The sequence below is a fragment of the Marinomonas foliarum genome (assembly GCF_016906065.1).
Lineage (GTDB): Bacteria > Pseudomonadota > Gammaproteobacteria > Pseudomonadales > Marinomonadaceae > Marinomonas > Marinomonas foliarum.
Genome location: NZ_CP070273.1, coordinates 3,600,355 through 3,715,697 on the forward strand (window position 1 = coordinate 3,600,355; position 115,343 = coordinate 3,715,697).

The 115,343-nt window shown below is 44.0% G+C and carries 106 protein-coding genes, 1 tRNA gene and 1 other RNA gene (2 of these 108 only partly in view); 64 read left to right on the forward strand and 44 right to left on the reverse strand.

Features of this window, described 5'->3' with window-relative positions; genetic code table 11:
* The 3 genes from JSY38_RS16630 to JSY38_RS16640 form a co-directional block, all read right to left on the reverse strand.
* On the reverse strand, positions 1 to 814 hold the 5' portion of the coding sequence (locus JSY38_RS16630; protein ID WP_205114253.1) for a sensor histidine kinase. Its footprint begins 680 nt before the window's first position; only the first 814 of its 1,494 coding nucleotides appear in the window; the start codon lies at positions 812 to 814; its stop codon lies off the left edge, out of view.
* A 211-nt stretch (positions 815 to 1,025) separates the two neighbouring features.
* Entirely contained in the window at positions 1,026 to 1,805 is a 780-nt protein-coding gene (locus JSY38_RS16635; protein WP_114412305.1) for an FCD domain-containing protein, read from the reverse strand.
* Positions 1,806 to 1,930: 125 nt separating this feature from the next.
* Positions 1,931 to 2,923: a TRAP transporter substrate-binding protein gene (locus JSY38_RS16640; protein WP_114412306.1), complete on the reverse strand. Its 993-nt coding sequence runs from the start codon at positions 2,921 to 2,923 to the stop codon at positions 1,931 to 1,933.
* Positions 2,924 to 3,120: 197 nt separating this feature from the next.
* Between JSY38_RS16640 and JSY38_RS16645 the strand changes: the two genes are divergently transcribed.
* From JSY38_RS16645 to uxuA, 6 genes are all read left to right on the forward strand, one after another.
* Complete coding sequence (locus JSY38_RS16645; RefSeq protein ID WP_114412307.1) at positions 3,121 to 3,591, forward strand: TRAP transporter small permease; 471 nt, start codon at positions 3,121 to 3,123, stop codon at positions 3,589 to 3,591.
* Between the two features lie 81 nt (positions 3,592 to 3,672).
* A complete protein-coding gene (locus JSY38_RS16650) occupies positions 3,673 to 4,971 on the forward strand; it encodes a TRAP transporter large permease (RefSeq protein ID WP_114412308.1) in 1,299 nt (432 codons plus the stop codon).
* Positions 4,972 to 5,015: 44 nt separating this feature from the next.
* Complete coding sequence (locus JSY38_RS16655; protein WP_205114255.1) at positions 5,016 to 7,403, forward strand: glycoside hydrolase family 31 protein; 2,388 nt, start codon at positions 5,016 to 5,018, stop codon at positions 7,401 to 7,403.
* 14 nt (positions 7,404 to 7,417) lie between these two features.
* Positions 7,418 to 8,824: a glucuronate isomerase gene (uxaC, locus tag JSY38_RS16660; RefSeq protein WP_205114257.1), complete on the forward strand. Its 1,407-nt coding sequence runs from the start codon at positions 7,418 to 7,420 to the stop codon at positions 8,822 to 8,824.
* Positions 8,825 to 8,856: 32 nt separating this feature from the next.
* Positions 8,857 to 10,350, forward strand: coding sequence for a mannitol dehydrogenase family protein (locus JSY38_RS16665; RefSeq protein WP_205114259.1), 1,494 nt, complete (start codon positions 8,857 to 8,859; stop codon positions 10,348 to 10,350).
* Position 10,351: 1 nt separating this feature from the next.
* Positions 10,352 to 11,527 carry a mannonate dehydratase gene (uxuA, locus tag JSY38_RS16670; protein WP_205114261.1) on the forward strand — a complete coding sequence of 392 codons (1,176 nt, stop codon included), beginning with the start codon at positions 10,352 to 10,354 and terminating at the stop codon, positions 11,525 to 11,527.
* Positions 11,528 to 11,643: 116 nt separating this feature from the next.
* On the opposite strand, the gene JSY38_RS16675 is transcribed toward uxuA, so the two are convergent.
* From JSY38_RS16675 to JSY38_RS16685, 3 genes are all read right to left on the reverse strand, one after another.
* The gene (locus JSY38_RS16675) at positions 11,644 to 12,240 is read right to left on the reverse strand and encodes a hypothetical protein (protein WP_205114263.1); all 597 of its coding nucleotides are present in this window, start codon (positions 12,238 to 12,240) and stop codon (positions 11,644 to 11,646) included.
* A gap of 97 nt (positions 12,241 to 12,337) precedes the next feature.
* Complete coding sequence (locus JSY38_RS16680) at positions 12,338 to 13,402, reverse strand: FAD:protein FMN transferase (protein WP_205114265.1); 1,065 nt, start codon at positions 13,400 to 13,402, stop codon at positions 12,338 to 12,340.
* Between the two features lie 115 nt (positions 13,403 to 13,517).
* Entirely contained in the window at positions 13,518 to 14,504 is a 987-nt protein-coding gene (locus JSY38_RS16685) for an AraC family transcriptional regulator (protein ID WP_205114267.1), read from the reverse strand.
* Between the two features lie 127 nt (positions 14,505 to 14,631).
* Here JSY38_RS16685 and JSY38_RS16690 point away from each other — a divergent pair, with 127 nt between their 5' ends.
* Entirely contained in the window at positions 14,632 to 15,840 is a 1,209-nt protein-coding gene (locus JSY38_RS16690) for an MFS transporter (RefSeq protein ID WP_205114269.1), read from the forward strand.
* Between the two features lie 125 nt (positions 15,841 to 15,965).
* Here JSY38_RS16690 and JSY38_RS16695 read toward each other — a convergent pair whose 3' ends face one another.
* Positions 15,966 to 16,772 (reverse strand): M48 family metallopeptidase, encoded by an 807-nt coding sequence (locus JSY38_RS16695; protein WP_420844526.1) that lies wholly within the window; start codon positions 16,770 to 16,772, stop codon positions 15,966 to 15,968.
* A 243-nt stretch (positions 16,773 to 17,015) separates the two neighbouring features.
* Here JSY38_RS16695 and JSY38_RS16700 point away from each other — a divergent pair, with 243 nt between their 5' ends.
* From JSY38_RS16700 to JSY38_RS16745, 10 genes are all read left to right on the forward strand, one after another.
* Positions 17,016 to 17,711 (forward strand): VC0807 family protein, encoded by a 696-nt coding sequence (locus tag JSY38_RS16700; RefSeq protein WP_114411195.1) that lies wholly within the window; start codon positions 17,016 to 17,018, stop codon positions 17,709 to 17,711.
* 282 nt (positions 17,712 to 17,993) lie between these two features.
* Positions 17,994 to 18,971, forward strand: a complete 978-nt coding sequence (locus JSY38_RS16705) for a dipeptidase (RefSeq protein ID WP_114411194.1) — start codon at positions 17,994 to 17,996, stop codon at positions 18,969 to 18,971.
* A 78-nt stretch (positions 18,972 to 19,049) separates the two neighbouring features.
* Positions 19,050 to 19,595 carry a DUF5943 domain-containing protein gene (locus JSY38_RS16710; RefSeq protein WP_114411193.1) on the forward strand — a complete coding sequence of 182 codons (546 nt, stop codon included), beginning with the start codon at positions 19,050 to 19,052 and terminating at the stop codon, positions 19,593 to 19,595.
* Positions 19,596 to 19,693: 98 nt separating this feature from the next.
* Positions 19,694 to 21,760, forward strand: a complete 2,067-nt coding sequence (locus tag JSY38_RS16715) for an NADH:flavin oxidoreductase (RefSeq protein WP_114411192.1) — start codon at positions 19,694 to 19,696, stop codon at positions 21,758 to 21,760.
* Positions 21,761 to 21,974: 214 nt separating this feature from the next.
* The gene (locus JSY38_RS16720; RefSeq protein ID WP_114411191.1) at positions 21,975 to 23,888 is read left to right on the forward strand and encodes a (Fe-S)-binding protein; all 1,914 of its coding nucleotides are present in this window, start codon (positions 21,975 to 21,977) and stop codon (positions 23,886 to 23,888) included.
* Complete coding sequence (etfA, locus tag JSY38_RS16725; protein ID WP_114411190.1) at positions 23,885 to 25,183, forward strand: electron transfer flavoprotein subunit alpha; 1,299 nt, start codon at positions 23,885 to 23,887, stop codon at positions 25,181 to 25,183. The genes JSY38_RS16720 and etfA overlap by 4 nt, the downstream gene beginning before the upstream one ends.
* Positions 25,173 to 25,949, forward strand: coding sequence for an electron transfer flavoprotein subunit beta (gene etfB, locus JSY38_RS16730; protein ID WP_114411189.1), 777 nt, complete (start codon positions 25,173 to 25,175; stop codon positions 25,947 to 25,949). The genes etfA and etfB overlap by 11 nt, the downstream gene beginning before the upstream one ends.
* A gap of 73 nt (positions 25,950 to 26,022) precedes the next feature.
* Positions 26,023 to 26,253: a hypothetical protein gene (locus JSY38_RS16735; RefSeq protein WP_114411188.1), complete on the forward strand. Its 231-nt coding sequence runs from the start codon at positions 26,023 to 26,025 to the stop codon at positions 26,251 to 26,253.
* 416 nt (positions 26,254 to 26,669) lie between these two features.
* On the forward strand, positions 26,670 to 28,637 hold the full coding sequence (locus tag JSY38_RS16740) for a methyl-accepting chemotaxis protein (protein ID WP_114411187.1): 1,968 nt from the start codon (positions 26,670 to 26,672) through the stop codon (positions 28,635 to 28,637).
* 141 nt (positions 28,638 to 28,778) lie between these two features.
* Complete coding sequence (locus tag JSY38_RS16745) at positions 28,779 to 29,861, forward strand: ABC transporter substrate-binding protein (RefSeq protein WP_205114271.1); 1,083 nt, start codon at positions 28,779 to 28,781, stop codon at positions 29,859 to 29,861.
* A gap of 99 nt (positions 29,862 to 29,960) precedes the next feature.
* Here JSY38_RS16745 and JSY38_RS16750 read toward each other — a convergent pair whose 3' ends face one another.
* The 11 genes from JSY38_RS16750 to JSY38_RS16800 all read right to left on the reverse strand — a co-directional run bounded on the left by JSY38_RS16750 (position 29,961) and on the right by JSY38_RS16800 (position 42,199).
* The gene (locus JSY38_RS16750; protein WP_205114273.1) at positions 29,961 to 30,944 is read right to left on the reverse strand and encodes an aldose epimerase family protein; all 984 of its coding nucleotides are present in this window, start codon (positions 30,942 to 30,944) and stop codon (positions 29,961 to 29,963) included.
* A gap of 68 nt (positions 30,945 to 31,012) precedes the next feature.
* Entirely contained in the window at positions 31,013 to 32,323 is a 1,311-nt protein-coding gene (locus JSY38_RS16755; RefSeq protein WP_205114275.1) for an extracellular solute-binding protein, read from the reverse strand.
* 77 nt (positions 32,324 to 32,400) lie between these two features.
* Positions 32,401 to 33,246: a carbohydrate ABC transporter permease gene (locus tag JSY38_RS16760; protein WP_114411183.1), complete on the reverse strand. Its 846-nt coding sequence runs from the start codon at positions 33,244 to 33,246 to the stop codon at positions 32,401 to 32,403.
* Complete coding sequence (locus tag JSY38_RS16765; protein ID WP_114411182.1) at positions 33,243 to 34,124, reverse strand: carbohydrate ABC transporter permease; 882 nt, start codon at positions 34,122 to 34,124, stop codon at positions 33,243 to 33,245. Before JSY38_RS16765 ends, JSY38_RS16760 begins: the two co-directional genes overlap by 4 nt.
* 1 nt (position 34,125) lies before the next feature.
* A complete protein-coding gene (locus JSY38_RS16770; protein ID WP_205114277.1) occupies positions 34,126 to 35,226 on the reverse strand; it encodes an ABC transporter ATP-binding protein in 1,101 nt (366 codons plus the stop codon).
* 43 nt (positions 35,227 to 35,269) lie between these two features.
* Positions 35,270 to 36,778, reverse strand: coding sequence for an arabinosylfuranosidase ArfA (arfA, locus tag JSY38_RS16775; protein WP_205114279.1), 1,509 nt, complete (start codon positions 36,776 to 36,778; stop codon positions 35,270 to 35,272).
* A gap of 301 nt (positions 36,779 to 37,079) precedes the next feature.
* Positions 37,080 to 38,000, reverse strand: a complete 921-nt coding sequence (locus JSY38_RS16780) for an ArsR/SmtB family transcription factor (RefSeq protein WP_114411179.1) — start codon at positions 37,998 to 38,000, stop codon at positions 37,080 to 37,082.
* 127 nt (positions 38,001 to 38,127) lie between these two features.
* Positions 38,128 to 39,408 carry a TRAP transporter large permease subunit gene (locus tag JSY38_RS16785; RefSeq protein ID WP_114411178.1) on the reverse strand — a complete coding sequence of 427 codons (1,281 nt, stop codon included), beginning with the start codon at positions 39,406 to 39,408 and terminating at the stop codon, positions 38,128 to 38,130.
* Positions 39,408 to 39,923, reverse strand: coding sequence for a TRAP transporter small permease (locus tag JSY38_RS16790; RefSeq protein ID WP_114411177.1), 516 nt, complete (start codon positions 39,921 to 39,923; stop codon positions 39,408 to 39,410). The genes JSY38_RS16785 and JSY38_RS16790 overlap by 1 nt, the downstream gene beginning before the upstream one ends.
* An 86-nt stretch (positions 39,924 to 40,009) precedes the next feature.
* Positions 40,010 to 41,005: a TRAP transporter substrate-binding protein gene (locus JSY38_RS16795; protein ID WP_205114281.1), complete on the reverse strand. Its 996-nt coding sequence runs from the start codon at positions 41,003 to 41,005 to the stop codon at positions 40,010 to 40,012.
* A gap of 60 nt (positions 41,006 to 41,065) precedes the next feature.
* Positions 41,066 to 42,199 (reverse strand): mandelate racemase/muconate lactonizing enzyme family protein, encoded by a 1,134-nt coding sequence (locus tag JSY38_RS16800; protein WP_205114283.1) that lies wholly within the window; start codon positions 42,197 to 42,199, stop codon positions 41,066 to 41,068.
* A gap of 250 nt (positions 42,200 to 42,449) precedes the next feature.
* Between JSY38_RS16800 and JSY38_RS16805 the strand changes: the two genes are divergently transcribed.
* Positions 42,450 to 43,166: a FadR/GntR family transcriptional regulator gene (locus tag JSY38_RS16805; protein WP_239544021.1), complete on the forward strand. Its 717-nt coding sequence runs from the start codon at positions 42,450 to 42,452 to the stop codon at positions 43,164 to 43,166.
* A 43-nt stretch (positions 43,167 to 43,209) separates the two neighbouring features.
* On the opposite strand, the gene hpxO is transcribed toward JSY38_RS16805, so the two are convergent.
* Together hpxO and uraH are read right to left on the reverse strand one after the other, a co-directional pair.
* Positions 43,210 to 44,388, reverse strand: a complete 1,179-nt coding sequence (gene hpxO / locus JSY38_RS16810; protein ID WP_205114284.1) for an FAD-dependent urate hydroxylase HpxO — start codon at positions 44,386 to 44,388, stop codon at positions 43,210 to 43,212.
* Between the two features lie 293 nt (positions 44,389 to 44,681).
* Positions 44,682 to 45,047 (reverse strand): hydroxyisourate hydrolase, encoded by a 366-nt coding sequence (uraH, locus tag JSY38_RS16815; protein ID WP_114411173.1) that lies wholly within the window; start codon positions 45,045 to 45,047, stop codon positions 44,682 to 44,684.
* 198 nt (positions 45,048 to 45,245) lie between these two features.
* On the opposite strand from uraH, the gene uraD reads away from it, so the two are divergent.
* On the forward strand, positions 45,246 to 45,767 hold the full coding sequence (gene uraD, locus JSY38_RS16820; RefSeq protein ID WP_205114286.1) for a 2-oxo-4-hydroxy-4-carboxy-5-ureidoimidazoline decarboxylase: 522 nt from the start codon (positions 45,246 to 45,248) through the stop codon (positions 45,765 to 45,767).
* A gap of 89 nt (positions 45,768 to 45,856) precedes the next feature.
* Here the strand turns inward: uraD and JSY38_RS16825 are convergent, their stop codons facing one another.
* The 6 genes from JSY38_RS16825 to JSY38_RS16850 all read right to left on the reverse strand — a co-directional run bounded on the left by JSY38_RS16825 (position 45,857) and on the right by JSY38_RS16850 (position 50,707).
* Complete coding sequence (locus JSY38_RS16825) at positions 45,857 to 46,843, reverse strand: isopenicillin N synthase family dioxygenase (protein ID WP_205114288.1); 987 nt, start codon at positions 46,841 to 46,843, stop codon at positions 45,857 to 45,859.
* Between the two features lie 103 nt (positions 46,844 to 46,946).
* On the reverse strand, positions 46,947 to 47,423 hold the full coding sequence (locus JSY38_RS16830; RefSeq protein ID WP_205114290.1) for a nucleoside deaminase: 477 nt from the start codon (positions 47,421 to 47,423) through the stop codon (positions 46,947 to 46,949).
* Between the two features lie 53 nt (positions 47,424 to 47,476).
* Complete coding sequence (locus tag JSY38_RS16835) at positions 47,477 to 48,268, reverse strand: ABC transporter permease (protein WP_114411169.1); 792 nt, start codon at positions 48,266 to 48,268, stop codon at positions 47,477 to 47,479.
* The gene (locus JSY38_RS16840) at positions 48,246 to 49,049 is read right to left on the reverse strand and encodes an ABC transporter ATP-binding protein (protein WP_114411168.1); all 804 of its coding nucleotides are present in this window, start codon (positions 49,047 to 49,049) and stop codon (positions 48,246 to 48,248) included. The genes JSY38_RS16835 and JSY38_RS16840 overlap by 23 nt, the downstream gene beginning before the upstream one ends.
* A gap of 4 nt (positions 49,050 to 49,053) precedes the next feature.
* Entirely contained in the window at positions 49,054 to 50,049 is a 996-nt protein-coding gene (locus JSY38_RS16845; RefSeq protein WP_205114292.1) for an ABC transporter substrate-binding protein, read from the reverse strand.
* A 349-nt stretch (positions 50,050 to 50,398) separates the two neighbouring features.
* Entirely contained in the window at positions 50,399 to 50,707 is a 309-nt protein-coding gene (locus JSY38_RS16850; RefSeq protein WP_239544023.1) for a cupin domain-containing protein, read from the reverse strand.
* Positions 50,708 to 50,947: 240 nt separating this feature from the next.
* On the opposite strand from JSY38_RS16850, the gene xdhA reads away from it, so the two are divergent.
* Genes xdhA through xdhC form a run of 3 tightly spaced genes read left to right on the forward strand, consistent with a single transcriptional unit; the run spans position 50,948 to position 55,648 of the window.
* Positions 50,948 to 52,447, forward strand: coding sequence for a xanthine dehydrogenase small subunit (gene xdhA / locus JSY38_RS16855; protein WP_205114294.1), 1,500 nt, complete (start codon positions 50,948 to 50,950; stop codon positions 52,445 to 52,447).
* On the forward strand, positions 52,440 to 54,785 hold the full coding sequence (gene xdhB / locus JSY38_RS16860; protein WP_205114296.1) for a xanthine dehydrogenase molybdopterin binding subunit: 2,346 nt from the start codon (positions 52,440 to 52,442) through the stop codon (positions 54,783 to 54,785). The genes xdhA and xdhB overlap by 8 nt, the downstream gene beginning before the upstream one ends.
* The gene (gene xdhC / locus JSY38_RS16865; RefSeq protein WP_205114298.1) at positions 54,782 to 55,648 is read left to right on the forward strand and encodes a xanthine dehydrogenase accessory protein XdhC; all 867 of its coding nucleotides are present in this window, start codon (positions 54,782 to 54,784) and stop codon (positions 55,646 to 55,648) included. Before xdhB ends, xdhC begins: the two co-directional genes overlap by 4 nt.
* A gap of 253 nt (positions 55,649 to 55,901) precedes the next feature.
* On the opposite strand, the gene JSY38_RS16870 is transcribed toward xdhC, so the two are convergent.
* The 3 genes from JSY38_RS16870 to JSY38_RS16880 all read right to left on the reverse strand — a co-directional run bounded on the left by JSY38_RS16870 (position 55,902) and on the right by JSY38_RS16880 (position 58,893).
* Entirely contained in the window at positions 55,902 to 56,441 is a 540-nt protein-coding gene (locus JSY38_RS16870) for a cyclophilin-like fold protein (protein WP_205114300.1), read from the reverse strand.
* A 42-nt stretch (positions 56,442 to 56,483) separates the two neighbouring features.
* A complete protein-coding gene (locus JSY38_RS16875; RefSeq protein ID WP_205114302.1) occupies positions 56,484 to 57,689 on the reverse strand; it encodes an MFS transporter in 1,206 nt (401 codons plus the stop codon).
* A gap of 94 nt (positions 57,690 to 57,783) precedes the next feature.
* Positions 57,784 to 58,893 carry an alpha/beta hydrolase gene (locus JSY38_RS16880; RefSeq protein WP_205114304.1) on the reverse strand — a complete coding sequence of 370 codons (1,110 nt, stop codon included), beginning with the start codon at positions 58,891 to 58,893 and terminating at the stop codon, positions 57,784 to 57,786.
* A 267-nt stretch (positions 58,894 to 59,160) separates the two neighbouring features.
* Between JSY38_RS16880 and JSY38_RS16885 the strand changes: the two genes are divergently transcribed.
* Both JSY38_RS16885 and JSY38_RS16890 read left to right on the forward strand, forming a co-directional pair.
* A complete protein-coding gene (locus tag JSY38_RS16885; protein ID WP_205114306.1) occupies positions 59,161 to 60,072 on the forward strand; it encodes an AraC family transcriptional regulator in 912 nt (303 codons plus the stop codon).
* A 300-nt stretch (positions 60,073 to 60,372) separates the two neighbouring features.
* Positions 60,373 to 60,564 (forward strand): ribbon-helix-helix domain-containing protein, encoded by a 192-nt coding sequence (locus tag JSY38_RS16890; protein WP_205114308.1) that lies wholly within the window; start codon positions 60,373 to 60,375, stop codon positions 60,562 to 60,564.
* A 126-nt stretch (positions 60,565 to 60,690) separates the two neighbouring features.
* Here JSY38_RS16890 and JSY38_RS16895 read toward each other — a convergent pair whose 3' ends face one another.
* Complete coding sequence (locus tag JSY38_RS16895; RefSeq protein WP_205114310.1) at positions 60,691 to 60,957, reverse strand: YrhK family protein; 267 nt, start codon at positions 60,955 to 60,957, stop codon at positions 60,691 to 60,693.
* 149 nt (positions 60,958 to 61,106) lie between these two features.
* Positions 61,107 to 61,349 carry a DUF1127 domain-containing protein gene (locus tag JSY38_RS18555; protein ID WP_239544025.1) on the reverse strand — a complete coding sequence of 81 codons (243 nt, stop codon included), beginning with the start codon at positions 61,347 to 61,349 and terminating at the stop codon, positions 61,107 to 61,109.
* A gap of 130 nt (positions 61,350 to 61,479) precedes the next feature.
* Here JSY38_RS18555 and JSY38_RS16905 point away from each other — a divergent pair, with 130 nt between their 5' ends.
* On the forward strand, positions 61,480 to 62,433 hold the full coding sequence (locus JSY38_RS16905) for a LysR substrate-binding domain-containing protein (RefSeq protein ID WP_205114312.1): 954 nt from the start codon (positions 61,480 to 61,482) through the stop codon (positions 62,431 to 62,433).
* A 130-nt stretch (positions 62,434 to 62,563) separates the two neighbouring features.
* Positions 62,564 to 63,901 (forward strand): CDP-diacylglycerol--serine O-phosphatidyltransferase, encoded by a 1,338-nt coding sequence (gene pssA / locus JSY38_RS16910; RefSeq protein WP_205114313.1) that lies wholly within the window; start codon positions 62,564 to 62,566, stop codon positions 63,899 to 63,901.
* A gap of 104 nt (positions 63,902 to 64,005) precedes the next feature.
* Here pssA and JSY38_RS16915 read toward each other — a convergent pair whose 3' ends face one another.
* Positions 64,006 to 65,280 (reverse strand): aromatic ring-hydroxylating oxygenase subunit alpha, encoded by a 1,275-nt coding sequence (locus tag JSY38_RS16915; RefSeq protein WP_114411153.1) that lies wholly within the window; start codon positions 65,278 to 65,280, stop codon positions 64,006 to 64,008.
* A 278-nt stretch (positions 65,281 to 65,558) separates the two neighbouring features.
* On the opposite strand from JSY38_RS16915, the gene JSY38_RS16920 reads away from it, so the two are divergent.
* Together JSY38_RS16920 and gbdR are read left to right on the forward strand one after the other, a co-directional pair.
* Positions 65,559 to 66,686 (forward strand): FAD-binding oxidoreductase, encoded by a 1,128-nt coding sequence (locus JSY38_RS16920; RefSeq protein WP_275586983.1) that lies wholly within the window; start codon positions 65,559 to 65,561, stop codon positions 66,684 to 66,686.
* Between the two features lie 241 nt (positions 66,687 to 66,927).
* Entirely contained in the window at positions 66,928 to 68,043 is a 1,116-nt protein-coding gene (gene gbdR, locus JSY38_RS16925) for a choline metabolism transcriptional regulator GbdR (protein WP_374058252.1), read from the forward strand.
* A gap of 72 nt (positions 68,044 to 68,115) precedes the next feature.
* On the opposite strand, the gene JSY38_RS16930 is transcribed toward gbdR, so the two are convergent.
* Both JSY38_RS16930 and JSY38_RS16935 read right to left on the reverse strand, forming a co-directional pair.
* The gene (locus tag JSY38_RS16930; protein ID WP_205114315.1) at positions 68,116 to 69,543 is read right to left on the reverse strand and encodes an ArnT family glycosyltransferase; all 1,428 of its coding nucleotides are present in this window, start codon (positions 69,541 to 69,543) and stop codon (positions 68,116 to 68,118) included.
* Entirely contained in the window at positions 69,543 to 70,553 is a 1,011-nt protein-coding gene (locus JSY38_RS16935) for a glycosyltransferase family 2 protein (protein WP_205114317.1), read from the reverse strand. Before JSY38_RS16935 ends, JSY38_RS16930 begins: the two co-directional genes overlap by 1 nt.
* A gap of 150 nt (positions 70,554 to 70,703) precedes the next feature.
* Between JSY38_RS16935 and JSY38_RS16940 the strand changes: the two genes are divergently transcribed.
* From JSY38_RS16940 to JSY38_RS16950, 3 genes are all read left to right on the forward strand, one after another.
* Positions 70,704 to 71,384, forward strand: a complete 681-nt coding sequence (locus JSY38_RS16940) for a response regulator transcription factor (protein WP_114411150.1) — start codon at positions 70,704 to 70,706, stop codon at positions 71,382 to 71,384.
* On the forward strand, positions 71,381 to 72,643 hold the full coding sequence (locus JSY38_RS16945; RefSeq protein WP_205114319.1) for a histidine kinase dimerization/phospho-acceptor domain-containing protein: 1,263 nt from the start codon (positions 71,381 to 71,383) through the stop codon (positions 72,641 to 72,643). The genes JSY38_RS16940 and JSY38_RS16945 overlap by 4 nt, the downstream gene beginning before the upstream one ends.
* A gap of 135 nt (positions 72,644 to 72,778) precedes the next feature.
* Positions 72,779 to 73,783 (forward strand): pirin family protein, encoded by a 1,005-nt coding sequence (locus tag JSY38_RS16950; protein WP_205114321.1) that lies wholly within the window; start codon positions 72,779 to 72,781, stop codon positions 73,781 to 73,783.
* A gap of 26 nt (positions 73,784 to 73,809) precedes the next feature.
* On the opposite strand, the gene JSY38_RS16955 is transcribed toward JSY38_RS16950, so the two are convergent.
* A complete protein-coding gene (locus tag JSY38_RS16955) occupies positions 73,810 to 74,238 on the reverse strand; it encodes a GtrA family protein (RefSeq protein WP_205114323.1) in 429 nt (142 codons plus the stop codon).
* Between the two features lie 87 nt (positions 74,239 to 74,325).
* Between JSY38_RS16955 and JSY38_RS16960 the strand changes: the two genes are divergently transcribed.
* The 4 genes from JSY38_RS16960 (at position 74,326) to JSY38_RS16975 (ending at position 77,291) form a co-directional block, all read left to right on the forward strand.
* Complete coding sequence (locus tag JSY38_RS16960) at positions 74,326 to 74,841, forward strand: NADPH-dependent FMN reductase (protein ID WP_114411201.1); 516 nt, start codon at positions 74,326 to 74,328, stop codon at positions 74,839 to 74,841.
* Positions 74,842 to 74,882: 41 nt separating this feature from the next.
* Positions 74,883 to 75,929: an NAD(P)H-dependent flavin oxidoreductase gene (locus JSY38_RS16965; protein WP_205114325.1), complete on the forward strand. Its 1,047-nt coding sequence runs from the start codon at positions 74,883 to 74,885 to the stop codon at positions 75,927 to 75,929.
* A 111-nt stretch (positions 75,930 to 76,040) separates the two neighbouring features.
* A complete protein-coding gene (locus JSY38_RS16970; protein ID WP_205114327.1) occupies positions 76,041 to 76,928 on the forward strand; it encodes a DMT family transporter in 888 nt (295 codons plus the stop codon).
* Between the two features lie 6 nt (positions 76,929 to 76,934).
* Entirely contained in the window at positions 76,935 to 77,291 is a 357-nt protein-coding gene (locus JSY38_RS16975; RefSeq protein WP_205114329.1) for a VOC family protein, read from the forward strand.
* A 46-nt stretch (positions 77,292 to 77,337) separates the two neighbouring features.
* Here JSY38_RS16975 and JSY38_RS16980 read toward each other — a convergent pair whose 3' ends face one another.
* Genes JSY38_RS16980 through JSY38_RS16990 form a run of 3 tightly spaced genes read right to left on the reverse strand, consistent with a single transcriptional unit; the run spans position 77,338 to position 81,250 of the window.
* Entirely contained in the window at positions 77,338 to 78,369 is a 1,032-nt protein-coding gene (locus JSY38_RS16980; RefSeq protein ID WP_205114331.1) for an asparaginase, read from the reverse strand.
* A complete protein-coding gene (locus JSY38_RS16985) occupies positions 78,366 to 79,769 on the reverse strand; it encodes an aspartate ammonia-lyase (RefSeq protein ID WP_205114333.1) in 1,404 nt (467 codons plus the stop codon). The genes JSY38_RS16980 and JSY38_RS16985 overlap by 4 nt, the downstream gene beginning before the upstream one ends.
* Before the next feature lie 56 nt (positions 79,770 to 79,825).
* On the reverse strand, positions 79,826 to 81,250 hold the full coding sequence (locus JSY38_RS16990) for an alanine/glycine:cation symporter family protein (protein WP_114411141.1): 1,425 nt from the start codon (positions 81,248 to 81,250) through the stop codon (positions 79,826 to 79,828).
* A gap of 226 nt (positions 81,251 to 81,476) precedes the next feature.
* Between JSY38_RS16990 and JSY38_RS16995 the strand changes: the two genes are divergently transcribed.
* On the forward strand, positions 81,477 to 82,292 hold the full coding sequence (locus JSY38_RS16995) for a helix-turn-helix domain-containing protein (RefSeq protein WP_205114335.1): 816 nt from the start codon (positions 81,477 to 81,479) through the stop codon (positions 82,290 to 82,292).
* Here the strand turns inward: JSY38_RS16995 and JSY38_RS17000 are convergent.
* Complete coding sequence (locus tag JSY38_RS17000) at positions 82,289 to 82,486, reverse strand: DUF2986 domain-containing protein (protein WP_205114337.1); 198 nt, start codon at positions 82,484 to 82,486, stop codon at positions 82,289 to 82,291. The genes JSY38_RS16995 and JSY38_RS17000 overlap by 4 nt on opposite strands.
* A 90-nt stretch (positions 82,487 to 82,576) precedes the next feature.
* Positions 82,577 to 82,661 (reverse strand) — tRNA-Leu (locus JSY38_RS17005).
* Between the two features lie 158 nt (positions 82,662 to 82,819).
* Between JSY38_RS17005 and queA the strand changes: the two genes are divergently transcribed.
* From queA to JSY38_RS17035, 6 genes are all read left to right on the forward strand, one after another.
* Positions 82,820 to 83,881, forward strand: coding sequence for a tRNA preQ1(34) S-adenosylmethionine ribosyltransferase-isomerase QueA (gene queA, locus JSY38_RS17010; RefSeq protein WP_205114339.1), 1,062 nt, complete (start codon positions 82,820 to 82,822; stop codon positions 83,879 to 83,881).
* Positions 83,882 to 83,913: 32 nt separating this feature from the next.
* Positions 83,914 to 85,032: a tRNA guanosine(34) transglycosylase Tgt gene (gene tgt, locus JSY38_RS17015; protein WP_205116925.1), complete on the forward strand. Its 1,119-nt coding sequence runs from the start codon at positions 83,914 to 83,916 to the stop codon at positions 85,030 to 85,032.
* Positions 85,033 to 85,104: 72 nt separating this feature from the next.
* Complete coding sequence (gene yajC / locus JSY38_RS17020; protein ID WP_110571877.1) at positions 85,105 to 85,431, forward strand: preprotein translocase subunit YajC; 327 nt, start codon at positions 85,105 to 85,107, stop codon at positions 85,429 to 85,431.
* Positions 85,432 to 85,509: 78 nt separating this feature from the next.
* On the forward strand, positions 85,510 to 87,360 hold the full coding sequence (secD, locus tag JSY38_RS17025; RefSeq protein WP_114411136.1) for a protein translocase subunit SecD: 1,851 nt from the start codon (positions 85,510 to 85,512) through the stop codon (positions 87,358 to 87,360).
* A 9-nt stretch (positions 87,361 to 87,369) separates the two neighbouring features.
* Positions 87,370 to 88,284, forward strand: a complete 915-nt coding sequence (secF, locus tag JSY38_RS17030; protein ID WP_205114341.1) for a protein translocase subunit SecF — start codon at positions 87,370 to 87,372, stop codon at positions 88,282 to 88,284.
* 148 nt (positions 88,285 to 88,432) lie between these two features.
* Positions 88,433 to 89,422, forward strand: a complete 990-nt coding sequence (locus tag JSY38_RS17035) for a serine hydrolase domain-containing protein (RefSeq protein ID WP_114411134.1) — start codon at positions 88,433 to 88,435, stop codon at positions 89,420 to 89,422.
* A gap of 64 nt (positions 89,423 to 89,486) precedes the next feature.
* On the opposite strand, the gene asd is transcribed toward JSY38_RS17035, so the two are convergent.
* Complete coding sequence (gene asd, locus JSY38_RS17040; protein WP_114411133.1) at positions 89,487 to 90,350, reverse strand: archaetidylserine decarboxylase; 864 nt, start codon at positions 90,348 to 90,350, stop codon at positions 89,487 to 89,489.
* Positions 90,351 to 90,386: 36 nt separating this feature from the next.
* On the reverse strand, positions 90,387 to 91,871 hold the full coding sequence (locus JSY38_RS17045) for an HDOD domain-containing protein (protein WP_205114343.1): 1,485 nt from the start codon (positions 91,869 to 91,871) through the stop codon (positions 90,387 to 90,389).
* Positions 91,872 to 91,993: 122 nt separating this feature from the next.
* Here JSY38_RS17045 and motA point away from each other — a divergent pair, with 122 nt between their 5' ends.
* Together motA and JSY38_RS17055 are read left to right on the forward strand one after the other, a co-directional pair.
* Positions 91,994 to 92,848 (forward strand): flagellar motor stator protein MotA, encoded by an 855-nt coding sequence (motA, locus tag JSY38_RS17050; RefSeq protein WP_114411131.1) that lies wholly within the window; start codon positions 91,994 to 91,996, stop codon positions 92,846 to 92,848.
* A 33-nt stretch (positions 92,849 to 92,881) separates the two neighbouring features.
* Positions 92,882 to 93,787 carry a flagellar motor protein MotB gene (locus tag JSY38_RS17055; protein WP_205114345.1) on the forward strand — a complete coding sequence of 302 codons (906 nt, stop codon included), beginning with the start codon at positions 92,882 to 92,884 and terminating at the stop codon, positions 93,785 to 93,787.
* On the opposite strand, the gene rsgA is transcribed toward JSY38_RS17055, so the two are convergent.
* Complete coding sequence (gene rsgA, locus JSY38_RS17060) at positions 93,784 to 94,818, reverse strand: small ribosomal subunit biogenesis GTPase RsgA (protein WP_205114347.1); 1,035 nt, start codon at positions 94,816 to 94,818, stop codon at positions 93,784 to 93,786. The genes JSY38_RS17055 and rsgA overlap by 4 nt on opposite strands.
* A 74-nt stretch (positions 94,819 to 94,892) precedes the next feature.
* Here rsgA and orn point away from each other — a divergent pair, with 74 nt between their 5' ends.
* Positions 94,893 to 95,450, forward strand: a complete 558-nt coding sequence (gene orn / locus JSY38_RS17065) for an oligoribonuclease (RefSeq protein ID WP_114411128.1) — start codon at positions 94,893 to 94,895, stop codon at positions 95,448 to 95,450.
* A 57-nt stretch (positions 95,451 to 95,507) separates the two neighbouring features.
* Here orn and JSY38_RS17070 read toward each other — a convergent pair whose 3' ends face one another.
* Positions 95,508 to 96,257 carry a sulfite exporter TauE/SafE family protein gene (locus tag JSY38_RS17070; RefSeq protein WP_205114349.1) on the reverse strand — a complete coding sequence of 250 codons (750 nt, stop codon included), beginning with the start codon at positions 96,255 to 96,257 and terminating at the stop codon, positions 95,508 to 95,510.
* A gap of 161 nt (positions 96,258 to 96,418) precedes the next feature.
* On the opposite strand from JSY38_RS17070, the gene tsaE reads away from it, so the two are divergent.
* From tsaE to JSY38_RS17165, 19 genes are all read left to right on the forward strand, one after another.
* On the forward strand, positions 96,419 to 96,889 hold the full coding sequence (gene tsaE / locus JSY38_RS17075; protein WP_205116933.1) for a tRNA (adenosine(37)-N6)-threonylcarbamoyltransferase complex ATPase subunit type 1 TsaE: 471 nt from the start codon (positions 96,419 to 96,421) through the stop codon (positions 96,887 to 96,889).
* Positions 96,890 to 96,975: 86 nt separating this feature from the next.
* The gene (locus JSY38_RS17080; protein WP_205114351.1) at positions 96,976 to 98,304 is read left to right on the forward strand and encodes an N-acetylmuramoyl-L-alanine amidase; all 1,329 of its coding nucleotides are present in this window, start codon (positions 96,976 to 96,978) and stop codon (positions 98,302 to 98,304) included.
* Positions 98,305 to 98,366: 62 nt separating this feature from the next.
* A complete protein-coding gene (mutL, locus tag JSY38_RS17085) occupies positions 98,367 to 100,298 on the forward strand; it encodes a DNA mismatch repair endonuclease MutL (RefSeq protein ID WP_114411124.1) in 1,932 nt (643 codons plus the stop codon).
* A gap of 1 nt (position 100,299) precedes the next feature.
* Complete coding sequence (miaA, locus tag JSY38_RS17090; RefSeq protein WP_114411123.1) at positions 100,300 to 101,232, forward strand: tRNA (adenosine(37)-N6)-dimethylallyltransferase MiaA; 933 nt, start codon at positions 100,300 to 100,302, stop codon at positions 101,230 to 101,232.
* Between the two features lie 89 nt (positions 101,233 to 101,321).
* A complete protein-coding gene (gene hfq / locus JSY38_RS17095) occupies positions 101,322 to 101,567 on the forward strand; it encodes an RNA chaperone Hfq (protein ID WP_012070321.1) in 246 nt (81 codons plus the stop codon).
* 35 nt (positions 101,568 to 101,602) lie between these two features.
* Positions 101,603 to 102,892, forward strand: coding sequence for a ribosome rescue GTPase HflX (gene hflX / locus JSY38_RS17100; protein ID WP_114411122.1), 1,290 nt, complete (start codon positions 101,603 to 101,605; stop codon positions 102,890 to 102,892).
* 39 nt (positions 102,893 to 102,931) lie between these two features.
* Positions 102,932 to 104,179: an FtsH protease activity modulator HflK gene (gene hflK / locus JSY38_RS17105; protein ID WP_205114353.1), complete on the forward strand. Its 1,248-nt coding sequence runs from the start codon at positions 102,932 to 102,934 to the stop codon at positions 104,177 to 104,179.
* Positions 104,179 to 105,060 (forward strand): protease modulator HflC, encoded by an 882-nt coding sequence (hflC, locus tag JSY38_RS17110; RefSeq protein WP_114411120.1) that lies wholly within the window; start codon positions 104,179 to 104,181, stop codon positions 105,058 to 105,060. Before hflK ends, hflC begins: the two co-directional genes overlap by 1 nt.
* Before the next feature lie 115 nt (positions 105,061 to 105,175).
* Positions 105,176 to 105,373, forward strand: coding sequence for a DUF2065 family protein (locus tag JSY38_RS17115; protein WP_114411119.1), 198 nt, complete (start codon positions 105,176 to 105,178; stop codon positions 105,371 to 105,373).
* Between the two features lie 12 nt (positions 105,374 to 105,385).
* Positions 105,386 to 106,564: an ATP phosphoribosyltransferase regulatory subunit gene (locus tag JSY38_RS17120; protein WP_114411118.1), complete on the forward strand. Its 1,179-nt coding sequence runs from the start codon at positions 105,386 to 105,388 to the stop codon at positions 106,562 to 106,564.
* A 38-nt stretch (positions 106,565 to 106,602) separates the two neighbouring features.
* Complete coding sequence (locus JSY38_RS17125) at positions 106,603 to 107,901, forward strand: adenylosuccinate synthase (RefSeq protein WP_114411200.1); 1,299 nt, start codon at positions 106,603 to 106,605, stop codon at positions 107,899 to 107,901.
* A 207-nt stretch (positions 107,902 to 108,108) separates the two neighbouring features.
* Positions 108,109 to 108,807 carry a response regulator transcription factor gene (locus tag JSY38_RS17130; protein ID WP_205114355.1) on the forward strand — a complete coding sequence of 233 codons (699 nt, stop codon included), beginning with the start codon at positions 108,109 to 108,111 and terminating at the stop codon, positions 108,805 to 108,807.
* Between the two features lie 6 nt (positions 108,808 to 108,813).
* Complete coding sequence (locus JSY38_RS17135) at positions 108,814 to 110,124, forward strand: HAMP domain-containing sensor histidine kinase (protein ID WP_114411116.1); 1,311 nt, start codon at positions 108,814 to 108,816, stop codon at positions 110,122 to 110,124.
* 86 nt (positions 110,125 to 110,210) lie between these two features.
* An RNA gene (gene rnpB / locus JSY38_RS17140) (RNase P RNA component class A) lies at positions 110,211 to 110,559 on the forward strand.
* Positions 110,560 to 110,830: 271 nt separating this feature from the next.
* On the forward strand, positions 110,831 to 111,286 hold the full coding sequence (gene mraZ, locus JSY38_RS17145) for a division/cell wall cluster transcriptional repressor MraZ (protein WP_114411199.1): 456 nt from the start codon (positions 110,831 to 110,833) through the stop codon (positions 111,284 to 111,286).
* Complete coding sequence (gene rsmH, locus JSY38_RS17150; protein ID WP_114411115.1) at positions 111,283 to 112,221, forward strand: 16S rRNA (cytosine(1402)-N(4))-methyltransferase RsmH; 939 nt, start codon at positions 111,283 to 111,285, stop codon at positions 112,219 to 112,221. Before mraZ ends, rsmH begins: the two co-directional genes overlap by 4 nt.
* Entirely contained in the window at positions 112,214 to 112,492 is a 279-nt protein-coding gene (gene ftsL / locus JSY38_RS17155) for a cell division protein FtsL (protein WP_114411114.1), read from the forward strand. The genes rsmH and ftsL overlap by 8 nt, the downstream gene beginning before the upstream one ends.
* A complete protein-coding gene (locus tag JSY38_RS17160; RefSeq protein WP_205114357.1) occupies positions 112,489 to 114,252 on the forward strand; it encodes a peptidoglycan D,D-transpeptidase FtsI family protein in 1,764 nt (587 codons plus the stop codon). The genes ftsL and JSY38_RS17160 overlap by 4 nt, the downstream gene beginning before the upstream one ends.
* Positions 114,253 to 115,343, forward strand: the 5' portion of a protein-coding gene (locus JSY38_RS17165; protein WP_205114359.1) for a UDP-N-acetylmuramoyl-L-alanyl-D-glutamate--2,6-diaminopimelate ligase. It continues 376 nt past the right edge of the window; only the first 1,091 of its 1,467 coding nucleotides appear in the window; its start codon is at positions 114,253 to 114,255; its stop codon lies beyond the right edge, outside the window.

Here is a 115,343-nt window from a genome sequence, read left to right on the forward strand (position 1 = left end):
TATTGGTTTCACGTAATTCCTGTTCTAAGCGTTTGCGCTTTGTGATATCCAATAGGGAAACCAGCACTAATTCATTGTTTTCTTCGTCTTCAAAAGGGCTGAGTCCAATTTCCACAGGAAATTCTCTTCCATCCTTATGAAGGGCTGTAAGGTCGCGACCTACACCCATCATTCGTGGGGTTGGACTTTGGTGAAAGGTCTGACGTAAATGACCGTGATGTTCGCGATAACGCTGCGGTAGAAGCATGTCCATCGATTGGTTAATGAGCTCCTCTGATGTATAGCCAAAAGACTGGCAAAGTGCGCTGTTTGTTAAGCGAATAATGCCTTTAGCATCAATGAGCAATACTCCATGAGGCGCACCCTGAATTGAGCTTTGGAACATATGACTTGCTCGTTGTCTCGTTGTTAAGTCGATCAGGGTGGCTAAAACAACAGTTTGTCCATTTTGTATTATTGGGTTCAGTCCAATTTCTATTGGGATGTGTTCTCCGTCTTTCTTGCGAGCGTATAAAGCTTGCCCAGCGCCCATTTGGCGCTTACGAGGATGCTCGAAAAACTGCCGCATAAAATCTTTGTGCTTTTTTCTGAATTCCGCAGGCAGCAATATATTAATGTCTACGTTAAGTAGTTCGTCGTAGGAATAACCGAGAATATCAACAAGGGAGTCATTGACAAAAAGGATGCGCGCGTCAGTATTTACAACCATGGCTCCCATAGGTAAGCAAGTAACTAATTGTTTTAAAAAAACTTCATCCCTTAACGGGCTATTTGGTAGATCGGTTCTACCATCTTCAACTTCAGTATGATCCATCATGTATTCCATATATCAAGAAGGTGCTCTTTATATTGATAGACTAAAATTGATAGGACGGCAATTAAGTAAGCATTGATTTTTGTAAGTGTGGGAAGGAGTTAGGTGGTTTTTGTTGCTTTCTATAACGGTAGGGACAGTGCCTAGCGAAGACAAAAAAACATCTTGAAAAGCGCTTCCTTATTGTTTAACAAGGAAGCGGCTAGAAGGTCTACTCGTTGATAGGTAGTTGTACTGGGTTAGTGCTAAAAAGGTAGCCATCAAAATTAGGATCTTGATGCTCAGACAATAGCATTAAGGTGTCTTTAACATTCTCTAAGTGTCGCCACATTGCCATACGAGCAACATCAGGCTTCTTTTGTTGAATCGCAAGAAGGATATTCTCATGATCAATAAGCCACTTCTTTCGATATGCCTGATCGATGATGTGGGAATGAAGTTGCTTCCACATCGGGCTATTTTCACGGCGTTCCCAGAGTGTTTCTACTAAGTCGACTAACACGCTATTTTGTGTTGCTTCGGCAATGGCCAAATGAAACAGCTTATCTGCAACATGATTTTCGTCGGCAGTATCTATACTCTGTTTTTCCAGCTCTAGCGCGTCGCGCATTTTGAGAATGTCTTTCTTGGTTGCCTGGGTAGCTGCAAATTCTGCTACATGACTTTCAAGCAACTGCCTTGCTTGCATCATTTCAAACGGACCAACATCATCCTTATCTAAGGATTCTTCAAATCGATCGGTCGATTTAATACTGGTAGGCTGTTTTAAGAGATAAACACCGCTACCTTTACGAACTTCAACCACCTCCATCAGTTCAAGCATAATCAATGCTTCGCGGAGTAAGGTTCTGCTCACGCCTAATTGCTCAGCGATATCGCGTTCGGGTGGTAAACGGTCTCCAATCTGATATCTGCCTTTCCTAAGTTCCTCGTATAACTTAAGTCCTACCTCTTGGTAAAGGCGCTTTGGTTTTACAAGACTGTTTATCATGGCGTTCTACTTTAGTTTTTCTAATACAGTGTGAGATTAGAGGTCGATAGATTGAAAGAGGAGGCTGTAAAAAGTAAGCGACTCTCATCTGGTTTTAATGCCTAATAAGAGTCGCTGGATTTTGCTTATTTGTCGAGTGCTTTTATCGCCTTAACATAAGACGAAATTACCGGGTTCTCTGCTGCTTCTTTGTGCATTGGAGCAACGGCGTTGATAAAGGCATCTTTATTTACTTCAAGAACTTCTACGCCCATTTTAGTGGCTTTTTTCATTTCTTCTGCTGTGTACTCAGCCCAAAGTGTTTTCATGAAGGCTGTTGCGTCTTTACCCGCAGCAATCACGGCTTCTTTGTTATCAGCAGACAATTTTTCCCATGTAGTGGCACTAATTACCAATACATCAGGGATCATAGCATGCTCATCTTGGGTGTAATATTTAGCCACTTCACCATGGCGGTAAGTCGTTACAGCACCTATGTTGTTTTCCGCACCATCAACCACGCGCTGTTGTAGCGCTGTGTATAACTCACCAAATGGAAGTGGTGTTGGAGATGCACCCATTAGTTCCATCATCTTAATAGCGCTTGGGCTTGGTTGAACGCGAATTTTCATGCCTTTCAAATCAGCAGGAGTGCGAACAGGTTTCGTTGTATAGAAGTTACGAGAGCCTGCGTCAAAATAAGCCACACCGACGAAACCATATTTCTCAGAAGAGCGTAAGATTTTCTGACCAACATCGTCGCTTTCTAAAGCGCGATAGAAGTGTTCGCGGTCTCTAAAGATATAGGGAATATTGAAAGCACCGTAGGCTGGGTCGAATGACTCAAGTTCACTGGCGTTTGATTTCGCCATGTCTAGCGCACCACTTTGTAATAACTCCAAAGACTCACGTTGTGTACCTAATTGACCATTTGGGTAAACTCGTACTTTTAGATCTCCATCAGACTTCTCTTTAACTTCATCAGCAAAGAATTTTAGCGCCTTATGGATAGGCGATTTGGTATCTCCATTATGACTAAGTTTTATGGTCTGAGCGAAACTCATAGATGAAGCGCCCATTAAACTGCCAACAATTACCGCAGTGGCAAGATGTAACTTAGTTTTTTTAATATTTAACATTTTGTAAATCTCCGTGTTGATATTTTTATAAGGTATCAGATTATCAAAGTGTGTCGTTTCAAGTTCGAATAATTGCACGCAGACTGATTTTGGTCAACCAATCCCCTTGATTAGTTGACCAAATTTGATGTTTGGTTCAATATGTCGTCGGTTAATAGGCGCTGTTGTGTGTCTTTAGTCTCATTTGGGGGTAATAAATGGCGAAATTTATTCATGTGGTTGACCGCATATTATCGACAATTTGTGTCACTTTGATGGTGGTGTTGGTGTCGTGTGTAGTCTGGCAAGTATTCTCTCGTTATGTCCTTGGTGCGCCAAGTACATCAACAGATGAGTTAGCTAGGTTCTTGTTTATTTGGGTTGCATTGTTAGGCGCCGCTTTCACTTTGGGGCAGAAGAAACATTTGGCGATGGACTTTGTTTTGCTGATGTTGGATGGCAACAAAAAAGCCACCTTGCAATTGGTTATTACATTTATAGGTTTGTTTTTCGCTGCTGTCATCATGGTATATGGCGGTGGATCATTGATGATGAAAACGCTGAGTAATGGTCAGTTATCACCTGTTTTGGGGCTTCAAATGGGCTGGGTTTATTCCGCAATTCCAATTAGTGGCGTATGCATGATCTTGTATTTGGTAAGAGATTTGCTCACGCCAGCGCAAGATTAAAATAATTTACAGATTAGATAATGCCGCTCTTTTTGTAATGTTTTCGCGGTTTAAAGAATTCTGATAATAAGGATAAAAAACGTGGAATGGTTAATTGCACTTGTTTTATTTGGTAGTTTTTTCACAATGTTGGTACTTGGTGTACCCATTTCTTTTTCTATTGCGATTGCTTCGCTTCTCTCCATTATGGTCTCTCTGCCGTTTGATGCGGCCTTATCTGTTGTTTCGCAAAAGCTTGCTTCAGGCATGGACAGTTTTACCTTGTTGGCGATCCCATTTTTCATTCTTGCTGGCAATATAATGAATCGAGGCGGCTTAGCGTTAAGGTTGATTGAATTTTCTAAGTTGTTAGCTGGACGTTTACCTGGCTCCTTAGGGCATGTGAATGTTATTGCTAATATGCTTTTTGGTTCTATTTCAGGTTCAGCGGTTGCTGCCGCAGCCGCAGTGGGTGGCACCATGGCACCATTGCAGAAAAAGAGTGGCTACGACCCTGTATTTTCAACGGCTGTCAACATTTCTTCTAGCCCAGCGGGTCTATTGATTCCACCTAGTAATGCCTTAATTGTTTACTCCCTTATTTCTGGCGGTACTTCTATCAGCGCGCTATTTCTTGGTGGTTATTTGCCAGGTCTATTAATGGGCGCATGTGTGATGTTGGCTGTTGCTGTCGTATCTAAAAAGAAAAACTACCCAGTTTCTGAGCCTGTTTCCGTGGGAGAAGCCGGTAAGATTACGCTTCGAGCCTTGCCTAGCTTAGGTCTCATTGTTGTAATCATGGGCGGAATTATTGGTGGTGTTTTTACGGCGACAGAAGCCTCTGCTGTCGCGGTTGTTTACTCTTTATTATTGGCACTGATTTATCGTGAAGTAACCATCAAGGATATGCCTAGCATTATTCTAGGCTCCATCATGACTGCTTCTATGATCATGTTGTTGATCGGGGCGTCTATGGCGATGGCTTGGGCGATGGCGAATGGTGACATTCCTTATGCGGTAAGTGATGTGCTACTGGCCCTGTCTGATAATCCAATCATTATCTTGTTGATTATTAACTTAATTCTGCTTGTTGTCGGTATTTTCATGGACATGACGCCGGCCTTGCTAATCTTCACTCCTATTTTCTTACCTATTGCACAAGAGCTTGGAATCGACCCAGTTCACTTCGGCATCATCATTACATTCAATTTATGTATTGGTATTTGTACGCCTCCTGTCGGCAGTGCCTTGTTTGTAGGTTGCTCAGTAAGCGGTGTGAAGATCGACCAAGTGATTAAGCCATTGTTGCCTATCTTTGGTTTGCTTTTATTGGCGCTGCTGGCGGTGACTTTCATCCCAGAGATTACCCTGTTTTTACCTTCTCTTTTACTTGGGTACTAGTTTAGAAACTTGCGAATTTTAACGATATTTGGAGATATGTATTTATGAAGCCGATTAATAATTGGAAGCTTCTAGGTGTTGAAGATAATCGCGTAGACGTTCAGTGTGATGATCGCCACGTGCTGCATTTTTTCGTTCTAGAATCCAACGTGATTCGTGTATTACTGAAAAAGAACGATACATTGCAGCTTGAAAATAGCTGGTGTGTTTCTCCTAATGACAGTGAAACAGGCTGGGAAGGGCGCGACCGTATGAGTACGGAAGGCTTTACTTGTCCAGAATTTAACGTGTCAGAGCAAGGTGATCAGCTAAGTATTGCTTCTGTATCACTTCGAGTGACTCTATCGAAACCATTGAAGCTCACATGGGAATACGCCGACGCGTCCGGTGAATGGCAGTATCTTGCGGCAGACCGTCACAGCGGCGCCTATATGTTGGGCGTACAAAGCAACGACATTCATCATTATATGGCGCGAGATCTGTCCGAAAAATATTACGGGCTGGGCGAGAAAGCCGGTGATCTGAATCGCCATGGTTCTCGCTACCAAATGCGTAATATCGATGCCATGGGTTACGATGCGAAAAACACCGATCCATTGTACAAGCACATTCCTTTCTACATCACCAAAACCGAGCAAGCGAGCTTCGGTATTTTCTACGATAACTTGTCAACCAGTTGGTTCGACTTGGGGAATGAGCTAGATAACTACCATGGCTATTATCGTAGTTACCATGCAGATGAAGGTGATCTGGATTTTTACTTCATGTACGGTGAAAAAGTCGTCGATGTAACCAAAACCTATGTGAACCTAACGGGACGTACTATTTTTGGTCCTAAGTGGAGTCTTGGTTACAGTGGTTCCACCATGCTTTATACGGATGCAGAAAACGCTCAAGAGCAATTAGGCGACTTTATTAAGCATTGTGACAATCACAGCATGCCTTGTGATTCTTTCCAGCTTTCGTCTGGTTATACCTCGATTGGTAACAAACGCTACGTATTTAACTGGAACACAAGTAAGGTGCCAACTCCACTTAAATTGAGTGAAGACTTTCATCAAGCGGGTCTTAAGCTAGCGGCCAACATCAAGCCTTGTCTGCTTCAAGATCACCCGCGCTTTGATGAAGTTGCGTCACAAAATTTATTCATTCAAGACTCTGAATTCGACGCACCTGAATCTTCCCAGTTTTGGGATGACTCCGGCTCGCACCTAGATTTCACTAATCCAAAAACCATCCAATGGTGGAAAACGAATGTCACCGAGCAATTGCTTGAAAAGGGCATTGATTCCACTTGGAATGACAACAACGAATACGAGGTTTGGGACAGCAATGCTCGTTGTGTTGGTTTTGGTAAACAAACACCAATCAAGTTGATTCGTCCATTGCAGCCATTGCTAATGATGCGTGCGTCTTTCGAAGCCCAAACGGAATTTGCACCGACCTTGCGCCCGTATTTGATCTCCCGTTCTGGTTGCCCAGGCATGCAGCGCTATGTGCAAACATGGAGTGGTGACAACCGTACTAACTGGCAAACTTTGCGTTACAACACACGCATGGGTGTTGGTATGAACCTTTCTGGCTTGTACAACATGGGCCATGATGTAGGAGGATTTTCTGGTGATCGTCCAGATCCAGAATTGTTCGTGCGTTGGGTTCAAAATGGCGTTATGCATCCTCGTTTCACTATTCACTCTTGGAACGATGATAAAACGGTTAACGAGCCTTGGATGTACCCAGAAGTCACGCCGATCATTCGAGAAGCTATGACGCTTCGTTACCGTTTGATGCCGTATTTGTACAACCTACTTTGGCAAGCGCATAAACATCATGAGCCTATGCTGCGTGCAACCTTCTTAGATCACGAAGATGATGCTCGTACTTATGAAGAAAACGATGATTTCCTACTGGGTAAAGATCTTTTGGTTGCGTCTGTCGTAGAGCAAGGACAACGAACTCGTCCTGTATATTTGCCTGATAATGGCGAAGGCTGGTACGACTTCCATCGCAAAACCTGGTACACCGGCGGACAAGAAATCACTTTGCCAGCCGCATTAGAAGAGATTCCTCTGCTTGCTCGCGCTGGTAGTGTGATTCCTACTAGTCGTCGTATTGCTCATGTGGATGCAGAAAAAGACACGCAAAGACAGTTCCTAGTATTCCCATTTAAAGGAGCTGGGCAGCGTGATATGTCTGTGTTTGATGACGACGGGCTATCAACGGGTTATTTAGACGGCAAATACTTACAGCTAAACATGACGTTGAAATCCGATCTTGAACGTATCGATCTAACAGTATCTCGTGAAGGTGAATGGCAACCGGCTTACAACGAAGTACGTTTTGCCTTGCCAGAAAATGAGCTGCGTCCTTTCTATGTCAACGGCAAGCGAGTCGATGCGTCTCAAGCTGTTGCACTAAGCGAAATGGCCTAAGCCGAGGAAATGACATGAAAAACTTTATGACAGAAGATTTTTTGCTTACCACAGAAACGGCTAAGCGCCTTTACCATGAGTACGCGGCCGAGCAACCAATCTACGACTACCATTGCCATTTGAGTCCTCAAGAAATCGCCGAAAACCGTCGTTTTAGTGACCTTGGTGAAATATGGCTGGAAGGCGATCATTACAAGTGGCGCGCGATGCGTGCCGCTGGTATTGAAGAGCGTTTTATTACAGGCGATGCGAGCTTCAAAGAAAAATACCAAGCTTGGTCGAAAACCGTACCTCAGTGTATTGGTAACCCAATTTATCACTGGACGCACCTAGAGTTACGTCGTCCTTTTGGTGTCACTGATGTGTTGTTTTCTCCAAAAACGGCCGATGCCATTTGGGAGCAATGCAATGACATGCTGCAGCAACCTGAGTTTTCAGCGCGCGGCATCATGCAGCAAATGAACGTGAAGATGGTCGGCACCACAGATGACCCTGCAGACAGCCTTGAACATCATAAATTCATTGCCAATGACAGCAGTTTTGATATTGCTGTCACACCAAGCTGGCGTCCTGATCGCGCCTTTAAAGTTGATCATGTTGGCTTCAAAGATTATCTAAACAAAATTGGTAAAGCAGCAGACATCAATATTGCACGCTTTAGTGATTTGATTGATGCCTTAGCGCAACGTCTTGAAGTATTTGATGCTCATGGCTGCCGCAGTGCTGACCACGGTATTGAAATAATGCGCTTTGCTAACGAGCCTAGCGAAACAGAATTGGATGCGATTTTGTCCAAACGTATTAATGAGCAGCCGTTAACCGAGCTTGAAATTGCGCAATTCTCCAGCGCGGTGCAAGTTTGGCTAGGCAAGCAATACGCGAAAAGAGGTTGGGTCATGCAGCTGCACATTGGTGCCCGCCGCAATAACTCATCTCGAATGTTTAAGCTGATTGGCGGCGATTCTGGTTTTGATTCCATGGACGATGGTGCGTTTGCCGAGCCATTGTCAGGATTCTTAGATGCGTTAGACCAAACTGATGAACTACCTAAAACCATTTTGTATTGCTTGAATCCAATTCATAACGAAATGTTAGCGACCATGGCGGGTAACTTCCAAGGTGGTGGTATAGCAGGCAAGGTGCAATTCGGCTCTGGCTGGTGGTTCAACGATCAATTAGATGGCATGCAACGTCAACTAACCAGCGTGGCGCAAATGGGCTTGCTTAGCCAGTTTGTCGGAATGCTAACAGACTCTCGCAGTTTCTTATCGTACACACGTCATGAATACTTCCGCCGTTTATTGTGCGAGATGATTGGTGGTTGGGTTGAGCGTGGTGAAGTGCCAGCAGACATGGCGTTATTAGGCGAGATGGTAAAAGGGATTTGTTCGGAAAATGCCAAGAAGTACTTTGGTTTTTAAGGTATTTGTCTCTAAAAACATAAGGAATCATAATGATTAGCATAAAAACCACAGATACTTTATATGCTCCAGATAAGGTAGATGTTGGCATTGTTCATATCGGTTTAGGTGCTTTTCATCGTGCACATCAAGCCGTATATATCGAGAAAAACCTCAATCGTCACCAAGGAGGCGATTGGGGGATTTGTGCGGTAAATATTCGCTCGAATAGCCAATTGGTCGACGAGTTAAAAAGCAATGGTTGCCGTTATCATATTGCCGAATATCAAGACAGCCAGAACGTCGAGTTGCGCGAGATCAACGCGATTCGAGATGCTCTATTTGCTGGCGCTGATAAAGAGCCTTTGTTTACCAAGCTTGTGTCGCCAAAAACCAAGATCGTGACCTTAACCGTCACTGAAAAAGGCTATTACTTGTCACCAGCGGACAAAACTCTGCGCCAAGATGATCCAAGCATTCAGCACGATATACAGAACCCAACTGCGCCAAAAACCGCACCGGGAATCTTGGTTGAAGCTTTGTATCGCCGAAAAGAGTCTGGTTTAGAGCCGTTCACCATCTTGTCATGTGACAACATGCCAGAGAATGGGCGTTTAACTCGCCAAGCGGTTTGTGATTTAGCCGCTCTGCGTTCGACTGAACTCGCGCAATGGATTAAAGATAATGTGGCGTTTCCTAGCTCTATGGTCGACAGAATCGTACCAGCCATGTCGGATGATTCTCGTGAACGTTTACAGAAAGAGCTGCAATGCGACGATCAAAATGCCGTGATGTGTGAAGCCTTCAGCCAATGGGTTGTAGAAGACAACTTTCCGCAAGGTCGTCCAGATTGGGAAAACGATGGCGTGCAAATGGTAGAAGATGTTCACCCATTTGAAACCATGAAACTTCGTTTATTAAACGGCAGTCATTCTTTGTTGGCGTATGTTGGCTTAGCCGCTAAGCATAAAACCGTGGCACAAGCCATTGCGGATGAAAAATTCGCTAACTTGATTCGTCACTATATGAGCTGTGAAGCTTCGCCAACGTTGGACTTGCCTGAAGAAGTGCAAGTGCAAACCTATATTGAAAGTCTGGTGAGCCGCTTTGCTAACGACAGCCTGCAGCATCAGTTGTCACAAATTGCGATGGATGGCTCACAGAAAATTCCTCAGCGTTGGTTAAATGGCGCAGAAGAACGTTTAGCGAAAGGGGCGAAACAGGGGGGGCTTAATGCGACGGCGTTAGGTGTAGCTGCATGGTTATTTTATGTGCGCGGTGCTGATCTAGAAGGTAAACAGCACAAGGTCGATGATCCAATGGCGCAAACATTAAGTGAGCTCCACGCTCGTTGTTCTGACCCAGAAAGCTTGGTTAGCGAAGCTCTAAAACTCAACGATATTTTTTCACCAGAAATCAGCCAAAGCGAGGACTTTTCTCACGCTGTGCTGAATGCTTATCAAACACTTATTTCAAGCGGTGTTGTGGAATGTCTGTCATTCAATAACAGGCCATTAAATAGCAATACTGCGAATTTTGGAGGATAGAATGGAACATACTTGGCGTTGGTTTGGACCAAATGATGAAACAACTTTGACGGATATTCGTCAAACGGGCGCGACGGGGGTTGTGACCGCGTTGCATGAAATTCCTAATGGTGACGTTTGGCCAGTAGAAGTAATCAAAGATCGTAAAGCCATGATCGAATCGCATTCACTGCGTTGGTCTGTGGTCGAAAGTGTACCAGTGCACGAAGACATCAAAAAGCGTACCGGTAATTACCAAGAGTACATTCAAAACTACAAGCAAACCCTGCTGAACTTAGCGGAATGTGGTATCGATACGGTGTGCTACAACTTCATGCCAGTGTTGGATTGGACGCGTACGGATTTGGATTATGAACTGCCAGATGGTTCTCGTGCATTGCGTTTTGACCAAACGGCGTTTGCTGCATTTGAACTCTATATTCTAGAGCGCAAAGGCGCAGAATCTGACTACAGTGATGAAGAAAAAGCGCAAGCGAAAGTTTTCATGGAAAACTTAAAAGAAGACGATAAAAACCGCTTGGTAGCGAACATCATTGCCGGTCTTCCTGGCTCAGAAGAGAGCTACACTATTGAGCAGTTCCGTTCTAAATTAGACGAATACGCTGGCATCGACAAAGACACACTTCGTGAACACCTGAAGCTGTTCTTAGAAGAAATAGTACCAGCAGCAGAGCAGGGCGGTTTGCGACTAGCGATTCACCCAGATGATCCACCACGTCCAATTCTTGGTTTACCACGCGTTGTCTCTGTCAAAGACGACATCGAATGGTTGCTTGGCGCTGTGCCAAGCCCAGTAAATGGCATTACCCTGTGTACTGGCTCTTACGGTGTTCGCGCAGACAACGACTTAGTCGACATGGTGCAACGTTTTGGCTCAAATATCTTCTTCACACATTTAAGATCCACCAAACGTGAAGAAGTGGCAGGCAGCTTTCATGAAGCGTCCCACCTTGGTGGTGATGTAGACATGGTTGGCGTAGTTCGCGCGCTTCTTGTAGAAGAGAAAAAACGTAACGACAACAACGCACCGAGCCTGATCCCAATGCGACCAGATCACGGCCATCAAATCCTGAATGACCTAGATAAAAACTCGAAACCGGGTTACTCGAAACTAGGTCGAATGAAAGGCTTGGCGGAAGTTCGTGGTTTAGAGTTGGGCCTTAAAAGTACGCTTTAATTGAAGCCAAAGTGAATGGATAGAAAAGACCGAGTAGTTCGCTATTCGGTCTTTTTATTTTATCCAAGTATTAACGAATTAATGAATGAAAAGCAGCAAGAATGGCTGCTTGTAGGCTATTTTATTTTATGGAAAGGGCGGTTATAGTCTAGTCTGGTTGGTCTCTGTAACGTATCTTGATCGTCGGCTCCAGTGTAGAGAGTGTCGTTCTTGATATAAACGATACTGTGTTCTTCAGGGTAGAAGTGGGCGCCATCATATCGCATAGTGCGACTATCGAATTCGGTGACGATTTTGCCATCACTCAGCATAACGCCGTTCCCCAATGTAAATTTGCTAAGTGATGTAGGGTTCGGGGCCCCTGGTAAGGGGCTAGTGCAGCCAGCATCAATGTAGTTTTTGATATCTGTGGTGAATTCACTACGACTGAAGGATACGATCACGATATCATAGTGCGCTTCACCTTCTACATGCCCACATGGTTTTCTCCAAGAGCCTTCAAGGTCACTGGTCGTCACGGTGGCGTTATATACTTTTTCGGTATCTTTAGGATTGTTTTCTGTGTCGTTACCTTCGCTCTCGGTATCCTCGATTTCTGTAACAGGGCTTTCGTCGCCGCCTTTGAAATAATTCCCAATTTTGGTATAGCTTTCATTGCCTACGCAGCCAGCCATTAGTACAGAAAATAGGCTTACTAATACAAGCTTTTCCATAGCGCTTTTCTCCTTACGATCGTGATAGTTCTAAATGGGATTAAAATAGACTCGCATAAGGCGAGCAGTAGTAACAAGCATTACGCCTGCTTGCTTTTTAATCAAATTCCACTTTGTCTGTTTTTAGCAAAGCGGCACTACTGGAGTTCACCAACTTGTCGTTCTTTCTTTCGATAAAGAAAACGTCTAAGTTTTCCTTTTTGGCGATTTTTGCGCCTTCTATAGGGCCAAGGCACAACATGGTGGTTGCCCATGCATCGCTGATTCTTGGATCAGTACCAAATACCGACGCTGAGACAAGGTCGTGAGTGATTGGTTTGCCTGTACTTGGGTTAATAATGTGCGAATATTCCACACCATTATCGTCGAAGTGACGGTTATAAGTGCCTGATGTATCAAGCGTGACGCCATCTTCGTTTTTCACTGTGATGACTTTATAGACTTTTGGTGCGCCGTCAGCAGAAGGAATAGGGCTTTGGATTGCGACTCTCCATTTGTCGCCATTTGGCTTGTGCCCTTTGATCTTCATGTCGCCACCAAATTGCACCATGTAATTATCGTAGCCTTTGGATTCTAATACATGACTTAACTTGCCAATGGTGTAGCCTTCGCCCATGGAAGAAAAATCAAGCTGCAAAAAAGGGCGAGTTTTGCGTACGCGCATATTTTCTTCGTCGACTTCTATCTTTTCTACCCCAAGTTCAGATTTTAGAGCGGTTAATTCCTCTGGAGTTGGTACATGAAGTTTGTCGGTTTTAAAACCCCATAAATCAAACAAAGGCCCAATGGTTGGATCGTAGCAACCTTTTGATTTGGCGTGTATGTCTTGAGCGATTTGAACAAGTTCGACAAAGTCTTCTGATACAGGTTGCCAAGCCACAGAAGGGCTGCGGTTAAATTCTGAAATAAAGGAATCTGGACGATAAGTGGAAAGCTCTTTGTCTATTTGAGCAAGGGTATCGTTAAACGCGGTTTGTACTTCTGTGACAGGAACGGCGTCTTCAGACCAAAAGCTGATTTGGTAGGTCGTGCCTTGGGCATAACCTTCAACCGTTTCCAGTTTTGGTGGCTCACTGCAACCCACTAAAAATGTTGCCATTAGAATAGTGCTAAAGCCCGCAACTCTGATTACATTAAAGCCAGATTTTATCAAAGTAGACATGTGATTTAAGCCTTATGAAAAGTAAATTCAGCAAGTTTACCAGTGGATTATGATCAACTCTATCAACCAGCTTATCATCCACACTTATGTGCATTTTGTTGTTCTACTTTTGTTTTCAAAGTTCTGGAAGAAGGCCATTTCTAACTGCGCCGGGTGAGATACCTGTCATTCGTTTGAAGGCTCGACTAAAAGACGCTGTTGAGCTATAGCCAAGGCGATCTGAGATTTCATCAAGATTCAGGTTGTCTTGGCTGATCCATTGGCTTGCTAGTCGCATGCGCAGATTGCCTAGGTATTGCTGTGGTGTGGAGTGGGTTAATTCGGTAAAGCGCTCAGCAAAGACAGACCGTGAAACGCTCATTTCGGAAGCCATATCTGCTACCGACCATTGTCGACCTGGGTCATGGTGCAGGGCGGATAATACCTGTGCCAATTTGGGGTCGCGCATGGCTTCAACCCAGCCGCAGACATCGCATCCAACTTCTACCCAACGACGTAAAATCGCTGCGGCCACGACATCGGCAAGTCTTGTTAAAATAACGCTGTATCCAGGTCGTTTGGCCTTTAGTTCTTTGGTCATGACATCAAGAATGGCCGGGATTTGAGGGTCATAATCGGGCACGGTTTCAATATGCATGACTTCGGGCTTCAAATGGGCTAATGGATGAAGCCAGCCTAAGTTGAACTCCATCGCACAACTGAAAATATAGTTGTCTTTTGATCTACAAATTTCGGTATCACAAGCTCGGATTTCAGAGGAGGTATCACACAGTGATACTTTTTCAAAGGCATCGATACTGACTAATGGCACGCCGTCTTCGCTATAAATATCGTGCGTTCCAGCGCAAGGCAACAATACAGCATCGCCACAGGCAAGTTTGTGTACAGCTCCGCTCTTGGTTCGAAGTAATACTGAACCTTGGCCAATAAAATGAAAGTACGCCAATTTTGTATCGGCTCCTTCTCCATATTGTAGGCCAAATGGTGCAGAAATTTCGACACGCCGGTATTCAAGGCCTTTAAGGCGAACACCCGACAGAAGCTCGTTTACCATGTCGTGTCGGCTTTCATTGAATTGGTTAGTTGGTAAAGAAGGTTGCATAATGCTCCGGACGAAATGGTATAAATTTAAGATATATTGGTATATATCGTCTGGACTGTCCATATTATTCTTCTCTGCATGTTGTTCGATAGGTAATGTACAAACATTTATATCCAGAGGATTTTCAATGACGAATACTGTAAATGAGCCATCCATGCAGACAAAAGAAACGCCTGCTTGGTGGGCTGTGATAGCCATGACGTTAGGCGTTTTTGGGTTAGTTACGGCAGAGTTTTTGCCTGCTAGTCTCCTTACTCCAATGGCATCAGATCTTTCCATTACCGAAGGCATGGCTGGCCAAGCGGTTTCGGCTACTGCCATTTTGGCAGTAATTGCCAGTCTTTTAACAGCCACCGTGACCCGCAGAATAGACCGTCGATACGTTTTGTTAGGCTTCTCTATACTATTAGTTATATCAAGCGCCTTGGTTGCACTTGCTCCGAACTTCTTTTTACTGCTGGCTGGTCGGGTATTACTTGGTATCGCGCTTGGTGGTTTCTGGACCATGGCGGCCGCTGTCGTTATGCGCTTGGTTCCCGATAAAGACATTCCTCGTGCGTTGGCTATTATGTTTAGTGGTGTGTCAGCTGCGACGATTTTTGCAGCGCCGCTTGGAAGTTACCTCGGTGGTACTATTGGCTGGCGTAATGTTTTTTGGCTTGTTGCTTTATTAGGTGTTCTGGTTCTTTTCGTCCAATTTGCGACCTTGCCGAAAATGCCGCCACGTGGGCGAGCGACATTGGGTACATTAATAGCAGTAATGAATCGACCTCGAATGAAGTTTGGCCTAATAATGTTAGTGCTGATTTTTACGGGACATTTCGCTTTATTCACCTATGTCCGGCCCTTTCTTGAAAACGTAACAGGTGTGGCTACGGCGGGTATTTCTGGCATTTTGTTGGGCTTCGGCGTGGCGAACTTCATTGGGACTCACCTAGCCGGTGTGTTAATTGCGCGATCTCTGCGTCTTACTTTAACCCTTGCACCATTGATCATTGGCTTAGCTGGAATCGGGATGGTTAGTGTGCAGGGTGCTATTGCTCCAACCGCTGTATTGGTGGCGATTTGGGGGATGGCGTTTGGTGGGGTGCCTGTTGGTTGGTCAACTTGGATTACACGTAGTGTACCGGACGAAGCCGAAAGTGGTGGTGGACTTTTAGTTGCTGCTATTCAAGTAGGGATTGCTACCGGTGCCGCAGCAGGTGGGTTAGTGTTTGATACTACTGGTGCACTTGGTGTTTTTACTATCGCGGCTTTAATTCTTTTAATTGTTGCTCTCGTCGTTACATCGGGCTTGAGAACAGAAGAACCTGTAAACACGTTGGAAAGTACTTAAGTATTGCTTTTCTAAATCCCCCTTATTCATATGTAAGAATCAGGGGGGATTTTTATTTATTCAATACTGGATGAAATATAAGCAAGGTCATGCTACTTGTTCGCGAAAGAACTTATAGGCTAACGCTAGTAACACTTAGCGGCTTTGTTTTGTGCCACTAAAGCTTCATAAATCGGTAGGTTTTTACTTAAATTTGCTTGCAAATCTTTAATACGAGTAGAGTTAGAAGGGTGAGTTGATAGTAACTCTGGTGCTTTACTTTCACCTCCTGCACTCATATTACGCCATAACTGAACGCTTTCTCGTGGATCAAATCCAGCTTTTGCCATGTAACTTAGGCCTAGCACATCCGCCTCAGATTCATGGGATCGGCTAAAGGGTAAAATAATCCCCACTTGCGCGCCTATACCTAACGCTTGGAAGATCGCTATTTTTTCTGGCGACTCTTCACCGCTTAATTGATAACCCAGTGCCAAAGCCTGGCTTGTCGCTAGCTGAGTCGACACGCGTTCGTTACCGTGTCGCGCAATCACATGAGCCAATTCATGACCGACCACAGCGGCTAATTGCGATTGGTTTTCTGCCACAGTCAAAAGTCCCGTATAAATACCAACTTTATATCCTGGCAAGGCAAACGCATTCACCTGTTCATCGTTAAATAACACAACTTCCCAATCTTGCTTACGATATTTATCTGGTAATACCGCAATCAATGAATCTGCTACACACTGAACGTTCTCGCGTAGCTTCGCATCAGACGAAGCAGGTATTTCCTTCTTCATTTCCGTAAAAGACTGAATGCCCATCTCATTCATCTGGCTATCAGGCAAAACAGCAAACTGCTTACGACCGGTTGGTGAAGAGCTACAACCCACCATCACAACCAATGCCGCTGCCAGTGCCGCCTTTAAAGAAACCTTCATAAACACCATTGTAAAACCGCCTTGATTAAGTGTATGAACTGTTGAGTAAGCAGCCATTATAGGAAAGGGCTTTCATAGGAAGCAACTGGGATGGAAGAGAGTACTATTATTTCCCAGATTTAGATGCGGTGTGGATGAAACCCACAAACCTCTGGCACTTCTATCAAAAAACATTGTCTATTCACCAAAATGCGCATTTTTCCTTTATGATAGTCGCTATTAGAATTTGAATTAAACTTGGAATTAGAAATTATGAGCAACACTCCCGAACACAAACCACGTCCGATGGTGGATCTTATTGTCAGTGTCATTTTGCCGTCTTTCATTTTAATGAAGTTAAGTGGTGAAGATAAGTTAGGTACGACTGGCGGCTTGGTGGCGGCACTGGCATTTCCTCTTGGTTGGGGGGTCTATGAGTTAGTTAAATATAGGAAGTTTAATTTTATCGCTTTGTTAGGTTTGTTCAGTGTTTTGCTGACTGGTAGTATCGGTTTGTTCGAATTAGATAATAAATGGCTGGCGATCAAAGAAGCGGCGATCCCTGCGGTTATTGGTGTTGCTGTTCTTATCTCGACATTTACGCCTTACCCCTTGGTGCGTGCGATGTTTTTTAATGCGGCGATTATGGACGTTGATACTATCAAGCAGAAGCTAGAGGAGAACAACAGCACCGCAATCTTCGAAAAGCGATTAATGAAAGCTACGTATTTTATTGCTGCCTCTTTTGCCTTTTCAGCGACGATGAATTACGTGCTGGCAAAATGGATCGTTACTAGCCCAGCGGGTACGGAAGCGTTTAATGAAGAACTAGGGCAGATGACCTTATACAGCTACCCGATGATTGCGATTCCTTCGATGATCATGTTAATGGCGATTTTTTACTACCTATGGCGTAGCATCCAAAAAGCTACAGGATTGAAACTCGAAGACTTACTTGTTAAAAAATAGCCCATTCAAATATACCCTCCAGTACAAATTCGGCGGGTTAACCCTTTTTTATTAAGCGTTATTTAGATCAAATAATGCTTTGAATTAAAAAGGGGTTCACCCCCTGAAACCTCTCTTAAACCCTGTTATTCAGCACCTAATGCCCTTTCCAACAAAACAAGTTTAAAAGCGACGCTATGACCTAGTCGGTTTTAGTGTTCCTCTAGTCGTTTCCAGCTAGTTCTCCTACTAGCCGAAAAATTACACTGAGTTCATTGCTTAATACCCCTAAAGGACAGAACGATGAACGCAGCAGAGTTACACGATAAGTCTATTATTATTGACGGTTTGATTTGCTCAAAGTGGAACCGTGAGCTATTTGAAGATATGGCCAAAGGTAAGCTGACGGCAGCGAATTGTACTGTGTCGTTCTGGGAAAATTTTGAAGGCACAGTTCGCAATGTTGTCGAGATGAATCAGTTAATCGAAGCCAACAGTGATTTGCTAACTAAAGTCTACACGACAAAAGACATTCATCGCGCGAAAGCCGAAGGCAAAACGGGCGTGATGATGGGATTCCAAAATGCTCATGCTTTTGAAGATCAAATCGGGTACGTGCAAATTTTTAAAGACCTTGGTGTAGGTATAGTGCAGATGTGCTACAACACGCAAAACTTGGTGGGCACTGGTTGTTACGAACGCGACGGTGGTTTGTCGGGTTACGGTCGTGAGATTGTCGCTGAGATGAATCGTGTTGGTATGTTGTGTGATTTATCTCACGTTGGTCCAAATACTGCGAAAGAAGTCATCATTGAATCTAAGCAACCTGTTGCTTATTCACACTGTTTACCTGCTGGTTTGAAAGAGCATCCACGTAACAGAACAGACGAAGAGCTTAAATTTATTGCTGACAATGGCGGTTTTGTTGGTGTCACTATGTTCGCTCCTTTCCTAAAAGCTGGCATCAACGCGACAGTGGATGATTATGTAGAAGCGATTCAATACATCTATAACATTGTTGGTGAAGATGCGATCGGTATTGGTACTGACTTTACTCAAGGTCATGGTTATGACTTCTTTGAATACCTAACTCATGATAAAGGCTATGCCCGTCGTTTGACGCGCTTTGGTGAGATTATTAATCCATTGGGTATGCGTACTGTAGGTGACTTCCCAAATTTGACTGAAGCTCTGTTGAAACATGGTTTTAGCGAGCGTCAGGTGCAAAAGATTATGGGTGAGAATTGGGTGAATTTATTAAAAGAAGTGTGGGGTGAATAGTAAGGCGGGAATGCTTGTATCGCTTTATTAATTTGCTCTGCTACTTGATTTTAACGAAAAGAATTTAAGGAACTATATATGACTGTTCATGCACCAGAAATGCCAATAGAAGTTGACAGCGAAACCGGCGTTTGGAGTACAGATGCTCTTCCTATGCTGTATGTGCCGCGCCACTTTTTTGTGAATAATCACATGGGTATTGAGGATGAAATCGGCGACGAGCGTTACGCTGAGATTCTTTATAAAGCGGGCTATAAGTCAGCTTACTACTGGTGTGAGCAAGAGTCAGCTTGTCACGGTATTTATGGTGAAGAAATTTGGCACCACTATTTGAGACGTTTGTCTCAACGTGGTTGGGGCTTCTTTATTACAGAAGAGTTGGATATTGAAAAAGGCACAGCAAAAGTGCGTTTAGAGAATTCGGCTTTTGTTTATCACTACGAAAAAATTCACGGTAAAAAAGTGAATCGTAAAGTGGATTATATGTTCACAGGTTGGTTTGCTGGGGCGTTGGATCAAATTGCAGAAAGCAATGGATTGGCGGTTCGTACCAAGGCGATTCAGACCCAAAGTGCAGCCGAAGAAGGCTGTGATGTTGGGTATTTCCAAGTGTCACCACTTTAGAATCTTTTTAACCTAAACCACGAATATGGGATCACCACGGGCAGGTGGTGATCACAATCAGTAAAAGTTACACGTCGTTTTCAAGAAGGCAGGATGTTATGTCCCAGTATGATGCGTTGTTCGAACCTCTAAATATAAATAAATTAACCATCCGCAATCGTATTGTCAGTACGGCTCATGCTGAGGTATATGCCACTGATGGCGGCATGACAACAGACCGTTACGTAAAGTATTACGAAGAAAAAGCCAAAGGCGGTTGTGGTCTGTGTATTTGTGGTGGCTCCAGTGTGGTGTCTATCGACAGCCCACAAAGCTGGTGGAGTTCGGTCAACCTTTCGACAGATCGCATCATTCCTCATTTCCAAAATCTTGCGGATGCGGTTCATAAGCATGGCGGCAAGATCATGATCCAGATTTCTCACATGGGTCGTCGTTCTCGTTGGGATGGTGAAAACTGGCCTAACCTAATGTCTCCTTCTGGTATTCGTGAGCCGGTTCACCGTGCGACTTGTAAAACGATTGAAGTAGAAGAAATGTGGCGCATCATTGGTGACTTTGCTCAAGCAGCACGTCGTGCAAAAGACGGCGGCTTAGACGGTGTTGAATTGTCTGCCGTTCACCAACATATGATAGATCAGTTCTGGTCCCCACGCGTAAACAAACGTACCGATGAATGGGGTGGAACGTTTGAAGGGCGTATGAAGTTTGGTATGGAAGTGCTTAAAGCGGTTCGTGCCGAAGTAGGGCCAGATTTTGTTGTGGGTATGCGTATCACGGGTGATGAGTTCCATCCTGATGGCTTGGGCCACGAAGAAATGAAGAAAATTGCTCAATACTACGATGCGACCGGCATGGTGGATTACTTTGGTGTGGTTGGTTCTGGCTGTGATACACATAATACTTTGGCTAACGTTATTCCAAACATGAGCTATCCGCCTGAGCCTTTCTTGTACTTGGCGGCAGGCATTAAAGAAGTGGTTAATGTTCCTGTTATCCACGCGCAAAATATTAAAGATCCGAATCAAGCTAAACGTATTCTTGAAGCAGGCTACGTAGATTTTGTAGGTATGACTCGTGCTCATATCGCTGATCCGCACTTTATTGCCAAAATCAAGATGGATCAGGTTGATCAGATTCGTCAGTGTGTTGGTGCAAACTATTGTATCGATCGTCAATACCAAGGTTTGGATGTGTTGTGTATTCAGAATGCTGCGACGTCTCGTGAATACATGGGCTTGCCACATGTCATTGAGAAAACCTCTGGTGTTATTCGTAATGTTCTAGTGGTCGGTGGTGGCCCTGGTGGGCTTGAAGCTGCTCGTGTTGCTGCGGAGCGTGGACATAAAGTGACTTTGCTTGAGAAAGCAGAAGAGCTGGGTGGTCAATTGGTATATGCAGGTAAAGCGCCTCAGCGTGATCAGATTGCGGGTATTACTCGTTGGTTGGTGATGGAGTTGGAACGCTTGGGTGTGGAAGTACGTTTAAACACGTCAGCTGATGAAAACATGGTTAAAGAGCTGAACCCAGATGTGTGTATCCTAGCTACCGGCGGTCGTCCTTTTATCGACCAGAATGAAGAGTGGGGTGCAGCTGAAGGTTTGGTTGTTTCTTCTTGGGATATTTTGAGTGGCGCTGTTGAGCCAGGCAAAAATGTCTTGGTATACGACACTATTTGTGAATTCTCTGGTATGTCTGCGGCTGATTACTTGGCTTCTAAAGGCTCTCTGGTTGAATTGGTCACAGACGATATTAAACCTGGTGTTGGTGTTGGTGGTACGACGTTCCCAACTTACTACCGTTCTTTGTACGAACGCGAAGTTATTATGACGTCGGATATGCTGTTAGATAAAGTATATCGCGAAGGTAATAGTTTAGTTGCAGTGCTTGAGAATGAATATACAGCTCAGAAAGAAGAGCGTGTTGTTGATCAAGTTGTGATTGAGAACGGTATTCGTCCAAACGAGGAACTGTACTACGCGTTGAAAGCAAGCTCATGTAATAAAGGCCAAATTGATAACGAAGCCTTGTTTGATATCAAACCTCAGCCCGTGCTGGATGGTGGTTCAGATGAGGGTATGATCCTGTGGCGTCTAGGAGACTGTGTGTCTCAGCGCAACGTTCATGCTGCTATGTATGATGCTCTTCGCCTTTGCAAAGACTTATAAGAAACGCTAGTTGAGCAGGTGAAGACAGAGTTAAAAAAACAAATTTTAGAGGTGGGTCTAGGAATTAAAGGTGCGATTTAGCCTACTGATTCCTCAGATCCAAAACCTTTTAAGGTTATTTCTTTTCTGATTTGTTTTTACTTTGTTTTCATCGCTCACTTTCTCTCTTAATGGTTTTTCTATTTTCAATATGCCCGATGACTGAGGGTTTAAGATGATTCTTGATTGGTTACCTCCAACTTTAATTGGTGTTCTTCTTGTGCTAGCGGGGATTGGTGCGATTCGTCGTATGAATCTATGGCGTGCAGGTCAAGCTGAAAAAGTTGATTTTCTGGCTGGTTTGTTCGCGATGCCAAAGCGCTATTTGCATGATCTTCATCATGTAGTAGAACGTGATAAATATATGTCTCGTACACACGTTGCGACAGGCGGTGGTTTCGTCTTGGCAATGGTATTAGTGGTCTTTGTTCATCTATTTGGAGTGAAGAACGAAATTCTTGCTTGGGCGTTATTAGCAGCTTTAGTGCTTATGTTTTGTGGTGCTTTGTTTGTTTATAAGCGCCGAATGAATCCGCCATCACGCCTTTCTAAAGGGCCGTGGATGCGTTTGCCGAAAAGTTTGCTTACCTTCTCTATTACCTTTTTTGTACTGACTTTACCAGCTGCAGGAATCCTTCCTGAAGGAACGGGCGGCTGGATACTCACGCTTGTATTGTCTGTTCTTATTTTAATGAGCTTAAGTGAAATGCTGTTTGGTATGACGTGGGGTGGGCCGATGAAGCACGCTTTTGCGGGGGCTTTGCATCTAGCTTTTCACCGTCGTCCTGAGCGCTTTGGTGGCGGTCGATCTACGGGGTTGAAACCTGCGGCTTTAGGTGAGGCATCTCATGGTGTTGCGAAACCAACAGATTTCAAATGGAATCAATTATTAGGGTTTGATGCCTGTGTGCAGTGTGGTCGTTGTGAAGCAGTTTGTCCTGCGTTCGCAGCGGGTCAACCACTTAATCCAAAGAAACTTATTCAAGATATGGTAGTGGGTTTTGCTGGTGGTACGGATAAAAAATACGCTGGTAGTGCATACCCCGGTGTTGAGGTTGGTAACGCTAAAGGTGCACCTGACCAGATTATTACCAATGGCTTGATCAGTTCAGATACGCTTTGGTCATGTACGACATGTCGTGCTTGTGTAGAAGAATGTCCAATGATGATAGAGCATGTGGACGCTATTGTTGATATGCGTCGTTTCTTGACTCTTGAAAAAGGAGAGACACCAAACAAAGGTGCACAAGTTCTGGAAAATATTATCGCTACGGATAACCCGAATGGTTACTCGCCAGCAAGCCGAACGCACTGGGCGGCAGATCAAAACTTAAACTTGATGAAAGACGTGAAGCAGGCAGATGTGTTGTTTTGGGTATCTGATGGTGCGTTTGATATGCGTAGTCAACGGATTCTTCGCGCGTTTGTTAAGTTAATGAAAGCCGCTAATATCGATGTTGCTATATTAGGCGATGAAGAATTAGACAGTGGTGATGTTGCACGTCGATTAGGTGACGATGCCGCTTTCCAAAGTTTGGCTAAACGTAACTTAGCGACTTTGTCGAAATATAGCTTTAAGACAATCGTGACGACAGATCCACATGCGTTCCATTGTTTAAAAAATGAATACGGTGACTTTGGCTCTGACGCGCTGAAAGGTGTGGAAGTATTGCACCACACGACCTTCTTGAATCGTTTGGTGAAAGAAGAGCGTTTGCAGCTAGATACCTTTAAGGGTGGTAAGGTTACTTATCATGATCCGTGTTATTTGGGTCGTTACAATGGCGAATATGAAGCGCCTCGTGAATTATTGGCTAGCTTAGGTATTGATGTTGCCGAAATGGAACGTTCTGGTTACCGCTCTCGTTGTTGTGGCGGAGGCGGTGGCGCTCCGATTACGGATATTCCTGGCGAACGTCGTATTGCAGATATGCGTATGGAAGATGTCGTTAGCACTGGCGCTGAAATGGTAGCAGTAGGTTGTCAGCAATGTACTGCTATGTTGGAAGGTGTTGTAGAGCCGAGGCCTGTCGTAAAAGATATTGCAGAAATTCTAGTTAGCCAACTTGCAGAGGAGGTGAACTCATGAGTGAATTTACCCCAACTGAGTCGACTTTAAGCGATCTTCTAAGACGTGATCCAAGAGCCGAATGGATTGCCCGTAATCGCTTGCATCCTCTGCACAGCAGTGTGGTGTCGGCAGGGCAAGGTGAGGTGCGTGGGCCATCAGGGTTATTACGTAAAAACCCTCACGTTATTGGCTTTATTGGGCCTAATGGCATCAAGCGTATCGATAGAGCCAACTTGTCTGCTGCTGGTCTTAATGGCAAAAAACGTGCTGGTGAAGCGAAAGAAACACAGTTGCCATTACATATTGTCGATAATCCAGATGGTTACATTATGGTAGTCGCCGATATGATTGGCGGTCGTTTAACCGGTCATGACAAAGATATTTTAGGATTGGCGCATCAGCTTGTGGGTGAAAATAAAGCTGCAGGTAAAGGCAGTATCGCTGTTGTGTTAGTGTGTTTTGGTGAAAGCAAAGAAACGCAATTTGATTTGGCCGGTGTGGATCGTTTACTTCATATTACAGGCCAAGAGTTCGAAGGTTTTGCGCCAGAAGCAAGGTTGTCAGCGCTGATGCAAGTTGAAGCTCAGTATAAACCAGTGAATTGGCTATTCCCAGATAGCATCCATGGCGGCACAGATCTGGCGTGCCGTTTAGCATCACGTTTGGGTGAGCGTCCAGCGACGCAGGCTTGGCAAGTTACGGCAAGCAACACAGTAAGTCGTGGAGCGTCTGGAAGTCGAGATATTAGCCGAGAAACTCCACGTATTCTGATGTTGATGGAAGAATGTGCTAATGCTATTGAAGACACTCGACATCAAGTATTGGATCTAGCGTTTGATGCAGATGCAGTGGAAACCGGTGATGATTATCGCTTGATCGATCAGGGGCAAATAGAAGTGGACTCTAACGCTGTGCCTTTGGCTGAAGCTGAGTTTATCTTATCGGCGGGTAATGGTATCCATAACTGGGATCAATTCCATGCTGTAGCAGCGGCGTTACGAGCCACAGAAGGGGCAAGTCGAGTGGCAGTGGATGATGGCTTTATGCCTCGCTCTCGTCAGGTTGGGGCATCGGGTACTTGGGTTACTGCTCGTGTTTACTTGGCTGTGGGTATTTCTGGTGCGATTCAGCATATGCAAGGTATCGGTCAGTGCGACAAGGTTGTTGCGATTAATACAGATGCGGGTTGCGACATGGTGAAGCGTGCTGATTTAGCTGTGATTGAAGACAGTGAAGCTATTTTGGATGCTCTGCTGAAGCTAGCTCAAGAACATTATTTGTCGAAGGAACAGGAGAAGAGTGATGCCGCCTAAAGTCAATGTAGTTTCTTTGGTATCTGTCGGTCGTCACCCTCAGTCTGGGCGGTCACGTCGTGCAGAACAAGATGGCAGAGCCGTCGAGTTAGGTTTGAAACTGTCTAAAAAATCGTTAACAGTGGTTCACGCTGGTGATTCTCAAGAGCCTGTACTTCGTCAATATGCTGGTATGGGATTAGATTCATTGACTGTTTTGCCACAAGCGGCGGATGGTGATGCCTTGCCAGTCTTGGTTGAATTTTTAAAAAATAGTAAAGCTCAAGTGGTATTGACGGGAGTCCGTGCAGAAAGTGGTGAGTCTTCTGGTATGTTACCATATTTGTTGGCAGAGCAACTAGGTTGGCCATTAGTACCTCGTGTTGCGGAAATCCTGACAATAAAAGAGGGAGCAGCAGAAGTGCTTTTGGCCTTACCCCGTGGCCAGCGACGTTCGGTAATCGTCAGCTTGCCATTTATTGCCACTGTTGATAACGCCGCGGCTGAAGCGCGTCAAACAGCATTTGGACCTGGGTTAAGGGCAGACCTAAAGGTATTAAACGTCGAAAGTGTGACGGATGATGCTATGGCGACATGGCAAATTAGTGCTGCCAAGCCTCGTCCTAAGCGTTTGAAAGTGGTGAAAGCCAAAACAGCAGCTGATCGAATGAAGGCTGCAACGGCGAAACCTGTCGGTGGCGGTGGTAAAGTTATGAAAAATGAAACGGCTGCTGAAAAGGCACAAGCTATTTTTGACTTGTTATTAGAAGAAAAAGTGGTGCGCTAGACTACTGTTTAGGTATAAGCTGTCAGTCCATTGTTGCTTAACTGAACAAGAATTTTGTATATAGGTATGCGTTATGATGATTGTAGACTTAGTTGATGAAGTCGACTTCAAAGAAAGGCTGATAGCCCTTGGGGCACCTGTTACTTCAGAGCAAAGTTTGCCTGAAGTACAGGAAGCTGTTTTGTCTTGGTTGCAGCAGTATCCAGAACAGACTCCTTTTATTAAGGATCTTTGTTTATCAATGCAAAAAGAAAACACGACTGTCCTTCCAGAAGTGTATCAAGTAATGGCTGCATTCAGTTAATCCTTACCAATATACGACCCCTCTCACAGCACCCAAATAATTTATTGAGGGTGCTGTTAAGAGCGCTTTATAGGCGCTACTTATTTATATTTTCCCCCTACGATAAGTATTTTTCTGCATTCACTGTTCTGTATTTTTCAGACGCTCTAAACGCTACTATTTAGATACATAACGTAGCATATATACGCTAGTCAATATGCTGTCGATAAAGTACTTTTAATACATTGATGGAATAAAGGAAAAGGTAAGGAAGTACTATTTTTAACTTAAAAGCTGCTTAGATAGCATGAAATATCATAAACAAAAGACCCATTTTTAAATGATATTTCTCGTATTTAATGTGTTCTCGGTTAGTGGGCTTATCGCAAGTTCCTTCTGAGAATCAATATAGCTACTAGAATATTTGGATGTCGTTTATGAAAATCAAAACTAAGTTATTGATTGCTTTTTCTGTCGCTACTGTTTTGCCTGTTTTAGTCGTAAGTACTATTACTGGTTTTCTTGCTTCCGAACAAGCGCTAAAAGGTTTTTCTAAAAATAGCGGTCAAACTTTAGGGGCAGTTGAAGCTACTTTTGATCAGTTCCTCACCGACATTAAATATGTTGTTGCCTTTATTGCTGAGAGTGACGCGATATCAGACCCAAATGCAGAATCTTTAACTACCTACCACGAAAAACAAGGTAAGGCCCCAAGTAAAATTGCTGCACAGAATGGCGGTCGAGAGGCGGATGTTTTTAATTTGTTTGAGGCGATAGGTCAAAATAACCCTAATTATGTTTACGTCTACACTGGTGATGATAGTGACGGTTATATGGAATGGCCAGGGACATATGAATACGCGGAGTGGCATCCAAAACAACGCGCTTGGTACACAAGAGCTCTAGAGACGCCGAATGAAGTGGCATTACGAGATGCCTATTATTGGGAGCCTGATGATGCTGTTTATGTTTCTGCTGTACGTACTTATAACAAAGGCAATAGTGTCGGTGGGGTTGTCGCTGTCGATGTATCAATCAAGACACTAACTGAAATGGCGAATAAAACGAAACTGGGGAATTCCGGTAGCGTTATGGTGGTAGAAAATACTGGCACTATTTTGGTTGATGCCCTTCACGCCGACAATAATTTCAAAAAAATTACTGAGTTGGATGGTGAAGCATATCAAACCATTGCAGAAACATCTTCAGGTGTTGTTCATTTCACTTTAGATGGACAGAACTATTATGCCAATGTGTATACCTCTCCTAATTTAGGTTGGAAGTTTGTAGGCTTAATGCCTGCCGCAGAAATTTATTTAAGTACGGTTGAAATGATTAAAACCACAGCGGTTGTCTGTGTGTTGCTTTTGATTGCGTTTGGTGTGGTTGCGTTCTTAATGGCAAAAGGTTTAATTACGCCGATTGAGTCTGTATCTAAGCACTTGCAAACTCTTGCAGAAGGCGAGGGGGATTTAACTTCTCAAATTGCGATCAATACAAAAGACGAAACAGGGACTTTATCTAATTGGTTTAATCAATTTATCGAGACGACCAGAAAGCTCATTGTTGGTATTAAGAAGTCCAGTATTCAGATTGATAAAATCGCTGCTGAAACCTCAGCGAAAGCCAGTGAAGTGGCTCAGTCAGCGACAACACAATTACAGTCTATTGAGCTCATTGCCGAAGCGGGTCAGCAGATGTTAATCGCATCGAATGAAGCGGCTGAAAGTTGTGCCAATTCTGCTCAATTCTCAGAGAAAGGTTTGGAGACAACGATTGCAGGTAAGAAATTATTGAAAAGCAGTGCTGAAGGGGTGAATCGTTTAGGAACTCGCTTGAAAGAGTCTAATCAGATCATTACTGAGTTGCAAAAAGAGACCACAAATATCAATCAGATTTTGTCGACAATTCAAGGTATCGCAGAGCAAACTAATTTGTTGGCATTAAACGCTGCGATAGAAGCTGCACGTGCTGGTGAGCAAGGTCGAGGTTTTGCTGTAGTGGCTGATGAAGTACGTACACTCGCTGGACGTACCCAAGAATCGACTGAGCAGATTAGCAATATTTTGGGGCTTCTTGCGAACAGAACGAAACAAGCATCAGATTCTATGGTGATAAGTGTAACGGAATCAGAAAACGCGATTAATTTATCTGATCAAGCATTAGTTTCATTCGAACAGATTGAAGAAGTGGTTAAGCAGATGCGAGATATGACGATGCAAACAGCGGCTTCCGCAGAAGAGCAGCGAGCTGTAACTGAGGGGGTAAATGAAAATATTAACTCAATCAGCGAGTCTGCACATAGAGTGTCGGCTATATCGGGTGATGTGGCTGAACTATGCCAGAAACAAGATGAGCTAAGTAAACAATTGCATGTGATGGTAGTTCGTTTCCGTACGGAATAAATGCAGTTCATTTTTCAAAAATACAAACAGAAGGGTCGCAGAAATGTGGCCCTTTTTATTTGGGTATTTTTTCAAATATCATTTGAAAAAAAGGTGATAACGATTATCATATGCGCTTAAATTTACTGATTAGGTATTAGCATGATTAAATCGTTCATAATGCTTCTTTTAACGTTTTCTATAAGCTCAGTCTGGGCTGCTCAAGTAACCGTAAAAGATATCTTGGGTCGTGATGTAACATTTGATGCGCCTGCACAAAGAGTTATCGTCGGGTTTTATCCAGAAGACTATATGGCAATCGGTACGGAAGCCGCTTATGACAAAGTGGTTGGTATGTCAAAATACATTTGGCAGGCGCGTTCTGCGAACTGGGAAATGTACGTTAAGCACCGTCCGTCATTAGAGGATATTCCAGGTATTGGTCGTGTAGATACACAGACTTTCTCTGTTGAAAAAGTCATTAGTTTGAAGCCAGATGTTTTGATGTTAGCTGACTGGCAGTACAAGGGATTAGGGACGGATATTGAGCGTCTTGAAAGTGCCGGTGTAAAAGTGATTGTGGTTGATTACAACGCGCAAACCTTAGAGCGCCATATTAAGAGCACTGAGTTAATTGGTGTGATTACAGGGCAAGAAAAACGCGCGGCGGCTATTGCTGCTGACTACAAAAAAACGGTTGAAAGTATAAGTAAGCGACTTGCTGATGCTAATCTACCAACTCCAAAAGTGTATACAGAGTTCGGTGCTTCTGGTGTACAAGAGCTTGGTTTTACCTTTGGTAAAAACATGTGGGGTGCGATTTCTACTATGGCCGGTGGCGACAATATTTCTGCACCGTTTGTTGAATGGTGGGGGAAATTGAACCCTGAGCAAGTGATTGCTTCAAACCCTGACGTCATCGTCATCACAGGTTATGAAACAGGCAAAGGCTCTGATTCAATGATCATGGGTCAAGGTGTTGATAGAGCGAAAGCACGCAAGCGTTTAGAAGGTTATAAAAATCGCTTAGGTTGGTCGTCTATCAATGCAGTTAAAAATAATCGTTTATATGCAGCTTATCATGGCGCATGCCGTACCATTTTTGATGCGGCCATGATTGAATTCTATGCTAAGGTGATGTATCCAGATTTGTTTGCTGATTTGAATCCAGAAGAAGCGTATTTAGACTTTTATAAAAAATACCTACCGGTAACGCCAAAAGGAACCTTTACTTTGGCGTTGTAAAATAGATCTGGTACTTGTTCTGATTAAGAGTAAAGGGGTTTTCTACATGGATAGTAGAAAGCCCCTTTTTTGTTTTCTATTCTTTGATTAGCTCAAAAATCATTCAAAGGCATAACGTGTAACTTGCCGATAAGTGTCGTCAGGCGTAAGTAATATTGGTGGGAAGTGTGACTGGTTGATCGCATCAGGCCAGTGCTGCGCTTCGAGAGCAAGGCCTGCGTATGCCGATAAAGCGCCTTGGTTAATATTAGATTCGGCACCTAGTTGAATATGACGGCCGTCATAAACCTGCAATCCCGGTTCAGTTGTCTGGTAGTGTAATGTCAGTCCGGTGATAGGGCCTTTAAGAGTGGCAACCGTTTGTAACGGGCGATTGCTAGCAAGAGATAGGCAGAAATTGGTATCCAGCTCTGGGTAGTCCTCACGGCCAATAGCGCGCATTTGTAGAAAATCAAACGCACTGCCAGCGGTTGGCGTGACTTCGCCCGTTGGAATTAACTCAGCATCAACTGGTAAATAGTGGTCTGCTTGAATGCTCAATTGATGGTCCAAGATTGAACCTTTGCCATCAAGATTAACGTAACTGTGGCCAGCAAAATTACAAATTGTTAGTTGATCTGTGGTTGCTGTAATTTCCATTTCCAATGCGCTATCGATCAGACGATAAAACACATTTACAATCATATTGCCTGGATAACCCATTTCACCGTCAGCGAGCTTTGTTTGCAAGTGCACTATGTCATCGCTTTGCTCGATGATAGACCAGTTTTTACTACCTGTTCCATCTGGTCCACCATGTAGATGGTGGGCTTCAGGTAGCGTGGGCGGGAGTTGATAGGTTTTTCCACCTATCACGGCATGCCCTTTATTGGTTCTGTTTGCTACACGGCCAACAACTGCGCCAAAGTATTTTGCCCCTTGAAGGTAATCAGCCAGTTTGGGAGAGCCTAAAACTAACGAATGCTCGTAGCCTTTAAGATAAACAGATTGAATGCTCGCACCTAATGTCAGAATAGACACTTTAAGCTGAGCATTTTTTAGCGTGATAGATTGAATTTGGTTTAAATCTGGCGCTATGTTCACGGAAGTATCCTTTCAAATAAACGGGAGCCGAAGCTCCCGAAAGTGTAGATAGATCGCTATTAGATAAATTAGATATTTTCTAACAAGTCGTTAATACGATATTGCGCTGTTTTCAGCGCATCGTCCATTGATTTGTTACCACTAATGGCTGACCCTAATTCTTCACCAAGAATGTCTTGGATCGCAAATTGACGTAAAACCTGAGCTGGTAGCGCTTGCCCTGTTTTTGCAACCTTCGCGATATCACTACGATGCGGTAAGGATTTAAACTTATCGCTGTCAATCACTGTTTTTACTGTTGGTAAATGACCTGTGCGAGCCCACTCATAGTCGTTGTCGTAGAGGAATTTAAACAGTTTTCCGATGGCTGCCATTTTTTCGTCATCACGATTACCGCGAGGTACAACCCAACCATGGCCGTCAGCATAAGTAACATCTTTTTGTTTAAAAAACTGTGGAATAGGGAAAACGCTATAACCATCTGATAATGGGTTGTTGGCTTGTTTTGATTGCGCATCGTAAGTGCCAATCAACCAAGTACCGTTCACGGCAATGCCGCCTGCACCATTTGAAAAGCCAGCAACCGCAGCAGGATAATCCATATTAGTCGTACTTAAGCCTTTATCCATGATGTCTTTCATTAAGGTAAGCGCTGCTTTTGCTTCTTTGCCACTTAAATCAATGCGGCTTGGATCCGCGAAAAATTTGCTGTCTTGCTGCATTAATAAGGTGTAGAAAATGCGGGCGTAAACAGCGGTTTCATTTGCTGTAACTTGAACTAGGTAAGGCTTTCCAGTTGCATCCTTAAATTGTTTGCCTTGGGCAAATAATTCATCTGCGCTGCTTGGCAGGATAGGTTTGCCATTGGATTTCATTAAGTCTGCTTTCTTCATCATATTGTTATTTACATGAAATAACATGGTCCAGTTATCAAATGGTAAGGCATAGACTTTGCCTTCTTTCGTCACACTGGAGATGGCCGCGTTGGTAAAATCAGATGGTTTGATATTCTGGTCTTTTAGTAGTTTGTCCAGCGGTACTAATAGGCCGCGAGACTGATAGTCGGACATAGCTGAATAATGCATAGAAACAACATCAGGCTCTGATCGAGATGCTAGTTGAGCATTCAGCTGGTCGTATCCAGGCCACTCTACCGTTGTGACATTAACGTCGATATCTGGATTATCGGCTTCAAATTTATTAACTAACGCAGTGATGATGCCACATTCACCCACAGCGGAAGACACATCAGTGACCTTACCGTATTCGGCTTCACAAGCACCAAAGAAGCGTTGTAGTTCAATCGTGGTGTTGGCGTTGGCCAACGGCGCGAGAGCTAATAAGCCGACTGCTGTTGTTCCGAGAAGTAACTTTTTCATTATTTTTCTCCTAGTTCATTTTTATTGTTGTTGTATAGCCCAGTGTCAATTTCTATTACTCAAGTATTTTATTCGCGTTATTTTACGGCTCCTCCTGATACCGCAGTGACTATGTGGCGTTGAAAGAAGATATAGACAAGCACTACAGGTAATGACGCAAAGATAGCCTGAGCACCTAAAAAGCCCAGCCCTTCAGATTGCGCAAAGTTTGTTTGTGACGATGCAATACCAATAGTTAGTGTGTACATATCGGACTTTGTCGCTGAGATTAGTGGCCACCAATAATCGTTCCAAGCTTGCAAGAAAGTGAATATTCCCAAGGTTGCTTGCGCAGGTAACGTCAGCGGTAGCAGTACTTTCCAGAAGATACGGAAAGTCGATGTGTTATCTAGCATGGCGGCTTCATCAATTTCTTTTGGAATAGCCCGAAAGAATTGCGTCATTAGAAAAACGCCAAACGCCGAAGACAAGTTAGGTAATATCAAACCGATATGCGTGTTGTGTAGATCAAACCAGTTAAACATCTGATGACGAGCGATGATAACGGCTTGCTCTGGTACGGCTAAGCCAAACAACACAATAATGAATATTGTTTTACGAAATGGAAATTCCAGTCTTGCAAAGGCATAACCTGCGAGAGAAGAGAGTAGTAAGACGCCAAACGTTTGTCCGACTGCTACTATCATCGAATTCATAAACCAACCAAAAACACTGGATGACTTTAAGATGTTCGCATAGTTTTCCATGGTGTAAGGAAAGGAAAAGACGGCTTCAGTGCCTTTCAGTAATTCGGCGTTATCCTTTAAAGAAAGACCAATAATCCATGCCACTGGCGCCATCATAATTAAGCCCAGTAAAGCGGCTATCCAGAACAATCTTCGGTTCGACGTTAAATGTTCTGGTGAATAGTTTAATGCTTTCATGCGTCTGTCTCCTCTTTACGAGTGCTGACCCAATACTGCAACATGGCGGCACAGAGAATGATTAAAAACAGAACTTGCGACGCAGCCGCGCCCATACCAATATCCCAGCGTAAGAAGCCAACTTCGTATATGTACATGACAATGGGTCGTGACGAGCCCGCAGGGCCGCCGTTGGTCATCAGTTGAGCCTGACCAAATAACTGGAATTGCATGACTACCTGGATAATAGCGACCAACATGATCGTTGATTTAATTGACGGCAGCGTGATACGCGTGAGGACTCGCCAGCGCGAAGCATTGTCGAGAGCCGCGGCTTCATAAAGGTCTTTCGGTATCTGCTGTAATGCTGCTAAGAACAGCATCATCGGCAAACCAATACACCACCAAACCGTTGCGACACCAACCGAAAATAACGACCAACCAGTGGTTGATAGGAAACCTATTGGCTGCCAACCGAAATATTCAAAAATCAGTGCCATTAAGCCGTCATTAGGAATGAAAACGATTCGCCAAATGAGCGTCACTATGGTGACAGACAAGATGGAAGACGCAAAAAATACGCCGCGTAAGAAAGACGAGCCCTTGGTGGTTTTGTTTAAGGCCAATGCGAGAAACAAACCTAAAATCACTAAGGTAGGAACAGACACCCCAACAAAAATGACTGTGTTTTTGACCGCTTGACCAAAAATCGGATCGCTTAATACCCGTGCGTAGTTTTTTAAACCAATGAAGCGTTCACCACCAAACAGATCGACTTTATTCAGCGATAGCCAAATTCCCCAGCCAAGGGGGAAAACCAGCAAGGTCAAAAAGACACTGAGATAGGGAACGACAAATAAGCCATTCGACCAACGGGAACGACGATAACTTTCTGCCATCTTACACCTCCAGCTGACTGTGGTGAGCAAGTCCAGTACCGTCAAAAATATGCGCAGCATGAGGTGAGATTGCCACCCGCACCATATCGCCGGCTTTTACTTTTGAACGTCCTGAGTCTTCCGCGATCAGCTCTGTGCCATCAATTAATGTGCCATACAGAAGTGTGCGATCACCAAGACGTTCGACGACTTTTATCGTCAAATCTAGGCCATCTTCTTGTTCAGAAACCACTTCAGTGTCTTCAGCTCTAATACCTATCACCGCATCTTTGGCTTTGAACTCTGGTGGCAGGGTAATCGCTGTGGCGACGGTTCCAGCTCCACTGACCTCAACAGTGACGCCATCGGTTGTTTTTTCTATGTGATTAATAGGCAACATGGACATTGGCGGAGAGCCAACAAATTCAGCAACAAAACGGCTCACAGGATATTGATAAATCTCCATAGGTGTGCCGATTTGTTCTATTTTTTGGTTGTGCATGATGACGATGCGGTCGGCTAACGTCATGGCTTCTACCTGATCGTGGGTTACAAAGATCATGGTTGAACCAAGGCGCTGGTGGAGTTGCGCCAGCTCTAATCGTGTTCTACCACGAAGAGCAGCATCTAAATTAGACAAGGGCTCATCAAACAAGAAGGCTTTCGGCTCTTTGACGATGGCGCGACCGATTGCAACACGTTGGCGCTGGCCACCAGATAGTCGTCCGGGTTTACGGTCTAGCAAGTGATCGATTTCGAGAATTTTTGCTGCGTCATTAACGCGACGATCAATTTCGTCTTGGGCTACTTTTACATTTTCTAGACCAAACGCCATGTTTTGACGCGTCGTCATGTGTGGGTAGAGTGCATAGGACTGAAACACCATAGCAACACCGCGTTGACCTGGTGGTAGCGTGTCGATGCGTTTTTCGCCAATTTCAATCGCACCATCGGTGATGGATTCTAGCCCCGCAATCATGCGTAATAGGGTAGATTTACCGCAGCCAGAAGGGCCAAGGAATACAACAAACTCGCCGTCTTCGATGTGTAGGTTAATGTCGTCTAATACGGTAACGCTGTCATATCGCTTTGTTATATTTTTTATAGAGATAGATGCAGACATGGTTTCCTCTCTCAGCAAATTTTAAACGGAAAAACTTGGGGTGTTATACCCCAAGTCGAATCATGCGATAGCTCATAGGAGCAATGCTTGCCGTTAGTTTTTGCTGCGTAACAGATGCGCCTTGGCCATCTTTTGGTGCCACTTGTTCTGCATCTGGGCCATTCTTAGCGTCAAGTGCATGACCTGACATGACTTTATCCATAATCACTTTCTGGTGTGTGAAGCCTTGTAGAGATAGATCTAATTCAATGCTTTCATCTGGGTGACGGTTAACGATGAAGAAGGTCAATCCGCCATCTTTATCAGATTCCACGGCTGAGACATCTAAATAAGGTACATCTTTAGCAAAGTCTGTACTGTAGCTTTCGCATTGCACTGCTAGATTGAGCGCTGTACCGCGTCCATATTGAGAAGCATACAAATATGGATAGTAAGTAGACTGACGCCAAGCTGGGCCACCTTTCACTGTCATGATAGGGGCAATAACGTTGACTAATTGTGCCAAACAACCAATTTTTACCACGTCGCTGTGACGAATAAAACTGTTCAGAATACAGCCAACTTGCAGTGTATCAGCAAAGTCGTAAATGTCTTCTAGCAAAGCAGGAGCATGCGGCCAGCCGTCGTTGCCGCCGAGGATTTTTTTGTCTTGTTCGTTGGAGTGATACCAGACGTTCCATTCATCAAAAGAAATATATACGTCGTGGTTAGAGCGTTTTTTCGCTTTGGTGGTTTTAATGACTGCCGCAATAGTGTCTATGTAGTTATCCAGTAGACTGGCTTTGGCTAAATAGTTGGCTGTGTTTTTCTCATGGTCATCGAAATACATATGCAATGAAATATAGTCGACGGTTTCATAGGTGTAATCTAGAACGGTGCTTTCCCATTCTGGGTAAGTGGCCATTTTAGGAGAGGAAGAGCCACAAACAACCAATTCGATATTCTTGTCAAAGGCACGCATGGCTTTAGCGGTTTCAAAGGCGACTCGACCATATTCTGCAGCGGTTTTTTGACCGATCTGCCAAGGGCCATCCATTTCATTACCAAGACACCAAAGTTTCACGTCCCAAGGTTCTTCGCGACCGTTTTTCTTACGCAGGTCAGACCAGTAAGAGCCACCAGGATGATTAACGTATTCTAGAAAAGCGCGGGCTTCATCAAGTCCTCGTGAGCCAAGGTTCACTGCCAGCATCATTTCTGTGCCAGCTTGTTCTGCCCATTCGGCAAACTCGTGAATACCTATTTCGTTGCTTTCTGAGGTATGCCAGGCAAGGTCTAGGCGAGTCGGGCGGTCTTCTTTTGGCCCAATGCCGTCTTCCCAGTTGTAGGCAGAAACAAAGTTGCCACCAGGATAGCGGGTAACAGGAACATCGATGTCTTTAATCAGTTCGATAACATCTTGGCGAAAACCATGCTCATCTGCGGTTGCATGTCCTGGCTCGTAAATGCCGCTGTAAACAGCGCGACCTAAATGTTCTATAAAAGAGCCGTAAAGGCGTGGGTCTATTTTAGCAATCACATAATCTTTGTGTGCAGTCACGTTAGCGCGCATGCTTACTCCTTTCTTATTTTTGTACTTATTTAAGGTATTTTTAAGTATCTGATTTTTTGTTTATTATCCGATAAATCGATATTAAAGGCATATTTGATCTGAGGTCAATCAATAAGACGTTTATTTTTCGTGCAGTTAAATACCAAAAATGGTATGGCGAAGTGAGATTTATAGCGAAAAAAGAAAGAGGTAAGTATTTAGTTATTTCCTAACGTGTTGAAACTTATATTTTTTTAGTTTTGCTGGTTAGGGGAGGGCTTGTTAAGTCCCCAGGTCAGAAAATAAGATGCTGTATATGAGGTTAAGATTGAAGGCGTAATATAATGTCTTGGTTGTAATTGCCAAATTGTTTGCCAAAAATATTGATGCCGCCAGGGTGTTCAGCATTGTCTGGTACTGAAATTCGTACCCGAATGGATCGGTGCTCTTCAAGTGCTAGGTCTTTCAAAGAGACGTCTGAGACGCGCATGCCATCCACAAAAGTACCGTTATTGGTGACACGGAAGCTTTTTAAATGCCCATATTGACTGCCCGCGAGTTTCCACCAGTCGGGCGTGTATTTGCCTTGGTGATCGCCATAATCGCCAGGCGCAGTCCAGATAGCAGCGGTTTTGCCATTGATGGAAATATGGATGTCCGAAGGCCAGTTTTCAGAGGTGCCAGGGACTTCAGAAGAAAGCTCCATTACCAGCTCTAGCTCTTTGACTGTCTGGCCTGCAATGCGGGCATTGTTGGGAAATTGATATTCCACGTAGCCTTTGGTGAACCATAACAGGCTGGCTCGCATACGGTCTGGGGAAAGGTAAGTATCAGGGCTATCTAAAAATCCAACGATGCCAGACTCAGAGCACAAGCCACAAGGCGCCATCACATCAAATTCAGAATACAGGCCAACAGGCATGGATACTTCAATGACATTATTTTGATTTTGCTTGGTGTTGCTGAAAGATAGGACGATTTCTTCGTGTGTCGCACGGCAGATTTTTTGGCTGCCTTTACGGCCTTTTTGGCTTTCTGTAGTGATTAAGCCCACTGTTTCGAGGGAGTTGATATGACTAGAAGTAGATGATTGCGGTAGTTCGAGTAGATCGGCAATATCATTAACATTCATTGGCCCTTTTTCATGTAACAAGGACAAAATTGCCAAACGCGCTGGAGCCGCTAGGCTTTTTAGGACATCAGCCCCGTCTTCAGGTGTTAGCAATAAGAACTTTTTACTCATCATCATCTCCACTTCAAGATGCCTTTATATCGAGTATTGTGATTCTTATCAAGTTTTAAATGGCTTCCTCACTTAGTTCACTTTGTGAGAAAGCCACATCTTTTTCTGAAAAAGCAGACGTTATTGGCTAATTATACAGGGCATGGAAAGGTACCAAGACCAGTGAAGGGAACAAAATTAACGCAATAAGTAAGGCTAGTTGAGCTAATAAGAAAGGTGCAATACCTTTAGTAACCGCTCCCATGCTGGTGTTGCCGACGCTTGATATGGCCGCTAATACCGTCCCCACTGGTGGTGTCAGTAAGCCAATACTCAGGTTCAGCACAAAGACGATGCCAAAATAGACAGGATCAATACCCGCCGCTGTAACAACCGGCATGAGAACCGGAGTCAAAATTAAGATAACTGGCGCAAGATCCATCGCCATACCGATGATTAATACCAAGATGTTGATAATGATCATTAGAGTGGTTGGATCGTCTTTCCAGCGTTGTAATAATTCGGACACGGCGCCAGGAATATCGGCCATGGTGATCATCCAAGCGGCAATAGAAGAGGCCGCCACCAAGAACATAATAATGCTTGTTAATGTGGCACAATTCACCAATACACTATAAAGACGCTTAGGCGTGAGCTCGCGATACACGAATATTCCGATAAAAAGCGCATAAAACGCTGCCACAGCACCTGCTTCTGTTGGGGTAAATACGCCAAAACGCAAACCGACAACAATAATGACGGGTAAAATGAGTGCCCATAATGCATTTTTTAGAGCATGTAGTCGCTCGTTAAGGCTGGCTTTTTCTAGTAATTCGATATCTTCTTTGCGGGTTACGTACCACCACACAAAAATAAGCAAAACGCCCATCATCAGGCCTGGCGCTAAACCCGCAATAAAAAGCTGTGAGATAGAAACGCCACTTGTGACACCGAATAGAATTAACGGAATACTCGGCGGTAAAATTGGGGCAATAATGCCGCTAGAAGCAATAAGGCCACAAGAGCGGTTATGGTCATAACCCGCTTTTACCATGAGCGGAATCAATATGGCACCAAGTGCTACGGTATCAGCAACGGCGGAACCTGATAACGACGCAAAAAGTATAGCCGCCACAATGGTGACATAACCCATGCCGCCTTTTTTATGACCAAGCATGGTCATGCCTAAATCAATGATTCGACGGGTAATTCCGCCTGCATTCATTAATTCCCCTGCCAATATGAAGAAGGGAATGGCCATCAAAGAGAAATTATTGCTACCGCTGACTAGGTTTTCTGCAATCAACTGGCTGTTAAACATGTCCATGTAAAACATCAGCGCCATGCCTGTCATAATGAGCGCGAAGGCGATAGGCATACCGATAATAATGGCGCCAAATAACGCGCCAGCAAAAATGACCAGCTCCATTATGCTTCTCCTTCTTGATGGTTTTTATTGAGAGCGTCTTGTTGCTGTTCGTTTTCGAATAAGCGTCTAATGCCAAATAGAATAAACAAGCACATGCAAGCACCCATAATCATGGCGCCTGCATAGAGCAACCACAAAGGCATATTTGTGGCGGGTCCGAGGGTATTAATATTGATTTTAGCTAGCTGCCAGCTACCATCGATGAGTAACCAGAGGGCGTATATCATTAAGGCAGCAGAGATAAGTTGCAGTGCGACTCTTAACCATTTGAACGGTATAAGCTTTATGAAAATGTCGACGTTCAAATGTTGATTGAGCTTCATAGCTCGAGTGGTGCCGAGAAAAATCATAAAAACAAACAGGTAGCGCGACATTTCTTCCGACCATGTGATACCAGAATCGAATAAATAGCGAAGAACGACATTCGAGAAAACAAGGCAAGACATTGCGGCTAGACAACCTGCCATGCCGATTCCCAGAAGTAAGTCTACAGAGCGAGATAGCTTTTTCATCATGGTGAAGCTCTTAATTGGTCAAACAGTATTAAGGTTTAATATTAAAAAGGGCGTCTATATGGAATATACAGACGCCTTTATCAAACTTACTTTTCGCCTAGTGCAATGATTTCTTGAACAATATCGCGAGCTTCTGGGTGTGATTTATAGAAGCTTTCATAAGCAGACTGTTCTGCTTGTATTAATGCCGTATGGAAGTCTTGGTTTGGAACTGTGATCTTCACGCCATCTTGCTCAAGCTTCGCTTTGTTTTGTGCTTCTTGCTTGATCAACAAACTCCACTCTTGCTTCGCTGCATTTTGTGCCGCAGTAGAGACGGCTTTTTGTTGTTCCTTGGATAAGCCGTTCCAGGTTTTGTTGTTCATTAAGTACAAGTTTGGCGTGAAAACGTGATTCGTTTCTGTGATGTATTTCACAATTTCATACCACTTAGACGCGACAATATTTGGGTATGGATTTTCTACGCCATCCACAACACCTTGCTCTAATGCACTAAATACTTCTGAAATAGGCAAAGGTGTGATATTTGCCCCTAGGTTGTTGCCGATTTCAAGCATGCTGGTGATGCCAGGAAAGCGCAGACGAAGTCCTTTGAAGTCCTCCATGGAGGAGATCTCACGATTACTGGCAACCACGCGGAAACCTTGTACACCATAGGCAAGGAAATGCATGCCTGTATTGGTGTCCATATCATTCACTAATTTCTGACCGATATCGCTGTTTAATACAGTTTGAGCATGTTCGTAATTTTTGAATAAGAAGGGCAGTTGGATAATACCAACGTTTTCTACTTCTTTATCCATAATAGTACCGAGGATAGCCATACTAATAGTGCCGCCTCGAACAGAGTTATAAAGCTTTTCTTCTGCGCCCAATACACCATTGCTAAATACTTTAACTTTTAGTTCGCCATTACTAATGCTTTCGACATCTTTTTTGAAGGTGTCTTTTAGGGCGATACTGTTTGGGTGAGTATCAGGAAAAAAGTTAGCAACCGTAATCATTTTTGCTGCAAAAGCTGCTGGCGTGACAGCAAGAGCAGATGTGATAGTGAGGGCCGCAAGGGTTTTTCTTGTGAACATAGTCTTCTCCTAAATACGCTTTAAGCGTAGATTATTTTTATTGTGCTAAGAAATATTGTGCTATTTATCGCTAATTAAGCAGCTTGCTATAGTGTACTTTTCAAGGGTTTCTGGCTTTGGTGAGAAACCTAACCCAAAAGTGTTTCCAAGATCGAATGTTGCAGGGCATTCATTAAGTGGATGAAGGGAATCAGCCAACTCAATAAAGGGAATTTCTAATGATGTTTCAGGCATGGTTGCAGCGATGAAATGGGCAGTCGCTATCATACCGGCACCATAGTAGAAACAGTGAGGGACGACTTTGATATTGTGATGTTTGGCACGTTTGCAGACATCGTACATGCCTGTAATACCACCTATTTTGCTGACGCTAGGTTGAGCGATATCAATGGCACCTGCTTTAAAAAGTTGCTCAAACCCTTCTGGGCCAGAGGCGTTTTCACCCGCAGAGATCGGCACGCCAATGTTTCTAATAGTGGCAAGTTGCGCAGCATCTTCTGGTGGCCAAACAGGTTCTTCTACCCAGCTTAAGTTAAGCGATTTCAACTCGGTAACCTTGACGGTAGCTTCAGTGAGGCTCCACGGGCAATTAACGTCAACCATAAGTTCCACGTCATTAGGCAAAGCCCCGCGAGCAGTGGCAATGGCTTCATAAGTTGTTTCGTGGAGTTTGATTTTTTTGAAGCCAGCATTGGCAGTTCGTAAGACGTTTTCACGGACTTTATCTGGTTTGTTGCCATAACTTACCAGGCTAGCGTAAAGGCTGATTTTGCCGCTCTTGCCACCGAGAAATTGATACAAAGGTTGCTTGGCTTGTTGTGCTTTAAGGTCCCAAACTGCAATGTCGATAGCGGATAGGGCGTAAAGCATTGGGCCAGAACTGCCGAAACTGTGCAGAGCGCGCTTAGCTGCGTAGAGGTGTTGTTCGTAATCTGCGATGCTTTTGCCAATAAACATGGGCGCAACAAGGTGTTCTAAAGCCGCATAGGTAACGACGTTTGAGGCGTGTCCGAACGCTTCGCCCCAGCCAGTTAGACCCGTATCGGTTTCTACTTCAATAAGAAGTGATTCCATCTTGTTAATGTTAGGAGAGGCGCCGTTGAATTTGTCTTCCTCTTTTACGGGAGCGATGTCTCGTATGCCGGCCGTAAATGGAATAGCAATGCGCCTAATTGTTATTTTTGTAATTTTCATGACTAAGAAAATCTCTTTAGATCTGATGTAATTATTTTGATGTAGTACATCATACAACTTGTTCGTTATTGGTCAAGAGGTACGATGACTATTTTTTTATGGGGTTTGACATCACTTTTTCGGGTTATTATCACGTTATAATCGTATGTTTTTGTGGTTACTTGATAGTTAACGTCTTGTTATTTTTTAGTTTTCCGTATTTCTTTTATATGTTGTATGATGACTTTTTGGTTGTTAGGAATAACTGAAAGTGAAAGATAATTCATTATTGACCACGATTTCTGTTGATGAGCCCCATCGCGAACAAAAGCCACAACGTAATTTGGCGCAAAAACTGGTTCAAGAAATACTGCAGAAAATTGAAAGTAAGGTTTTAGTTCCTGGTGATAAGTTGCCTAAAGAGGCTGATATCATGCAAGAGCATGGTGTTAGCCGAACGGTTGTTCGAGAAGCACTGCAGCGCCTTCAAGCATCAGGAAATGTTGAAACCAAACACGGTATAGGTACCTTTGTTTTAAATAATAAAGGGCAAGGGCCAATGGATCTGTCGTTTGATTATGTCAACGATGCTGTAGAGATTTTGGAGTTACGCATTGGATTGGAAGTGGAAATAGCCGGTTTGGCTGCGTTACGACGCACCGATGAACAGCTGGTGGAAATTCGCAAAGCGTTGGATGCCTTGCGAGCCATAGATAGAAATGGGCATGTATCAGATGCTGGGTCAGCGGATTTTAACTTCCATTTATTAATCGCCAAATCAGCAGGCAATCATTACTTTGTTGATATCATGCAGCACATGGAAAACAGTTTAGTACCACGTAAGCGTATTGATGTGTCTCATGTGAATCATGAACACGAAGAAGTATATACCGCGATAGAGCGAGGGGATTCCTATGCTGCGCGGGCTGCAATGCGTTTGCACCTAACAAACAGTCGAGAGCGCTTTTTGAAACTGGCAAGACAGTGATTCCCCAGTAGGGGGGAATCACTTTACTAGTGCCTTATTAGCATTACGCCAATGGCCCGCCAATAATAGTCGTACGCAAACCTGCGATAATGTTTTCACCCGTTTCTTGTCTTAGTTCATCATACCAAGCTTGGGTTTCTTGCATGTCTTTACCATGAGTAACATCGCAACGTTTGCGAGCTTTTAATACAAGATCCTTCACGCGAAAACGGCGTTCTTCTTCGTATTGCTTCAAAGCCGCTAGCACACCAGAAACCGTTTTGCCTTTCTCTTTGAATTGATCCGCGAAACACTGACCAAGCACGACTGCATCTTCCAGCGCCGAGCAACCGCCTTGGCCAATGTCTGGTGTTGTGCTGTGAGCCGCATCGCCGAGTAGGGCGATATTGCCTTTTACCAAGGTGTCGAATGGTTCGATGTCATGAATTTCGATACGATTGGTGGTTTCAGGATTAATGGCTGCAATCAATTTTTGAACGGGATCAGCCCAGCCAGCAAAGTAACCCGTTAGATCAGCAATGACAGTACTCCTGTCTTCTGCTAAACCTTTTGGTAATGGCACATCAAAGAAGAAGTAAAAACGATCATCGGCAATCGGCATGATAGAAACGCGTTTGCCTTCCCCGACAAAGGTCGTCCACTGATCAGCAGGGGCAATACTTTCATCAATTTCAACCAAACCATTCCAATTCACGTAATCGGCATAGCGGCGTTCGGTTTGATAGCCAATGACATCAGCGCGAACGACAGAGTGCGTGCCGTCAGCAGCAATCATAAAGTCACCCACAGCGCTGGTACCATCGGTAAAATACGCGGTGACGCCAGTGTCACTCTGTTCGACTTTTTCAATACGCTTGCCAAATTGAACCTTATCACGGCCCCACCAATCGATCATTTGGCTTTGTAAGTCGGCACGTGATACTGGGCAAGGGCGTTCCCCAACCGCATCAACCAATGGTGAAAGACTAAATTGGGTCATTACACTTCCAGTTAAGCCATCGTGGTAAGCCATGTTGTGCATTGGTCCGCCCAGTTCGTCCATAATGCTGCCCATACCTAGATGGTTCATGCATTTCACGCCGTTAGACCAAATAGAAAGCGCTGCTCCAACAGGCTTGATTTCTTTCACAGCTTCAAAAATTTCACACTCGATGCCTTGTTGCTTTAACGCAGCTGCTGCAGACATGCCGCCAATACCGCCGCCAATAATAAGTGCTTTCATACCATTCCCCTTTAATCTTTCGCTTGTTTTCGTGTTGTCTTAGCGAATTTTTAATGTCTTGTTAAAGGAGTAAATGGCAATAAATATGCCATGAAACAAATGGACCTATATTTATTTGTGTGAAACCTTTGTTTTAGAGGGGTGCGTGATCTGTGGTGCTAAGTCAAAGAAGAAATAGGCTGGTTTTCTTCTTTGACCGATAGGGCAGGAAGTGACTTATCTTGGTGCGGTTTTATATGCATTTGCTCTATTCTGGCTCGTTTAGCCTTAACTGGAAGCCTAATGAACTAAGGCTAGCTGCCACGGTAAGTACTGTAAGAATAAGGCGAGACAAGTAGTGGAACATGATAATGAGCGTTTTCATCACTGATGCCGAAACGAATAATTACTGTATTTAAGAAGCTTGGACCCTCTTTTAGAGTGTCTTCATTAGAGCAGTCAGCAAAGTACTCATCAATGGCGAACTCCAGCTCATATATGCCTGCAGAGAAGCTATCCGCTTGTAATAAGGGCTGATCACAGCGACCATCATTGTTGGATATCGTGCTATTGATCAGCTGTCGTTGACCGTTATTAGTATGCTGGTAAAGGTCAATTTTAACGCCAGCGGCTGCGATGCCTTTTGTTGTGTCTAAAATGTGAGTGGTTAAGTATCCCATTGTTTTACCTCAATCTAATTTGAAAACTAGCCTGCTTTTTGCAAGTAAGTGTCTTTATAAGTGAAATGGTGCTGAAAATATTGTTTCATAGAGATCAATATTTGTGCCATGTGTTCCTGTAGTAAGCGTTTTTATTATTTATCGAGATTCGTTTAGAAATCTTTTTTTGTATAAGCCGTCAGAGATTGGAGTCCTATTATGCACGACCCGTTAGCTGTAATCAGTGAAATGGAAGAGGCGGATTTTATCGCTTTATTTAGTAGTATTTATGAACATTCCACCTGGGTAGCAGAAGAACTATGGCGCCAAAAAATGGCGCATCCAAGTGAGCATTTTGACAGTATCGATAAAATAAAAGCCACTATGGCAGACATCGTAGAACAAAGTACAGACGAACAAAAACTCATACTCCTGCGTGCTCACCCAGATTTAGCTGGCAAAGCAGCTTTAGCTGGCGAGCTTACTCATGCTTCAACGTCTGAACAGTCAGGAGCAGGGCTTGATCAATGTTCAGAAGAAGAGTTAGCGCATTTTCTACAGCTGAACGATACCTATCGAGAGAAGTTTGGCTTTCCCTTCATCATGGCCGTGAAGGGCGCGACCAAGGATCAGATACTGTCAGGCTTTAAAGCCAGAATGCCCAATGACTGGCAAACCGAATTTGACCGCGCCATGAGCGAAGTGCATAAAATTGCTGGGTTTAGATTGGCGGATTTGTGAAATTGCGCCTACCGATTCATATAAAAACCGCCATCGATGTATAAATGTCGATGGCGGTTTTTATAAGTAGGGAAGTGAAAGTTGTAGGCTTATTTATCTACAAAGTTAGCTTGAATACGTTGCGTCAAAAAATCTGCAGCGCTGATAGGTTGATAACGTTTAGCCGGACCTTGGATGATCTGCGTTTTATTCGCTTGGCAAAAGAAGGCAATGGAATGACGGCTGCCACAGTATTCATCGATTCGTGGCTGGCGAACTCTGTGTAAGTTGGATTTCAACTGGTCATCGCTCCAGCGCATGAGCATATCGCCGATGTTGCAGGTGATCACGCCGCCAAGGGGCGGAATGCTGGTCCAGCGCTGAGTATCTGCTTCGGCACCGGGGCAAACTTGTAAGCCGCCGTGGCCTTCGTGTTGGAACAATAAAGTCAAACAATCGAAATCCGTATGAGCGCCCGCCCGCCACATATTGCCTTGCTCGGTGACGCCTTCGGTGGCGTAATAATGCAACAAGCGCAAAGTGCTTTGGTAGTCTGGCTGACGTGGGTCATGGGCTTTGCTAAAGAAGTCTCGATCAAAGCCGAGCTTGTCGGCAAAGCAAGACAATACCTTCATGCCGACTTCCCAACATTGTTTTTCAAAACGCAAGGTATTGGCCTGAAAGTCTGGTAGCTCTTCTTCAGTTGGCCATAAATTATCCATGTGATATTGGGTAATCTGATAAGACTCTTTTTGATCCTTGGTGCCAGTAGAAGGGCGGATTTGGCTGCGACTTTCCCAGCCCGCATTGACGCTTTTGGGCCTTGGGTATTTGCTTTTAATACTTTCTGGAAGGCTAAAGAAACGCTCGGACTCTTTAAAGGCCGCTTTTATTTCTTCAGGATCAATACCGTGGTTACTTAATTGGAAAAAGCCAATCTCGGTGGCAGCTAGCCAAAGCTGCTCGGTGATTTCTTCTCGGCGATTTTCAAAATCGCTCATATCGATAATGCGAATTTCTCGGTCGTTGGTGTCTTCGCCTGCACCACCAAACGTGGTTTCACGTTGTAGCTCTTCCAATGAATATGAATCAGTCATTATGGTCTCCTCCTAGTGGAAAATGGAGCAATGACCTGATGCACTTCAAAAGAAATACATCTGACTGCTTCTACTCCGATTGTTTTCTATTGCTTAATTAGTATTACCAAACACCTTCATGCAATTTTGCTGCCTCTTCTTCAAGACAAGGCCCAATGACTTCCACTTTTCGTTGTCCTGATTCAAACACAGTGCGACAAGGCAAAGCCAAGGTTGGGTTTTCTGGGTGATTCCCGGTGATCTGTTTCAAGCTGTCTTCGCTTAATCCATACACAAGGCGTCCTAATCCTGCCCAATAGGCAGAACCTGCACACATGGCGCAAGGCTCGGCGGAAACGTACATGGTGCATTTCGCTAAAAAGTCAGGGCGATACGCCTTGCTAGCGCGCGTCATTAATTTGCGCTCGGCGTGTCCCGTCATATCGAAATCAGGCAAGTAGCCATTTACTTGGCTCATTAGCACATTGTCTTCATCGTCGACCAATATCGCCGCAAACGGGTGGATGCCTTGTTGTTTGGCTTCATCCGCAAGTGCGAAGCTTTGACGTAGAAAGTCTGTGTCTTTTGTATTTAATGTCATATCTGTCTCTGTTATTAAGATTTTTACGATGTCATGAGCACAATAATCGTAAGTTATTTCTTCTTAGGAAGGCTCCACGGGAAAAACCACGCCTGAATCCACTGGATCGATTTAAACAGCAACAAACTGATAACCGACAAGAAGATTAGCCCAGCAAAAGCTTGTGGAATTTTAAAGAACGAGGTGGAAAACTGAATGAAATAACCCAAGCCTTCTTCTGCCGCGACGAACTCTGCTACCACAGCGCCGATAATCGCCAAGGTGATAGAGACACGAAGGCCACTAAAAATGTGTGGAATCGCATAAGGAATTCGGATCTGCCAAGTTTCACGATATCGTGGAGCACGCAAAGATTGGCTGAGTTCGATCATTTCTGGTGGTGTTTCCAACATGCCCGTTGTGGTGGATACCACCAGAGGGAAGAAGGTGATTAAGCAAGTGATCAGCACGCGAGATGGATCGTCTGTACCAAGTAATACGATGATCAAAGGCGCAACAGCGACTACAGGCGTAGATTGAATCACGATCAAAGCTGGATACAGCACGCGGTTCATCAACTCGGAACGCATCATGCCAATCGACAATGGAATCGCAATGAGAATAGACAGACCAAAGCCCATTAGTGCAACTCGTAACGTGGCCCAAAGGTGCGTAAGCCAGCGGGAAAACTCCACATCAAAAAACGCCATGAATATCGCGGCTGGAGAGGGCAGAATGTAATTTGGTACATTACCAAAGCGACAGATTAATTCCCATAACAGCACTAGGCCGATAAAGAATAAGCCCGGTGCAAAGCGGTTGGCTTGTTGGCCGAGCCAGGTTTTAGGCTGGTACGTTTGGTTCATAAATATAGCCTCTGATTATATCGGTTAGCTCTGCAAAACGAGGGGAGTTAATGGTTTGTGAAGAACGGGGGCGAGGTAAGTCCACCTCGATCAAATCCAGCACCGACCCAGGGCGTTTGCTCATGACGAGAATACGATCCGATAACAACACAGCTTCACTAATAGAGTGAGTAATAAACAGCACGGTCTTTGGATTCTTCTTCCAGATATCGAGCAGGTCGAAACCGATTTGCTCACGCGTTAACGCATCCAATGCCGAGAAGGGTTCATCCATCAAAAGAATGTCTGGGTTGAGCAAAAGTGCTCGCACAATGCCAACACGTTGTTGCATGCCGCCTGATAATTCGTCCGGCATCTTGTCAGCAAATTGGGTCAAGCCTGCCATTTCCAGTAACTCGTTAGCGCGCTTTTCATCACTAGGGGAATAGCGGCCGTATTTGTGTTTCAGTGGAAACAGCACATTTTTACGTACCGTTAGCCATGGCAATAAATTGGCTTTTTGAAACACGATGCCCACATCATCACGCGGTTCAGTGACGGGGCGGTTAAAGACAGATACTTCACCATGAGAAGGGATCAACAAGCCTGCCACCATGCGCAATAGGGTGGATTTACCACAACCAGAAGGCCCAACCACTGCAACGAATTCGTGGCGGTGGATGTCGAGGTCAATGTCTTGCACAACCATGGGAGCATCTGGGCGTGGGTCAAATTTATGACCCACTTTTTTCATGCTAACGTAGGCGGATTTGTTGCCATCCGTCGTATTTTTATCTTCCATACCCTTACTCCGGCTTAAAGCTGTTGTTCACTGCGGTTTTTGGGTCTATTGCATCCACAGATACACCATTGGCTTGCGCTACGTATTCCCATGTTTTTTGAATACGCGCGTCGGTGAAGTTACCGAAGCCGTCTTGTGTTGTTACGTCGTTGTACACCAAGTTATAAATGCTCTTGATTTGTGCGGAGACAATGTTGGCGTCTACTTCTGGTACCATTTTGTGTAAGTCAGCACCCGCTTGATCTGGGTTGGCATAAGTAAACTCAATGGATTTCGCGAAAGCTTTGATGAAGCGTTTTGCAACATCTGGGCGTTCTTCTAAGAATTTTTCAGATGCTAAGACAGAGGAACTATAAAGTGACAAACCAGAATTTGACCAAGGCATTTCAATCAGCTCTTTGCCAGCCCCTTTTGCTTGCGACTCATAAAGTGCGGTGTTGGTGACCCAAGCTATAATGGCATCCGTGCTGCCCGTGATCATCATTGGTGCTAGGGCACCTGGGTCAGATTTCACTAATTTAATGTCGTCTTCACTCAAACCATTTTGTTTTAATACCAATGGCAAGAAAGCATTGGATGAAGTGAAAGGAGAGGTAGCGACTTTTTTTCCTTTCAAATCTTTGATCGATTTAATGCCGCTGCTTTTCAATACGAAAAAGGCGTGTGGTGCTTGCGTGAAGTAAGGATAAACCGCTACAACAGGCACATTATCCTGCGCCTTAGCTGCCATCAGAGCGCCAATATCAGAACTGCCAATATCCGATTGGCCAGTGGCCATCTTAGTTAATGCATCTGTGGAACCACGACCACTGGCGATCTTAACTTCCAAATCTTCGTCAGCAAAGAAACCTTGTTGGATGCCTACATAAACGGGCGCTTTATCACCACCTGGTAACCAGTCTAATTGAAACGTTACCTGATCTGCTGCCATGGCAGAGGTGGTTGAGATGAGACTGGCTAAAAGAGTCATTCGAATTGCTGTTTTCTTTGCCGTTTTCATAAGCATACTCCATACAATTAATAGGGGATAAAGACCCGCTTGTTTCATATTAAATGTATATAGCAACATTTGTTCCATGTTTGTGGAGAGGACGTATTTAATTTTTTAAGTGATTGAATTTAATATTAAAAAGTAAAGTGGAAGACTTTTGGTGATAAGACAGGAAAGGATTCGAAAAGAAAAAATGAAACAAAATGGTGCGATATCAACAGACTTGATAGGCGATAGCCTGAGGCTCTTTTTTTTATTTTGTAGACAAAATTTAGGTCATATTTCAGACCTAAATTTTTGGAGGTACTGTATCTTTGTCGTTCTGGACTTATGTTTGATGTTTACTTCGGAGTGCTCACTAAGACGGTTCTATCATCATGAAGTGCGTGTCAGCTTGTGCGATAGGGCAGTGATCGACGCCTTTTGGCATGACATACATTTCGCCTGTCTCAAGGGTGATGTCGTTGGATTCTTTGAGCTTTAATGTCAGTTGGCCTTTGAATACCATGATTATTTTCTCTTCGTCTTCATGTTTGTGCCAGCCTAACTCTCCTGTCCCTTTTAGGATGCGTACCGATTGATCATTAGACCTGGCAATGATTTTTGGTGCCCATTCTTCTTTAAGAAGAGAGAATTGCTCATTGATACTAATTTTATCCATACTCATTACTTTCATATCCTTACGATGAATCTATAAATGATAATAAAACTCATTTGTATGTTTTTCTAGAGCAACTTTTGTTTTTTGTATCTAATTTCTCTTTAGGTCAAACACATTTATTCTGTGCCTTGTAATATCAATTGTTCAAGAGATCATAATAGTCTTCAAATTAAAAGTTTGTACGGTTGGTCAGGTTTTTGCATTTAAGCTATCATTACTAACATCATTTTAAATAAGGAGAGCGCTTTGCAATTTATACTAAACGATGAGCTCATCGACGATAACACGCTCCCTAGCGACTTTACTGCTTTGCGCTATCTAAGAGAAAAGCGTGGATTAACCGGAACGAAGGAGGGCTGCGCATCAGGAGATTGTGGTGCATGCACGCTTCTTGTTGGTGCGTTAGAAAACGGCGAGTTGACTTATTCAACGCTCAATTCATGTATTACGCCAGTGCAATCCTTGTCGGGCAAGCATGTTGTCTCTGTTGAATATTTGTCCAAGGTGGATGAGTTGCATCCTGCTCAACAAGCCATGGTGGAATCTCATGGTTCACAGTGTGGCTTTTGTACACCGGGTTTTGTGTTGTCTTTGGCAGGGTTATACGAAAATAAACAGAACGCTGACCAGCCGATTGACCGTGAAGCAGTTTGCGATGCCATCTCTGGTAACCTGTGTCGTTGCACTGGCTATCGCCCAATCATCGATGCTGGCTTATCTATGATCAAGGTTCAAGAAGCAAAAGAGACACCTTTTATTGAGCTGATGAGTAAAAACGAAGGCATTAAAAGTCTACTTGAAAACCTGCAAGCCGAGACGAATGCCAAAAGCAATTATCTGCAACCTACCAATTTAGAGCAACTTGCTCAGGCGTTAACTTCATACCCAGACGCGAGCTTGATCGCCGGTGGCACAGATTTAATGCTAGAAAACACTCAGCGCTATCGTGATTTTGATACCTTAATTGACGTATCTAGCGTGGTTGAACTTAAAGCGCTGGACATTGGTGCCATCACTTTAACCATAGGCGCATCGGTGACTTACAGTGAATTGGAAGATTTTAGTAAGATACTCTATCCGCAGATCCATGGCTTGCTGAGCCGAATTGCTTCTCGACAAATTCGTAACCGCGGCACGATTGGCGGCAACGTCGCGAACGCCTCACCTATTGCCGATTTACCGCCCTTGTTATTGGCATTTGATGCCGATATTCAATTGTTAAAAACAGACGGCAGTACCAGAACGGTAAACATTAATGATTTCTACCAAGGCTACAAACAAACCCAATTAGCGAAGGATGAAATGATCGCATCCTTTGATTTGCCGCTCGATAAACTGGCGCAGTTCCATCGTTTTTATAAAGTGTCAAAACGCATGGAAGACGATATTTCCAGTGTCATGTTGGCAGTTCGATTCGACGTGGATAATGGCAAACTAAGCGATGTGCGCTTGGCATTTGGTGGCATGGCCGCCACACCGATTCGTGGTTTTAAAGCAGAAGCTGCGCTGACTGACAAAGCCATTAACGACGAGCAAGCCCTAAACCAAGCCATCGACGCATTGCGCGCTGAGTTAACACCCATGAGCGACATGCGAGCCAGCGCGAAATATCGCTTAGACATGGCCTGTAACCTGATTCGCAAAGCATGGCTGGAACTAAACGGCACCGACGTGGTGACTTTTTCAGGTCACGCTGTCAGCGATTCCATTTTATCGACCGGTTTGGAGGGCAGCACTCATGCGTAAACTTCCACAAGACTTTAACCTCGACACAAAAGCCTTTAAAAAGGGACTTCTGCCTGTTCATGAATCGGCTATTAAGCACGTAACAGGTCAAGCGGTTTATATTGACGATATGCCAGAATGGCCGAATGAACTGCATGTAGCAACGGGATTATCGACCGAAGCCCATGCCGATATTGTGTCGATCAATTTGGACAAAGTTCGTGCTTACCCAGGCGTGGTTGATGTGATCGTGCAAGCTGATATTCCCGGTGAAGTCGACGTATCGCCTGTATTGAGCGGTGACTTATTGTTGGCTGGCGATTTTGTTCACTTCATAGGGCAATCAATTTTTGCCGTCGCGGCGACCAGCTTACGTGCGGCGAAACAAGCCGTTGCTTTGGCTGAGATAGAGTACAAACCGCGAGAAGCGACCTTGCATCCTCGCCAATCGTTAGAGCGTCAAGAGTTCGTTTTACCGACTCACACTATCAGTTGTGGTGATGCCAAAGGCGCATTAGAAACCGCGCCGAATAAACTCAAATCCGATTTGTACATCAAGGGCCAAGAGCACTTCTATTTGGAAGGGCAGATCAGTGTGGCAACCCCAAATGAAGACGGTGGCGTACAAGTATTTGCATCCTCTCAGCATCCTGCTGAAGTGCAAAAGCTGGTGGCTCGTGTGCTGGGTTTACCTGTAGCACAAGTTCTTGTTGAAGTACGACGCATGGGCGGTGGCTTTGGCGGCAAAGAATCGCAAGCGGCGGTGCTGGGCTGTATGGCGGCTGTGCTTGCAGTACGAAATCGTTGTCCGGTGAAATATCGCATGCCTCGTCAAGATGACATGGTGCAAACGGGTAAACGTCACGACTTCTGGAACAGCTACCAAGTGGGCTTTTCTGATGCGGGTGAAATTATCGCGGCAGAATACGACATGGTCGGCAAATGTGGCTGTACCGCCGATTTGTCAGACGGCGTTGTCGATCGCGCCATGTTCCATGCGGACAATGCTTACTTTCTACCGAATGCTCGCATCAGTGGGTATCGTGGGAAAACCCACACAGTTTCCAATACCGCGTTTCGTGGTTTTGGTGGGCCAAAAGGCGTGATCTTAGCCGAAAACGTCATTGAAGAAATTGCCTGCGCTGTGGGCAAAGATGCGTTAGATATTCGCAAGCTGAACTGTTATCAAGCGAATAAAGACACCACGCCATATGGGCAAAAAGTCGATGACGATGTGTTGCTGACATTGATTGAAGAATTGGAAACCAGCTCAGATTATCGAGCTCGCCGTGAATCGATTAAGGCCTTCAATAAGCAGAATCCTTTCCTCAAAAAAGGGCTCGCGCTCACGCCTGTTAAGTTCGGTATTTCCTTTACCTCGAAACACTTAAACCAAGGTGGTGCCTTACTGCATATCTACACGGACGGCAGTGTGCATGTGAGCCACGGCGGAACGGAAATGGGGCAGGGGCTTTATACCAAGGTAGCGCAGATTGTCGCCAAAGCCTTTGGCATTGATTACCAACGCGTCAACGTTGGCTCTACTCGTACGGATAAAGTGCCAAACGCATCACCAACTGCAGCATCAGCAGGAACGGATTTGAACGGTATGGCAGCGCTAGACGCCGCACTGACGATCAAAAGCCGCTTGCAAGAATTCGCTATGGAACACTTCGGCATCGCCGCCGATGCCTTTGCTATTGAAGACGATCAAGTCATTCTTGGCAGCGAAACTATGGGCTTTCCTGAATTCATCAAACTGGCCTACATGAACCGCGTGTCTTTGTCGTCGACAGGGTTTTATAAAACCCCCAAAATCGGCTATGACCGCAAAGCCGCCAAAGGCCGACCTTTCTTGTACTTTGCCAATGGCGCGGCCGTGTCTGAAGTAATCGTTGATACTTTCACTGGCGAGTACAAAGTCACTCAGGTGGATATCCTGCACGACGTGGGTGATTCGATAAACGCTGACATCGACATCGGCCAGATCGAAGGCGCGTTTGTACAAGGCATGGGCTGGCTCACCTCAGAAGAATTAAGCTGGGATGACAAAGGCCGTATCACCACCAACAGCCCGGCGAATTACAAGATTCCAACCTCGGCGGATATTCCAGAAAAATTCAATGTTGAATTGTTCGATCGTCCTAACAGTGAAGAATCTGTCTATCGTTCTAAAGCTGTGGGCGAACCGCCACTCATGCTGGGGATTTCCGTTTGGTGCGCATTAAAAGACGCCTGCGCTGCTGTGGCTGATCACAAAATCTCGCCACCACTGGCTGTGCCAGCCACACCAGAAGCAGTATTTTATGCGATGCAAGCGGCGCAAAATCACAAAACAGATGGGGAAGCCAGCCTATGATGTCTTCTATGAGCTGGGTTCAGGCGTTACAGGAAGTAGAGAAAGCAGGGCGAGCTTGGGTGATCGCCACCGTGATCGGCACCCAAGGTTCTGCGCCGCGGGAATCATCCAGCAAGATGATCATTACCGAGGAACATAGCTTCGACACCATCGGCGGCGGACAGCTGGAATACGCTGTCTGCCAAAAAGCCCGAGCCATGTTGCAAGATGCGGCATCGCCTTCTCATGTGCTGGAAAACTTTCCGCTCGCCGCCAAAACCAACCAATGTTGCGGCGGTACGGTTAGCGTGCTGCTGGAATATTTCCCAGAGCCCGCCAACAAAATCACCATCTTTGGAATGGGGCACGTCGCAACCACCTTGGTCAATGTATTGGGCAACATGCAGGCGAAAATCTCATGGGTCGACAGCCGTGAGAACCTAGCTCAAGAGCACAACATCAAAGGCTTACCTAGCAACGTTACACCGTATCTGTATGAATCCATGTTGGAACACATCGACCACATGAGCCATAACGAAATCGCTTTAGTCATGACTCACGACCACGCGTTAGATTATCAGCTAGTGGAAGCCTTGTTAGATCGAAAAGACTGCCGATTCATCGGCTTAATCGGCTCGAAAACCAAAGCCCTGCGCTTCAAAAAACGCCTCGTCAGCGCTTCCTTTAGCCAAGCGGAAATCGACTCCGTGCATTGCCCAGTGGGACTAAACGAAATCGCAGGCAAAAAGCCCTTCGAAATCGCCATCTCCATCTCTGGGCAAATCATCCAAATCACCCAAACCAAAGCAGAAACGAAAAAGGGCAGCGGACTGACTTGGAAAGAAATCAACAACGTCCTAAGTGAAGAGAAGGCTCACATCTAGGTCGTTTGGTAGCAGGAGCAAGGCAAACACCACCGCTCGACACTGTCGTTTGACCTCGCTCTTGGTGTTAGTCTTGCCCCTAGAAAATCATACAGTCCTAGGCGACTATTAACGTCATCCCTGCGAAGGCGGGGATCCATTGTCTTAAAAAAGGGTCGAACCCTTTTTCCTCCAACGCACTATCAGAAACAACAAGCCTCCATGGAAAAGGGTTTTGACCCTGACGCCTGCGAGAATAGACGTAATTCAAATGCTAGTCCTTCGAGAATCTTATTATTGCGTTGCTATGCCCCAGTTCTCGTGGCAAATCGTCTGAGTTTTCTATGTGCCCAATACGAGTATAGGAATATGGAGTATCAAAGGTTTTATAGAAGACCACCAAAGTGCGAGAACCCCACAGCATGATATCTCCATTATGAATGATGCCAGGTTGATAGGTATTCTTCGTCAGTGCATTTGATAAATCAAATTTCTTCTCGTTACTGTTCAGATCATCCATGTCTAGGGTCAGCGGTAACATAGCCGCAAATTCACGTGCCGCATCAGTGTCGGCTAAGGTCGCTGCGAAACGACGTTCACCAATGGTTATCCACATACGTGATTCCTCCGAGTTTATGGATGCTTGTTGAGTAGAAGTAGGCTTCGTTGTTGACTGCGCTGCATAGCTGTTACCGAGCGTTAGTAAAAGCAGTAACGAAAGGCAAATTTGCTTTAGGGTTTGTGCTTTCTGATGGTCCGCTATTAAGAGTAAGGTGTTTACGTTATCTGTGTTGATACGAAAAATTTTATTCATAATAGGGACCTCATTATTTTATTTTGCATATGGATAGATACTTTACTTTGTCTGCATACGATAAGATTGAAGCGTCAGAAAGGCACTCAAGAGCAAGACTGCTGCACTAGCAATAAAGGTGCTTTGATAGCCATCTGCATCGAAGAGTATGCCTCCTATTGTTGAACCTAACGCTATGGATAATTGAACCACGGCAACCATCAGACCGCCGCCTGCTTCAGCATTCTCTGGCATTGCTTTTGCTAACCAAGTCCACCAAGCCACAGGCGCAGCCGTAGCGACCAATCCCCACATTGCTAGCAGTAAAGCGACAGGTAACACATAGCTTCCAGCTGGTATCAGTATTACAGCAATGGCTGCCATAAAAACGGGAATGCCAATCAGCAAGCCATATAAAGTACGTTTTAGGATTGAACTGATTATTAGCGTACCGATAAACCCTGAAAAACCAATGGTGAGCAATAGAAGAGACAGTGTTGATACGCTAGTCTGCGTAACGGTTTCAAGGAAAGGGCGTAGGTAGGTAAAAAGGGCAAACTGGCCCATAAAGAAGGCACCGCATCCAGCCATACCATAGGCAACGGCACGGCTTTTTAGCGCCTTGAGAATATTGCCTGAACCTGGTTCGCGTACCTTTCCCTTCATAGACGGTAATGCGATCCACTGCCACATTAAGGTGATTAGTGCGATAGGAATGATAGCTAAAAATGCACCTCGCCACCCTACAATAGAACCTAAATAACTTCCTAATGGCGCGGCAACTACCGTTGCTAGTGCGTTACCGCCATTAAAAATAGCCAAAGCTTTAGGAACCTTGTTAGATGGAACTAACCGAATCGCCATGGCGGCTGACATTGACCAAAATCCACCGATAACCACACCGATGAGCGCACGACCAAGCATATAAGCTGTGTAGTTTGGAGCCAGCGCGACAATGCTTCCAGAGATCCCCATCAAGATTGTCAGTATTAGCATTAACTTTTTACGATCCATAGTGCCAATTAGCATAGGAAGTAAAAGGCTAGTTAGTACGGCGAAGGTGCCAGAAATTGCAATACCTTGCCCTGCCATTCCCTCCGTAATTTGTAAGTCGCTGGCAATGGGCGTTAGCAGACTAACCGGCATAAATTCGGACGCTATTAGCGTGAATACGCATAGCGACATGGCAAAAACGCCACTCCAATGAGCGGTGTTATTAGTCTTGTCTGTTGATGTTCCATCATGAGTATCAGATGTGGTGAGTGCCATAGATTTTTGTTACGCCTCGATTTTTACAAAAAAGCACCACGCGAGCTCAAAGAGCCGCATGGTACAGAAGTTACTTCAACTATTTTGATGCCGATTAGGCTAGGTGTTGCTTAAAGAAGCTAGTTAGCTTGTCGAATGGGATGACATCCACTTGATCATATAAATCAACATGGCTTGCGCCAGGAATAATCATCATCTCTTTTGGTTCAGCCGCATTTTCATAGGCTGTTTTACCCATATAAAGTGAGTGAGCCTTTTCGCCATGAATGAACAAAACTGGACGAGGAGAAATCTCTGAAATATAAGTCAGTAAAGGCATATTCATAAAGGATAATGGTGTCGTCTGTGACCATGCGTTACCAGAATTGACCGCGCGAGGGTGATAGCCACGAGGAGTCATATAGTAATCATGATAGTCGACCATGAATTGCGGCTCGCCGCCTTTTAATACATTGTACGGGGCTTGGTAAGCAGGAGCCGCTTTACCTGCATCTTCCCAACGTTGCTGGCTGAGCTGTTCTAGTCCCTGTGTGCGTTGCTCAAGGGTGACGCTGTCGTTATAGCCTTTTGACATGACACGAGTCATATCATACATAGTGCTTGCTACTACGGCTTTGACACGTTTATCGACAGCGACAGCATTTAATGCCATACCGCCCCAACCACAAATGCCGATCATCCCGATACGTTCACGATCCACATTGGCTTGCATGCCAATACAATCTACCGCTGCGCTAAAATCTTCCGTGTTGATGTCTGGAGAAGCAATGTTACGAGGTTCACCACCACTTTCACCTGTGTAAGATGGATCAAAAGCCAGCGTCACGAAGCCACGCTCTGCCATTATTTGAGCATACAGACCAGAAGATTGCTCTTTCACCGCACCGAAAGGTCCACCAACGACAATGGCTGGTAATTTGCCAGACGCATTTTTTGGTTGGTAAAGATCAGCAGCAAGAGTAATGCCGTAGCGGTTTTTGAAGGTAACTTTTTTATGATCAACCTTGTCACTTTTGGCGAATTTTTTGTCCCAGTCATTATTTAGTTTTAGTTTTATGGACGAAGCAAAGGCTTTGCTTGTGGTTAGCGAGGCAACGCCTAGTGCCACCATGCCTGCCCCTGTTAATTTCATCATATTGCGACGGCCTTCATCAGGAAGATCTTGTTGAGTCATATTATTTGTAATTTCAGTATGTTTATCCATGGTCATTCTCCAGATAAGTAAGTTAGGCAAACTAGTTGTCGATCACAAAGAGTGATTAAGCATCGTCTTTCTGAAAGCAGTCATTAGCATCTAGTTTTACAGCTCTGGGTATTTGGGGGTTAGCAGGATCCTGCTTGATTCTTGCCTGATAGTCCTGAAGAGCAGAATTTCACGTGACCTAGGATAGTGCTCCAACTATTATGAAAAGATAATTTCTCGAAGTAACTCCTTACAACTCAAAGCATTTCCATCATTAGAAGCAAAGACATGAATAGAGATATCAGTAGCATACAAACCGATTTAGCTAAGGTGATCGAAGAAAAAACAGTAGGGCAGGAAGATTGCGCTACATTAATCGAAAACCTATCTTTTTTTCGACGAGAAGTGATAACAGAGCCTTGTCCTTGCACGATTGAAGCAAGTGTTCTTTTTGTCGTTCAAGGCACTAAACAGCTGTTAGTAGGGGAGCAAGGCTTTATTTATGATACTCAGCACTTTTTATTAAACTCACTGGATTTACCAGCGAGTTCACAAGTGCTAGACGCCAGTGCAGAGAGTCCTTGTTTAGGGCTAATGCTCAAGCTCGATATGCTACTTATGGCGGATATTATCTCTCAAAATGGTATGCCTCCTCCTTATGAAAGTTCTATTAGTGGGAGCTCGGCGATAGGGACAGTTACACCATCTTTACTGGAGCCCTTTACTCGCTTGTTGGCTTTACTTGATGAGCCAGATGCTATTGCAACGCTGTCGCCACTCATTGTCAGAGAAATTCATTATCGTCTTTTGAATAGCGACCTAGCGGGTCGGCTTTGGCAGATTGCCTCAACTGGGAGTCAGGCCCACAGAATTTCAAGAGCGATTGGCTGGTTGAGAAAGCATTACTCTAAACCTTTGCATATTGAAGAGCTGGCTGCTTATGTGCAAATGAGTAGTACTACTCTGTACCATCACTTTCGTGAACACACAGCGATGAGTCCTTTGCAGTATCAGAAATGGCTACGCCTAAATGAAGCACAGCGCTTGATGCTGAATGATAGTCTTGATGCTTCAAGCGCTGCATTCAAAGTCGGTTATGAAAGTCCTTCTCATTTTAGCCGCGAATATGCTCGCCTCTTTGGGCAATCGCCCAAGCGACACATTGAGGAACTAAGAAAAGGAAGCGCAGCGCCTATCTAATCAAAAAAACGTCGTTAAAAGCGACGTTTTTTATGGGTGCAAACCAAAGATCTTTGATCCTGCTTTTATTTAGCTTACTTAAACAATTTCATCTTGCTCTTGGCGTTCGCCTTGCTCCACATTAACCTTGTAAGTTATTGATTTAAAATATATATGTAGGTCGAGGCTTCAGCCCGGCAGCGTAATTATTTCCTCCCCTTATGCCTTCCAAGGGGAGGGCGAGGGAGGGGTTATTACTTTGGTGGTTTAGTGTTATAGCGCTACAATCTTATGACTTAATAACAAAAGTTGAGGGATAAAATGAGTAATTTATCAAAGCGTTCAACCGTTTACTTTGAACCAGATACCCTCAAAGCGTTAAAAATTCGAGCGGCATCATCGGATGTTTCTGTTTCAGAGCTAATTGATGAAGCGGTTCGTTTGCTTATGAGAGAAGATCAAGAAGACCTTGCTGATATATCAGAACGAGTAAATGAGCCAGAAATGACTTAGGAATAATTGGGGTCAGAGTTAAAATTTAAAAAATGGAATACGCTCCTGACAGGTTAAGGTAGCGAAAAAAAACAGCGACTAAAAATAGAAGGGGAGTTTAATTTTACTGTCGCCCTTCACACGCTGTTATTTTTGATTGTTCGTAGGCGCTATCCTGCCCACGTGAATTAAACTCGTTAATTTGATTAAAGGCTTGATGATAAGTTGGGCGCTGCCAACGATAAACAACCATGTTCCGCTTTCGACCAGTGAGTCATTTAGGAAAAAGAAGCTTCCGATCAAGAACCACACAGCAATTAATACGTCATTGAATGCGCCTAGAGCTTCGTATCGGCGTTGTATTACAAAATGCTCGTGCCCGATATCTAGATCCCATTCGCTGTCTTGCTTCACGCTTTTCTCCTTTGCTGAGGTTGTTATAGGGGAGATGACGATAAAGCAAAAGGAATTGAGTTTAAACCCAAATATTATTCAGTTACGGGATGTTATTTATGCAAAAAAGGGCGTTTCATCATAAAACACCCTTTTTCACTCCTTAGAAATTACTTCCAAACCGGCTTTCTCACTTCATGATCCACGTCGGCAGCAGTTAGGCCAATATCTTTCAGTTGTGCTTCGTTTAAACGGCTAAGTCGGTTTCTTGTACGCCAGTTATGAGCGATTTTCTTGATAATCGCTTTCCATGGTTTTTCTTTTAGTTTGGCTAATGCGTTTTTGCATTCGTTCGTGATGACTAATTCGCTGCTTTCGAGCTTGTTCATTTCTTCTGATATGCACGTTTTCATGGTGTTTTCCTTTTCTCTGTTTATTGAGGTGTTTGCTTTATGTACAAATAATCGTCTAATTATTGCACTGCGACAAACGAGAAAAAGTGTTTTATAGTTAAGAAAATCTTACTTATAAAAGGTATGTTTCATGTCTTCTAGTCGAGCTTTGCCGCCGCTTAAATCCTTGCAGGCGTTTCGTTATGCAGCGCAGTCGTTGAGTTTTAAGAAGGCGGCGGAGTCGCTTTTTGTGACGCAGGCGGCGGTGAGTCAGCAGATCAAAACTTTGGAGCAGGCGTTAAGTGTGGAGTTGTTTGAACGACACACTCGCCAAGTGGTGTTGACGTCGGAAGGGCAGTATTTGTTTGACTACGTTGAGAAGGCGTTTGCTTTATTAGAAGAGGGTGTGAAAGGCATTACGGAAGATCCTAATCCTAGTACTTTGGTGATTAGTTCGGTGCCGTCGTTTTCGAGCCGTTGGTTGGTGTCGCGTTTGGGTGGGTTTCAAACGCAGGAGCCGGAGATTAACCTTCGCTTGAGTCCGAGTATTGAGTTGTCGACGTTTGCGGACAGTGATTTGGATTTGTGTATTCGCTTGGGTCGAGGTGAGTACGCAGGGCTAAAGTCGCAATTATTGTTTCGAGAGCATTTGGTATTGGTGTGTCATCCTTCGATGATTGATACGCAGCAGCCGATTAGAGAGCAGTTAGTTTCTATTCCTATGATTACTGATACAGGGCCTGATGTTGCGCATGTGTGGCCTGTGTTGCAGCGTTTTTTGGATCTCTATGATATGCCAATGAAGTCGCATTTGCATGTGGCGGATTCTACTTCTTTGGTGGAGGCGCTGTTGTCTCGACAAGGCATAGCCATGATGCGTTATGGTTTGGTGTATGAGCAGATCGAGAAAGGGCAGTTGATTTGTCCATTACCTATTTATATGAAGTCACAGTATGATTTTTATCTTGTCGCGCCTGCGCCGCATTTTAAGTATCAGAAGGTGATGACGTTTAAACGTTGGCTTGAGGATGAGGTGAAGGTGATTGATTCTTCTTGGTTGGCGTATCTCGAGCGACACCCAGATATGGAGGAGGTTAGGCTTTAGTAGGTATTGAATACGGCATTTACTCTATTTTTATGGCTCTTTTTTCGTTGAGCCGATTATTTTTAAGAAAAAAATTGATGAATTTGTTACAGTCTGGCGTTAGTTAAAAATAAGGTAGCACTTCTGTATTATGCCCATTAGAAATTTATTCGGTTCACTGCCTACATTTGCTGTTGAGCCTGACCAATTCCATGTCCTGCAATCTGCCCTTAGTTTTCGAGAATATTTATTAGAAGCGATCCAGAACGCCACGTCTAGGATCTATCTTGTTGCGCTTTATCTTGAAGATGATGAAGCGGGCAGAGAAGTTTTGACGGCGGCTTATGAAGCCAAGCAGCGTAACCCCAGTTTAGATATTGCGATTTGTGTTGATTGGCATCGCGCTCAGCGTGGTTTGATCGGTGCTGATAAGTCGCAAGGCAATGCCGGTATGTATCAAGCATTTGCTGAAAAATATGAGCATGCTATTCCTGTTTATGGTGTTCCTGTTCGTAACCGCGAAGTGTTTGGAGTATTGCATCTAAAAGGCTCAATTATTGATGACACTGTGATTTACAGCGGCGCCAGTATTAATAATGTTTATCTGCATCGACAAGATCGTTACCGTTTCGATCGTTATCATATTATCCAACAGCAAGCCTTGGCCGATAGTATGGTGGGATTTATTCATAATGAGATTGTCTTACAGCCTGCGGTACATAATTTAAACCAGACGGATTTGCCGACAACGAAAGACATTAAATCTGATATTCGACAGTTCCGAATGTCGTTAGGTAAGTCGTCTTATCGTGGCGAAAAGCAAGCGGTTGGCAATCAGCAGGTGGCGGTAACGCCTATGGTGGGTGTGGGTAAACGTAACAATGTATTGAATCAAAAAATCGTCTCTCTATTGTCTGGTGCGAAACAAGAAATTGTGCTTTGTACACCGTATTTTAACCTGCCTAAAGTTGTCTTGAGGGAAGTTAAGCGCGCTATTAAACGTGGTGTTAAGGTTCATGTGATTGTGGGTGATAAAACAGCCAATGATTTTTATATTGCGCCAGATCAGCCTTTTAAGGCGATTGGTGGTTTGCCATATTTGTATGAAATGAATTTACGTCGGTTTGCTCAGGCCAATAAATCTTATACTGCGTCTGGTGGCTTGTCGATTCACTTATGGAAGCACGATAACAATAGTTACCACTTAAAAGGACTTTGGGTTGACCGTTGTTCTATGTTGCTAACGGGCAATAATGTGAACCCACGAGCTTGGGCGCTGGATTTGGAAAATGGTCTGTTGATTGATGATCCAGAGCAGCACTTGTTGGCTAAGTTCAATGCTGAGTTTGATAATATCCATCAGCATACTCAATGCATTTCATCCTATGAGCAACTCGAAACTATCCATGATTATCCAGTCAAAACGCAAAAACTGCTGAGAAGAATTATTCGTACACGAGCGGATCGATTACTTAAGCGTATTCTGTAGAAAAGCTCACGCCTATTTTAAAGCAAAAAAAAGCGAATCCTAAGATTCGCTTTTTGCGTTTTGGTGTTTTTTGGTTTTGTGTTGCTGAGCAGCTTAAAGCTATTTTATTTTGCTTTAAGGTTTTTCTTAACAGTATTTGAGTACCATTCTAAGAAATTGATTACGCCAAACTCGAAGGTCTCTGAGTAAGGTCCAGGCTGGTAACCAATTGAGTTAATACCTAGTTGGTTGCGTTCGCCAAGTACTTTGTCTTGTTCGTTGGTTGCATCCCAAACTCTGCGTAGTTTGTCGGTATCGTAATCAACACCTTCTACTGCATCTTTGTGAACGAACCATTTTGTGGTGACAATGGATTCTTGTGCAGAAACAGGCAATACACGGAATACGATAAAGTGGTCGGATTGCATGTGGTTCCAAGAGTTCGGCAAATGCAGGATACGCATTGAGCCTAGTTCACGGTTTTGAATGCGTCCTAATGGTTTTGTACAAGCAGCAGAGCCATCCATTGTCATAACCTGTGTGCCTTTTTTCAAAGGCATACGTACGATTCGGTTACGCTGTACTTCACCAAAGCTTTTGCTCTTATGCGGAATGCCTTCTGCGTCCCATTTCGCTGCTTGAGCGTTGTAGTGGTCGTGGAAGTCTTGTGGCGCACGTGGGTCTTCTGTGTCATCCCATTCTAGCAATGTGTTAAGCAACTCAGGGTGGCTGCCTGAACAGTGGTAGCACTCGCGGTTGTTCTCTAATACTAGCTTCCAGTTAGCGCGCTCGTACATGGTAGATTCAACAGCTAGCTTGGTGTTTTCAACATCATACGGTTCCATGTAGGCATCGAGTGTTGCTAGGTAATCGTCAAAGCCATCATCAGGCTGTGTTTTTCCTAGGCAAACATAGATGAATCCGCCACCGGTTTTACAAAACACCGACTTAAGGCCATGTTGCTTAAGGTCGAAGTCTTTGTTCATTTCTGTGCCGGCAAACAGTAAGTTGCCTTTTAGGTCGTAAGTCCATTGGTGATAAGGACAAACTAGGTTGGCAACCTTGCCTCTGTGTTCTGTGCAAAGTACCGAGCCACGGTGTCTACAGGTGTTGTGAAAAGCATTCACATTGCCTTCAGCGTCACGCAAGATAAGCAATGAGTTTTGCCCAACATCGACGGTGATGTAGTCGCCTTTCTTTGGAATTTCACTGGTCATTCCAACAAATAGCCACTCTTTTTGAAAGATCTCTTCCATGTCGATTCTGAACATGTGTGGATCATTATATAGCTGAGCATCTAGTGAGTAATTGCTGGCGCGATTCTCTAGTAACTCAGACATTGTCGTTTTTGCTTCGTCTAAGGAAGCGTGGCGTACGTTCAGTAAATCGTGTTGATTCATCTTTCTGGACCTTCATGACAAAAAGATTGATGGGCAATTTCGCGTCGTTTATTAACTACGAGGCTATAGTCGCTGAATTATCGGCCAAAAAAATGACTATTCACGACATAGGGTGATACATAAATCGACTCGCTATTGTATGTATCCTCTAGGTTTGACCTCCACGAGCAACTTATTGTCGCTCAGAGTTAACTCGCATACACAAACTGCGCCCAAAATGGCTCGAAAAGGCGTCATTCAATTATTATGTACTCGACTTAAAATAAAGAGATTTCAATATGACCAACTCTTCTTCTGCTATGGTGAATGCTGATTATTTAGCACCGGTAAATACTCAGACATGGGTGAATGGACGTCACAACGTACGTTGTGTAAAAGTCATTCATGAAACATGGGATGTGAAAACATTCTGTTTTATGGCTCAGCAGCCTGTGATGTTTTTCTTTAAGCCAGGGCAATTTGTCACTCTAGAGCTGGAGATTGAGAGTAAGCAGGTAATGCGCTCTTACACTATTTCGAGTTCGCCTTCTGTGCCATACAGCTTTTCCATTACGGTGAAGCGTGTTCCTGGTGGGGAAGTGTCTAATTGGTTGCATGACAACATGGCGATAGGTACTGAATTGGCAGTGCATGGTCCTGTTGGTCAGTTTAACTGTATTGATTATCCTGCAGAGAAGGTGTTGTTGCTATCAGGCGGCGTTGGTATTACGCCTGTGATGTCGATGGCGCGTTGGTGGTTTGATACCAATGCTGATGTCGATATGACTTTTATACACAGTGCTCGTTCTCCAAGAGACGTTATTTATACTCGTGAGCTTGATCATTTGGCAGCGCGATTAGACAACTTTGGCTTGTACTTGATTGTTGAGCGTATGGAAAACGGTTTGCCTTGGCAGGGATACCGCGGTTATTTAGACGAGTCGAAACTGGATATGATTTCGCCTGATTTCATGGAGCGAGAGATCTTCTGTTGTGGACCTGCGCCTTACATGAAAGCTGTGAAAAACCTTCTTATCGCAAGAGGTTTTGATATGAGTCACTACCATGAGGAGTCTTTTGGTGCGACGCCTGCCAGTGTGGTGGAAGATGCGATTGAACAAGCTGAAGTGGCTCAAGCAGAGGCTGATGCGGTCAATCAGGAAGATTTAATCCGTGTTGAGTTCACTGGAAGCGGTAAGAGTATTCAGATTGGTTCGGGTGAAACCTTGCATAACGCGGCTGCGAAACTGGATCTGATGATACCTAAAGCCTGTGGTATGGGGATTTGCGGTACTTGTAAGGTGCTGGTCAAAGAGGGCGAAACTCAGATGGATCATAACGGTGGTATTACCGATGAAGACATTGAAGCTGGGTATGTTTTGTCTTGCTGTACCGTACCGAAATCTGACGTTGTACTTGAGTATTGAAAATTATAAAAAAAACGTTCAATAAAAGAGCGATCTTGTTCTATATTAGTGCATGGTGTTAGATTTTAGGTGTGAGCTAGAGTGAGTTTTTCTCTAGCTCGACTATTATTATGTGAATATAAGATAGGATGCCTTTGATTTTGTATCTCCTTAAAAATAATAAAAGTACTTCTTAGTGAAAATGGTTATGTTGGTCTAGTTCTTGCCTAGCATAGAGAAGCACAAAAATGAGGACTCTAATATGGTAATGGCAAATGACTCAGGTCTTGCTTTTGATGCAAGAAGCACGACTAAAGTGGGTTTTTTATTGCTCGATCATTTTACAATGATTGCGCTTGCCTCTTCGATTGAGCCGCTGCGTATGGCGAACCAATTGTCGGCCGAAGAACTGTATAGTTGGAATTTAATTTCCGTGGATGGGAAGCCGGTAACTGCAAGCGATGGGCTGGTTTTAACACCAGATCTATCTATTGAAGACAGTGGTGAATTTGATCTTATCATCGTGGCTGGTGGTGTTGATATCACCAGAGCTTTTACAGCGAAGCAGGTGTCATGGCTGACGAAGCAGTCGCGTAAAGGTGTTAAATTAGGTGGTATTTGTACTGGAGCGTATGTACTTGCATATGCAGGGCTTCTGAATGGCTATCAATGCAGCGTGCATTGGGAGTGTTTAACTGCCTTGCAAGAGACTTTCCCTAAGGTGAATTGCAATAATAAGCTTTTCTCTATTGATAAGGATCGTCTAACGTCATCAGGTGGTAGTGCGCCGATGGACATGCTTTTAAACATGATGACGAAGCAGCACGGTCCAAAATTATCTAACGCTATTTCTGATATGTTTATTTGTGATCGTATTCGTAATGAGTCTGATCAGCAGCGTATGCCGATGCGTCAGTTTAGTAATGTGGGTGTTTGTACTCCTAAGCTGGTAGATGTGATTGAGTTGATGGAAAACAACTTAGAAGAGCCGATTGAGCTTGATGAGTTAGCCACTTTTGTCGACGTGTCTCGTCGTCAGATTGAGCGTATGTTTCACCGTCATTTAGATTGTTCGCCTTCTCGTTATTATTTGCGTTTGCGTCTTGAAAGAGCACGTAAACTGCTCAAGCAATCTAATATGTCGATTGTGGAGATTTCGATGGCATGTGGATTCATATCCACGCCCCATTTTAGTCGCTGTTATCGTAAGCATATTGGTGTTTCGCCAAGAGACGAGCGAAAAATTGCTTGGAAAGGTGAAGTGCCAGACCTTGCGGTGAATCCTGAGTCTGGTGAAGCAATTGTTTATATTCCACATGCCCATGATGCGTTGAATAATTCGCATTCTGAGCCAAGTTATGGGTCCGTTTCAATGTAAATTGTGGCGGATTCACTAAGGCCCAAGTCTTGATTCTTTTGAGGCTTGGGCTTTTTTATGGGCGAAAGAAAATTATTCTATCTGGCAATACAGCAGTATCTCTTTGCTTGTTTGAGCTTTTTGGTTGCATAGCCAGTTTGGGTAGGTTGTTCTATCTTTCTTAGACTGGACTATGAAGAAAGGTGTTTTTTGTGTTGTTAGCCAGTTGTTGATGTCTGTTGCACGCTGTTTCGCCTTGCCAGACGAATAGTACTGAGCTGAGAAGGGGCGTTTATGCAGATAAAATAAATCGCTCTGTGTGGCTTCTGATTGCTGTTTCCATATGGCTAGTATTTTGTCTTCTGAGCGTTTTGGCACTAAATCAAAGTGCAAAACACTAAAAAGAACAATAAGTAAAACTGGAGTAATAAAGCCGATTTTGTAGAGCCAGTTTGGTAATGGTTTTTTATCGTGTAAATAAACGATCAATAAAGCGGTGGCGGGTAGGGCTGGCATTACGTAACTGGCTAAAATATTGCCCGAAAAGCTAAAAAGTAACATAGGAGACAGCATCCAGAAAAATAGGAAGCCACCGAAACCGTCAGTGCTTTGCTCAACGTCTTTGTTGTCTTTAATGGCGCGAATCCATTGTATAATGAGTAGTGGGCTCCAAGGTAGCATAGAAATAATCGCATAGACCCAAATCGTACCACGTGTCCTTTCATGTGCGGTGCCATATAAGTCGCCTTGCCAACCGCTTACGATGAAGCGTTTAATGTGTTCACCAACGATGAAATAATCTAAAAAACCTGGTGTTTTGTATTCGGCAATGGCGTACCAAGGTACAGAAATAACAAGAAAAATCAGTGTGCCGTATCCCCAAGGTAAAACATTCCAAAGCTTTTTCCAGCGCCCATTAGGAAGTAGCCAAATGGTTAAACTTATGCCAATCAAAACGATCGCTAACGGGCCTTTTGATAACATACCTAGTGCCAAGCCTATGAAGAATAAATAACCCCAAACTTTGCCTTTGTTGCTCCATGCTTGCCAGAAGCTGATCATGCTTAAGCTGATGGAAAAAGTCAGTGCGGTGTCTGTCATCACGGCACCACTTAAAATGATAAAAGAAACTGTTGATGCGAGAATGCTGGCAGCAAAAAGACCCACTGATGAGGATTGAAAATAGTCTTTTGCCAGTTTATAAATTAACCAAATAACGCCCGCTCCAACAATTAGATGCGGTACGCGTGCAGCAAATTCATTGACGCCAAAGAGTTCAAATCCAAGACTGCTTAGCCAAGTGAAAATAGGCGGTTTCCCCCAAAATGGCACATTGTAGTCAAACATCGGTGTTATCCAGTTACCCGTTTCAAACATGATACGCGCCATTTCTCCGTAACGAGCCTCTGTTGTATCCATCAATGGGTAAAGCGAAAGAGAAATAAGACGCAGTATTAAGCAGCTGAATAGCAGAATGAATAGCGTTTTATAGGATGGTAGTTGGGTTATTGTCTTTGGCATTATTCAGTGTCCATTGGGTGAAAAGTTGGTTGTTTGATGGTGTCTTCCATGAGGACATACAGTGGTCGTTGTTTGGATTCAATGAATAATCGACCGACGTATTCTCCTAATACTCCAATGGATAGGAGTTGAAAGCCGCCTAAAAATAAAATGATCAGCATGGTTGAAGGATAACCTGCTACTGGGTCGCCCCAGATGATGGTTTTTGCGAAAACCACCAGAGCCATAATGAAGGCAATCACAGAGGTAGTGATACCTGCCATAGTGGCCCAACGAAGTGGTTTTGTGCTAAATGAAGTGATGCCTTCTAGTGCCAAATGGATGAGTTTTGCGTAGTTCCATTTAGTATTGCCTGCCAAGCGCGGGTCACGGTCAAAGGTGAGTATTTTACGAGTGAAGCCGGGCCAAGCTAATAAGCCTTTCATAAAGCGAGTTCGTTCCGGCAAGGTGTTAATGACATTGACGACTTTTTGGTCCATTAAGCGAAAGTCCCCCACGTTTTCTGTGATTTGGTGGTCGCTTATTTTCGACATGAAGCGATAAAAGCAATGAGCCGTAGTGCGTTTCATCCAGCTTTCGCCATGCCGTTCGCGGCGTTGCATTTCAACGACTTGCGCGCCGTTTTCCCAAGCTTCTACCATAGCTGGGATATATTCTGGTGGGTCTTGTAAGTCAGCGTCTAACAGAATGACGCAACGACCAGTTGAGGCTTTTAAACCAGCACTCATGGCCGCTTCTTTGCCGAAGTTTCGGCTCAGGCGTAGGCAGCGTATTTGGTGTAATGGGTGGGTGAACTGATTGACTAATGCCCAGCTATCGTCTTGACTGCCATCATCAATATAGAGAATTTCACAGTATTGATGAAGTTGGGACAGTGCGTCACACACTCGCTGTTGGCAAACGTTTAGAACATCGGCTTCGTTTAAAAAAGGAATAATAACCGTTACCAAAGGTTGGGCTTTTGTTACGGGCTCTGTTTGCGCGTATTGTCTGTAAGGAATGGCTTTCATTGAGTTCTCCAATAAGGGGAAATGCGATGAAGGCATAATAAAGAGAGGTAGGTCGCAAAAAGGTGATTCACTTTTTTTTCATGTCACTGTGTGACAATAGATGTCATAAAATAGTGCTATCTATCTTCTTTACTAATCACTGAGATGACTATGAAACTACTCTTAATAGAAGACCATAAAGACATTGCAGGAGTGATTTTTGATTATTTCGAAATCAAAGAGTATGTCTTGGACTATGCAAACAATGGTTTACAAGGGTACGAGTTAGCAAAAACGGAACATTATGATGTTATTATCTTAGACATCATGCTGCCCAAAATGGATGGTTTAACCGTCTGTAAGTCTTTGCGTGAAGCGGGCGTAGATACGCCAATTTTAATGCTGACAGCGCGCGATACTAAAGACGATATATTGGCGGGCTTTGACCATCTTGCCGATGATTATTTGGTCAAACCTTTTGATTTAGAAATTCTGGATTCTCGGTTGCAGGCTTTGGTTAGACGACGTAAAGGAGGTGTGGCTAACAAAACCCTGACTTTTGGGCGTTTATCCTTAGATATGAATACTCGTGTTTTGCAAAGAGAGGGTGGCCGTTACTCACTAAACCCTTCTCAGTACACCATTTTAAAGTGCCTGATACAAAAAGCCCCAGAAGTCGTATCAAAAGACGAAATTTGCGATGCTTTATGGGGCGATGAAGAGCCCGACAGTAAAGTGCTGCGTAGTCATATTTATCAATTGCGTAGCTTGGTAGATCGACCTTTTGAGCATGCTTATTTGAGAACCGTTTCTAAAGTGGGTTATCGGCTTGTTGCTGAAGGTGATGAATGAAGCAAATTAAAACCGCGAAACAGTTAACCTTCACGTATTTTTCTATTGTGGCTTTTGCGATCATCGCGTTTCATTTTTCTATGTTTACTTCAATGATAGAAAACATAGAAATGATTTATGCTGAAAACCGCATGCTGAAAGATAAAAATACCGCGGTGTCTTTGTTAGATGGTACTGAGCTAGCCCATGTGGCGGTTCCGCCTTTTTCTGATGTGTATGTTGGCAAAGAAAATTTGCCTCCAGGGATTGTGTTAGCGCAAGGCATGGTAGATGACAAACCATTTGAGCTGGATGAAGCTTCTGATACCACGCTTGAGATGTTTGCTATGCGTTCACAAGTCGTTTTGAACGGTGAGCTGAAAGAGATTTATGTTATTCATTACGATGAAATATATGAGATTTCTGAAGGGCAAATGTTCGAAACACAAAGCACTCAATTGATCTTGTCCTTATTGCTTTTAATTGTCAGCTTGTGGGTGGTGATGCGGATTTCTGGCCGTTTAACTAAACCATTGGCACAGTTAACGCAAAGCCTTGGTGTGCGTAGTCCTGCTAATCTATCGGCCATTGAATTGCCTGAAGGGGCAGCGACAAGAGAAATTCGACAGTTGGTTGATCGTTTAAACCTTTATCAGAATCAAATTCGTGATTTGATTGAGCGAGAGCGGGCATTCAACCGCTATGCTAGTCATGAACTTCGAACGCCCTTGATGGTGATGAAAGGGGCAACGACTTTGCTGGGTAAATCGGATTCAAAAGAGTTTTTAGAAAGGCAACGAGTGCGAATGGCCCAGGCTTGCCAAGAGATGGAAGATTACATCACGACCTTGTTGTCTCTGACCCGAGATGAAGATTTAGATGTCATTGCTTCGCGCGAGGTTCAGACGAGTGAATATGACGATATTAGACAGATGCATTTAGGGTATTTGGCTGGCAGAAAGGTAACCGTTGAGATTATCAATAAAGGTCAAATTATTACGAAGTTGCCAGTTCCGACTTTTCATATTTTAGTGGGCAATTTGTTGAAAAATGCCATGGCTTGTACCGAAGAGGGTTATGTAAATATTGTTATTTCAGAAAACGAGTTAGCGATTGTCGATAGCGGGTGTGGCTTGAGTGGCAAACCTGGCGGTGAGGGCTATGGTTTGGGTTTGATGATAGTACGTGATATCTGTGCTAAATACGATTGCTCGTTTTCGTTGGTAGATAATGCCGATGGGGGTTGTCGAGCAACGGTGGTCTTTCCTCATTCCTCTTAATGGTGGTGTTAGTGTTTAAAGGTGTTAATAGATTCAAATAGTTAATGGGTTAGATTCAATATCAGCATAAAACAATCGACTTTTTTGATGTTACTATCTCTTATATTGATACCGATTTTTGATGGAGAACATCCTATGAGCTCAACAATTTTAAAACGTATACCGTTACAAATGTTCTGGCCGACATTTGATCCTTTTCTATTTTGTGCCTTCCACAATGATACTTATCCTAAAGCCAATGGCTCTATGGGACCTGATGCATCGTTAAATAATCGTCCGCTGGGACAAGACTTTGGCGGTATTGATGGCTGGCGTATGTACCACGGAAAAAGTGTGCCAGGATTTCCTGCGCATCCACATCGTGGCTTTGAGACAGTGACCATTGTAAACAAGGGCTTTGTGGATCACGCTGATTCAATTGGCGCTGCTGGACGTTATGGTGAAGGCGATACCCAGTGGATGACAGCTGGGGAAGGCGTTCAGCATTCTGAGATGTTTCCTTTGTTAAACGAAGATGGCCCTAATCCATTGGAGCTTTTTCAAATTTGGTTGAATCTACCAAGTAAAAACAAAATGGTACCGCCACATTTTGCGATGCTTTGGGATGAGGATACGCCAGTGGTGAGCGTGGCGGATGCGAACGGTTTAGACACTCAAGTCAAAGTGGTTGCTGGTACGTTTCAGAATGTCGATCCTTCGCCATGTCCTCCAAACTCATGGGCAGCGGATAGTAAAAATGATGTAGCTATTTGGTTGATCGACTTGCCAGAAAATGGTGAATGGACGTTACCTGCGGCGGCGGCTGGTTTGAGCCGTACTTTATACTTCTTTGAAGGTGAAAAGGTTACTTTGGATGAAACGAGTGCCTCTATCAATGAAGCCTTTACATTAAAAAGCGATGCGTCTTTAGTGCTGAAAAACAAGGGTAAGAAAGCGCGCTTCTTGTTGTTGCAAGGTCGCCCTATTGGCGAGCATGTTGAACAGCATGGCCCATTTGTAATGAATACAAGAGCTGAGTTACAACAAGCTTTTAGTGACTATCAACGTACTCAATTTGGCGGTTGGCCTTGGCCACGCCATGACCAAGTGCATGATAAAGCAAAAGGGCGCTTTGCTGATCACGGTAATAGCGAAGCTTAAGCTAACAATGTTTAGGTAGTTATGCTTTAAAGTTTTGCTGGGGAAAATACCCAAAAGCGAGAGAAAGCGTAATTGAGGACTAACCCCACTAATATGCCTGGTACCATGGCTAGATAAGGCCATAAAAGAGCCAGTGTCATATTGGCTGGTGGTTGAGACATGAGTATTAGATAACAGCCCCAGTTTGGTATAAAGGCCACTACAGAGCCGCCGAGAAATTGCATGAACTGCAATGCGGCGGCTTTTTTGTGGGTGTGGCTTTGCTTGGCTTCCCTAAAGGTAATACTGCGGTTCCACCACCAGTTTGAGCTCGCGGCGACCCAAAAGGCGATGCTTCTGGCAGCAAGGTGGGGTAACCAGATAGAAAGCAGCACCATGCTTGTAAGGTCGACTAAGAAGCCAAAGCCACCCACAATAGCAAAGCGTAAAAATGTATGTTTAAAAATGCGTCTCATGATGGCATTCTAAATATAGGTACATCAAAAAAATATGAAACTCTTGTTATCATCGTTTTTTACATTCCCGAAATAGAAGGATCGAAAATGAAAATACTTGCATTTGGCGCTAGCTCAAGCCGACAGTCTATTAACAAAGCTTTGGCTGGTTATGCAGCTAACTTGGTTGATGGTGCGGAAGTAACGCTACTTGATTTAAATGATTTTGAAATGCCGCTTTTTAGTGAGGACTTTGAAAAAGAATCTGGTGTGCCTGCTCAAGCACAAGCGTTTGTAGATGCTATTGCTCAAGCCGATGCTATTGTAGCTTCATTTGCTGAACATAATGGTTCTTATTCTGCGGCCTACAAAAATATCTTCGATTGGGCATCTCGTATTGAAAAAGCGGTTTATCAAGATAAGCCAATTGTTGTGCTTTCAACATCGCCTGGTCCTGGTGGCGCGAGCAGTGTGTTGGCTCAAACGGTAAACAGTATGCCTTTTTTTAAGGGTAACGTTGTTGGTAGCCTGAGTGTGCCTAATTTTTATGGCGTGATGAAAGACGGCGAGATGGTTGACGAGTCTGTTAAACAGGCACTGTCGGGCATTGTTGCTAAATTTTAGATTTACGGTCTTAAATTTTCGCTTAAATATAAGGAAGCCGAATGAAGCAATCTCGTACATGTGAATGGTTGGGAATAGATTTTCCCATTATTCAGGCGCCTATGGCTGGCGTTCAAGACAGCGCTTTAGCGATTGCTGTATCGAAAGCGGGTGGCTTGGGCTCTTTGCCATGCGCTATGTTGAGTGTGGATGATATTGCTCGTCAGGTTTCCTTAATTAAAGCGGTTACGAATAAACCCTATAACCTGAATTTTTTCTGTCATCAGACAACAGAATACGACGAGAAAAAACATCAGCAGTGGCGTGGCTTGTTAAAGCCTTATTTTGATGAATTCTCTAGCCAATATGATGAGACAGTAAAAGCGGCTTCGCGAATGCCTTTTAGTCATGATGTTGCCGATGCGATAGAAGGTTTTGCTCCACCTATCATTAGCTTTCACTTTGGTTTGCCTGCACCGGACTTGCTAGCTCGAATTAAGCGCTGGGGCACTAAGGTGTTGTCTTCGGCGACGACGTTGGAAGAGGCTATTTGGCTGGAAGAGAATGGCGCTGATGGTATTATCGCCCAGGGGCTTGAGGCTGGCGGACATCGTGGGATGTTTCTTTCGAAAGATGTTTCTACGCAGGTTGGGCTGTTTTCGTTAGTGCCTCAGATTGTTGATCGAGTCGATATCCCTGTTATTGCGGCTGGTGGTATTTGTGATGCTCGAAGTATTAATGGGGCATTGTTACTTGGTGCTGGGGCGGTGCAAATAGGTACGTCTTATTTGTTGTGTGATGAAGCTAAAACATCGGCGTTGCATCGCGCAACATTAAAAAGCCAAAAAGCTAACAATACCGCTTTAACCAATGTGTTTACGGGACGACCAGCAAGAGGAATCGCTAATCGAGTTATGAAAGATCTTGGTTATATGAATAGTAATGTTCCAGAGTTTCCTCATGCCTCAATGGAAATGGCGCAGTTGAAAGCTTTGGCAGAGATGCACGGCTCGGATGATTTTTCTTCTCTGTGGAGTGGTCAGAATGTGTCAGGCTGCAAAGAAATATCGGCTTTTGAATTAACCAAGCAATTTGCCGACGTTTGTTGAGTTACGCCCTAAAGCATTCCTTTATAGAATCCAAAATATAAGATTTATTCCTTTTACAAATACTTCTCTTAACCTCATGCTAGCGCTTTAAATCCAATATAAGGCATTGGTATGTGGATCTTTATTACTTTGTTTGCAGCAGGTTGTCAGTCAGTTCGAACGGCGTATCAAAATACGTTGGCTCGTGAAACAGGCTTCCTGCATGCGACCATGTCTCGATCTTTGTTTGGTTTGCCATTAGTTACTGTTTACCTTGCTTTGTGTTGGTATGTGTTTGGCTGGGTATCAGTCGACAATAATCTGCGCTTTTGGGTTGCTGCTAGTATTTGTGCTATAGCCCAAATTATGGCGACGTATTTTATGTTACGTGCATTTCAGTCTGGTAGTTTTGCACTAGGAACCTTGTTGGCAAAAACGGAAGCGGTGTTGGCTGCATTAATTGGTTTACCTCTGTTGCATTATACTTTGACGATTGGCTCGTGGATTGGGATTTTTTTAGGGGTATTTGGTGCCGTTGTTATGAGCGTGAAATGGAAGAATATTAAACAGGCTCATAAAGATATTTCTTTGTTACTTGGATTGGCGAGTGGTTTTTGTTTTGCTGTTACTTCCGTTACCGCGTCGATGGCCAGCCATTCTTTATCTGGCTCTTTGATAACCAGTGCAGGGGTTACACTTTGGTATGTTTTGGCTTTACAGTCTATTATTTTGTGCGGTGTTCAAATCTATAGAAGTAAGGATTTGTTGGCGCCATTTAAAAATGAGTTGGCGTTAAGTTGTAAAGTAGGTGTACTAAGCTCTTTAGGTTCCATTGGTTGGTTTACCGGTTTTGCTTTGGTGAATCCTGCTTTAGTGAAAACCTTAGGACAGATTGAAATCATCGGAACCTTGTATTATTCGAAAGTGCGCTTTGCTGAGAAAATGACGAAGCAGCAATGGATTGGTGGCGCTATGATTGTGATGAGCGTTATCTTGGTTGTGGTATCGACCGTTAAGTGAGGGTATATGGAGTCTAATAAAATCAATTATGTTGAATTGCCAGCGCGTGATTTAGCGTTAAATAAAACTTTTTTTACTCAGGTGTTTGGTTGGGGTTTTAAAGATTATGGTCCTGAATATTCAGCTTTTGAAAATGCGGGATTAGATGGTGGTTTTTTTCAGGCCAATTTTTGTTCGCGCCCACAAAATGGCGCAGCCTTGGTGATTTTGTACAGCAATGAGCTTGAAGTGGTGTTTGATAAAGTTCAAACGGCTGGTGGTACGATAGAACAGGTGATTTTTGATTTTCCGGGTGGTCGTCGTTTTCACTTCCTTGATCCGTGCGGCAATGAATGGGCGGTATGGAGTGAGCCGAGCAAGTAACTTTTAAAGGCCTTTGTGTTGCTCAACACAAAGGCCTTTAGAATATTTACAGAGAGGTAAACTCACCGCAATAATTTGTGTTCCATTTCTCTAGAATACCGTGATAGGTTTCCCCTGTGGCAATTAGCCAATGGAGTTTGCAGAAGGCGGCTTCTAAGGTCATATCTCTACCACTTAATACGTTCATCGACGATAAGATGGATCCCGTCGCATAAGCGCCCTGAGAAACTCCACCGTGCAGACATTGCGTCACATTTACGATGTTTTTCTTGCGCAGCATGGCTTCTGTTAAGAAGGATAAAAACGCGGGATTCTGATCTGGTACATTTCCTGCACCATAGGTTAGCAGAACAATGGCTTTGCAATTTTCGTCATCGAGTAGACTTTGGAAAACGGTAATGGGTTGACTTGGGTGAAGAGTGATGACACTAACAGCGCCTGTTATAAAACAAACGATGCGGTTTTCAATCAAGGGTGTTGAGTTCTCTTCGTTACTTTTAATCATGCGATCTGGGTGAAGCTTAATATCAATAGCCAGCTCGCCAAGTAAATCATCATTGGGTACTTGGAAGGCTTCAATATGGTTGCTACTGACTTTTTGAATGCGGTTGCCACGCATTAGCTTGCCATCAAAAACTAAGCTCACATCGGGTATTTTATGGAAAACTGCTAGCGATAATGCGGCTTGTAAATTGGAAGTCGCATCGCTTCGATTCATACCTAAAGGGATTTGCGAACCGGTTAGGATGATATTCTTAGTGCAGGCACCAAGCATAAAAGACAAGGCCGAAGCTGTATACGCCATGGTGTCCGTGCCATGGAGAATGACAAAACCTTCATAGTCCTTCCAGTGAGTCGCAAGAATAGACGTTAACTTCGTCCAGTGCTTTGGCGTTATGTTGGCGCTGTCTATTAAAGGTGAAATTTCCAAAACTTCAAAAGAGGGAAGCGTGTTTACGCTCATCCCTAATGCCATCTCGATGCGCTCTTGTAGGCCAGAAGCAGGAGCCAGCCCCTGCTCTGTTTGAATCATGCCAATGGTGCCACCCGTGTATAAGATGAGAACTTGTGCGCTCATATGACAACCTTGCCAGGTGACAGCATGGATTGTGGGCTCAGTAAAATATTCACTTGCTCTTCTGTTAGTAGGTTTTCTTCAATGACCAAGGCTTTTACGGTATTGCCAGTGTGCAGCGCGGTGTTGGCAATGCGGGATGCGTTGGCATAACCAATGTGCGGAACCAATGCAGTGATGATGCCGATGCTGTTTTCAACATGACCTGCGCAAATGGCTTCGTTTGCAGTGATGCCACGAATGCAGCGTGTTTCTAACATCTGACAAGCCTCTTTGAGCATTTTTAACGAATTCAAAACGTTGTAAATGATCATCGGCTCCATGGCATTGAGTTGTAGTTGACCTGCTTCAGCGGCCAATGTTACTGCAAGATCGGATGCGATGACTTGGTAGGCCGTTTGGTTCATTGCTTCAGGAATAACGGGGTTTACCTTGCCCGGCATAATAGAAGAGCCTGGCTGCATTGCAGGTAAGTTGATCTCGCCTAAGCCAGTACGAGGGCCACTTGATAATAAGCGTAAGTCATTGCTCATCTTGCTGAGTTTAATAGCTAGGCGCTTCAATATGGCGGAGAAGAAAACAAAGGCTCCCATGTCAGAAGTTGCTTCTACTAGGTTGCTTGCTGGTACAAGAGGCTTTGTCGAAATGGTAGCGAGTTTTTCTACCACCAGTTTGGCGTAACCTTCAGGCGTATTGATGCCTGTGCCGATTGCCGTGCCGCCAAGGTTAACTTCGCACAGTAGCGCGCACGCTTCTCTTATGCGGTCAATGTCTTCGCCAAGAGTGACTGCAAAGGCATCGAACTCTTGACCTAATGTCATTGGTACGGCGTCTTGCAGTTGTGTACGGCCCATTTTGACGATATGAGCGAATTCACGAGCCTTGTCTTCTAGCGCTGTTTTCAATGATGCTAGGCTTGGGACAAAATTGTCTGCAGCAAATTGGATGCCCAAACAAGCTGCGGTTGGGTAGGCGTCGTTGGTGGATTGTGAGCGGTTAACGTCGTCATTTGGGTGTAGGTATTTGTATTCGCCTTTTTCATAGCCCAACTTCGTTAAGGCAATGTTGGCAATCACTTCGTTAGCATTCATGTTAGTTGATGTGCCAGCGCCGCCTTGGATCACATCGACAATAAATTGGTCATGATACTGGCCTTGAATTAAGTCTTGGCAAGCAAACACGATGGCGTCTGCTTTTTCAGTCGTAAGTAGTTTCATTTCTTGGTTGGTTCGAGCGGCAGCAGCTTTCACCATAGCCAAGGCTTTGATTAACTCAGGGAAGTGCGAAATAGGAACGCCAGTAATGGAAAAGTTTTGTGCAGCACGCAACGTTTGTATGCCGTACAGGGCGTCGGCGGGAACGTCCATATTGCCAAGTAAATCGTATTCAGAGCGAGTGTTCATCTTGTGTTTCCTGACACCTCACCGAATCACGGTGAGGTGAAGTCTAGGTTGAGTTATTAGCGGTGAGAATCGTTTGTTGGCCAAGATTCTTGGTCCAGTTCTAAGTCTTGAAAGCGGGCGGCTTCAAATGTTGGTGTTTTGTTGCCTTCTTTGCGCTGATCGTCAAAGTCTTTCATGACGCGCTTTGCAATTTTAAATAGCAAGGCAAGAGCAAATAAGTTAACCAGCGCTAATAGCCCCATACTTAGATCCGCAAAGGCGAACACGGTGCCCAAATCAAGAATAGCGCCTGTACAGCAAAGGCAAATGATGATGACGCGGAAGGCGTTCATGTAGAAACCATGATTATCAGATTTGGTTAGGTAACTAACGCTATTTTCACCTAGGTAGTAGTTGTAGAGAATGGTACTAAAGCCAAATAGCAACAAAGCAATACTGACAAACATCCGTCCGTAATCACCCATGTGTGTGGCTAAAGAAGCTTGAGTTAGGGCGACGCCTTGAACTGTGTCTGTGCTACTTGGGTCGTAAGCGCTGCCAAGAAGAATGATCAGAGCAGTACAAGTACACAATACAATGGTGTCGATAAAGACAGAGAAAGCTTGAACGATACCTTGGTTTGCAGGGTGTGGAATGTGAGCTACCGCTGCCACGTTTGGTGCACTCCCAAGACCTGCTTCATTAGAGAACAGACCGCGTTTTACGCCCATTAGAATGGCTGCACCTATGCCGCCACCAAATGCAGGCTCTAAGCCAAAGGCGCTTTTTACTATCATAACTAGCGTGTCTGGAATTGCACTTAGGTTCATCGCAAGTACGATGAGAGCGATAAGTAAATAGCCGCCAGCCATGATAGGAACTAAGATTTCAGCAACTTGAGCGATACGTTTTACGCCGCCGAAAATAATCAGGCCAACAATGAACGCCATGCCGATGCCGCTGTAGTAAGGCTGAATGCCAAACGCATCTTCTAGCGACGTTGCAACAGAATATGATTGCAGTGTGGTGAAGGCGATGCCAAAGGTGGCTAGTAGTAATATCGAGTAGAGTACGGATAGCCATTTCCAGTTTTTGCCTAGGCCGCGTTCAATATAAAATGCTGGTCCACCACGGTAAGAACCGTCACTTTCTGCTGATTTGTAGGTTTGCGCTAACAAGCATTCTACAAAGCTGGTCGCCATGCCCATGAGGCCGACAACCCACATCCAGAAAATAGCGCCTGGACCGCCAATAGTAATGGCTACTGCGACGCCGGCAATATTACCGCCACCGACGCGACCAGCAACGGATAAGATTAATGCTTGGAATGAGCTTAAATGTTTGCTGTTAGCTTCATGGTGTTTGGCCGTCAATATACTGAACATATTGCCAAAGTAGCGAAACTGTACGAAGCGGGTCGCAACGGTAAACCAGATACCAAGACCGACTAATACGGCAATAAGGACCTTGCTCCAAAGCAAGTCAGTGAGAAGGGATAACATGGATCATAACTCCTAGTGTTTTTAGATTTATTAAGGGGGTATTGAAGCGGTCATTGGAACGAAAAATGAGTAGGAAGGGGAGTTCGTAAATAGGTGCGGTCTGATGCTAGTTGATGCTATGGTAGCGTCAACTAGCACTATTTTATGCGTGTTATCTATTCTGTGATTTATTACACTAGCGACGAATTTATGTTGGTATGCAAAATAAGATTAAATAGGGCTTATCATGGTTCAGCATTTTGCGGATAACTTGCAATTGTTATGCAGTTACTACAAATCGGTAGCGGATGTATGTCGTCGACTTAATATTAATCGTGCACAATTTAACCGTTACCTCAATGGTACAACCATGCCAAGTAGTAGTACTCAGCGGCGTATCTGTGAGTTTTTTGGTGTAGAGCCTGATGAAATGATGCTCTCCCATGAGCAATTCGTTAAGTTGGTGCAAGTACGTCCAATTCGTCAGAGTGAAGCAAGTAAAAACCTGACGCCTGAGCAGTTGCAATTTAATCGGCTTAATCAATCCGGTCAGTTGGGTTTGGCAAAATATGATGGTTACTATTTTGAGTATTATTACTCTATGGCGTGCCCAGGGAAAATATTACGCACCTTGGTTTATATAGAGTCGCAAGACGGTAAGACCTATTATAAACGTACAGAGCGACTAAACCCGCGCAATATTAAAAAGTCGTTCCATGGTGTTTATAATGGCTTTGTACAATTGCTTTCGGACCGATTGTTTTTGCTAGACTTTGAAAGTCAGACACACGTAGAAATGACCCAGACTATACTTTACCCTTCTTTTCGAAATCGCGTTGAGCGCTTAACAGGCTTGCGTCTAGGGGTGTCAGGTAGTGGCGAAAGAGCGCCTTGTTGCGTGCGAGTTGTGTACGAATATTTGGGAAAAAATATAAATAAAAAGCACGCAGTTGCTCAGTGTGGTTTATATGACCCAAAGAGTGATGAGATAGATGAGGATATTTGCCAGTCAATCCATAATGATATGGCTGAAGGTGACTGGCATTTTAGAGCGCGATTTTAAGCGTCTTTTGTTTCGCTTGTGTCTGGTGTTTCTGTAGCTGCTTCTGTGCTTGTGTTTGCAGCCGCTTCGGCTTCCATTTTGGCGCGTTCAGCCTTAGATATATACTTAGGTTTGGCCTTTTTAGGGTTAACCTTTAAGTTGGCTTGCTTCATACGTTTGTCGTATATGTCTTTGATCTTTTTGCGACGGTTCATGTTTTAGTTCCTAAATGACGTTGCTTTCCAAGAATGACATTCAAGGAACGAAAAAAAAGCCCTGATCATCGATCAGGGCTTTTTTTATGTTGGTACCAGTAGGCGGACTCGAACCGCCACACCCGAAGGCAACGGATTTTGAATCCGTCGTGTCTACCAATTCCACCACACTGGCCTTGAAAAAGGTGAGGCGTATTCTAGGGTATTTCCAACATATGTCAACGGCAATAAGGATTATTTTTTATCTTTTTCACTTCTGATAGCTTGGAAGTACCTTTTTATCAGGATTTTCGCTAGAATACTGGGTCGTTTTTTCTAGGTAGCTTTCTTTCCATGCTCGTTTCCGATTATCACTTTGATTTACCTGATTCATTGATCGCCAATTACCCGATGCCTGATAGAACCGCTAGTCGTTTATTGCATCTTGATGGCCCTACAGGTGATGTGGTTCATCGTCAATTTCCTGATGTGTTGGATTTGGTTCAGCCGGGCGATTTGATGGTGTTTAATAATACCCGAGTTATCCCTGCTCGTGTCTTTGGGCAAAAGGAGTCTGGCGGTAAAGTCGAAATATTAGTTGAGCGAGTCATTAATACGAACGAAGCTTTGGCTCATGTTCGTGCAAGTAAATCACCAAAAGAAAACAGCAAGCTGATTTTAGGGCAAGATAAGGGTGAGCAAATTGAAGCGACTATGATTGGTCGTTCAGGTGCTTTATTTCATCTTGTTTTTAATGAACCGGTTTTGGATGTGCTAACGCGTGCTGGACATATGCCGCTGCCGCCTTATATCGAACGTCCTGATGAAGACAGTGATCAAGAACGCTATCAAACGGTTTATAATCAAAAACCAGGTGCGGTTGCAGCTCCGACTGCAGGATTACATTTTGATGATGCCTTGTTAGAAAAGCTAAAAGCAAAAGGCGTAGAAATGGCATTTGTTACCTTGCATGTTGGTGCAGGAACTTTTCAGCCGATGAAGGTCGAAAACGTACAAGACCATATAATGCATGCTGAGTATGTTGAAGTTGAGCCTAGCGTGGTTGAGCAAGTAAAAGCGACTAAGGCGCGAGGCGGTCGAGTTATCGCAGTGGGTACAACCAGTGTTCGCAGCCTTGAATCGGCGAGCCAAAGTGGCGAGATAGCGCCGATGCAGGACGACACCAGTATTTTTATTTACCCAGGTTATGAATTTAAAACAGTGGACGCTCTGGTGACTAATTTTCATTTGCCAGAATCCACGTTGATTATGCTGATTAGTGCTTTTGCGGGTTATGATCATGTTATGGCCGCCTATAAAAAAGCAGTAGAGCAGAAATATCGATTTTTTAGTTATGGTGATGCCATGTTTATTACACGAAATGCGCAGGCTAAAGGCCCGCAAGGTGAGGAATAAGACGTATGTCTGATAAGCGTCCAGAATGTTTTATGGATTTTGAACTTCACACTACGTCAGGAAAAGCGCGTCGCGCTACCTTGACGTTCCCACGTGGGAAGGTTGAAACACCTGCTTTTATGCCTGTTGGTACTTACGGTACAGTGAAAGGCATGCTAACCAAAGATATCGAAGAAATTGGTGCTGATATTATTTTGGGTAATACCTTTCATCTTTGGTTACGTCCGGGAACGGATGTTGTGAAGGCGCATGGCGATTTGCATGACTTTACTCAATGGAAGAAGCCAATTTTAACGGATTCTGGTGGTTTTCAGGTGTTTTCTCTTGGGGAGATGCGCAAAATCACCGAGGAAGGTGTTAGCTTCCGTTCACCAATTAATGGCTCGAAAGTCTTCTTGAGCCCTGAAATATCCATGCAAGTTCAGCGTGATCTTGGTTCGGATATTGTAATGATTTTCGACGAGTGTACACCGTATCCGGCAACGCCAGAAGTGGCAGCGAAGTCTATGCGTATGAGTTTACGTTGGGCTAAGCGTTCAAAGGACGAGCACGGTGATAGCCCTTCAGCGTTGTTTGGTATTATCCAAGGTAGTATGTATGAAAACCTTCGAGACGAATCGTTAGAAGGCTTGGTAGATATTGGTTTTGATGGCTACGCAATTGGTGGCTTGTCAGTGGGTGAGCCAAAAGACGAAATGATGAAGGTATTGGATCACACGACACCAAAAATGCCTGCTGATAAGCCGCGCTATTTGATGGGTGTCGGCAAGCCAGAAGATTTGGTTGAAGGTGTGCGTCGCGGTGTCGACATGTTTGATTGTGTGATGCCAACGCGTAATGCCCGTAATGGTCACTTGTTTACATCAGATGGTGTGGTTCGTATTCGTAACGCTCAATATCGTCATGATGTTGGCCCGTTAGACAAAGAATGTGATTGTTACACTTGTAAAAACTTTTCTCGGTCTTATTTACATCACTTAGATAAGTGTCAAGAAATGGTAGGGGCGCAATTAAATACGATTCACAACCTACGATATTACCAAACACTCATGGCGGGATTGCGTCTAGCGCTCGATGAAGGTAGATTTGACGCCTTTGTTGATGAGTTTTATGCAAAGCGAGGCTTAGAAACGCCCGCTTTGAGTGAATAATAAACAAAATCATGCGGACTTCTTTACAAAAGAGTTTGCAACAGTTTCATAAACCATTGGAGAGTTAACACCATGATCGCATTGATCTCACCAGCTTACGCTGAAGGCGGCGCACCAGCAGATGCAGGTATTTTTAACCTAGTACTTCTTGCTGGCTTCGTTGTTATTTTTTACTTCCTTATGTGGCGCCCACAAGCGAAACGTGCAAAAGAGCATAAAAACTTGATTGCATCTCTAGCGAAAGGCACTGAGGTAGTAACTGGCGGTGGTGTATTGGGTAAAGTATCTAAAGTAGATGACAACTACGTAGTGCTTGAAGTTGCTGAAGGCATTGAAATGAAATTCCAAAAGTCTTCTGTTGCAGCTGTTTTACCTAAAGGAACGTTAAAGTCTATTTAACCTTTCTTAGAAAAGCGCCTTTTCGGCGCTTTTCTTCTTTATCGATCTATTCAATTTTTTAGGTTTAAAGGATTTTTCATGCTTAACAAGTACCCCTTGTGGAAGTATTTGCTAATTCTTCTAGTTTTGGCTTTGGGGCTACTTTATGCCTTCCCAAACCTTTATCCGGATGATCCAGCGCTACAGTTATCTACCCAGAAAAGTACTGCTATTGTTGATGAGCAGTCGTTGCAAAAAGCAAAAGATGCGCTTTCAAAAGCCAACATAGATTTAAAACAAGCAGAGCTTACTTCTGCTGGCGGTACCTTGCGCTTTAATAGTGGTGAGGACCAACTTGCTGCCAAGCCTGTCGTGGCTGCAGCTTTGGGTGAAGACTTTGTCACTGCGCTTAACTTGGTACCAACAACGCCTGATTGGTTGTCTTCTTTGGGTGCGGGGCCTGCTAAGTTGGGTCTTGACCTACGTGGTGGTGTGCATTTCTTGTTAGAGGTAGATACGCCTGCTGCGCTGAAACAAAGACTTGAAGTGAGCTCTAGTGAAATGAAAGCTGCTTTGCGCAGTGATCGAATTCGTTATCGTAGTGTTGACGTTGAAGACGGTGTTTTGTCTATTCGCTTTTTGCAGGAATCAGATCTAGATTTGGCTGAAACACTTTTGAAACGTGATTTCTCTGAATATCGCTACGCGACTCTACAAGACGGCAGCGATTTTTACCTGAATGTGAGTTTTACGGAAGCGGCTACGAAAGAAATTGAATCCTACGCTTTGCAGCAAAACTTAACCACATTACGTAACCGTGTGAACGAGCTAGGTGTGGCTGAGCCTTTGGTACAGCGTCAGGGTAGTAATCGTATTGTGGTTGAGTTGCCAGGTGTACAGGATACTGCGGCAGCGAAACGAATTATTGGTGCAACAGCTAACCTTGAGTTTCATTTGGAAGCAGGCTTAGACGATAGAGGTGCTGATATCGAAACATTGACGTTCCGTGATGGCAGTGGTCGTACTGCGCGTTTAGAGCGTGACCTTATTATTACGGGTGATAGTGTTTCTGATGCGAGTTCTTCTTTCGATGAAAATGGTCGCCCACAGGTAAACATTAACCTGGATTCCAAGGGTGGCAAGCAGATGAGTAAAGTAACTCGCTCTGCTGTCGGTCGAAATATGGGGGTTGTGTTTATTGAGCACAAATCTCGTAGCCGTTTTGTTGAGAAAGACGGCAAAATGGAAGAGGTGCGTAGGAGTTACAGTGAAAAAGGGATTATCTCTTTGGCGACAATCCAGACGACGCTTGGTAATTCATTCCGCATTACTGGATTGGACAGCCCTCGTGAGTCTTCTGAGTTGGCTTTGCTGCTTCGTGCTGGTGCGTTGGCAGCGCCAATTTACTTTGTTGAAGAGCGTACTATTGGACCAAGCTTGGGTGCTGAGAACATCAAGTTGGGTGTCAGTTCAGCGCAAATTGGTTTGCTGGTTGTGATGTTGTTCATGCTGGTTTACTACAAGGTGTTTGGTATTATTGCTAACATTTCTTTGGCGCTTAATATCATACTTTTGATGGCCTGCATGTCCTTGCTTTCTGCAACATTAACCTTGCCTGGTATTGCGGGTATTGTGTTGACGATGGGGATGGCAGTGGATGCCAATGTGTTGATTTTCTCGCGAATAAAAGAAGAATTGGCAAACGGAACACCAAACCAGCAGGCGATACATTCTGGATTTAACCGTGCATTTACAACGATTTTTGATGCCAATATCACTACATTGTTGGTTGCTGTTATCTTGTTTGCAGTTGGAACAGGGCCGGTTAAAGGATTTGCAGTGACCTTATCACTGGGTATTCTTACTTCGATGTTTACAGCGATTGTTGTAACGCGTGCACAGGTGAATCTTGTGTATGGCGGTCGTAAAAACAAAAAACTGTATATTTAGGAGGGTGCCATGAAAGTGACAAATATTCCGTTTATGGCAATGCGTAAAATCGTAGCAGCCTTTTCGCTGGTTTTGATTCTTATCTCTCTGGGTTCTTTGGCAACAAAAGGACTGCAGTTTGGTTTGGACTTTACCGGTGGTACTTTGATTGAGGTGGCTTATGATGAGGCGCCTAAATTAGATGATGTTCGAGCCTTGCTTGGTGAGAACGGCTATACAGATGTGGTGGTGCAAAACTTTGGGTCGCCAACCGATGTAGTGGTTCGTATGGCCAATTCCTATACCCCAACACTGGGTGATGAAGTGTTATCAACATTACAGAATCACGGTGAGACAAATGTGTCGCTTCAGCGTTCTGAGTTTGTTGGTGCGCAAGTGGGTGAGGAGTTGCGTGAGCAAGGTGGTCTAGGCATGTTGCTTGCCTTGGCTATTGTGATGATTTACGTTGCGGTACGTTTCCAATTTAAGTTCTCTGTGGCGTCTGTAGCAGCTTTGATTCATGACGTGATCATCACGCTGGGCTTCTTCTCTCTTTTTGAGGTGGAATTTGACCTAACTGTGTTGGCAGCGCTACTTGCTGTTGTCGGTTACTCCCTAAACGATACCATCGTAGTGTGTGACCGGATTCGAGAGAATTTTCGTATCATGCGCGATACAACGCCTTTCGACTTGGTAAATGAGTCGATCAACCAAACGCTTGGTCGTACTTTGATTACTTCCATGACAACCTTATTTGTGTTGGTGGTGTTGTTTGTTGCTGGCGGTGAAGCGATTCATAATTTCTCTATGGCGTTGTTGGTAGGGATTGTGATTGGTACATATTCTTCTATTTTCGTAGCAGCCAATCTATTGCTTGCGCTGGATGTGAAGCGAGAAGACTTGGTGCCAGCACCAAAAGAAGAATTGGAAGATGACTTGCCTTAGTTGTTAAGCTTCTTTTGATACATAAAAAAACCTGCTTCGCGCAGGTTTTTTTATGTGCTTTAATCGGTAAGTGTCACTTCCTTATAGTAAGCTGATGGTTTTCTATTCTGATTGAGTGTTGATTTAATAATAGGGTGAATTGTTTTTTATGTATTATTTTTTACTTGGCTCACTGATTTTGCTTTTTAGTGTTCAAGCTAAGGCTCTAGATTTTAGTGATATGGACAAAACGGCCCAAGGTTTTCCTAATATTAAAACAATACACATCGCGTACAAAGGTGATGTTGTTTGGGCAAAGGCATATAACAAAGCAAATCTTGATGCGGTTGCTAATATTAAGTCGGCATCAAAGTCTCTGATGTCTGCCGTCGTTGGTATGGCGATTGAGCGTGATGTTATTCATGGTGTCGATCAAGCTATCGCTCCTATTTTTGATGATTCTTTACCGAAAGACCCTGATCCACGTTTGAAAAAGATTACGGTTTCGCATTTGCTTTCAATGCAGGCGGGTTTAGAGAGGACTTCTGGGCGTTATTACGGGCGTTGGGTAGCAAGTGATAATTGGGTTCAAACTGTACTGTCGCGGCCCTTTATTGATGAGGTTGGTGGTGATATGCAGTACTCAACGGGAAATACTCACCTTTTGTCTGCGATCATCATGCGCCAGAGTGGCGAAAATACTTATCAACTAGCGAATAAGTGGTTTAAAGGGACTGGTGTTTGGGTTCAGAGTTGGGAGACAGATCCTCAAGGAGTGCCAATGGGAGGAAATCAAGTTGGCATGACGCCTGCCTCTTTGTTGGCATTTGGCGAGCTGTATCGAAGAGGTGGGGTTACTGAGAAAGGTAAGCGGATTCTTTCTAAGAAATGGATAGAAGAAAGTTGGCAGCCTAGGACTGAGTCTCGTTTTCATCGTGGTCTTTATGGATATGGTTGGTTTATTCAGACGTTTGCTAATGTGCAAGGCTACTACGGTTGGGGTTACGGTGGGCAAATGATTTATGTTTTTCCAACATTAGATTTAACAATCGCTATCACTTCTGATGAGTATTTGCCTTCTGGCAAAACCGGTTACCGTGATTTGCTGCATGATATGGTCAGTCAGGATATAGTTTCCATTATTCAAGCTGCGAAATAATCCTTTTTTTATTTTTCATATTTAAAAGCCTACTCAATTGAAGGGTAGGCTTTTGCTCTAATGTCTATTGTTTTTCAGTAACAGTACCGAAATGCATGCCCATTTTGGTTGGTGTTTCTGCTTGGAGTGATTCCTCCCAGTTGATGGCATTCTTTCCGAATAAGACGATGGCGGTTGATCCTAGTTTGAATCGCCCCATTTCTTCGCCTTTCTTGATCTCTATGTTGCTTAGTTCGTTGTAGTCCCATGTCACGACATTTTTATTGAATGGTGTGACCTGTCCTGCCCATACGGTTTCTATGCTGGCTACAATCATGGCGCCGACTAGTATGACAGCCATTGGGCCTGCTTCTGTTTCAAATAGGCATACGGTGCGTTCATTGCGAGCGAAAACGTTAGGGATTTGCTCGGCGGTGACTTTATTGACAGAGAAGAGCTTTCCTGGAATATGGATCATTTTAGTTAGTTTGCCTGTCAGTGGCATGTGAACGCGGTGATAGTCTTTTGGTGAAAGATAAACGGTAGCAAAAGTACCACCAAGAAAATCATTGGATAAGGATGCGTCGCCACCAAGAAGGCTTGTAAGGCTGTAATGATGGCCTTTTGCTTGGAAGAGTGTGCCGTGCTCGATGTTACCTAGTTGGCTGATTGCGCCATCTGCAGGGCAGGCAATACTGTTATCTTCTTCGCAGATAGGGCGGAGTTCTGGGCGAATGGCGCGTGTGAAGAAATCGTTGAAGTTGCGGTAGGATAGCTCGTCACTGTTGATGGCTTCCGACATGTCGACTTGGTATTTTTTTACAAATTGGCTAATAAAAGTGTTTTTAACCCATGAGTTTTCGCATTCGGCGATTTTACCAATGGCTCTTGATAATGCTTTTTGAGGTGTGATGTGTTGAGCAAATGCGAAAAGTTGGTCTTTAGTCACGTTTATTATCCTAATAAGTAAAGTTTAAATAAATGTTTAAATTGGACTGTGGCTTATAAGGGACACAATCTGTTTTAGGCTTGAGAAATCTTTTTCATTAAATTCGGTTCGAGTTTCCAGCCAAAAAATGATCATTTCTCGCTCTGCCGTTTGTGTAGAAGCGAGCATTAGGTGGCTGTTCGAATCGATTATTTGATCTGCTGTGTGTGGCAGGTCTTTTAATATTCCGTCTAGCTTTTTGCCGAAAAGGTGTGTGGCTGACTTTTTGGTTGATAGTTTGTTAAATAGGTTAGAAGGCGCGTCCCATTTTATGGCTTTAAGCGTGTTGATATTGTAGCCATATTGGAAAATAGGCGACACAGTGCTTTTGGATTGTTTGAAGAGGATGCAGTGTTGTGTGTTCGGTATGGCTTGCTTAATGGTTTTTAAAGCCATATTTGCTTTTTGCTTTGAATCATAGATGTCGTGTTTGCCCAATGCCTTTTTCAGGGCTGCAATGGGTGATGTTTTATTGGCTGAGTTGGTGTCTCTTGCTTTTTTGCCTGTATATAAATTAGGGTCTAGTAATTGCTGTGCTAAGGGGGGTCTTCCACCGTTATTAAATAGTCTAGCTGCTTCAGCACTGGCAAGGTGCGCGGTTTGGATAACTTCACCCACATTACGATGCATTATCGTTGCGACAACACGATAGAAGAAAGGCAGATCTTTAGAATCCCAGCCTATTAAATCGGCTTCATGGGCTACCTTGGTTGCGCAGTATGAAAAAATAAGTGGGTTGTTTATTAATATTGTTAGTCTTTTGTCTTCTGTGAAGCCAGGTAGTTCTTCTGGGTGGTGAGCTAAATGTGCAAGGCTTTGTAGCTCTTTTTTATTCGGTATGAACTTGGTTGAGAAGGACTCGATGACTTTGCTTGGTGTGTTCCAATGAGAGCATAAGTGAACGGTTAGTTCGTCTATGCGGCAGCCTAAAACATTCAGTTCTGCTTGGCTTTGTTTTTCACCTTGGCTTAGTTTGTTTTTAATGTCCATCATTGTTGGATAGGCATAAAACCATAGAAGCCACCTTGCTGAATCGCGAAATAAGGTGATCCAAAAAATATCATCTTCGTGGCTAGTTAGTTTCTCTATCGACCAGTGTCTCGCTATAGTAGCAGCTTCATAGCTGGTTTGTATTTCGCTAAGAAAAGCTGTTACATGCGGTGGATTGTTCTTCGGATAGAACTTGTATGGGGCAAAAGCTGAGAAAATTTTTCCTATGCCGCTCATCCCAACCATTGATGCTGCATGGAAAGGATTTTTTATTTCATTGTTTTTATTAGGTATTATTCGATTAGCTTCGTTTAGTATAGCGAAGGCTAATAGTGGATCAGAGGCGATATTGGCTTGCATGCCATCAAGTGTGTCCTCTGTTCTCGCTATTTGGGTTTTTAGACGAGACAAACTTACCGCTTTGACGGGAAATTTTTTGTTTTTCAGAAAATGTAGCCATTCATTTAGGCCAGAAGGTGACTTGTCTATCATAGCTGGTTACATTGAGAGCTCATGTTGGTGGTTTTTTAAAAGTTGCTCTTATATTTCGGTTCTTATTAATCATACTGTATATTGAGGTGAGAGCATACTTTGTCAGTATTAAGGAAGGTAATATGTTTGCATTAGCTGGTTTGCTAGTGGTCATTGTTAGTGTGGTGTTTGGCTATATTGCATCCCATGGGAATATGTTAGCCCTATGGCAGCCTTTTGAGGTGATTATAATCTGTGGTGCAGCCCTTGGGGCTTTTATGGTTGCCAACCCGTTCATTGTGCAGAAAAAAGTATTTACTATGCTGCCGCAGGTGTTCACTGGGAGTCGACACAATAAAACTTTTTATCTTCAGTTGTTGGGGTTGATGTATTGTCTTTTCCAAAAAAGCCGACAGCAGGGTTTTTTGTCTGTTGAAGAAGATATCGAGTCGCCTTTTACGAGTGAGTTGTTTGCTCGTTTTCCTGATGTGATTCGAGATCATGAAGTTGTTGATTTTTTGACGGATAATTATCGTATTTTCACGCTTACTGGATTGCCTGCTTATGAAATAGAGGCAATTATGGATAATGAAATTGAGCAAATTCAGGAAGAATTGGTTGCACCAAGTCATGCCTTGACTCGTGTCGCTGAAGCATTGCCAGGTTTTGGTATTGTGGCGGCCGTATTGGGGATCGTTATCACCATGGGATCAATAGGTGGGCCGCTTGAAGAAATTGGCGCTCACGTTGCGGCTGCGCTGGTAGGGACATTTTTAGGTATCTTCTTTGGTTATGGGTTTGTGGGGCCTGCCGCTTCACATTTAGAGAGCTTGGGAACCCACGAGTTAAAAGCGTATCTGTGTATAAAAGCCTGTTTGAATTCGATTGTGTCTGGTTATGCTCCGCCAGTAGCGGTCGAGACTGGCCGTAAGTTACTTCCACCTGAAATGCGTCCTAGCTTTATTGAGTTGTCTGATGGTCTTAAGCAGTATCGCTAGTATGGAAAAGCGTAAGAAGATGAGGTGTGAGCAATGGCTATAGGTACCAATGGCTTAGTTATTCGTCGAGTCAAAAAAATCAAGAAAGGTGGTCATCATGGCGGTGCTTGGAAGATAGCCTTGGCGGATTTCGCTTTAGCAATGATGGCGTTTTTTTTAGTTTTATGGATTATGAGTGTGGCTTCTCCAGAGGAGCTAAAAAGTATTGAAGGATACTTTCAAGATCCAATGGGGCCGTCAACAGCTGGCTTTAGTGCCAGTCCTATTGATTTAGGTGGAAGCCCTGCAAAAAGTGCTGAAAAGAAATTAGATTTGCAGTTGCCTGATCCTGGTAGTGTCGATGTGCCTTCTCGGGATGATCGTTTGGGTAATGGGCCTGAGTCGTCGGAGTCAAAGAGCATCAATGATATGTTGCAAGAGGAAGTTGGGAAAATGAATGTTCTGCTTTCCCAGCAGCAAAATATGCGCATCGAGATCACGCCTCTTGGTGTACGCATTACATTGTTGGACGATCCAGATAAGCCTATGTTTGAGCGCGGCAGTGCTCGCATGATGCCAGACATAGAAAATACCCTTCTAACTATGTCGCCGATTTTTAATAAGGTTACTAATCCTATTGTTATTACTGGTCACACGGATTCGTCGAAATTTAGTGGTGGACGCTTGGATAATTGGGACTTGTCAGCATTAAGGGCCAATGCTGCTCGTCGAATTTTAGAAGAGGGCGGTGTGGCAGATAAGCGTATTGCTCAAGTGATAGGCTTGTCTGATTCGATTCCTTACAATCGTTTTGATACCGATAGTGCAGAGAATAGGCGCATTAGTATTACCTTGTTAACGGATGATGCTTATAAGAAATTGCTGGATCAGAATCGCCGTAATTTCGGTGATGCAGCCCAGCAATCTATTGAGAATCTTACGCCTGAGGCCGTTTTTTAAAATGCCTGGTTTTCACGTATCGAGTGCTTAATTCTTAAGAAGCTTTGGAAGCGGTGTTCTGTTATTTCACCTTTTTCTAAGGCTTCAAGGATCGCACAACCTGGTTCTTTCTCATGAGCGCAGTCGCGGAAGCGACAATAGCCGATATGTGGTCGAAATTCGATAAAGCCGTTGAGCAACTCGTCTTCTGAAATGTGCCATAAGCCAAACTCGCGTATTCCTGGAGAGTCAATGAGGTCCCCGCCTTTTGGCATGTGGAATAGTCGGGCTGTGGTAGTGGTATGTACGCCTTTTTTTCGTTTCTGGGAGAGCTCGCCAACGCTGATGTCTATGTCAGGAAGTAGAGTGCCTATAAGAGATGATTTACCTACGCCTGATTGCCCAACAAAAACGCTCGTTTTATCTTGCAGAAAGTCATACAGAGACTCCATGCCTGCTTGGTTTTTGATCGAGGTTCTGATGATGTTGTAATTTAGGTCTTCATAGGTTTTAAGGAGCTTGTCTAGATCTTCTTTGTTTTTTTCGTCTATTAAATCGCATTTGTTAAGCAGGATGACTGGCGGGATGCCAACGGTTTCTGCGGCAACTAGGTAGCGATCAATTAAATTGGCGTGAGCAACAGGCTCAGCAGCAATAACAACAATGATGTGATCTATGTTTGCTGCGACAGGTTTTATTCTGCCATGCATGTCAGGACGAGATAAAGAAGTGTGTCTTGGAGTGGTTGCAACAACGACTCCGCCTTCATTTTGTTTTGGACGCCATATAACTTTATCGCCTGTCACCAATTGGCCTAGATTGGCACGTAAATTACAGCGAGTAGATGCGCCAATAAAAGGCTCTTGAGTACCTTCCACTTCTACTTGTGTACCGAAGTGAGAAATAATGATGCCTTCTGTTTCAGCCCCAAGGTCGGATGACTGAAGAAGTTCCTCGGCGACATCCCCTCTTTTTTGAGTGCGTTCAACGCGCTCTTTGTGGATTTTTTCGATTCGCCAAGTTTGTTGTTTAGTAAGTTTTCGCTTCGACATTAGATTCGTCTGGTCATAAAGTAAGGCGCATAGAGTATAATGCTTGGCATTGATAATAAAGGACTTGGAAGATTATGAGCTTAAATGAAGAGAATTTAGTGTGGATCGATCTTGAAATGACCGGATTGGACCCAGAAACGGATACTATTATTGAGATTGCAACCGTTGTCACCGATAAGCATCTGAATGTTTTGGCAAAAGGCCCTAGCCTTGCTGTTTATCAAGATAAAGCGGTGATGGACGCAATGGATGAGTGGTGCACACAGCATCATGGTGACTCAGGGTTGACTGCAAGAGTGTTGTCGTCAACGATTAGTATGTCACAAGCAGAGGAAGAAACGATCAAGTTTCTAGCTCAATATGTGCCAGCGGGTAAATCACCAATATGTGGTAATAGTGTTGGGCAAGATCGTCGCTTCTTGTACCGTTACATGCCTAATTTGGAAGCATTTTTTCATTATCGTTATTTGGATGTTAGTACAATTAAAGAGTTGGCACGACGTTGGAAGCCAGAGGCGCTAGAAGGGTTTACTAAGTCGGGCTCACATTTGGCGATGGACGATATTTTAGAGTCTATTGGCGAATTGAAGCATTATCGTCGAACTATGTTTGGTATGGACGATAAATCTTAATAGCACATGCCGCTAATCTAACCTGTTCTTGTTATGAGTTGGTGGGTTCTGTGTCCACTAACTCAGTCCTGTCACACCATCCCATATTAGTTTGATTCCTGTTAGGAAAAGAAAGCCGTACATGAATTTGAAAAATACGGCCGTGGATAGTTTGTAATGCAGCCATGCGCCAAGCTGGACGCCAATAAACGCAACGGGTGTAAAGCAAAGTGATAACAGGATGTTGGTGCTGTTGAGTTGTCCAAGCATGCCGTATGGAATGAGTTTTACGTAGTTTATTGCTGTGAAGATGACGGCTGCTGTAGCCACGTATTGTGTTTTGTCTAGGTTTGCTCTTAGTAGATAGACGCTCATAGGCGGTCCGCCAGCGTGAGCTATAAAGCTGGTGAAACCGCCAAGGGTGCACCAAAGTTTTCCTATGAACGAATTCAGCGGTTGTCGTTCTGTTGTGCGTTTTTTTTTGGGCCATGAGTTTAGTGTGAAGCCAACAGCAATAACGCCTACCATGATTTTTAACCATTCAGCAGAAAACCACGATGCTGTTAAGCCGCCAATGACTACTCCGATGATGGCGGCAGGTATGCATTTGATTAGTTGCTCTGTGTTCCACTTCTTCCAAAACTTCTGCACAGTGAAAATGTCCATGATACATAGTATAGGGAGCATTATGGCGGCGGCCAGAGTAGGGGAGGTTTGGAGTGAAATAAGCGGTACAGCAAGTATGCCGAAAGCGCCAGAGAAACCACCTTTAGAAATGCCAGTAATAAATACGGCAATGGCAATGAGTGACATAAGCAGCCAATCCATAAGTGTCCTCTGGTTAGATGTTTGTGGTGAGCGGTAAAAATGCATATTGATTATGGGGGATTGCCACTTGTTTCAAAAGGCTTCTGTATTAGAATTGTCAGAAATTAATGAGCCATGTGATTGGTGTTTGCTCTTTTTGAGTAGAGAGGGATTGGTAAGTGATGCAAATAGAGAAAGATGTTTACGGTGAAGAGTCGATGGAAAGTCTAGGTGCTATTGTGTCGTCGGCTTTGAAGGCGGGCGCGGTTGTTTACCTAGAGGGAGACCTTGGTATGGGTAAAACCACGCTTGTTAGAGGTATGTTGCGAGGCTTAGGTCATTTGGGGCCAGTTAAAAGTCCTACTTACACGATTGTTGAACCCTATGAATTATCCGGCCTTGAAGCATTTCATTTTGACCTTTATCGCGTTTCAGATGCTGAAGAGCTTGAATTTATAGGGATTCGTGACTATTTCTCGGACGGCAGTTTGTGCCTGATTGAGTGGGCTGAAATGGGGCGAGGTATTTTGCCTGAGGCGGATTTGATTGTTTCATTAAGTTTAATTCGTCAGGGTCGCCATGTGGTGATAGAAGGTATTACTGAAAAAGGTTTGGTGGCTATAAATGGGCTGCAAAAGGTCATAACGTCTTGATGTATAGATGTCTTTACTCTAAGTAAGATTGAGATCCATGTAATCAGCAGTTATAGTGTGTCAGATATACTAGCTAGCTGTCTGATATGCATACTAAATTTCATACTTATTTATTTGTTTTTTTCTCTTTTATTGTCTCTTTGGTTGCCACGAATGCTTTTGCGGCAGAAGTTAGAGATATACGTGTCGCTCAACAAGAGGGCGTAACACGTTTGGTTTTTGAGCTTTCTGATGCGTCTGAGCATCGTATTTTTCCTCTCTCAAACCCTGAGCGCATTGTGCTCGATGTGAGTAATGTTGACTTGAGTACGTCCGTAGTAAATGGCTTATCAGCTTTATCTTCGGACGTTTTGATGCGAGTTCGTTACGCTAAGCGAGACAATGGTGTTCGCTTCGTGTTGGATTTGGCTCAAAAGGCAAAAGCGAAGAGTACTGTCTTGGCTGCAAATGGGACTTATGGCCCGAGAATATTGGTTGAGCTTGAGTATGGCGTCAGCAAGCCTGTAACAGTTGTAAAAAGCTTAGCAAACTTGTCCAAAGAAAAGCGTGATATCGTTATTGCGATCGACCCAGGTCATGGCGGCAAAGATCCTGGTGCTTTGGGGCAATACAGAGTTCGTGAAAAAGATATAGTGCTGTCGATTAGTAAGGAATTGGCTAGTCGAATTAATGCTGTAGATGGTTTTAAAGCGGTGTTGACTCGATCAACTGATACCTATCTTCAATTGCGTGACCGTTCTCGTGTAGCGCGTGAAGCCAATGCAGATTTGATGATTTCCGTGCATGCGGATGCTTTTACAAAATCGAGTGCTCGCGGGGCTTCGGTGTGGGCTCTGTCATTAAGTGGTAAAAGTTCTGAAATGGGTCGCTGGCTGGCGCAACAAGAAAACTCCGCAGATTTGGTTGGCGGCATTTCTTTAGATGACAAAGATCAGTTACTTGCTGAGGTTTTGTTAGATATGTCGATGAATTCGACAATTCAGATGAGTCTGAACATCGGCGAAAGTGTTTTGGGGGAGATGAAAAATGTGGCTGTCTTACATAAAGGCAGTGTGCAGCAGGCAGGCTTTGTTGTGCTGAAATCACCAGATATTCCGTCAATACTTATTGAAACCGGGTTTGTATCAAACAAGACAGAAGCAAAAAATTTATCGAGTAGAACGTATCGAGTAAAGCTGGCAGCCTCTATTTCTAAGGGTGTCATTGAATACTTTACTAAGAATGCGCCAGATGGAACCTTAGTGGCTTGGAAGCAAAAGAAACATTCTGATTATGTGTACACCGTTAGTAAAGGTGATACTTTGTCTGAAATTGCCAGGCGTAATCAGGTGTCTTTACCTATTTTAAGACAAGCAAATAATTTGAATAATGATGTTATTTGGATTGGTCAGAAGCTTGTCATTCCTGCCGGCTAAAATCTAATAGTCTTATGCTCTTGTGTTTATGAACTAAAGGGCTCAGAAATCAAAGGTCGTTCATGCAAAGAATTAATCTTTTATCTCCACGTTTAGCTAACCAAATTGCAGCGGGTGAGGTGGTTGAACGACCAGCCTCCGTTGTGAAAGAGTTGCTTGAGAATAGTCTTGATGCTGGTGCGTCTCAGCTTGATATCGATGTTGAGCAAGGGGGCGTTAGGCGTATAAAGATCCGTGATAACGGCACGGGTATCATGAAAGATGATTTGTCTTTGGCGTTAAGTCGACATGCAACAAGCAAAATAATTACTTTAGATGACCTAGAAGCTGTGTGTACGCTAGGTTTTCGTGGTGAAGCATTGGCCAGTATTAGCTCTGTGTCGAGAATGCATCTTACATCTCAAGCAGAAAGCGAAAATGAAGCTTGGCGAGTAGAGGCGGAAGGCAAGGATATGGCGACGGCGATTCGTCCTGCTTCCCATCCTCAGGGGACGACTATCGATGTGCGTGATTTGTTTTTTAATACGCCTGCTCGTCGTAAGTTCCTTCGTACTGAAAAAACCGAGTTTGCTCACCTAGAAGAAGTGGTGAAGCGGTTGGCGCTTAGTCGCTATGAAACAGGTTTTCGTCTAAGTCATAACGGCAAACAGGTATACGATCTTCGCCCCGTGACAGATCAGCTTCATGCTGAGCACAGGCTGGCAACCTTGTTGGGTAAAAAATTCATTGAAAACTCATTAACGCTGGATGTTGAAGCGGCTGGCTTGCGCTTGTGGGGCTGGATTGGTCTGCCGACATTTTCTCGTTCTCAGGCGGATCTGCAATATTTCTTTGTAAATGGTCGAGTGGTTAAAGATAAATTGGTCGCTCACGCTGTTCGTCAGGCTTATCGTGATGTTTTGTATAATGGTCGTCATCCTACGTTTGTTTTGTATCTTGAGTTAGATCCTTCTACTGTGGACGTAAATGTTCATCCAACCAAGCATGAAGTGCGGTTTCGCGATGGGCGTTTGGTGCATGATTTCTTGTTTAGTCGTATTCATAAAGCGATTGCTGATGTGCGTCCTGAATCTGATGGGGCGCCAACAGGCATGCAAGACTCTACTGCCAGTGAGCCTTCTTCTTACAGTTCAAGTATTACAGAGCAATCTGCTTTGCAGCTATCGAATCGTCCTGCAGCTTCTGGTATGGAGTGGATGCAATCTAATTCTCCAACGAGCTCTTTGGGGGCTTCAGAGGTGCGTGGTCAGCTTGATGGTTTGCGTCGACTGTCTGGTTATGCACAGGAGTATGTCTCTAAAACTGAGGAGGTTGACCCTGAAACAGGAGAGGTGCGAGAAATTACTCCGCCAAGCTCTCTGGGGCAATTTGACGATCCATTTGTTAGATCAGAAGGTGATTATCAGGCTGTACCACCGTTAGGCTTCGCGGTTGCCCAGTTGCATGGTGTCTATATTCTCTCTGAGAGTGAGCAAGGGTTAATTTTGGTGGATATGCATGCGGCGCATGAGCGAATTGTTTATGAGCGTATGAAAACAGCGTTTTATCAAAAGAACATATCATCGCAGCCATTATTGGTGCCAATTAATGTTTCTGTATCGCAAAGTGAAGCGGATCTGGTGGAAGAGAGTGGTGATGTTTTTGGGTCTTTTGGCTTTCGTGTAGAAAGAACTGGCTTAGAAAGTGTCATGGTTCGAGAAGTTCCTATTATACTGATTCGAGGGGATGTTGAAGGGTTGGTTCGTGACGTAATAAGTGATTTATCGATCAATGGTGTATCTGACCTAATGGAATCTAGGGCGAATGAGTTGATGGCGTCAATGGCTTGTCATGGCGCGGTGCGAGCAAACCGTAAGTTGACTATTGCTGAAATGAACAGCCTTCTTCGGGATATGGAAGTGACTGAACGAAGCGGGCAGTGTAACCATGGCCGACCAACTTGGGCGCATTTGACCATGTCTGATTTGGATAAACTTTTCTTGAGGGGGCGTTAATATGACAAAGCCGCACGTTGTTTGTTTAATGGGGCCAACGGCTTCTGGAAAAACGGGATTGGCTGTTGAGTTGGCTGAACATCATGATTTTGAAATCATCAGTGTGGACTCTGCTCTTGTTTATAAAGGAATGGATATTGGTACGGCCAAGCCAGATGCAGCGTTACTTGCAAGGGCTCCCCATAGGCTAATTGATATTATTGATCCGCTTGAGTCCTATTCGGCAGCCGACTTCGTTTTGGATGCGGTTGAGCAATCGCGAGAAATTATAGCGAAAGGTAAAACGCCACTTTTGGTTGGTGGCACTATGATGTATTTCAATGCGCTGCAAAAAGGTTTGGCAGAAATGCCGCAGGCAGATGCTGAACTGCGAGCTCAGATTGAAGTGGAGGCGGCTGAAAAAGGCTGGGAAGCTCTACATGAAGAGTTGCAGGCGTTTGATCCAGAAGCGGCTTCTCGCATTCATCCCAACGACCCACAGAGATTGCAGCGTGCTATTGAGGTATATCGTTTAACTGGTAAAACCATGACTCAGTTTTGGGCGCAGCAAGAAGCTGTGTCCTTGCCGTTTGATATGATTAATATGGCAGTAATGCCTAAAGAGCGAAGCGTGTTGCATGAGCGAATAGAGCAACGCTTTTATGACATGATGGATCAAGGTTTTTTGGCTGAAGTTGAGGGGCTTTATCATCGTGGTGATTTGTCTGCCGATATGCCTTCTATGCGTTGTGTTGGCTACCGGCAGTTGTGGCAATATTTAGACGGTGCTGATTTGCTAGATGATGCTATCTTTAAAGGGGTAGTTGCTTCTCGTCAGTTGGCAAAAAGGCAGCTTACTTGGTTAAGGGGATGGGAGGATCTGATGATTTTCGATAGTTTGTCGAAAGATCTTGTGCCGGAAGCCTTGAATTACATAGAAAGCAGGATTATATAGGGGAAATAGATAAAAAATTGGTGTAGTATCTACAGTATTGTTTTATCAATATTTAATTTAATATTTTTTGCTTGTTTAAGGAGATCACAATGTCAAAAGGGCAATCATTACAAGACCCTTATCTAAATATTCTACGTAAAGAAAGAGTGCCAGTATCTATCTTTCTTGTAAATGGAATTAAGCTTCAAGGTCAAATCGAATCATTCGATCAGTTTGTGATTCTATTAAAAAACACTGTTAGCCAAATGGTTTATAAACATGCCATTTCTACGGTGGTACCTTCCCGTACTATCCGCATCCCGTCTCCTGATCAGCCGGAAGATGACGCTGAATAGTTTGTCTGTAATAAGGCGAACAGAGGAATATTAGATTGTTTTTTGAACGTCCAGATAGTGGTGAAATAGCTGTATTGGTTCATATAGATTTTCATGATCAAAATGAGTCTTATGGACCAGAAGAGTTTGTTGAACTTGCTATTTCTGCTGGCGCAGATCCTGTTGCTGTAGTCTCGGGGTCGCGTCAGCGTCCTGATGCCCGGTATTTTATCGGTACCGGTAAACTAGCAGAAATAAAAGACATTGTTGATCGAGAAGAGGCTCAAGTGGTCCTTTTCGATCATGCTTTGTCTCCTTCCCAAGAACGTAACCTAGAAAGTGTATTGCAGTGTCGTGTGCTTGATCGTACAGGGCTTATACTTGATATATTTGCGCAGCGTGCACGTACCCATGAGGGTAAATTGCAGGTTGAATTGGCGCAGTTGCAGCACATGTCTACTCGTCTTATTCGAGGTTGGACGCACTTAGAGCGCCAGAAGGGCGGTATAGGTATGCGTGGGCCAGGTGAGACTCAGCTTGAGACTGACCGCCGATTACTTAGAGAGCGTATTAAAGCGATTCAAAAGAGATTGGCGAAAGTGGGTTCTCAGCGAGATCAAAACCGTCGATCCCGTGATAGATCTTCAGTCCCAACTGTATCTATTGTTGGTTACACTAACGCAGGGAAGTCGACATTGTTCAATCGAGCGACTGGCTCTGATGTTTATGCCGCTGACCAGCTTTTTGCTACATTGGATCCGACATTGCGACGTTTGGATATTGAGCAAATCGGCTCGATTGTCTTAGCTGATACAGTGGGCTTTATTCGCCAATTGCCGCATAGGCTGATCAAGGCGTTTCAGGCGACATTGAAAGAGTCTTCAGAGGCTGATTTGTTATTGCATGTTGTCGACGCATCTGACATTTCTCGCGACGAGAATATGAAGCATGTGGATTCTGTGCTAGAAGAGATTGGTGCCAATGAAGTGCCGACGCTTAAGGTATTTAATAAAATAGATGCTTTGCCAACAGCAGAGCCTCGAATAGATCGTGACCCAGACGGGAACCCTTTGAGAGTTTGGTTGTCTGCTCGTGATGGTCAAGGTATTGATTTGCTTAAGCAGGCAATTGCAGAGCTGTTAGCGGAAGATGTTTTTAATGAAACTCTTTACTTGTCGAGCAAATATGGTCGATTAAGGGCTATGTTGTTCGAGCATGGGGCGGTTAAGTCGGAGCGCTTTGATGAGGCGGGCCGATTTGTCCTTGATGTTAAGTTGCCTAAAAAAGATTATTTACAAATTTTGGCTCGCGCTGGCATGTCTGAGGATCAGATTGAAGCTGTGTAAGCTGTCAGGATTATCATTAAAATAAAGTGGAGACGTAGTATGGCCTGGAATGAACCGGGTAATAACGACAATGACCCATGGAATCCAGATAAAAACCGTAATAATGGTGCTGGACGCCCAGATGGCGAACGTGAAAAGGAAACCAACAATGACCCATGGGGGCGCAAGCCTACTGGGAATGAGCAAGGTCCTCCAGATTTGGATGAGGCTTTCCAGAAATTAATGGGGATGCTAGGCGTTAAAAAATCCCGCAAATCTGGTGGCTCTAATGGTGGTGGCTCTAATTTTTCGGGCAAATTTGGCGGTGGTTTAATTGCTCTTGTTCTGATTGTATTGCTGGCTCTTTGGGCTGCAACGGGCGTTTATCAGGTTGATCAGCAGGAACGTGGTGTTGTGCTTCGATTAGGGAAGTATCACTCAACTGTTATGCCTGGTCTTCACTGGAATCCACCTATGATTGACTCTGTCAGTAAGGTGAATGTAACTAAAGTTCGTTCTCATGATCACAAAGCATTAATGTTAACAGTTGATGATGCGATTGTTGAGGTTGGTGTTTCGGTTCAGTATTCTGTGCAAGACCCGAAAGACTTTTTGCTGAATGTACGTAACCCAGAAGAGTCTTTGGCTCAAGCAACAGAAAGTGCGCTGCGTCATGTTGTTGGTAGTTCTGAGATGGATCAAATTTTAACAGAAGGTCGTGAGTTGTTGGCGGCAGAGGTTAAGGTTCGTATTCAGGATTATGGTAACGCTTACGGCACTGGTTTGCTGATTTCAAAAGTTAACGTCGAAAATACTCAGGCTCCTACTCAGGTTCAAGAGGCATTTGATGATGTTATCAAAGCGAAAGAGGATGAGTTGCGAGTTCGTAACGAGGCCGAATCTTATGCAAATGGTATTATCCCTGAAGCTCGTGGTCGTGCTCAGCGTATTAGAGAGGAGGCGGAAGCTTACCGCTCTGAAATCGTTGCTCGAGCAAGTGGTCAGGCAGATCGTTTTGATAGATTGTATCGAGAGTATACTAAGGCGCCAGATGTTACTCGCCGTCGTTTGTATATTGAGACAATGGAGTCCGTCTATAAAGACGTGAACAAAGTTGTTGTGGATACTAAAGGTGGTAATAACATGATGTATTTGCCTTTGGATCAGTTAATGAAGCAGCGTGCAGAATCGTCTAAAGGGTCTACAAGCTCATTGAGTTCTAGCAATGTCGGGGCGTTGACGGATCAGGTTCTTGAGGAGATACGTAAACGCCAAGGTGCAACAATCCGTAGAGAGGGCAGAAACTAATGAGAGGCTTTTCTTTTTCAGTTTTATTTGTTGTTCTTCTCGGTGTACTGATTGCTTCACAAACGCTTTTTGTTGTAAATGAAACTGAGCGTGCGGTTGTTCTTAAGTTTGGTGAGATTGTTCAGGATGATGTTCAACCTGGCATTCACTTTAAACTTCCGATTATGAACGAAGTTAAGAAATTTGATGCTCGAATTTTGACAATGGACTCTCGTCCTCAGCGTTATTTGACGCTAGAGAAGAAAGCTGTTGTTGTGGATTCTTATGTTAAATGGAAAATAGACTCTGTTGCTAAATTTTACCAAGCAACGTCTGGTGATGAATTTGTAGCTAATCGAGTGCTTTCTTCTCGTGTTGATACTGGACTTCGAAATAAGTTTGGTGAGCGTACAATGCACGAGGTTGTTTCGGGTGAGCGTGATTTGTTAATGACAGAATTGCGTGATGACCTAAACGAAGTGGCTCAAAGTGAATTGGGTATTTCTATTGTTGATATCCGAGTTAAGCGAATTGATCTGCCGCCAGATGTTAGTGAATCTGTTTATCAGCGTATGAGAACCGAGCGTGAGCGTGAAGCTCGTGAGCACAGATCGAAAGGTTTGGAGCTTGCGGAAGGTATTCGTGCTGACGCCGATCGCCAGCAGGTTGTACTTGAGGCGGAAGCTCAGCGTGATGCCGAGATGATTCGTGGTGATGGTGACGCTAATGCTGCAGCAATTTACTCTAAGGTCTACAAACAAGATCCTGAATTCTATGAGTTCTACCGTAGTCTGCAGGCCTATCGTGAGAGCTTTAGTGGCAGTAGTGATTTGTTCGTACTTGAGCCAGATAGTGAATTCTTTAAATATTTGAATAGCTCTACCAATAGTGGTTCTAAATAGAGTAGATATTCATCAATAATCGTACATGAGACCTATTTGTTAAAATGGGAAACATGGTACTATTACACAAACCGGGCCAAGCCCGGTTTTTTAATGGTCAAAATAAAGAGAATCTATGCAGGAATTGTTGCAGTCGCTGCTGGTTGGCGTCAGCCTTTTATTGATCGCTGAGGGTGTTTTGCCGTTTCTAGTTCCGAATGTTTGGCGGGAAATAATGGTGAAAGCTATCGCGAGCTCAGATTTGAATTTACGCATTCTGGGTGCGGTTAGTATGTTTCTTGGATTAATGCTTCTTTTGCTGACTCGAAGCTAAGAGGACAATTTAATGACATTAGCAGATCGCTGGTTACTTCCTGAGGGCGTTGATGAAGCGTTGCCTGAACAGGCCGCTAAGATCGAGCACCTTAGAAGAACTCTGCTTAATCTCCATGAGAGTTGGGGATATCACTTAGTAATACCTCCTCTATTAGAGTATCTGGATTCCCTTCTTACGGGTGCTGGCTCTGACCTAGAAATTGAAACATTTAAAGTAATTGACCAGTTATCAGGTCGACTTCTAGGTATTCGTGCCGATTTTACATCCCAGGTTGCTCGAATTGATGCTCATTGTCTTAAAGATGATGGTGTTCAGCGTTTAAGTTATTGTGGCAGTGTTTTAAGAACAATGCCGGCTGGCCTTGATGGCACACGTAGCCCGATTCAATTGGGGGCGGAAATTTATGGCCATGGTGGTGTAGAAAGTGATGTTGAGGTTTTGTCCTTAATGTTGCAGACCTTGTCTACTGCTGGCTTGTCAAACCTTGTTCTTGATCTTGGGCATGTTGATGTTGTGAGTGGTGTTCTTGCTGCTTGTGATCTTGATGCCGATCAAGAAAGTAAGTTGATTGAATTGTATAAGGCAAAAGATTTGCCTGAGCTTGATCGCTACGTAGAAGGGTTGAATGGCTTGAGTGGCATTCAGCAGCAGTGGTTGGTTGGGTTGCCACGTTTATGTGGTGGCAAAGAAGTGTTAAAGCGTGCGATGGATTTATTGGGTAATGTGAATGAATCTATTCGTGATGCTGTTGTTTTGCTGCAAAAAGTAAGTGATTCAATTTGTCAGCGTTTTCCTGGAGTGGGATTGCATTTCGATTTAAGCGATTTGGTTTCCTATAGCTATCATACTGGTGTTGTTTTTGCTGCATATGTTCCTGGTCATGGTAATGCCATTGCTCGCGGCGGGCGCTATAACAACATTGGGCAAGTGTTTGGTCGGTCACGTCCGGCTACGGGTTTTAGTACGGATGTAAAAGCCTTGGTTGCTTTGACTGATGTCGTGGTCAATAAGCCAAAAACGGTTCTGTCGCCAATTTGCTCAACAGATGAGCTTTGGCGGAAAGCGAATTCCCTGCGGTTTGATGGATATCGAGTGATAGAGGTCTTGGATGATGTCTATGCTGGAGATGCTGACTTTAAGTTGGAATTTGTTGATAAGACTTGGCAGTTGATGCCGATTCAGAGCTAGAGTTTTCTTTAAGAACTATCTAAATGAGACCTGAAATTATGGGTAAAAATGTTGTTATTCTAGGCACTCAATGGGGTGATGAAGGTAAGGGTAAGGTTGTAGACCTGCTTACTGAGGATGTTGCTGCTGTTGTGCGTTTTCAAGGTGGTCATAACGCTGGCCATACATTGGTTATTGATGGCAAAAAGACAGTTTTGCATTTGATACCTTCTGGTATTTTGCGTGAAGGTGTTCAATGTATCATTGGTAATGGTGTTGTGTTGTCGCCTGCCGCTTTAAAGACGGAAGTTCTTGAACTTCTTGAACAGGGTGTGCCAGCGGTTGACCGTTTGAAAATTAGTGCAGCTTGTCCATTGATTCTTCCTTACCATATTGCGATTGATCAGGCTCGTGAGCTTGCAAGAGGTGAGAAGAAAATCGGTACAACGGGTCGTGGTATTGGGCCAGCTTATGAAGATAAGGTTGCCCGTCGTGCGATTCGTGTTGGTGACTTGTTAGACTCTGAGCGTTTTGCGGCTAAGTTGAAAGAAGTGCTTGAGTATTACAACTTTGTGCTGACTGAGTACCATAAAGTAGAGCCGATCTCTTTTGAAGAAGTGTACGCAGCTGGTTTAGAGATGGCTGATTTCTTGCGTCCAATGGTTGCAGATACTATTACTTTGTTGCATGACTTGCGTAAAGCGGGTGCGAACATTATGTTTGAAGGTGCTCAAGGTTCATTGTTGGATGTTGATCACGGTACTTATCCTTATGTGACGTCTTCAAATACAACGGCGGGCGGTGCTCCAGCGGGTACTGGTTTTGGTCCTTTGTACTTGGATTATGTGCTTGGTATCACTAAGGCTTATACTACTCGTGTAGGTTCAGGTCCTTTTCCGACAGAGTTATTTGATGATGATGGTGAGCGTTTGGGTCGTCGTGGTCATGAATTTGGTGCCACAACAGGTCGTTCTCGTCGTTGTGGTTGGTTTGATGCTGTTGCTCTGCGTCACGCTGTTCAAATCAACTCTGTTTCTGGTATGTGCTTAACAAAACTGGATGTTCTGGATGGCTCTACTGTCATTAAGGTTTGTGTGTCTTATGCTGATGCCGATGGAAATCCAGTTGCTGGATGTCTAGTTGATAGCGAAGGTTATGAAAACGCTAAGCCAGTATATGTTGAGTTGCCTGGTTGGACTGAATCAACAGTTGGTGCGCCAAACTTTGAGGCTTTGCCTAAGAATGCGCAAGATTATATCCGCTTTTTGGAAGAGCAAGTTGGTGTTCCAGTGGACATTATTTCGACTGGCCCAGATCGTAATGAAACGATTGTTCTCCGTGATCCTTTCAAACAATAGTTTGAATTGTTTAATGGATTGATTAAAAAAGCCGCTTTTAGCGGTTTTTTTTGTATTTTAAACTGGCTAAGTTCATCTTATTAGTATTCTTTGTAAATAGAGTGAAAAGAGGGGGCTGTGTTTGTCGGGGGGTGAGGTAATATTTACAATTGAATTTATGGCAGCATATTTAGCTGTTTGAATAGTAAGATTAAAGAGGGAATATTTATGGTTAAGTTATTGCTTGCTGATGATGATGCTCGTTTATCGGATTTGATTAAAGAGTATTTTGATGGTGAGGGTTATGATGTTACTCATGCTTGGAATGGCAGAGAGGCATTAGAGCTTATGGCTGTGAATATGCCGGATATTGTTATCCTTGATGTGATGATGCCGGAATTAGATGGGTTTGAAACCTTAAAGCAAATCCGTAATAAGAGTGCGGTGCCAGTTATTATGTTAACTGCCAAGGGTGACGATATTGACCGAATTCTTGGTTTGGAGATGGGGGCAGATGATTATCTGTCTAAACCTTTTAACCCGCGAGAATTACTAGCGCGCATCAAGGCAATTTTACGCCGCGCAAGCCAAGAGCGTGAAGATGATCCTACTGCCGACATTGAGCTTTCTGGGGTATTGTTGCGTCGCAAGGATCGCACTGTTTATTTAAGTGGTGAGTTGGTCGAGTTAACAACGTCTGAGTATACCTTGCTTGAGTGTATGTTGATGGCGCCTGGTCAGGTGTTAACAAAGCAAGAGCTTTCAGAAAAAGCTTTAGGTCGTAAATTAACTATGTATGATCGTAGTTTGGATATGCATATTAGTAATTTGCGTAAGAAAATTGGTAATTTAGAAAATGGTGATCCTCGGATTAAAACAGTGCGAGGTGTTGGTTATATATTTGTATCGAATGAGCAAGGTGCTTAGCTTTTCATGAAAAATACTTTTCTGCGTGTGTTTTTGGTGGTGTTGCTGTCCAATATTGTTGTTGTCAGTATTGGGTTGGGGATGGTTCAGTTTATCCAAAAGCGCAATCAGGTGTCGGCTGATCTACTAGGAGATGTGGGTGTTCAGTTGGTGGCTGGGTATGAAAAGTTTGGCATTACCTCCTTGCAAGAGGAAACTAAGAAGGCAGAGAAGCGGCTGTCTGGTACGATTTATCTGTATCAAGAAAATGGCCGTCCTTTGTTGAAGCCGTTACCTCGTAACTTTAGGGAGCAGAATACACCCAGTGTGGCAGCGGGTCGCCCAGCGGCGGATTTCTTGCATAGTCAGTTTATTCAGGTGATAGGTGGGAATAATGTTCAGTATCTGCTGATATTTAAGCCAAACCCTGAAATTAGCCCTATTGCACCAGAGGCCGTGGTTGGTTTTTCGTTGTTGGGCTTGTTGGTTTCAAGTGGTGTTTTAGCTTATTGGTTGTTGGGACCGTTGCTTAAACTGCAGCGAGTAGCTCGCTCATTTGGACAGGGGGATATGACTGCGAGGGTCGAGAATAAGTTGGCTCGAAGGAGTGATGCTGTTGGTAAGTTGGCGCGAGAGTTTAACGAAATGGCAGTTCGTATTGAGACGCTCTTATCGTCTAAGGAGCGCTTGATGCGTGATGTTTCGCATGAACTCAGGACGCCACTGGCTCGTATTGAAGTGGCGCTGACTATAGCGGAAGATAAGTATGCATTAGAGGCTCAAAAAGGGTACTTGTGTAGGATTCGTACAGAGCTTCATGAGTTGGATGAGTTGATTGGACAGGTGCTTACATTGAGTCGGCTTGAAGCGGCTTCTTTGATTAAAGAAGAGATGAACCTTCGAGAGTGGCTAGATGATATTGTGGCTGATGTGAGTTTTGAGAGTCAGCTAAAAGGGATTTCTGTAACTCGGCTGGGTCGAATGCCTAAAACAATATTGGGGGATCCGCTCCAGTTGCGTCATGCTATTGAGAACGTGCTTCGGAATGCCTGTTTTTATGCCGGTAATGGCGGAGTTATAGAGGTAGAGACTCACGAAAAGGCTGGGATGGCTTATATATATGTGCGTGATAATGGTCCCGGTGTCTCTGATGATAAATTAGAAAAGATCTTTCATGCCTTTTACCGGTCTTCTGAGGCAAGAGAGGCGAATAGTGGTGGGTTTGGTGTTGGGCTTACTATTTCCCAACGCATAATTCGGGCTCATAAAGGCCATATTACTGCGAAAAATCGAGAGGAAGGTGGTTTGGAGGTGTGTTTTCAGTTACCTGTGGCCTAGTCTATGGCTTTCTATAGTTGAATAAAATTTTCTGCTGGTAAGAAAGCGCTTGTTATTACCTTCATAGATAAGTAATATGCGCGTCGCAAGTTGGCTAGGCAGTCGCCGCTCAATTTATTGGGGGGAGGAAAGTCCGGGCTTCGCAGGGTAAAGTGCCAGGTAACGCCTGGGGGGCGTGAGCCTACGGAAAGTGCAGCAGAAAATACACCGCCTAAGCAGTTTACTGCCGGTAAGGTTGAAATGGTGCGGTAAGAGCGCACCGCGCGACTGGCAACAGTTCGTGGCAAGGTAAACCCCACTTGAAGCAAGACCAAATAGGAACTCTTTGGCGTGACCCGCGCTGAGTTCGGGTAGGTTGCTAAAGACGTGCAGTGATGTACGTATTAGATGAATGACTGTTCACGACAGAACCCGGCTTATCGGCCAACTTGCACATTTCCTTTCTTAGTTATTTCTCTATCGCCTGATCGATATTCTCCGTACGTTTTGTTTTCTTTTTATATTTGACTAACTTCTAAAAGCAAGTTGTTGTTTTTCTGTTTGTTTTTTTTTGCATTTTTTTAAGTGTAGCTTTTCTTAGCCGCCTCATTGGGCGGTTTTTTTGTGTCTGTCATTCGTCATTTTTAATATTTATCAATTATTTTTTACTATTTTGATGAAAAAGTGTTAAATTGTGGGATAAAGTGTCGATAAGTGGGATATGGAAATGTTTCGTGGGATTCATCAGGTAAGCGTTGATGTGAAGGGGCGAATGTCGCTCCCTGCACGCTTGCGCGATGATCTTGCTCAATATGACGATGATGGTGTGGTTGTCACTATTGATCCTGTGTCTCGGTGCTTGCTGCTCTATCCCTTATCTGAGTGGGAGCTGATTCAGCAAAAATTGGATAAGTTACCAACGTTTCAGCCTCAAGCTCGTCGTTTGCAGCGGCTTTTGGTTGGGCATGCTACCGATTTAGAAGTGGATAAAGCTGGGCGTATTTTGTTGCCTGCACCATTACGCGAATTTGCTCGACTGGATAAAAAACTGACGATTCTTGGGCAAGGCAAAAAACTAGAAATTTGGAGCCAAGAAGAGTGGGAGGCGCAGCGCGAAGATTATTTGTCCCAAGACGCTCTTGGAGACTTACAAACTGAAACCATGATGGATATTTCTTTATGACAAAGACGATGGCAGAACACATAAGCGTCATGCTTAATGAGTCCGTCGATATGCTGGTAACCGATATTGATGGCCTGTATGTCGATGGGACATTTGGTCGTGGTGGGCATACTCGTTTGGTTTTAGATCGTTTAGATAAAGGCCGATTGCTGGGGTTTGATAAAGATCCTGTGGCGATAGGTTATGGCAAAACATTAGAGCAAGAGGATTCACGTTTCTCTATTGTTCAGGATAGCTTTGCGAACATGGCAGAGCATATTTCAGACGTATTTGGTGTTGATAGAGTTGATGGCGTAATGATGGATTTGGGGGTTTCTTCTCCTCAGATTGATGACGCTGAGCGTGGCTTTAGTTTTATGAATGATGGCCCGCTTGATATGAGGATGAATCCTGGTAAAGGCCTAAGCGCTGCTGAGTGGATTGCTTCTGTTAGTGAAAAAGATATGGCGGATGTGATGTACCAATATGGCGAGGAGCGATTCTCCCGTCGTATAGCAAAGGCCATATGTGAATATCGTGCACATACCCCAATTCTGACGACCCTTCAGCTTTCAAAAATTGTTGCCGAAGCGAACCCTGCTTGGGAAAAAGGAAAAAATCCTGCGACTAGAGCGTTTCAGGGTATCCGAATTCATATCAATAATGAGTTAGGGGACTTGGAAGTTGGATTGGATGCAGCTGCAGAGGCATTAAAAGTGGGTGGGCGCCTAGCGGTTATTAGCTTTCATTCTCTTGAAGATCGAATTGTTAAGCGTTTTATGAAGCTGAAAGCAAAAGGCCCTGAGTTGCCAAGACATTTGCCTATTCGCAATGCACATCTCGACATTAAATTTAAGACGATTGGGAAGGCTATTAAGCCGTCTCTATCAGAGGTGAGTGAAAATGTGCGTTCTCGTAGCGCTGTGTTGCGAGTGTTGGAGCGAGTAAGTGATTAAGGCCCGCTTTTCGCCGTTGGTGTTTGCTGTCGGTGTTTTGTTGCTGGCTATCGTGTCAATCGCTGTTGTTATTCAAGTTTACGATTTTAGGAAAGACTTCTCTTACCTTCAAACATTGAAGCAAGACGAAGTGGATTATGAAGTGAAATGGGGTCAGTTGCTTCTTGAACAAAGTGCACTGACACAGCCTAGTCGCTTAGAGCAAGCGGCTATTAAAGATTTAAACATGCATGCACCTTCTCAGGATGAATTGATAATAGTGAAACCATGAAAATTGATAATAGTGTTCACACCCCAGGAAAATGGCGCTTTAGGTTTGTATATGCTATCGCCTTATTGTTGTTTCTCGTCGCGGGCGGGCGATTGTTTTATTTGACGGTTGTCGATAAAGCATTTTTACAAAACCAAGGTGAGATGCGTGCTGTACGTACAGAATCTATTCCTGCAACGCGAGGTATGATTTTAGATCGTCGAGGTGAGCCTTTGGCGGTCAGTACGCCAACATGGACGATTGTTGCGAACCCAAAAGCCTTGTGGAAAATCCCACGCGACCCTTCCTTGAATCTTGGTCCTGAGCAAGAGATTAAGCGTCTTGCTGAAGTGATGGGTGTGGGAAGGGCGTGGCTGCAAGAGCGATTTGAAGCAAATAAGACGCGCTCTTTTATGTACCTTAGGCGCCAGATTCCACCGCATGAAGCGGATGCTATCATGGAGGCGCATGTTGTAGGTGTCAGTAAGACAAAAGAATATAAGCGTTTTTACCCTGCTGGTGAGGTTGCCTCCCACGTCGTTGGTTTTACCAATATAGATGATAAAGGCCAAGAGGGAATTGAGCTTGCTTACGATAAAGCTTTAGAAGGGCAGCCTGGGCGTCGCAGTTATGTGAAGGATCTATCTGGGAATATTATTCGCGGTGTTGGTGTTGATGAGACTGAGCATCCTGGTGAAAATATTGAGCTAAGTATCGATCTTAGGTTGCAGTATTTGGCCTATCGAGAGCTTAAGGCTGCGGTCAATGAGCATCGAGCGACTTCTGCTTCTGCAGTGATTTTGGACGTGAAGACGGGTGAGATTTTAGCGATGGTAAATCAGCCATCTTATAATCCTAATGATCGCTCTAAACTAGAATATGAAGAGTTGCGTAATCGAGCTGTGATTGATCTATTTGAGCCTGGCTCAACTATGAAGCCTTTTACTATCTCGGCAGCATTGATGTCAGGTCAATATACTACAGAAACTACTATTGATACTTCTCCTGGGTATTTACGCTTTGGTCGGTTTACCATCCGAGATGCAGCCAATTATGGTGTGATTGATTTTGAGAAGCTCTTAATTAAATCAAGTAACGTTGGAGCATCAAAAATTGCCTTATCGCTTCCGCAAGATGCAGTTTGGAATATGGATTATGAGCTAGGAATTGGTTCACCTGTTGGGATTGGTTTTCCAGGAGAGGCCTCTGGGGTGCTTCCTTCACACCCTAAATGGCACCCATCGGAGATCGCGACGTTATCCTATGGTTATGGTTTATCTGTTTCCACGTTGCAGTTGGCTCAGGCTTACATGACCTTGGCAAACGGTGGTTATCGAGTGCCTGTGACCATTTTCAAGCAAGATGTTCCAGCAGATGGAAAGCAAGTTATTCCTCAGAAAGTAGCACGTGACGTTGTGAAGATGATGGAGTCGGTTGTTCAGAAAGGTTCTGGCAAAGCAGCAAAAATCCCTGGCTATCGTGTTGCTGGAAAGACAGGTACGGTTCATAAAGTAGGTTCAAAGGGTTATGAATACGATCAGTATATTGCTTTGTTTGCCGGTGTTGCTCCTGCTTCAAACCCTAGGTTGGCGATGGTTGTCATGGTCAATGACCCTAAAGGGCGAGAGTATTATGGCGGCGAAGTGGCCGCTCCCGTTTTTTCGCGGGTGATGGAAGGGGCGCTAACAACATTGAATATTTATCCTGATTTGCCTGAAGGGCTCAGGGAGGTTCGTTTGGAACCCAAGAAAGTGCCATATCAAGTTGTGCAGGGTGGTTAAATGGGGCAATTAACACATGCTCAATTACTTAGCTTGGCGGGTTGTTCTGTAAAGGATAGCCCGCATTCTGCTTTCTATAGTCGACTAGAAACCGACAGTCGTAAAGTGGATGAAAGTTGTGTGTTTTTTGCCTTGCCGGGCGTGGCTTCTAATGGTTGGGATTATTTAGATAGTATTGTTGCCTTGGGTTGCAAGGTGGCTGTTGTTCCTTCTTCCCTAAATTTGCAACACTCTAACATAGAGCTTATTTCTGTCACTGACCCTGCCGCATTGTTGGTGTCTTGTCTGCATGAGTTTTTTGGTAGTATGCCTGAGCATATGGTGGCGGTGACAGGTACAAACGGTAAATCATCAATCTGCTTTTACATTGCTCAGCTTGCAAAATCTATTGGCTTCAATAGTGGTTTGGTTGGAACCTTTGGTATTGGGCCTTTAGGTGACTTGTCTGAGGCGAAGCAGACCACACCAGATCTTTTGTCTTTACATCTTACTTTAATGGAAATGGCTGAAAAGGGCGTAAATTTTGTTGCATTTGAGGCGTCTTCGCATGCTTTGGATCAAGGTCGTATCGAAGGTGTGCCTTTTCAGGCTGCGGTATTTTCAAACCTGTCTCGTGATCATCTAGATTATCATGGTGATATGAATTCCTATGCGTTGGCCAAGCGACGTCTTTTTTCCGTTGAGAGTGTGTCTCACTCTGTATTTTGTCTTGATGATTCCTATTCTAGTTTTATGGCGGAAGGTGCGATCAAGTCTGCTCGTCATACCTATAGCGAGCAAAACCCCGAAGCAGACTTTTATGTTAAGCAGTTAGCGCTTGAGCCTACAGGCTGTCGGTTTGTTCTTTGCCACCCTGATGGTGAGTCGCTGGTATTTTTGCCCTTGTTAGGTCGTTTCAATATACAAAATGCCTTGGCTGCACTGGCGAGCCTTTGGTATGAAGCTGAGGATAAGCAGGCGTTGATTTCAGGGGTGTCTACCTTGCATGGTGCACCTGGGCGTATGGATAAGGTGCAATTACCAAATGCACCTATTGCTGTTGTAGATTATGCGCATACACCCGATGCCTTAGAGGTGGCGCTGCAAGCGTT

Coding starts and splice junctions, on each gene's coding strand:
- miaA (WP_114411123.1), top strand. CDS start 100,300: ATGACAAAGCCGCACGTTGTTTGTTTAATGGGGCCAACGGCTTCTGGA.
- JSY38_RS16770 (WP_205114277.1), bottom strand. CDS start 35,226: ATGTCTGCATCTATCTCTATAAAAAATATAACAAAGCGATATGACAGC.
- JSY38_RS18555 (WP_239544025.1), bottom strand. CDS start 61,349: ATGAAAACGTGCATATCAGAAGAAATGAACAAGCTCGAAAGCAGCGAA.
- tgt (WP_205116925.1), top strand. CDS start 83,914: ATGGATTTTGAACTTCACACTACGTCAGGAAAAGCGCGTCGCGCTACC.
- JSY38_RS16965 (WP_205114325.1), top strand. CDS start 74,883: ATGAAGCAATCTCGTACATGTGAATGGTTGGGAATAGATTTTCCCATT.
- JSY38_RS16875 (WP_205114302.1), bottom strand. CDS start 57,689: ATGGCACTCACCACATCTGATACTCATGATGGAACATCAACAGACAAG.
- rsgA (WP_205114347.1), bottom strand. CDS start 94,818: ATGTCGAAGCGAAAACTTACTAAACAACAAACTTGGCGAATCGAAAAA.
- JSY38_RS16950 (WP_205114321.1), top strand. CDS start 72,779: ATGAGCTCAACAATTTTAAAACGTATACCGTTACAAATGTTCTGGCCG.
- JSY38_RS16690 (WP_205114269.1), top strand. CDS start 14,632: ATGACGAATACTGTAAATGAGCCATCCATGCAGACAAAAGAAACGCCT.
- JSY38_RS16700 (WP_114411195.1), top strand. CDS start 17,016: ATGAGCAACACTCCCGAACACAAACCACGTCCGATGGTGGATCTTATT.
- JSY38_RS17130 (WP_205114355.1), top strand. CDS start 108,109: ATGGTTAAGTTATTGCTTGCTGATGATGATGCTCGTTTATCGGATTTG.
- JSY38_RS16665 (WP_205114259.1), top strand. CDS start 8,857: ATGATTAGCATAAAAACCACAGATACTTTATATGCTCCAGATAAGGTA.
- JSY38_RS16705 (WP_114411194.1), top strand. CDS start 17,994: ATGAACGCAGCAGAGTTACACGATAAGTCTATTATTATTGACGGTTTG.
- JSY38_RS16645 (WP_114412307.1), top strand. CDS start 3,121: ATGGCGAAATTTATTCATGTGGTTGACCGCATATTATCGACAATTTGT.
- JSY38_RS16745 (WP_205114271.1), top strand. CDS start 28,779: ATGATTAAATCGTTCATAATGCTTCTTTTAACGTTTTCTATAAGCTCA.
- JSY38_RS16790 (WP_114411177.1), bottom strand. CDS start 39,923: ATGATGAAAAAGCTATCTCGCTCTGTAGACTTACTTCTGGGAATCGGC.
- JSY38_RS16765 (WP_114411182.1), bottom strand. CDS start 34,124: ATGGCAGAAAGTTATCGTCGTTCCCGTTGGTCGAATGGCTTATTTGTC.
- JSY38_RS16850 (WP_239544023.1), bottom strand. CDS start 50,707: ATGAGTATGGATAAAATTAGTATCAATGAGCAATTCTCTCTTCTTAAA.
- JSY38_RS17000 (WP_205114337.1), bottom strand. CDS start 82,486: ATGAACCGTCGCAAAAAGATCAAAGACATATACGACAAACGTATGAAG.
- JSY38_RS17135 (WP_114411116.1), top strand. CDS start 108,814: ATGAAAAATACTTTTCTGCGTGTGTTTTTGGTGGTGTTGCTGTCCAAT.
- JSY38_RS16930 (WP_205114315.1), bottom strand. CDS start 69,543: ATGCCAAAGACAATAACCCAACTACCATCCTATAAAACGCTATTCATT.
- JSY38_RS16995 (WP_205114335.1), top strand. CDS start 81,477: ATGGTTCAGCATTTTGCGGATAACTTGCAATTGTTATGCAGTTACTAC.
- JSY38_RS16795 (WP_205114281.1), bottom strand. CDS start 41,005: ATGTTCACAAGAAAAACCCTTGCGGCCCTCACTATCACATCTGCTCTT.
- JSY38_RS16715 (WP_114411192.1), top strand. CDS start 19,694: ATGTCCCAGTATGATGCGTTGTTCGAACCTCTAAATATAAATAAATTA.
- JSY38_RS16880 (WP_205114304.1), bottom strand. CDS start 58,893: ATGGATAAACATACTGAAATTACAAATAATATGACTCAACAAGATCTT.
- JSY38_RS16760 (WP_114411183.1), bottom strand. CDS start 33,246: ATGAAAGCATTAAACTATTCACCAGAACATTTAACGTCGAACCGAAGA.
- JSY38_RS17115 (WP_114411119.1), top strand. CDS start 105,176: ATGCAGGAATTGTTGCAGTCGCTGCTGGTTGGCGTCAGCCTTTTATTG.
- secF (WP_205114341.1), top strand. CDS start 87,370: ATGAAAGTGACAAATATTCCGTTTATGGCAATGCGTAAAATCGTAGCA.
- JSY38_RS16655 (WP_205114255.1), top strand. CDS start 5,016: ATGAAGCCGATTAATAATTGGAAGCTTCTAGGTGTTGAAGATAATCGC.
- JSY38_RS16685 (WP_205114267.1), bottom strand. CDS start 14,504: ATGCAACCTTCTTTACCAACTAACCAATTCAATGAAAGCCGACACGAC.
- JSY38_RS17160 (WP_205114357.1), top strand. CDS start 112,489: ATGAAAATTGATAATAGTGTTCACACCCCAGGAAAATGGCGCTTTAGG.
- hpxO (WP_205114284.1), bottom strand. CDS start 44,388: ATGAAAGCACTTATTATTGGCGGCGGTATTGGCGGCATGTCTGCAGCA.
- JSY38_RS16960 (WP_114411201.1), top strand. CDS start 74,326: ATGAAAATACTTGCATTTGGCGCTAGCTCAAGCCGACAGTCTATTAAC.
- JSY38_RS16885 (WP_205114306.1), top strand. CDS start 59,161: ATGAATAGAGATATCAGTAGCATACAAACCGATTTAGCTAAGGTGATC.
- motA (WP_114411131.1), top strand. CDS start 91,994: ATGTTTGCATTAGCTGGTTTGCTAGTGGTCATTGTTAGTGTGGTGTTT.
- mutL (WP_114411124.1), top strand. CDS start 98,367: ATGCAAAGAATTAATCTTTTATCTCCACGTTTAGCTAACCAAATTGCA.
- secD (WP_114411136.1), top strand. CDS start 85,510: ATGCTTAACAAGTACCCCTTGTGGAAGTATTTGCTAATTCTTCTAGTT.
- JSY38_RS16835 (WP_114411169.1), bottom strand. CDS start 48,268: ATGAACCAAACGTACCAGCCTAAAACCTGGCTCGGCCAACAAGCCAAC.
- JSY38_RS16830 (WP_205114290.1), bottom strand. CDS start 47,423: ATGACATTAAATACAAAAGACACAGACTTTCTACGTCAAAGCTTCGCA.
- JSY38_RS17070 (WP_205114349.1), bottom strand. CDS start 96,257: ATGGATTGGCTGCTTATGTCACTCATTGCCATTGCCGTATTTATTACT.
- JSY38_RS16680 (WP_205114265.1), bottom strand. CDS start 13,402: ATGTCTACTTTGATAAAATCTGGCTTTAATGTAATCAGAGTTGCGGGC.
- xdhB (WP_205114296.1), top strand. CDS start 52,440: ATGCGTAAACTTCCACAAGACTTTAACCTCGACACAAAAGCCTTTAAA.
- JSY38_RS16675 (WP_205114263.1), bottom strand. CDS start 12,240: ATGGAAAAGCTTGTATTAGTAAGCCTATTTTCTGTACTAATGGCTGGC.
- JSY38_RS17045 (WP_205114343.1), bottom strand. CDS start 91,871: ATGATAGACAAGTCACCTTCTGGCCTAAATGAATGGCTACATTTTCTG.
- JSY38_RS16740 (WP_114411187.1), top strand. CDS start 26,670: ATGAAAATCAAAACTAAGTTATTGATTGCTTTTTCTGTCGCTACTGTT.
- pssA (WP_205114313.1), top strand. CDS start 62,564: ATGCCCATTAGAAATTTATTCGGTTCACTGCCTACATTTGCTGTTGAG.
- JSY38_RS16920 (WP_275586983.1), top strand. CDS start 65,559: ATGACCAACTCTTCTTCTGCTATGGTGAATGCTGATTATTTAGCACCG.
- JSY38_RS16945 (WP_205114319.1), top strand. CDS start 71,381: ATGAAGCAAATTAAAACCGCGAAACAGTTAACCTTCACGTATTTTTCT.
- JSY38_RS16710 (WP_114411193.1), top strand. CDS start 19,050: ATGACTGTTCATGCACCAGAAATGCCAATAGAAGTTGACAGCGAAACC.
- JSY38_RS16985 (WP_205114333.1), bottom strand. CDS start 79,769: ATGAACACTCGCTCTGAATACGATTTACTTGGCAATATGGACGTTCCC.
- JSY38_RS16870 (WP_205114300.1), bottom strand. CDS start 56,441: ATGAATAAAATTTTTCGTATCAACACAGATAACGTAAACACCTTACTC.
- JSY38_RS16635 (WP_114412305.1), bottom strand. CDS start 1,805: ATGATAAACAGTCTTGTAAAACCAAAGCGCCTTTACCAAGAGGTAGGA.
- JSY38_RS16780 (WP_114411179.1), bottom strand. CDS start 38,000: ATGAGTAAAAAGTTCTTATTGCTAACACCTGAAGACGGGGCTGATGTC.
- hflK (WP_205114353.1), top strand. CDS start 102,932: ATGGCCTGGAATGAACCGGGTAATAACGACAATGACCCATGGAATCCA.
- JSY38_RS17055 (WP_205114345.1), top strand. CDS start 92,882: ATGGCTATAGGTACCAATGGCTTAGTTATTCGTCGAGTCAAAAAAATC.
- JSY38_RS16935 (WP_205114317.1), bottom strand. CDS start 70,553: ATGAAAGCCATTCCTTACAGACAATACGCGCAAACAGAGCCCGTAACA.
- JSY38_RS16915 (WP_114411153.1), bottom strand. CDS start 65,280: ATGAATCAACACGATTTACTGAACGTACGCCACGCTTCCTTAGACGAA.
- xdhC (WP_205114298.1), top strand. CDS start 54,782: ATGATGTCTTCTATGAGCTGGGTTCAGGCGTTACAGGAAGTAGAGAAA.
- JSY38_RS16940 (WP_114411150.1), top strand. CDS start 70,704: ATGAAACTACTCTTAATAGAAGACCATAAAGACATTGCAGGAGTGATT.
- arfA (WP_205114279.1), bottom strand. CDS start 36,778: ATGCGCGCTAACGTGACTGCACACAAAGATTATGTGATTGCTAAAATA.
- JSY38_RS16735 (WP_114411188.1), top strand. CDS start 26,023: ATGATGATTGTAGACTTAGTTGATGAAGTCGACTTCAAAGAAAGGCTG.
- uraD (WP_205114286.1), top strand. CDS start 45,246: ATGCACGACCCGTTAGCTGTAATCAGTGAAATGGAAGAGGCGGATTTT.
- JSY38_RS16825 (WP_205114288.1), bottom strand. CDS start 46,843: ATGACTGATTCATATTCATTGGAAGAGCTACAACGTGAAACCACGTTT.
- JSY38_RS16990 (WP_114411141.1), bottom strand. CDS start 81,250: ATGTTATCCCTTCTCACTGACTTGCTTTGGAGCAAGGTCCTTATTGCC.
- JSY38_RS16720 (WP_114411191.1), top strand. CDS start 21,975: ATGATTCTTGATTGGTTACCTCCAACTTTAATTGGTGTTCTTCTTGTG.
- JSY38_RS17035 (WP_114411134.1), top strand. CDS start 88,433: ATGTATTATTTTTTACTTGGCTCACTGATTTTGCTTTTTAGTGTTCAA.
- queA (WP_205114339.1), top strand. CDS start 82,820: ATGCTCGTTTCCGATTATCACTTTGATTTACCTGATTCATTGATCGCC.
- JSY38_RS16905 (WP_205114312.1), top strand. CDS start 61,480: ATGTCTTCTAGTCGAGCTTTGCCGCCGCTTAAATCCTTGCAGGCGTTT.
- JSY38_RS16970 (WP_205114327.1), top strand. CDS start 76,041: ATGTGGATCTTTATTACTTTGTTTGCAGCAGGTTGTCAGTCAGTTCGA.
- tsaE (WP_205116933.1), top strand. CDS start 96,419: ATGCAAATAGAGAAAGATGTTTACGGTGAAGAGTCGATGGAAAGTCTA.
- hflC (WP_114411120.1), top strand. CDS start 104,179: ATGAGAGGCTTTTCTTTTTCAGTTTTATTTGTTGTTCTTCTCGGTGTA.
- mraZ (WP_114411199.1), top strand. CDS start 110,831: ATGTTTCGTGGGATTCATCAGGTAAGCGTTGATGTGAAGGGGCGAATG.
- JSY38_RS16955 (WP_205114323.1), bottom strand. CDS start 74,238: ATGAGACGCATTTTTAAACATACATTTTTACGCTTTGCTATTGTGGGT.
- uxuA (WP_205114261.1), top strand. CDS start 10,352: ATGGAACATACTTGGCGTTGGTTTGGACCAAATGATGAAACAACTTTG.
- yajC (WP_110571877.1), top strand. CDS start 85,105: ATGATCGCATTGATCTCACCAGCTTACGCTGAAGGCGGCGCACCAGCA.
- JSY38_RS16800 (WP_205114283.1), bottom strand. CDS start 42,199: ATGAAAATTACAAAAATAACAATTAGGCGCATTGCTATTCCATTTACG.
- orn (WP_114411128.1), top strand. CDS start 94,893: ATGAGCTTAAATGAAGAGAATTTAGTGTGGATCGATCTTGAAATGACC.
- JSY38_RS16840 (WP_114411168.1), bottom strand. CDS start 49,049: ATGGAAGATAAAAATACGACGGATGGCAACAAATCCGCCTACGTTAGC.
- JSY38_RS16640 (WP_114412306.1), bottom strand. CDS start 2,923: ATGTTAAATATTAAAAAAACTAAGTTACATCTTGCCACTGCGGTAATT.
- etfB (WP_114411189.1), top strand. CDS start 25,173: ATGCCGCCTAAAGTCAATGTAGTTTCTTTGGTATCTGTCGGTCGTCAC.
- uraH (WP_114411173.1), bottom strand. CDS start 45,047: ATGGGATACTTAACCACTCACATTTTAGACACAACAAAAGGCATCGCA.
- JSY38_RS16890 (WP_205114308.1), top strand. CDS start 60,373: ATGAGTAATTTATCAAAGCGTTCAACCGTTTACTTTGAACCAGATACC.
- JSY38_RS16845 (WP_205114292.1), bottom strand. CDS start 50,049: ATGAAAACGGCAAAGAAAACAGCAATTCGAATGACTCTTTTAGCCAGT.
- JSY38_RS17080 (WP_205114351.1), top strand. CDS start 96,976: ATGCATACTAAATTTCATACTTATTTATTTGTTTTTTTCTCTTTTATT.
- JSY38_RS16975 (WP_205114329.1), top strand. CDS start 76,935: ATGGAGTCTAATAAAATCAATTATGTTGAATTGCCAGCGCGTGATTTA.
- JSY38_RS17120 (WP_114411118.1), top strand. CDS start 105,386: ATGACATTAGCAGATCGCTGGTTACTTCCTGAGGGCGTTGATGAAGCG.
- JSY38_RS16785 (WP_114411178.1), bottom strand. CDS start 39,408: ATGGAGCTGGTCATTTTTGCTGGCGCGTTATTTGGCGCCATTATTATC.
- gbdR (WP_374058252.1), top strand. CDS start 66,928: ATGGTAATGGCAAATGACTCAGGTCTTGCTTTTGATGCAAGAAGCACG.
- JSY38_RS16695 (WP_420844526.1), bottom strand. CDS start 16,772: ATGGTGTTTATGAAGGTTTCTTTAAAGGCGGCACTGGCAGCGGCATTG.
- JSY38_RS16980 (WP_205114331.1), bottom strand. CDS start 78,369: ATGAGCGCACAAGTTCTCATCTTATACACGGGTGGCACCATTGGCATG.
- etfA (WP_114411190.1), top strand. CDS start 23,885: ATGAGTGAATTTACCCCAACTGAGTCGACTTTAAGCGATCTTCTAAGA.
- JSY38_RS16755 (WP_205114275.1), bottom strand. CDS start 32,323: ATGAAAAAGTTACTTCTCGGAACAACAGCAGTCGGCTTATTAGCTCTC.
- hfq (WP_012070321.1), top strand. CDS start 101,322: ATGTCAAAAGGGCAATCATTACAAGACCCTTATCTAAATATTCTACGT.
- uxaC (WP_205114257.1), top strand. CDS start 7,418: ATGAAAAACTTTATGACAGAAGATTTTTTGCTTACCACAGAAACGGCT.
- JSY38_RS17125 (WP_114411200.1), top strand. CDS start 106,603: ATGGGTAAAAATGTTGTTATTCTAGGCACTCAATGGGGTGATGAAGGT.
- rsmH (WP_114411115.1), top strand. CDS start 111,283: ATGACAAAGACGATGGCAGAACACATAAGCGTCATGCTTAATGAGTCC.